Annotated in this window: 102 protein-coding genes, 2 tRNA genes, 1 rRNA gene, 5 pseudogenes and 2 riboswitches (1 of these 112 running past the window's edge); of the genes and pseudogenes, 86 read left to right on the plus strand and 24 right to left on the minus strand. The window is 44.1% G+C overall.

Annotation, left to right across the window (positions count from 1 at the left end):
- Positions 1-10 precede the first annotated feature (10 nt).
- From rrf to tsaD, 8 genes are all read left to right on the plus strand, one after another.
- Positions 11-126, plus strand: a 5S ribosomal RNA gene (gene rrf / locus WA279_RS13005).
- Between the two features lie 14 nt (positions 127-140).
- Positions 141-217: transfer RNA gene (locus WA279_RS13010), tRNA-Met, on the plus strand.
- 60 nt (positions 218-277) lie between these two features.
- Positions 278-354 (plus strand) — tRNA-Asp (locus tag WA279_RS13015).
- Between the two features lie 181 nt (positions 355-535).
- Positions 536-1,513, plus strand: a complete 978-nt coding sequence (gene thiL / locus WA279_RS13020) for a thiamine-phosphate kinase (protein WP_336155556.1) — start codon at positions 536-538, stop codon at positions 1,511-1,513.
- A 14-nt stretch (positions 1,514-1,527) separates the two neighbouring features.
- Positions 1,528-2,004 carry a tRNA (adenosine(37)-N6)-threonylcarbamoyltransferase complex ATPase subunit type 1 TsaE gene (gene tsaE, locus WA279_RS13025; RefSeq protein WP_336155557.1) on the plus strand — a complete coding sequence of 159 codons (477 nt, stop codon included), beginning with the start codon at positions 1,528-1,530 and terminating at the stop codon, positions 2,002-2,004.
- Entirely contained in the window at positions 1,985-2,674 is a 690-nt protein-coding gene (gene tsaB / locus WA279_RS13030; protein WP_336155558.1) for a tRNA (adenosine(37)-N6)-threonylcarbamoyltransferase complex dimerization subunit type 1 TsaB, read from the plus strand. Before tsaE ends, tsaB begins: the two co-directional genes overlap by 20 nt.
- 9 nt (positions 2,675-2,683) lie before the next feature.
- Complete coding sequence (rimI, locus tag WA279_RS13035; protein ID WP_251187993.1) at positions 2,684-3,139, plus strand: ribosomal protein S18-alanine N-acetyltransferase; 456 nt, start codon at positions 2,684-2,686, stop codon at positions 3,137-3,139.
- Complete coding sequence (gene tsaD, locus WA279_RS13040; protein WP_336155559.1) at positions 3,132-4,172, plus strand: tRNA (adenosine(37)-N6)-threonylcarbamoyltransferase complex transferase subunit TsaD; 1,041 nt, start codon at positions 3,132-3,134, stop codon at positions 4,170-4,172. Before rimI ends, tsaD begins: the two co-directional genes overlap by 8 nt.
- A 229-nt stretch (positions 4,173-4,401) precedes the next feature.
- On the opposite strand, the gene WA279_RS13045 is transcribed toward tsaD, so the two are convergent.
- Positions 4,402-6,330: an ABC-F family ATP-binding cassette domain-containing protein gene (locus WA279_RS13045; RefSeq protein ID WP_087614378.1), complete on the minus strand. Its 1,929-nt coding sequence runs from the start codon at positions 6,328-6,330 to the stop codon at positions 4,402-4,404.
- A gap of 125 nt (positions 6,331-6,455) precedes the next feature.
- Here WA279_RS13045 and moaC point away from each other — a divergent pair, with 125 nt between their 5' ends.
- From moaC to tatC, 4 genes are read left to right on the plus strand one after another with little or no spacing between them, the layout of a single operon-like run.
- Positions 6,456-6,968, plus strand: coding sequence for a cyclic pyranopterin monophosphate synthase MoaC (moaC, locus tag WA279_RS13050; protein ID WP_003243499.1), 513 nt, complete (start codon positions 6,456-6,458; stop codon positions 6,966-6,968).
- Entirely contained in the window at positions 6,965-7,612 is a 648-nt protein-coding gene (locus WA279_RS13055; protein ID WP_003234073.1) for a redox-sensing transcriptional repressor Rex, read from the plus strand. The genes moaC and WA279_RS13055 overlap by 4 nt, the downstream gene beginning before the upstream one ends.
- Positions 7,613-7,633: 21 nt before the next feature.
- Positions 7,634-7,807 (plus strand): sec-independent protein translocase protein TatAY, encoded by a 174-nt coding sequence (gene tatAY, locus WA279_RS13060; RefSeq protein ID WP_003234072.1) that lies wholly within the window; start codon positions 7,634-7,636, stop codon positions 7,805-7,807.
- A 6-nt stretch (positions 7,808-7,813) separates the two neighbouring features.
- Positions 7,814-8,578, plus strand: a complete 765-nt coding sequence (gene tatC, locus WA279_RS13065; protein WP_015252680.1) for a twin-arginine translocase subunit TatC — start codon at positions 7,814-7,816, stop codon at positions 8,576-8,578.
- Positions 8,579-8,810: 232 nt separating this feature from the next.
- On the opposite strand, the gene WA279_RS13070 is transcribed toward tatC, so the two are convergent.
- Both WA279_RS13070 and WA279_RS13075 read right to left on the minus strand, forming a co-directional pair.
- Complete coding sequence (locus WA279_RS13070; RefSeq protein WP_003225680.1) at positions 8,811-9,002, minus strand: YdiK family protein; 192 nt, start codon at positions 9,000-9,002, stop codon at positions 8,811-8,813.
- The gene (locus tag WA279_RS13075) at positions 8,999-9,733 is read right to left on the minus strand and encodes a CPBP family intramembrane glutamic endopeptidase (RefSeq protein ID WP_064671832.1); all 735 of its coding nucleotides are present in this window, start codon (positions 9,731-9,733) and stop codon (positions 8,999-9,001) included. The genes WA279_RS13070 and WA279_RS13075 overlap by 4 nt, the downstream gene beginning before the upstream one ends.
- Before the next feature lie 238 nt (positions 9,734-9,971).
- On the opposite strand from WA279_RS13075, the gene groES reads away from it, so the two are divergent.
- The 6 genes and pseudogenes from groES (at position 9,972) to WA279_RS13100 (ending at position 18,261) form a co-directional block, all read left to right on the plus strand.
- Positions 9,972-10,256 (plus strand): co-chaperone GroES, encoded by a 285-nt coding sequence (gene groES, locus WA279_RS13080; RefSeq protein WP_003155970.1) that lies wholly within the window; start codon positions 9,972-9,974, stop codon positions 10,254-10,256.
- Positions 10,257-10,302: 46 nt separating this feature from the next.
- The gene (gene groL, locus WA279_RS13085; RefSeq protein ID WP_021481338.1) at positions 10,303-11,934 is read left to right on the plus strand and encodes a chaperonin GroEL; all 1,632 of its coding nucleotides are present in this window, start codon (positions 10,303-10,305) and stop codon (positions 11,932-11,934) included.
- 778 nt (positions 11,935-12,712) lie between these two features.
- Positions 12,713-15,280, plus strand: a complete 2,568-nt coding sequence (locus WA279_RS13090; RefSeq protein WP_336155561.1) for a helicase C-terminal domain-containing protein — start codon at positions 12,713-12,715, stop codon at positions 15,278-15,280.
- A gap of 588 nt (positions 15,281-15,868) precedes the next feature.
- Positions 15,869-16,332: pseudogene (locus WA279_RS13095) on the plus strand (tyrosine-type recombinase/integrase); the annotation flags it as partial.
- Positions 16,333-16,673: 341 nt separating this feature from the next.
- Positions 16,674-16,816 (plus strand): annotated as a pseudogene (locus WA279_RS20880) (hypothetical protein); the annotation flags it as partial.
- Between the two features lie 548 nt (positions 16,817-17,364).
- Entirely contained in the window at positions 17,365-18,261 is an 897-nt protein-coding gene (locus tag WA279_RS13100; protein ID WP_174747753.1) for a hypothetical protein, read from the plus strand.
- A 1,317-nt stretch (positions 18,262-19,578) separates the two neighbouring features.
- Here WA279_RS13100 and gutR read toward each other — a convergent pair.
- The gene (gutR, locus tag WA279_RS13105) at positions 19,579-22,086 is read right to left on the minus strand and encodes a glucitol operon transcriptional regulator GutR (RefSeq protein WP_336155562.1); all 2,508 of its coding nucleotides are present in this window, start codon (positions 22,084-22,086) and stop codon (positions 19,579-19,581) included.
- 201 nt (positions 22,087-22,287) lie between these two features.
- Between gutR and gutB the strand changes: the two genes are divergently transcribed.
- The 7 genes from gutB (at position 22,288) to WA279_RS13140 (ending at position 29,606) form a co-directional block, all read left to right on the plus strand.
- On the plus strand, positions 22,288-23,349 hold the full coding sequence (gene gutB / locus WA279_RS13110; protein ID WP_336155563.1) for a sorbitol dehydrogenase: 1,062 nt from the start codon (positions 22,288-22,290) through the stop codon (positions 23,347-23,349).
- A gap of 73 nt (positions 23,350-23,422) precedes the next feature.
- Positions 23,423-24,814 (plus strand): MFS transporter, encoded by a 1,392-nt coding sequence (locus WA279_RS13115; protein ID WP_336155565.1) that lies wholly within the window; start codon positions 23,423-23,425, stop codon positions 24,812-24,814.
- Positions 24,815-24,908: 94 nt separating this feature from the next.
- Positions 24,909-25,871: a carbohydrate kinase family protein gene (locus WA279_RS13120; RefSeq protein WP_336155566.1), complete on the plus strand. Its 963-nt coding sequence runs from the start codon at positions 24,909-24,911 to the stop codon at positions 25,869-25,871.
- 194 nt (positions 25,872-26,065) lie between these two features.
- Positions 26,066-26,749 carry a PspA/IM30 family protein gene (locus WA279_RS13125; protein ID WP_072173431.1) on the plus strand — a complete coding sequence of 228 codons (684 nt, stop codon included), beginning with the start codon at positions 26,066-26,068 and terminating at the stop codon, positions 26,747-26,749.
- A 65-nt stretch (positions 26,750-26,814) separates the two neighbouring features.
- Complete coding sequence (locus WA279_RS13130; protein WP_032726741.1) at positions 26,815-27,840, plus strand: TFIIB-type zinc ribbon-containing protein; 1,026 nt, start codon at positions 26,815-26,817, stop codon at positions 27,838-27,840.
- Positions 27,840-28,604, plus strand: a complete 765-nt coding sequence (locus WA279_RS13135; RefSeq protein ID WP_029317393.1) for a TPM domain-containing protein — start codon at positions 27,840-27,842, stop codon at positions 28,602-28,604. Before WA279_RS13130 ends, WA279_RS13135 begins: the two co-directional genes overlap by 1 nt.
- Positions 28,605-28,634: 30 nt before the next feature.
- Positions 28,635-29,606: an SPFH domain-containing protein gene (locus WA279_RS13140; RefSeq protein WP_003234032.1), complete on the plus strand. Its 972-nt coding sequence runs from the start codon at positions 28,635-28,637 to the stop codon at positions 29,604-29,606.
- Positions 29,607-29,652: 46 nt separating this feature from the next.
- Here WA279_RS13140 and WA279_RS13145 read toward each other — a convergent pair whose 3' ends face one another.
- A complete protein-coding gene (locus tag WA279_RS13145; protein ID WP_336155568.1) occupies positions 29,653-30,678 on the minus strand; it encodes a potassium channel family protein in 1,026 nt (341 codons plus the stop codon).
- A 582-nt stretch (positions 30,679-31,260) separates the two neighbouring features.
- On the opposite strand from WA279_RS13145, the gene iolT reads away from it, so the two are divergent.
- Positions 31,261-32,682 (plus strand): myo-inositol transporter IolT, encoded by a 1,422-nt coding sequence (iolT, locus tag WA279_RS13150; protein ID WP_251188001.1) that lies wholly within the window; start codon positions 31,261-31,263, stop codon positions 32,680-32,682.
- Positions 32,683-32,729: 47 nt separating this feature from the next.
- On the opposite strand, the gene bdhA is transcribed toward iolT, so the two are convergent.
- Positions 32,730-33,770 carry a (R,R)-butanediol dehydrogenase gene (gene bdhA, locus WA279_RS13155; protein WP_003234015.1) on the minus strand — a complete coding sequence of 347 codons (1,041 nt, stop codon included), beginning with the start codon at positions 33,768-33,770 and terminating at the stop codon, positions 32,730-32,732.
- 436 nt (positions 33,771-34,206) lie between these two features.
- Between bdhA and walM the strand changes: the two genes are divergently transcribed.
- Together walM and WA279_RS13165 are read left to right on the plus strand one after the other, a co-directional pair.
- Positions 34,207-34,578, plus strand: a complete 372-nt coding sequence (walM, locus tag WA279_RS13160) for a cell wall metabolism protein WalM (protein ID WP_003234013.1) — start codon at positions 34,207-34,209, stop codon at positions 34,576-34,578.
- 65 nt (positions 34,579-34,643) lie between these two features.
- Positions 34,644-35,690 (plus strand): hypothetical protein, encoded by a 1,047-nt coding sequence (locus WA279_RS13165; RefSeq protein WP_336155571.1) that lies wholly within the window; start codon positions 34,644-34,646, stop codon positions 35,688-35,690.
- A 33-nt stretch (positions 35,691-35,723) separates the two neighbouring features.
- On the opposite strand, the gene WA279_RS13170 is transcribed toward WA279_RS13165, so the two are convergent.
- The 7 genes from WA279_RS13170 to WA279_RS13200 form a co-directional block, all read right to left on the minus strand.
- Positions 35,724-35,882 carry a hypothetical protein gene (locus WA279_RS13170; protein WP_003243985.1) on the minus strand — a complete coding sequence of 53 codons (159 nt, stop codon included), beginning with the start codon at positions 35,880-35,882 and terminating at the stop codon, positions 35,724-35,726.
- A gap of 189 nt (positions 35,883-36,071) precedes the next feature.
- Positions 36,072-36,281 carry a cold-shock protein gene (locus WA279_RS13175; RefSeq protein WP_003234008.1) on the minus strand — a complete coding sequence of 70 codons (210 nt, stop codon included), beginning with the start codon at positions 36,279-36,281 and terminating at the stop codon, positions 36,072-36,074.
- Between the two features lie 82 nt (positions 36,282-36,363).
- Positions 36,364-37,182, minus strand: coding sequence for an alpha/beta fold hydrolase (locus tag WA279_RS13180; protein WP_336155573.1), 819 nt, complete (start codon positions 37,180-37,182; stop codon positions 36,364-36,366).
- Between the two features lie 12 nt (positions 37,183-37,194).
- Positions 37,195-38,184: a DUF4003 domain-containing protein gene (locus WA279_RS13185; RefSeq protein WP_336155575.1), complete on the minus strand. Its 990-nt coding sequence runs from the start codon at positions 38,182-38,184 to the stop codon at positions 37,195-37,197.
- A 98-nt stretch (positions 38,185-38,282) separates the two neighbouring features.
- On the minus strand, positions 38,283-39,824 hold the full coding sequence (cotA, locus tag WA279_RS13190) for an outer spore coat copper-dependent laccase CotA (RefSeq protein WP_163189627.1): 1,542 nt from the start codon (positions 39,822-39,824) through the stop codon (positions 38,283-38,285).
- 151 nt (positions 39,825-39,975) lie between these two features.
- Positions 39,976-41,385: a GABA permease gene (gene gabP / locus WA279_RS13195; protein ID WP_014479049.1), complete on the minus strand. Its 1,410-nt coding sequence runs from the start codon at positions 41,383-41,385 to the stop codon at positions 39,976-39,978.
- 37 nt (positions 41,386-41,422) lie between these two features.
- The gene (locus tag WA279_RS13200; RefSeq protein ID WP_336155578.1) at positions 41,423-41,710 is read right to left on the minus strand and encodes a hypothetical protein; all 288 of its coding nucleotides are present in this window, start codon (positions 41,708-41,710) and stop codon (positions 41,423-41,425) included.
- Positions 41,711-41,783: 73 nt separating this feature from the next.
- Between WA279_RS13200 and mneS the strand changes: the two genes are divergently transcribed.
- The 24 genes from mneS (at position 41,784) to purD (ending at position 68,131) form a co-directional block, all read left to right on the plus strand.
- The gene (gene mneS, locus WA279_RS13205) at positions 41,784-42,656 is read left to right on the plus strand and encodes a manganese transporter MneS (protein ID WP_336155580.1); all 873 of its coding nucleotides are present in this window, start codon (positions 41,784-41,786) and stop codon (positions 42,654-42,656) included.
- A 150-nt stretch (positions 42,657-42,806) separates the two neighbouring features.
- Positions 42,807-43,769: an AAA family ATPase gene (locus WA279_RS13210; RefSeq protein WP_003233978.1), complete on the plus strand. Its 963-nt coding sequence runs from the start codon at positions 42,807-42,809 to the stop codon at positions 43,767-43,769.
- A complete protein-coding gene (locus tag WA279_RS13215; RefSeq protein WP_336155582.1) occupies positions 43,769-44,965 on the plus strand; it encodes a DUF58 domain-containing protein in 1,197 nt (398 codons plus the stop codon). Before WA279_RS13210 ends, WA279_RS13215 begins: the two co-directional genes overlap by 1 nt.
- 21 nt (positions 44,966-44,986) lie before the next feature.
- Positions 44,987-47,200: a DUF4129 domain-containing transglutaminase family protein gene (locus WA279_RS13220; RefSeq protein WP_336155584.1), complete on the plus strand. Its 2,214-nt coding sequence runs from the start codon at positions 44,987-44,989 to the stop codon at positions 47,198-47,200.
- Positions 47,201-47,362: 162 nt separating this feature from the next.
- Positions 47,363-48,904, plus strand: coding sequence for a glutamine-hydrolyzing GMP synthase (gene guaA / locus WA279_RS13225; RefSeq protein ID WP_031315522.1), 1,542 nt, complete (start codon positions 47,363-47,365; stop codon positions 48,902-48,904).
- Between the two features lie 107 nt (positions 48,905-49,011).
- A complete protein-coding gene (locus WA279_RS13230) occupies positions 49,012-49,545 on the plus strand; it encodes a sigma-70 family RNA polymerase sigma factor (RefSeq protein WP_015482893.1) in 534 nt (177 codons plus the stop codon).
- Complete coding sequence (locus WA279_RS13235) at positions 49,527-50,993, plus strand: DUF4179 domain-containing protein (RefSeq protein WP_015382990.1); 1,467 nt, start codon at positions 49,527-49,529, stop codon at positions 50,991-50,993. Before WA279_RS13230 ends, WA279_RS13235 begins: the two co-directional genes overlap by 19 nt.
- Positions 50,994-51,140: 147 nt before the next feature.
- Positions 51,141-51,242: riboswitch (purine riboswitch) on the plus strand.
- 135 nt (positions 51,243-51,377) lie between these two features.
- Positions 51,378-52,700, plus strand: coding sequence for a hypoxanthine/guanine permease PbuG (gene pbuG, locus WA279_RS13240; RefSeq protein WP_015252659.1), 1,323 nt, complete (start codon positions 51,378-51,380; stop codon positions 52,698-52,700).
- Between the two features lie 210 nt (positions 52,701-52,910).
- Positions 52,911-53,714, plus strand: coding sequence for a hypothetical protein (locus tag WA279_RS13245; RefSeq protein ID WP_336155586.1), 804 nt, complete (start codon positions 52,911-52,913; stop codon positions 53,712-53,714).
- 158 nt (positions 53,715-53,872) lie between these two features.
- Complete coding sequence (locus WA279_RS13250; protein ID WP_003244066.1) at positions 53,873-54,040, plus strand: Fur-regulated basic protein FbpA; 168 nt, start codon at positions 53,873-53,875, stop codon at positions 54,038-54,040.
- Positions 54,041-54,253: 213 nt separating this feature from the next.
- On the plus strand, positions 54,254-54,808 hold the full coding sequence (locus WA279_RS13255; RefSeq protein WP_015482896.1) for a DUF2179 domain-containing protein: 555 nt from the start codon (positions 54,254-54,256) through the stop codon (positions 54,806-54,808).
- A complete protein-coding gene (locus WA279_RS13260) occupies positions 54,808-55,005 on the plus strand; it encodes an NETI motif-containing protein (RefSeq protein ID WP_003219403.1) in 198 nt (65 codons plus the stop codon). The genes WA279_RS13255 and WA279_RS13260 overlap by 1 nt, the downstream gene beginning before the upstream one ends.
- Before the next feature lie 79 nt (positions 55,006-55,084).
- A riboswitch (purine riboswitch) is annotated at positions 55,085-55,186 on the plus strand.
- Positions 55,187-55,326: 140 nt separating this feature from the next.
- Positions 55,327-55,815, plus strand: a complete 489-nt coding sequence (purE, locus tag WA279_RS13265) for a 5-(carboxyamino)imidazole ribonucleotide mutase (RefSeq protein ID WP_015715436.1) — start codon at positions 55,327-55,329, stop codon at positions 55,813-55,815.
- The gene (gene purK / locus WA279_RS13270) at positions 55,808-56,950 is read left to right on the plus strand and encodes a 5-(carboxyamino)imidazole ribonucleotide synthase (protein WP_336155589.1); all 1,143 of its coding nucleotides are present in this window, start codon (positions 55,808-55,810) and stop codon (positions 56,948-56,950) included. Before purE ends, purK begins: the two co-directional genes overlap by 8 nt.
- Entirely contained in the window at positions 56,947-58,242 is a 1,296-nt protein-coding gene (gene purB, locus WA279_RS13275) for an adenylosuccinate lyase (protein ID WP_014476028.1), read from the plus strand. The genes purK and purB overlap by 4 nt, the downstream gene beginning before the upstream one ends.
- 73 nt (positions 58,243-58,315) lie before the next feature.
- A complete protein-coding gene (gene purC / locus WA279_RS13280; RefSeq protein WP_217020588.1) occupies positions 58,316-59,041 on the plus strand; it encodes a phosphoribosylaminoimidazolesuccinocarboxamide synthase in 726 nt (241 codons plus the stop codon).
- Complete coding sequence (gene purS / locus WA279_RS13285; RefSeq protein ID WP_003219409.1) at positions 59,034-59,288, plus strand: phosphoribosylformylglycinamidine synthase subunit PurS; 255 nt, start codon at positions 59,034-59,036, stop codon at positions 59,286-59,288. Before purC ends, purS begins: the two co-directional genes overlap by 8 nt.
- Positions 59,285-59,968 carry a phosphoribosylformylglycinamidine synthase subunit PurQ gene (gene purQ / locus WA279_RS13290; RefSeq protein WP_003243954.1) on the plus strand — a complete coding sequence of 228 codons (684 nt, stop codon included), beginning with the start codon at positions 59,285-59,287 and terminating at the stop codon, positions 59,966-59,968. Before purS ends, purQ begins: the two co-directional genes overlap by 4 nt.
- Positions 59,952-62,180, plus strand: coding sequence for a phosphoribosylformylglycinamidine synthase subunit PurL (gene purL, locus WA279_RS13295; RefSeq protein WP_049140793.1), 2,229 nt, complete (start codon positions 59,952-59,954; stop codon positions 62,178-62,180). The genes purQ and purL overlap by 17 nt, the downstream gene beginning before the upstream one ends.
- Positions 62,156-63,586, plus strand: coding sequence for an amidophosphoribosyltransferase (gene purF / locus WA279_RS13300; RefSeq protein ID WP_336155592.1), 1,431 nt, complete (start codon positions 62,156-62,158; stop codon positions 63,584-63,586). Before purL ends, purF begins: the two co-directional genes overlap by 25 nt.
- A gap of 101 nt (positions 63,587-63,687) precedes the next feature.
- A complete protein-coding gene (gene purM / locus WA279_RS13305; RefSeq protein WP_336155594.1) occupies positions 63,688-64,728 on the plus strand; it encodes a phosphoribosylformylglycinamidine cyclo-ligase in 1,041 nt (346 codons plus the stop codon).
- Positions 64,725-65,312, plus strand: a complete 588-nt coding sequence (purN, locus tag WA279_RS13310) for a phosphoribosylglycinamide formyltransferase (RefSeq protein ID WP_003233943.1) — start codon at positions 64,725-64,727, stop codon at positions 65,310-65,312. Before purM ends, purN begins: the two co-directional genes overlap by 4 nt.
- Positions 65,309-66,847, plus strand: coding sequence for a bifunctional phosphoribosylaminoimidazolecarboxamide formyltransferase/IMP cyclohydrolase (gene purH, locus WA279_RS13315; protein ID WP_335388945.1), 1,539 nt, complete (start codon positions 65,309-65,311; stop codon positions 66,845-66,847). Before purN ends, purH begins: the two co-directional genes overlap by 4 nt.
- Before the next feature lie 15 nt (positions 66,848-66,862).
- On the plus strand, positions 66,863-68,131 hold the full coding sequence (gene purD, locus WA279_RS13320) for a phosphoribosylamine--glycine ligase (RefSeq protein WP_336155597.1): 1,269 nt from the start codon (positions 66,863-66,865) through the stop codon (positions 68,129-68,131).
- Between the two features lie 39 nt (positions 68,132-68,170).
- Here the strand turns inward: purD and WA279_RS13325 are convergent, their stop codons facing one another.
- Positions 68,171-68,590 carry an Lrp/AsnC family transcriptional regulator gene (locus WA279_RS13325; protein ID WP_015252648.1) on the minus strand — a complete coding sequence of 140 codons (420 nt, stop codon included), beginning with the start codon at positions 68,588-68,590 and terminating at the stop codon, positions 68,171-68,173.
- Positions 68,591-68,733: 143 nt separating this feature from the next.
- Here WA279_RS13325 and WA279_RS13330 point away from each other — a divergent pair, with 143 nt between their 5' ends.
- Positions 68,734-70,008, plus strand: a complete 1,275-nt coding sequence (locus WA279_RS13330) for an APC family permease (protein ID WP_336155600.1) — start codon at positions 68,734-68,736, stop codon at positions 70,006-70,008.
- 14 nt (positions 70,009-70,022) lie between these two features.
- Here the strand turns inward: WA279_RS13330 and WA279_RS13335 are convergent, their stop codons facing one another.
- On the minus strand, positions 70,023-70,250 hold the full coding sequence (locus WA279_RS13335) for a YgaP family membrane protein (RefSeq protein ID WP_003233931.1): 228 nt from the start codon (positions 70,248-70,250) through the stop codon (positions 70,023-70,025).
- Positions 70,251-70,378: 128 nt separating this feature from the next.
- Here WA279_RS13335 and WA279_RS13340 point away from each other — a divergent pair, with 128 nt between their 5' ends.
- From WA279_RS13340 to WA279_RS13350, 3 genes are read left to right on the plus strand one after another with little or no spacing between them, the layout of a single operon-like run.
- The gene (locus tag WA279_RS13340; protein ID WP_336155601.1) at positions 70,379-72,121 is read left to right on the plus strand and encodes an adenine deaminase; all 1,743 of its coding nucleotides are present in this window, start codon (positions 70,379-70,381) and stop codon (positions 72,119-72,121) included.
- Positions 72,122-72,147: 26 nt separating this feature from the next.
- Positions 72,148-73,143: a DUF3048 domain-containing protein gene (locus WA279_RS13345; RefSeq protein ID WP_268548461.1), complete on the plus strand. Its 996-nt coding sequence runs from the start codon at positions 72,148-72,150 to the stop codon at positions 73,141-73,143.
- A 2-nt stretch (positions 73,144-73,145) separates the two neighbouring features.
- On the plus strand, positions 73,146-73,460 hold the full coding sequence (locus WA279_RS13350) for a YerC/YecD family TrpR-related protein (protein ID WP_014479070.1): 315 nt from the start codon (positions 73,146-73,148) through the stop codon (positions 73,458-73,460).
- Positions 73,461-73,495: 35 nt separating this feature from the next.
- On the opposite strand, the gene WA279_RS13355 is transcribed toward WA279_RS13350, so the two are convergent.
- Positions 73,496-75,073: an FMN-binding glutamate synthase family protein gene (locus WA279_RS13355; protein ID WP_336155602.1), complete on the minus strand. Its 1,578-nt coding sequence runs from the start codon at positions 75,071-75,073 to the stop codon at positions 73,496-73,498.
- A 262-nt stretch (positions 75,074-75,335) separates the two neighbouring features.
- On the opposite strand from WA279_RS13355, the gene WA279_RS13360 reads away from it, so the two are divergent.
- The 5 genes from WA279_RS13360 to WA279_RS13380 all read left to right on the plus strand — a co-directional run bounded on the left by WA279_RS13360 (position 75,336) and on the right by WA279_RS13380 (position 82,711).
- Positions 75,336-76,022: a heptaprenylglyceryl phosphate synthase gene (locus WA279_RS13360; protein WP_003233922.1), complete on the plus strand. Its 687-nt coding sequence runs from the start codon at positions 75,336-75,338 to the stop codon at positions 76,020-76,022.
- Between the two features lie 61 nt (positions 76,023-76,083).
- Positions 76,084-78,303, plus strand: coding sequence for a DNA helicase PcrA (gene pcrA, locus WA279_RS13365; protein WP_015383008.1), 2,220 nt, complete (start codon positions 76,084-76,086; stop codon positions 78,301-78,303).
- Positions 78,304-78,326: 23 nt separating this feature from the next.
- Positions 78,327-80,333 carry an NAD-dependent DNA ligase LigA gene (gene ligA, locus WA279_RS13370; RefSeq protein WP_103803675.1) on the plus strand — a complete coding sequence of 669 codons (2,007 nt, stop codon included), beginning with the start codon at positions 78,327-78,329 and terminating at the stop codon, positions 80,331-80,333.
- A 15-nt stretch (positions 80,334-80,348) separates the two neighbouring features.
- Entirely contained in the window at positions 80,349-81,539 is a 1,191-nt protein-coding gene (locus WA279_RS13375) for a CamS family sex pheromone protein (RefSeq protein WP_003242795.1), read from the plus strand.
- 161 nt (positions 81,540-81,700) lie between these two features.
- Positions 81,701-82,711 carry a phosphotransferase enzyme family protein gene (locus tag WA279_RS13380; RefSeq protein ID WP_336155603.1) on the plus strand — a complete coding sequence of 337 codons (1,011 nt, stop codon included), beginning with the start codon at positions 81,701-81,703 and terminating at the stop codon, positions 82,709-82,711.
- Positions 82,712-82,748: 37 nt separating this feature from the next.
- Here the strand turns inward: WA279_RS13380 and WA279_RS13385 are convergent, their stop codons facing one another.
- Positions 82,749-83,447 carry an MgtC/SapB family protein gene (locus WA279_RS13385; protein ID WP_010886431.1) on the minus strand — a complete coding sequence of 233 codons (699 nt, stop codon included), beginning with the start codon at positions 83,445-83,447 and terminating at the stop codon, positions 82,749-82,751.
- Positions 83,448-83,552: 105 nt separating this feature from the next.
- Positions 83,553-85,031, minus strand: a complete 1,479-nt coding sequence (opuE, locus tag WA279_RS13390) for a proline transporter OpuE (protein ID WP_309529814.1) — start codon at positions 85,029-85,031, stop codon at positions 83,553-83,555.
- Positions 85,032-85,444: 413 nt separating this feature from the next.
- Between opuE and gatC the strand changes: the two genes are divergently transcribed.
- The 3 genes from gatC to gatB are packed head-to-tail and all read left to right on the plus strand — an operon-like array spanning position 85,445 to position 88,652.
- Positions 85,445-85,735, plus strand: a complete 291-nt coding sequence (gatC, locus tag WA279_RS13395; protein WP_003219442.1) for an Asp-tRNA(Asn)/Glu-tRNA(Gln) amidotransferase subunit GatC — start codon at positions 85,445-85,447, stop codon at positions 85,733-85,735.
- Positions 85,736-85,750: 15 nt separating this feature from the next.
- On the plus strand, positions 85,751-87,208 hold the full coding sequence (gene gatA, locus WA279_RS13400) for an Asp-tRNA(Asn)/Glu-tRNA(Gln) amidotransferase subunit GatA (RefSeq protein ID WP_003233901.1): 1,458 nt from the start codon (positions 85,751-85,753) through the stop codon (positions 87,206-87,208).
- 13 nt (positions 87,209-87,221) lie between these two features.
- Positions 87,222-88,652, plus strand: a complete 1,431-nt coding sequence (gene gatB / locus WA279_RS13405; protein ID WP_003219444.1) for an Asp-tRNA(Asn)/Glu-tRNA(Gln) amidotransferase subunit GatB — start codon at positions 87,222-87,224, stop codon at positions 88,650-88,652.
- 14 nt (positions 88,653-88,666) lie between these two features.
- Here gatB and WA279_RS13410 read toward each other — a convergent pair.
- Positions 88,667-89,537 (minus strand): annotated as a pseudogene (locus WA279_RS13410) (TetR/AcrR family transcriptional regulator).
- A 131-nt stretch (positions 89,538-89,668) separates the two neighbouring features.
- Between WA279_RS13410 and srfP the strand changes: the two are divergent.
- The 3 genes from srfP to rlmD all read left to right on the plus strand — a co-directional run bounded on the left by srfP (position 89,669) and on the right by rlmD (position 95,585).
- On the plus strand, positions 89,669-92,827 hold the full coding sequence (srfP, locus tag WA279_RS13415) for a surfactin resistance protein SrfP (protein WP_236833332.1): 3,159 nt from the start codon (positions 89,669-89,671) through the stop codon (positions 92,825-92,827).
- 151 nt (positions 92,828-92,978) lie between these two features.
- Positions 92,979-93,890: a diacylglycerol kinase gene (locus WA279_RS13420; protein WP_003233894.1), complete on the plus strand. Its 912-nt coding sequence runs from the start codon at positions 92,979-92,981 to the stop codon at positions 93,888-93,890.
- 309 nt (positions 93,891-94,199) lie between these two features.
- Positions 94,200-95,585, plus strand: a complete 1,386-nt coding sequence (rlmD, locus tag WA279_RS13425; RefSeq protein WP_336155604.1) for a 23S rRNA (uracil(1939)-C(5))-methyltransferase RlmD — start codon at positions 94,200-94,202, stop codon at positions 95,583-95,585.
- Positions 95,586-95,816: 231 nt separating this feature from the next.
- On the opposite strand, the gene WA279_RS13430 is transcribed toward rlmD, so the two are convergent.
- From WA279_RS13430 to WA279_RS13450, 5 genes are all read right to left on the minus strand, one after another.
- Entirely contained in the window at positions 95,817-96,014 is a 198-nt protein-coding gene (locus tag WA279_RS13430) for a hypothetical protein (protein ID WP_003240078.1), read from the minus strand.
- The gene (locus tag WA279_RS13435; RefSeq protein ID WP_336155605.1) at positions 96,004-97,131 is read right to left on the minus strand and encodes a Rap family tetratricopeptide repeat protein; all 1,128 of its coding nucleotides are present in this window, start codon (positions 97,129-97,131) and stop codon (positions 96,004-96,006) included. The genes WA279_RS13430 and WA279_RS13435 overlap by 11 nt, the downstream gene beginning before the upstream one ends.
- A gap of 189 nt (positions 97,132-97,320) precedes the next feature.
- Positions 97,321-97,629, minus strand: coding sequence for a hypothetical protein (locus tag WA279_RS13440; protein ID WP_336155606.1), 309 nt, complete (start codon positions 97,627-97,629; stop codon positions 97,321-97,323).
- Positions 97,630-97,713: 84 nt separating this feature from the next.
- Positions 97,714-98,109 (minus strand): immunity 22 family protein, encoded by a 396-nt coding sequence (locus WA279_RS13445; protein WP_336155607.1) that lies wholly within the window; start codon positions 98,107-98,109, stop codon positions 97,714-97,716.
- 12 nt (positions 98,110-98,121) lie between these two features.
- On the minus strand, positions 98,122-100,008 hold the full coding sequence (locus WA279_RS13450) for a ribonuclease YeeF family protein (protein ID WP_336155608.1): 1,887 nt from the start codon (positions 100,006-100,008) through the stop codon (positions 98,122-98,124).
- A gap of 210 nt (positions 100,009-100,218) precedes the next feature.
- On the opposite strand from WA279_RS13450, the gene WA279_RS13455 reads away from it, so the two are divergent.
- The 19 genes and pseudogenes from WA279_RS13455 to WA279_RS13545 form a co-directional block, all read left to right on the plus strand.
- The gene (locus WA279_RS13455; RefSeq protein WP_336155610.1) at positions 100,219-101,226 is read left to right on the plus strand and encodes a hypothetical protein; all 1,008 of its coding nucleotides are present in this window, start codon (positions 100,219-100,221) and stop codon (positions 101,224-101,226) included.
- Between the two features lie 107 nt (positions 101,227-101,333).
- Positions 101,334-102,482: a lysozyme inhibitor LprI family protein gene (locus WA279_RS13460; protein WP_336155612.1), complete on the plus strand. Its 1,149-nt coding sequence runs from the start codon at positions 101,334-101,336 to the stop codon at positions 102,480-102,482.
- Positions 102,483-102,628: 146 nt separating this feature from the next.
- The gene (gene rapH, locus WA279_RS13465) at positions 102,629-103,759 is read left to right on the plus strand and encodes a response regulator aspartate phosphatase RapH (protein ID WP_336155614.1); all 1,131 of its coding nucleotides are present in this window, start codon (positions 102,629-102,631) and stop codon (positions 103,757-103,759) included.
- Entirely contained in the window at positions 103,749-103,922 is a 174-nt protein-coding gene (gene phrH, locus WA279_RS13470; protein WP_336155615.1) for a phosphatase RapH inhibitor PhrH, read from the plus strand. The genes rapH and phrH overlap by 11 nt, the downstream gene beginning before the upstream one ends.
- A 159-nt stretch (positions 103,923-104,081) precedes the next feature.
- Positions 104,082-104,801: a YebC/PmpR family DNA-binding transcriptional regulator gene (locus tag WA279_RS13475; protein ID WP_003233863.1), complete on the plus strand. Its 720-nt coding sequence runs from the start codon at positions 104,082-104,084 to the stop codon at positions 104,799-104,801.
- Positions 104,802-104,934: 133 nt separating this feature from the next.
- Complete coding sequence (locus WA279_RS13480; protein WP_327828752.1) at positions 104,935-105,432, plus strand: spore coat protein; 498 nt, start codon at positions 104,935-104,937, stop codon at positions 105,430-105,432.
- A gap of 114 nt (positions 105,433-105,546) precedes the next feature.
- Positions 105,547-106,131 (plus strand): TetR/AcrR family transcriptional regulator, encoded by a 585-nt coding sequence (locus tag WA279_RS13485; RefSeq protein ID WP_047182233.1) that lies wholly within the window; start codon positions 105,547-105,549, stop codon positions 106,129-106,131.
- Positions 106,132-106,209: 78 nt separating this feature from the next.
- The gene (locus WA279_RS13490; RefSeq protein ID WP_327828754.1) at positions 106,210-106,653 is read left to right on the plus strand and encodes a nuclear transport factor 2 family protein; all 444 of its coding nucleotides are present in this window, start codon (positions 106,210-106,212) and stop codon (positions 106,651-106,653) included.
- Positions 106,650-107,518: pseudogene (locus tag WA279_RS13495) on the plus strand (SDR family oxidoreductase). The gene WA279_RS13490 and the pseudogene WA279_RS13495 overlap by 4 nt, the downstream one beginning before the upstream one ends.
- A gap of 126 nt (positions 107,519-107,644) precedes the next feature.
- Positions 107,645-107,893 carry a spore coat-associated protein CotJA gene (gene cotJA / locus WA279_RS13500; protein WP_003219489.1) on the plus strand — a complete coding sequence of 83 codons (249 nt, stop codon included), beginning with the start codon at positions 107,645-107,647 and terminating at the stop codon, positions 107,891-107,893.
- Positions 107,877-108,140 (plus strand): spore coat protein CotJB, encoded by a 264-nt coding sequence (gene cotJB, locus WA279_RS13505; protein WP_003219491.1) that lies wholly within the window; start codon positions 107,877-107,879, stop codon positions 108,138-108,140. The genes cotJA and cotJB overlap by 17 nt, the downstream gene beginning before the upstream one ends.
- Before the next feature lie 14 nt (positions 108,141-108,154).
- Positions 108,155-108,724 carry a spore coat protein CotJC gene (gene cotJC, locus WA279_RS13510; RefSeq protein WP_003233850.1) on the plus strand — a complete coding sequence of 190 codons (570 nt, stop codon included), beginning with the start codon at positions 108,155-108,157 and terminating at the stop codon, positions 108,722-108,724.
- Between the two features lie 123 nt (positions 108,725-108,847).
- Entirely contained in the window at positions 108,848-109,390 is a 543-nt protein-coding gene (locus WA279_RS13515) for a GNAT family N-acetyltransferase (RefSeq protein ID WP_014479097.1), read from the plus strand.
- A 22-nt stretch (positions 109,391-109,412) separates the two neighbouring features.
- A pseudogene (locus tag WA279_RS13520) lies at positions 109,413-109,716 on the plus strand (YesK-like family protein).
- Positions 109,717-109,830: 114 nt separating this feature from the next.
- Positions 109,831-110,460, plus strand: coding sequence for a YesL family protein (locus WA279_RS13525; RefSeq protein WP_336155619.1), 630 nt, complete (start codon positions 109,831-109,833; stop codon positions 110,458-110,460).
- On the plus strand, positions 110,457-112,190 hold the full coding sequence (yesM, locus tag WA279_RS13530; RefSeq protein WP_336155621.1) for a two-component system sensor histidine kinase YesM: 1,734 nt from the start codon (positions 110,457-110,459) through the stop codon (positions 112,188-112,190). Before WA279_RS13525 ends, yesM begins: the two co-directional genes overlap by 4 nt.
- Positions 112,190-113,296, plus strand: a complete 1,107-nt coding sequence (yesN, locus tag WA279_RS13535; RefSeq protein ID WP_336155623.1) for a two-component system response regulator YesN — start codon at positions 112,190-112,192, stop codon at positions 113,294-113,296. Before yesM ends, yesN begins: the two co-directional genes overlap by 1 nt.
- Positions 113,297-113,399: 103 nt before the next feature.
- Positions 113,400-114,683 (plus strand): ABC transporter substrate-binding protein, encoded by a 1,284-nt coding sequence (locus WA279_RS13540; RefSeq protein ID WP_123374332.1) that lies wholly within the window; start codon positions 113,400-113,402, stop codon positions 114,681-114,683.
- Positions 114,680-115,343, plus strand: the 5' portion of a protein-coding gene (locus WA279_RS13545) for a carbohydrate ABC transporter permease (protein WP_003233835.1). It continues 266 nt past the right edge of the window; the window shows 664 of its 930 coding nt (coding positions 1-664); its start codon is at positions 114,680-114,682; its stop codon lies beyond the right edge, outside the window. Before WA279_RS13540 ends, WA279_RS13545 begins: the two co-directional genes overlap by 4 nt.

Here is a 115,343-nt window from a genome sequence, read left to right on the forward strand (position 1 = left end):
TCTCAATTTGTTTGGTGGCGATAGCGAAGAGGTCACACCCGTTCCCATACCGAACACGGAAGTTAAGCTCTTCAGCGCCGATGGTAGTCGGGGGTTTCCCCCTGTGAGAGTAGGACGCCGCCAAGCATTACTTTTATCATCGCGGGGTGGAGCAGTTCGGTAGCTCGTCGGGCTCATAACCCGAAGGTCGCAGGTTCAAATCCTGCCCCCGCAACCAAATATATGATTAAATAAGGAGTGCCCTAAGGGTGCAACCAAAATAATCCTATACAAATATGGTCCGGTAGTTCAGTTGGTTAGAATGCCTGCCTGTCACGCAGGAGGTCGCGGGTTCGAGTCCCGTCCGGACCGCCATTAATGTAAACGAAACGATCATGTTTTCGTTTTTTTTTGTGTTTTCTTTTACTATATCTTCTGCTTGGTGTCATAGCCAAGCTTTCTTTATATCGGGAACATCTTGGATATTCCAGCAAAATTCGATAAACTAGGAAGAGCACATATAGGCATAAGCAGGGTTGAAAGGAGATTTTGGTTCATGGATGAATTTGATTTGATACATAGCATTACTCCGCGGACCATTCACCATTCTTCCGTTGATGTAGGAATAGGTGATGATGCAGCGCTCTACACTGCGAAACACGGCGTTCAGGAAATTGTTTGTGTTGATACTATGGTAGAAGACGTGCACTTCAAATTACACTATTCCTCACCTGAAGATATCGGGTACAAGGCGTTAGCCGTTAATATAAGTGATATTGCCGCGATGGGAGGCATTCCTAAGTTTTATCTGGTATCACTTGCGGTACCTTCAAAATGGACTGAATCTGAAATCAAGGCGATGTATGAAGGAATGAATGAACTGGCGAAACTATATCAGATGGATCTGATTGGCGGCGATACAGTTTCTACCGCTGACAAATTAGTCGTTACAGTCACTGTGATCGGTGAAATTGAAAAGGGACAGGCCTGTTTGCGGAGCTTGGCAAAACCGAATGATATTGTGTTTGTAACCGGTGAAATCGGTTCATCTGCAGCAGGACTTTCTTTATTGCTGGAAGAGACTAATCCTCAAAACTCATCTGTGGAAACGGATTACTTTATCCGCAGGCATAAACGGCCTGAGCCAAGAGTAAGCGTCGGCAGATTATGCTCGAGTTTTAAACGGGCAGCTTTAAATGATGTTAGTGACGGATTGGCTAGTGAACTGAACGAGATTGCAGAAGCCAGCTGTGTTTCAATTGAAATTGATGAAAGCATGCTTCCAATTCATTCTGATTTGCCCAAGCTTCATCCTAACTGGAAAGACTGGGCTTTGTTTGGCGGTGAGGATTTTGAGCTGACAGGGACGGTTTCAAATGAGGAGTGGGAAGTGTTGAAGCAGGAGTGCGCAGCACGTCAACTTCCCATTACAAAGATTGGCCATGTCAGGGAAAAAACAAAATCTAAAGTGATCCTAAAAACAGATCAAACATCGATAATCTTAGAGAAAAAAGGATATAATCATTTTAAATAAGACGGGTGACTCGTGTGAAGCAATTAAAATGGAGAACTGTAAATCCAGAAGAAACAAAAGCAATTGCCGAGCTTGCGGCAGCGTTTGCTAAACCGGGAGACGTCCTGACATTAGAGGGCGATTTAGGTGCAGGAAAAACAACTTTTACGAAAGGTTTTGCAGAAGGGCTGGGAATTACACGTGTTGTAAACAGTCCGACTTTTACAATTATAAAAGAATATAACGATGGCGTACTTCCTCTTTATCACATGGATGTGTATAGAATGGAAGATGAAAGTGAAGATTTGGGACTTGATGAATATTTTCACGGACAAGGTGTCTGTCTCGTTGAATGGGCTCATTTAATTGAAGAACAGCTGCCACAGGAGCGACTGCAAATTGTCATCAAAAGAGCTGGTGATGATGAGCGGGAAATTACCTTTACTGCTGTCGGGAATCGGTATGAAATGCTTTGTGAGGAGTTAAGTAGACATGACAATATTAGCAATTGATACATCAAATTATACATTGGGCATTGCGCTGCTTCGAGAAGACACTGTTATAGCAGAATACGTTACATATTTGAAAAAGAACCACTCTGTAAGAGCGATGCCTGCTGTTCATTCATTGCTGAATGATTGTGATATGGCACCGCAGGACCTTTCTAAAATTGTCGTTGCAAAAGGCCCTGGTTCATACACAGGAGTAAGAATAGGTGTGACGTTGGCTAAAACACTTGCCTGGTCTTTAGACATTCCAATAAGTGCTGTATCAAGTCTTGAGACGCTTGCGGCAAATGGCCGGCATTTTGACGGTCTGATCAGCCCAATCTTTGATGCTAGACGGGGACAGGTGTACACAGGTCTGTATCAATATAAAAATGGACTTTTAGAGCAAGTTGTTCCAGATCAAAATGTGATGCTGGCAGATTGGCTGGAGATGCTAAAAGAAAAGGGTCGTCCTGTTTTGTTTTTAGGTCACGACACTTCTATTCACAAGCAGATGATAGAGGATGTTCTTAGAACAAAAGGATTCATTGGAACTGCCGTCCAGCATAACCCGCGTCCTTCAGAATTGGCTTTTCTCGGGAAGGAAAAGGAAGCAGCTGATGTTCATGGGCTTGTCCCGGATTACTTGCGGCTGGCAGAAGCTGAAGCGAAATGGATTGAAAGTCAAAAGTAGGGTGATAGGATGAAAACAAAAGCAGCGGTCAGAAATATGCGGCTTGAAGATATAGATCACGTATACGAAATCGAAGCATCCTCCTTTACGTCTCCTTGGACGAAGGATTCGTTTTATCATGAGCTGCTGGAAAATCCGTATGCTCATTATCTCGTGATTGAAAAGGACGGCCATGTTGCTGGGTATTGTGGGATTTGGATTGTGATGGACGATGCCCAAATTACAAATATAGCGATAAAACCAGAGTATCGCGGCCAGTCTTTAGGAGAAACGCTTTTTCGCTCAGCTGTTGAACTGTGCAAAGAAAAAGACGCAAGGCGGCTTTCGCTTGAAGTGAGAGTTTCGAATCATCCTGCTCAAGGTTTATATAAGAAATTCGGGTTGCAGCCCGGCGGAATAAGAAAGAACTATTATACTGATAACGGGGAAGATGCGTTAATTATGTGGGTGACGATAAATGAGTGAGCAAAAAGACATGTACGTATTAGGAATTGAAACAAGCTGTGATGAGACTGCTGCAGCTATTGTGAAAAACGGGAAAGAGATCATTTCAAACGTAGTAGCCTCTCAAATTGAAAGCCATAAGCGCTTCGGAGGCGTTGTTCCGGAAATTGCTTCAAGACATCATGTTGAACAAATCACTTTGGTTATAGAAGAGGCGTTTCGCAAAGCTGGCATGACGTATAGTGATATTGATGCGATTGCAGTAACAGAAGGTCCGGGACTGGTGGGGGCGCTTCTTATCGGAGTGAATGCTTCTAAAGCATTGAGCTTTGCACATAACATTCCGTTAGTAGGCGTTCATCATATAGCCGGTCATATATACGCGAACCGTCTTGTAGAAGACATCGTGTTCCCGGCACTGGCATTGGTCGTTTCAGGAGGCCATACAGAACTGGTTTATATGAAGGAACATGGATCATTTGAAGTCATTGGGGAAACCCTTGATGATGCGGCTGGAGAAGCCTACGACAAAGTGGCGCGGACGATGGGATTGCCGTATCCGGGTGGACCGCAAATTGACAAGCTAGCTGAAAAAGGGAATGACAATATTCCGCTTCCTCGCGCATGGCTTGAAGAAGGCTCTTACAACTTCAGCTTTAGCGGATTGAAGTCTGCGGTGATCAATACGCTTCATAATGCATCCCAAAAAGGGCAAGAGATTGCTCCGGAAGATTTGTCTGCCAGTTTCCAAAATAGTGTGATCGATGTCTTGGTCACCAAAACGGCGCGCGCGGCAAAGGAATATGATGTCAAACAGGTCCTTTTAGCCGGAGGAGTAGCTGCAAACAGAGGCCTCAGAGCTGCATTAGAAAAGGAATTTGCCCAGCATGAAGGGATTACGCTTGTTATTCCTCCATTAGCTTTATGCACGGATAATGCTGCGATGATTGCTGCTGCTGGTACAATTGCTTTTGAAAAAGGAATTCGCGGTGCATATGATATGAATGGGCAGCCCGGCCTTGAATTGACTTCTTATCAAAGTCTCACGAGATAATAGCGTGAGACTTTTTATATGTTTGTTATTAACAGATAATTCACAATTTATCCACATGTCTGTGAGTAATTATAGAGATATAGATGGATAAAGGGCTTAAGTCGCTGTTAATAAAGTGGATAAATTCAGAATATTTTGTGGATATTGTGTATAAAGCGCTTACTTTGTTTTTCTTATTAGGGTATGTTCTGTGGATAAAAAGCACCTCTAAAAAGAGGTGCTTGACTTTTTAATCTTCTTCTGTGGATAGTTCTTCCCATTCGGACAAAAGAGATTCCAGCTCCTGATTGAGCTTCTCATTGTCTGCATGGATAGCTTGTACTTTTTCATGATCCTGATAGACTTCAGGGTCACATAGCAACTCATCATTGCGGCTGATGTTCTCTTCAATGGTTTGAACAGTGGTTTCAATTTCTTCAATTCGACGGAGTCGTTGGCGCTCTTTCTTTTTCCATTCTTTTTCTTCCTCGTAGGAACGTTTGGAGTCAGACTTCACTGTAGCTGGCGTTTTTTCAGTTTCCTCTTGCTGATTTATTTTCTCCAATTCAAGCTGCTCTGTTTTTTTCTCTGTATAATAATCGTAATCTCCCAGATACTCCTCTATATGGCTTGAAGAAAGCTCCAATACTCTTGTGGCGATTCTGTTAATAAAATATCTGTCATGTGAGACAAATAACAGTGTGCCTGGATAATCAATCAGCGCGTTTTCGAGAACTTCTTTGCTGTCTAAGTCCAGATGGTTCGTCGGTTCATCAAGGATGAGAAAGTTGGCTTTTTGAAGCATCAGCTTAGCTAGAGCCAATCTTGCTTTTTCGCCACCGCTCAGTGAATGAACTGGTTTCAGCACATCATCTCCGGAGAATAAGAAATTTCCGAGACACGTTCTGATTTCTTTTTCTGGGAGCCCGGGGTACTCGTCCCACAGCTCATCAAGGACACGTTTAGAGGAAGTCAGCTCAGCCTGTTCCTGATCATAATAGCCGACACTGACATTTGAGCCGTATGAGATCGTTCCTTGATCTGGTTTTAGGGTGTCTATTAATGTTTTCAGCAATGTCGATTTACCAATTCCGTTAGGGCCGACAAGCGCTGCGCTTTCTCCTCTTGTGAGCATGAATGACACTTCTGTTAAAAGCGGCGGCTGGTTTTCATAGCTGATTGTGAGATCCTGAACACGAAGGACTTCATTTCCGCTCTGTTTGGTAATATCAAAATGAAAGTTTGCTGATTTTTCATCGCCAAGCGGTTTTGACATGACATCCATTCGCTCAAGCTGCTTTCTGCGGCTTTGCGCCCTTTTGGTGGTAGAGGCTCTCGCCAGATTTCGGTCTACGAAGTCCTGCAGCTTTGCAATCTCGTCCTGCTGCTTTTCATACATTTTCAGATCTTTTTCATACTGCGCGGCTTTTTGGTCGAGATAAGCGCTGTAGTTGCCATGATACTTTTTGCTTTCTGCTCTTGATACCTCGTATACCTGGTTTACTACTTTGTCCAAAAAGTAGCGGTCATGCGAAACGATGAGAATGGCGCCTGAATAGCCTTGTAAATAATGTTCAAGCCAGGTAAGCGTATCAATATCCAGATGGTTTGTCGGCTCATCGAGAATGAGCAAATCAGGCTGTGTTAACAGAAGCTTACCTAACGCCAGTCTTGTTTTCTGGCCTCCGCTGAGGCTTTGAACCTGTGTAGAATCGTCAAAATGGCTGAAGCCGAGACCATGCAGCACAGATCTAACATCCGCTTCATATTGATAACCGCCCTTATCTTTGAATTCCTGCTGAAGGCGGTCGTAGGTTTTCATGATGCTTTCTAATTCACCCGGGGCAGCTGCCGCCATTTTTTCTTCCATAGCCCGCATTTCCTTTTCCATTGCTTTTAAATGGTCAAAAACAGTCAGCAGCTCTTCTTTTATGGTAAGCTTAGAATCCAAGCCAGTATGCTGGGCGAGATATCCCATTGTAATATCTTTCGGTTTAATAATTTCGCCCTTTTCATACGAAAGCTGACCTGCGATAATTTTAAGGAGCGTGGATTTTCCGGCGCCATTTCTTCCTACAATGGCGATGCGATCACGATTTCTGACTTCCAGCTTTATATTGTTTAAAATAGTATCAGCACCAAACGATTTGGACAGCTGATTAATTTGTAAGATCATCATATTATTTCACCTCTGCTATAATAAGTTAAGTGTAGCTTATGAACCAGAAGTCAGCAAACAATACATTGGCCATATAAGACATAGAGAAGAAAATAGTGTATGATCTGTTTAAGGAGCGTTTTAATATGAATGGATTTTCTCATTTTAATGAACAGGGCAGAGCCCAGATGGTGGATATCAGCGAAAAATCTTCGACTGTCCGTACTGCGGCTGCTGTTTCAAGCGTACACATGAAGAATGAAGTGTACGAGAAAATACAAAGTCACGATATCGGCAAAGGAGATGTACTGGCTGTCGCGCAGGTGGCAGGCATTATGGCCGCAAAGCAAACGTCGAATATCATTCCGATGTGCCATCCGCTTTCATTGAGCGGGGTAGATATATCGTTTGACTGGAAAATAAAAGAAGCAGAAGTTATACTTCATATAAAAGCACAGGTCAAAACGAAAGGGAGTACAGGTGTGGAAATGGAAGCGCTCACTTCTGCATCGGTGTGCGCTCTTACCGTTTACGATATGTGCAAGGCCCTTGATAAGGGGATGGTCATCGGCCCTACTTTCTTGCTGGAGAAGACAGGCGGGAAAAACGGTGATTTTAAAAGAGAACTATCCGAGTATAATTTGGAGGACCAAAAATGAATAAGGATCAATCAAAAATTCCGCAGGCGACGGCGAAACGGCTGCCGCTTTACTATCGCTTTTTAAAGAATCTGCATGCGTCAGGAAAACAGCGTGTATCATCCGCTGAACTCAGTGATGCCGTAAAGGTTGATTCTGCCACGATTCGGAGGGATTTTTCCTATTTTGGAGCTCTTGGCAAAAAAGGATACGGATATAATGTGGATTATTTGCTGTCTTTTTTCCGAAAAACGCTTGATCAGGATGAGATGACAGACGTCATCTTGATTGGTGTCGGGAACTTGGGAACGGCATTTCTTCACTATAATTTCACAAAAAATAATAACACAAAAATTTCTATGGCTTTTGATATAAATGAGAGTAAAATAGGAACTGAGGTAGGCGGCGTGCCCGTCTATAACCTTGATGACCTTGAACAACACGTAAAAGATGAATCAGTTGCCATTCTTACAGTGCCAGCAGTTGCCGCTCAATCCATTACAGACAGATTGGTCGCATTAGGAATCAAGGGAATCCTTAATTTTACGCCGGCCCGTTTGAATGTGCCGGAACACATTCGAATTCATCATATAGATTTAGCAGTTGAGCTTCAGTCACTTGTTTATTTTTTGAAGCATTATTCAGTTTTAGAGGAAATCGAATAGAGGGAAAGGAGGAGCCCAAATATGCCGATCGGTCCTGGAAGCCTTGCTGTTATCGCAATCGTTGCTCTGATTATCTTCGGTCCCAAAAAGCTGCCTGAATTGGGGAAAGCAGCGGGAGACACACTTCGTGAATTCAAAAACGCTACAAAAGGATTAACGAGTGATGAAGAGGAAAAAAAGAAAGAAGATCAGTAAGTTAGGATGACACGAATGAAAGTGAATCAAATGTCGCTGCTGGAGCATATTGCTGAGCTTCGAAAACGGTTGCTGATTGTAGCGCTGGCGTTTGTCGTTTTCTTTATTGCTGGATTTTTTTTAGCAAAGCCGATTATTGTGTACCTGCAAGAAACAGATGAAGCGAAGCAGCTTACGCTTAACGCGTTTAACCTGACAGACCCGCTTTATGTGTTTATGCAATTTGCATTTATCATCGGCATAGTCTTGACCTCGCCGGTTATTCTTTATCAGCTTTGGGCTTTTGTGAGCCCGGGCCTCTATGAGAAAGAGCGCAAAGTAACGCTCAGCTACATTCCGATCTCTATTTTGCTGTTTTTAGCGGGCTTATCTTTTTCATATTATATTTTATTTCCTTTTGTTGTTGATTTTATGAAGCGGATTTCTCAGGACTTGAATGTCAATCAGGTGATCGGAATTAATGAATATTTTCATTTTCTTCTGCAGCTGACGATTCCGTTTGGACTGCTGTTCCAAATGCCGGTCATCCTCATGTTTTTGACCAGGCTCGGAATTGTGACACCGATGTTCTTGGCGAAAATCAGAAAGTATGCGTATTTTACGCTGCTGGTGATCGCAGCCCTGATTACACCGCCTGAGCTTCTGTCCCATATGATGGTCACAGTCCCGCTTTTGATTTTATATGAAATCAGTATTCTGATATCGAAGGCCGCTTATCGGAAAGCACAGAAAAGCAGTGCAGCCGATCAGGACGTGTCTTCTGGGCAATAATAAAAAATCCATTTCTCATGCGAGAAATGGATTCAGCGTGTTGACCAACCCCCGCATTCGTTGTTAAGTCTGTGCGTTGGTGCTCACGAATGAAAACATTCGCTCCGCTCCAATGCTCGCCTTTCCTAGACTTCAAGGGTTTTCAATCACGCTGAAAATGACAAAATCCTAAAACGAAAGCCGTTTTAGGATTTAATTTTGAATCCATTTCTCATTCAGAAATGGATTTTCTTTATTTTTGGTTCTTTTTGATTTTAAATGAAAAGGCGAACATCTTAAAAGAAATGCTGATGTTGTAAGCGGCGAACACCATCAGCAGGATGGAGTAAAATGACCACATGCTGCCTGGCGAGCTTGCGGCAAGATAAGTAAAGATGCACCCTACGGCAAAGTAGATCATTCCCCAAACTACCGGGTTTCTCATAAAAATAATCCTCCAATAATCAATTGCATTTGTGTGCTCTGTTGTTCAAGGTAATTCCGAACAGGCTCAAGCTGCATGATGACGACGAATGTATTCATCATTAAATGGGCGAAAATCGGCACCCATATCCGTTTTGTTCTCGCATATAAAAAGGCAAAGGTAAAGCCCATTGCTGTATATAGAAGAAGATGCTTCAAATCAGCGTGAACAATACCGAAGATAACCGAGCTGATCAGTCCTGCGAAAAAGAAATTCGTTTTTTCGTACAGCGCGCCGAAAATGATTTTTCTGAAGATGATTTCTTCTAATATAGGCCCGACGATGGAAGAAACGATAATCATGAGCGGGACTGCCTGAATGACATCCAGAATCGCTTGTGTATTTTCTGATTCTCTTCCGATGCCAAAAACATAATATTCAATAGAGCCTGCTATTCCTTGAGAGAAAAGGGCAATGAAAAAACCGGCTATCGCCCAAAGGATAGAAAGTCCGATTGAGTCCTTCTGTCCGTTTCGCAGCGTTTCTTTCGGAACGGTTCTCAGAATGAGCAGAACAACAACGAGACAGGCGATAAAGCTGATAACGGACCATAATCCTTGTGCATGCAGCATATTTTCATTTGTAGGCTGTCCTCCGGCATAACCGAATTTAAATAACAAGGGAATCGCGATTAATGCGGAAAACTGCATGATGATATATGTCAAAATAATAAACCAATACTGTTTTCTCAAATGGTATGTACTCCTTTGTTAAGTGGGTTTCGTTTATCTACAGCTATTGTAACATAATCGGTACGGGGGTGAAAAAGCTAACGGAAAAGGGAGCGGAAAAGAATGATGTAAGCGTGAAAAATTTTTTATCTTATCACTTGAAATTGGAAGGGAGATTCTTTATTATAAGAATTGTGTTAGCACTCTTTAGTGCTGAGTGCTAAAATTACATATTCATACTATTGAGGAGGTTATTACATTGTTAAAGCCATTAGGTGATCGCGTTGTCATTGAACTCGTAGAATCTGAAGAAAAAACTGCCAGCGGAATTGTGTTGCCGGATTCTGCAAAAGAAAAACCGCAAGAAGGCAAAATCGTGGCAGCTGGTTCAGGTCGCGTGTTAGAAAGCGGAGAGCGCGTTGCTTTAGAAGTAAAAGAGGGCGACCGCATTATCTTCTCAAAATACGCAGGTACTGAAGTGAAATACGAAGGTACTGAATACTTAATCTTACGTGAAAGCGACATTTTAGCTGTTATTGGCTAATTCTTAAATAAACAATATTTAAAACATTTGAGGAGGTCTTGTAAACATGGCAAAAGAAATTAAGTTTAGTGAAGAAGCTCGCCGCGCAATGCTTCGCGGTGTCGATGCACTTGCTGATGCTGTTAAAGTAACTTTAGGACCAAAAGGACGCAACGTGGTTCTAGAGAAAAAATTCGGTTCTCCGTTAATCACAAATGACGGTGTAACAATCGCTAAAGAAATCGAGCTGGAAGACGCGTTTGAAAACATGGGTGCTAAGCTTGTTGCTGAAGTAGCCAGCAAAACAAACGACGTTGCCGGTGACGGTACAACAACTGCAACAGTTCTTGCGCAAGCAATGATCCGTGAAGGCCTTAAAAACGTAACAGCAGGCGCTAACCCTGTAGGCGTGCGTAAAGGGATGGAACAAGCTGTATCGGTTGCGATCGAAAACTTAAAAGAAATTTCTAAGCCAATCGAAGGCAAAGAGTCTATCGCTCAGGTTGCTGCGATCTCTGCGGCTGATGAGGAAGTCGGAAGCCTTATCGCTGAAGCAATGGAGCGCGTAGGAAACGACGGCGTTATCACAATCGAAGAGTCTAAAGGCTTCACAACTGAGCTTGAAGTTGTTGAAGGTATGCAATTCGACCGCGGATATGCGTCTCCTTACATGGTAACTGACTCTGATAAGATGGAAGCGGTTCTTGACAATCCTTACATCTTAATCACAGACAAAAAAATCACAAACATTCAAGAAATCCTTCCTGTGCTTGAGCAGGTTGTTCAGCAAGGCAAACCATTGCTTCTGATCGCTGAGGATGTTGAAGGCGAAGCACTTGCTACACTTGTTGTGAACAAACTTCGCGGCACATTCAACGCAGTTGCTGTTAAAGCTCCTGGCTTCGGTGACCGCCGTAAAGCAATGCTTGAAGACATCGCTGTCCTTACTGGCGGAGAAGTCATCACAGAAGATCTTGGCCTTGACCTGAAATCTACTCAAATCGCTCAATTGGGACGCGCTTCTAAAGTTGTCGTTACTAAAGAAAACACAACAATCGTTGAAGGCGCTGGCGAAACAGACAAAATTTCTGCCCGCGTGACTCAAATCCGCGCTCAAGTGGAAGAAACAACTTCTGAATTCGACAGAGAAAAATTACAAGAGCGTCTTGCTAAACTTGCTGGCGGCGTAGCTGTCATCAAAGTCGGCGCTGCGACTGAAACTGAACTGAAAGAGCGTAAACTTCGCATCGAAGACGCCCTGAACTCAACTCGCGCAGCTGTTGAAGAAGGCATCGTATCCGGTGGTGGTACAGCGCTTGTAAACGTATATAACAAAGTCGCTGCAGTTGAAGCTGAAGGCGATGCTCAAACAGGTATCAACATCGTGCTTCGCGCGCTTGAAGAGCCAATCCGTCAAATCGCACATAACGCTGGTCTTGAAGGATCTGTCATCGTTGAGCGCCTCAAAAACGAAGAAATCGGCGTAGGCTTCAACGCTGCAACTGGCGAATGGGTAAACATGATCGAAAAAGGTATCGTTGACCCAACGAAAGTTACACGCTCAGCTCTTCAAAACGCTGCGTCTGTAGCTGCAATGTTCTTAACAACTGAAGCCGTTGTCGCTGACAAGCCAGAAGAAAACGCTGGCGGCGGAATGCCTGATATGGGCGGCATGGGCGGTATGGGCGGCATGATGTAAGGCTTTTGAGCGGTTTTAAATAGTCCGTTAAAAGCTTTGAATTATTCCGTATCAACACTTCTAATACGGAAGTAGTGTTGCTCACAATTAATTAGTAAGACAAAACTACCACTTCTCAGAAACTAAACTGAGAGGTGGTTTTTTATGCTTTTAAAGTTTGCTTATGAAGCTTTATTGCAGACAGACGATTCAAAAATATGATAGAACAGAACATTAAGACCTTATCATCAATTACTAAAACCCTTTTATTGATTACTGTGTTGCCGTGGAATTAAACAATGTTGAAGATGTAAAACATTCACACATTCGAGATTATCTATTATGATTCCATAAAAAGGGGAATGAACTTAGTGCAATTAACTCTAAAATTCAGCTTATTAGAGCTTTTTACAATTACTTGTTAGAGGAAAAAGTGGTGAAGGAGAATATTACCCTAAAGGTTAAGCAACAAAAGAAGATGTGAAAGTTGATGTGTTTACCGATAAACAGATATATCAGACGTTGGCTTATTATCGTTGTTTAAGAGGAAAGTAAAAGACATATTTTAGCTATATTGGTTACATGCTTATTTTATTGCTATTAGGAACAGGGAAACTCAAATAGTCTAATGTGGATATCGCTAATTTAAGTCTGAATGTATATGGAAAGAACGTAAGTATGAAACTGTCTTTTTAGTTTAGAAATATTTTTTGATGAATATCCACTTTTTTGTTACAATCGTTTGTAATTAGTATTTTATTCCTAATTTTATATGAGTTTGGTAAAGGGAGTGAAAGAGTTGAGTTTTTTTATTCCAGATGAAGAGAGTAGTAGCTATGAAAACACTATTGATTTATTTAATAAACTTGGTAAATTAGAAAGGCTCTCACATGAACAGGGAGAATCCCTAAAAGAATATGAAGAAAAAAGGGGGGGAATCTCTGACTTTGCTATAGAAATGCCAGCAGGTCATGGGAAGACCCTAGTTGGTGGCTTGATTGGAGAATTTAACAGGATAAATAATAATTGGAGAGTTGTTTATGCCTGTGCAACTAGGCAACTTGCAACGCAAACTAATAACCTACTAAAATCCTATGGTATTAGTTCGGTGTTATTAACTAGAAAAATAAGTGAATTTCCTCAAATCGATTTAGGAAAATACCAAAGGTCAGAAGCTATTTGTGTGACAACGTATAGTCACATTTTCAACATAAAGCCAAAATTTGATGATGCGAATATAATCATTTTCGATGATGCACATGCAACAGAGTACGCAATAAATGATTTCTGGTCGGTAAAAATTAACCGAATTGAACAAAAGGAAATATTTGAATCCTTAGTTGTTACATTAGGAGATAGCATTGCCCCACATATTAAGGATAAGTTAATACACGGTACTTATGACCCGCAACATGATGGGATTGATATAGTTTCATTTCCACAATGGTATAAAAAAACGGATGAAATAAGAAGTCTTTTGGATTCAAAAGTGAGCGACACCAATCTTTATTATCCTTGGAGTATGTTAAGAACTCATCTACACACATGTCAAATTTTTGTTTCATACATGAATATTGTAATTAAACCGATTATTCCACCTAATAAAAAACATCCTGCATTTATAAATGCTAAAGAGCGGGTTTATATGTCAGCTACACTTGGTGAAGCAGGAGAACTAGAGAGAATGCTTGGGGTACAAGACGTACATTATATTAGGAAGTTCCCTCGAACTTCAAATAAAGTTTCTGGTAGAAGATTAATACTGTTTCCAGAAGACCACTTTGAGGCTGAAGAATTATCTTCTGTAATAAAAGAAACACTTGAATCTCAAAATAGGAGTTTGATTCTAACTCCTTCATATAACGAATTGAAGAAAATAAAGGAAACATTAAAGGAGTTATTGCCCAATGATGAATTGTTGGATAATAATGACATTGAAGATGATTTAACTAAATTTACTTCTAAAGATAATACGATTTTAACATTAGCTGGTAGATATGAAGGAATCGATTTAAAAGACGAGGACTGTAGGTTACAAATCATGCACGAATTACCAGTAGCAATTAGTTTCGAAGAGAAATTTTTACAGGATCGACTAAATGCTACGGAATTATTGAAAAGTAAATTAGCTACTAGAATCATACAAGGATTGGGTCGATGTACAAGAAGTAAAAAAGATTATGCAGTTGTTCTTTTTACTGGAAAGTACGTAGGAAACTATCTGTTTAAAAATGAATTTAGAAAAGCCTTGCCTGCAGAAATTGATGCTGAAATAAACTTTGGATTCACACAAATAGACCATATAAAAGATAAACCGACTTGGCATAAATCATTGTCAGATTTTCTTAAACAGGGTGATGAATGGAGTCGAGTTGAAAGTTACTTGGAACGACAAACCAGTAGGTTAAGTAAAGAAAAAGAAGAAAATACTAAAACAGAAGCTACGACCAAACTAAATAATTCTGCAAGGAATGAGATAGACTATATTTACTCTTTGTGGGAAGAAGATTTTGATAATGCTCACATATCAGCTGATAAAGTTTTAAGTGAATTCTCACGAGTGACTGAACTTAAAGGTTATCGTGCTTGGTGGAACTACCTTATTGCGACAGTAGCGACCCTACAGGAAGATGATGAAAAAGTAAAAAAATATCTAAGCAAAAGTTTAGATGCTTCAAGTAATAAGGTATGGATAGACAAACGAATTATTGACTTAAATGAAAGTCCAGTGGAATTTAGCGATGAAATTGAAATACAAGTCGAACGTATTACAAATCTCCTTAAGTCATATGGTGATAGGGTTAACAAGTTTGATAAAGATTGGAGAAAATTAATAGACGGTTTAGGAGAAAAGGAATCAAAATTTTTTGAACCATCACTAAAATCATTAGGGACTTGTTTAGGTTTTTATGCGGATAAGCCCGAAGGTCATGGTGTTCCAGATGGCATTTGGAATTTAACTAACACTTGGTTATCTATTGAAGCTAAGACGAATGTTCAGGATATTTCAGGATTTATTCCGCTTGATGATATTAGACAGACGTTTGTCCATAGAAATTGGGTAAAGACAAGGTACACGCTTCAAGAAGATAATGATATTACCCTAATTATGATTTGCCCAAAGAACAAAATAGAAAGTTCGTCCGAGTACGCTTCTGAGGGTATCCATTTAGTTAATCCTCAAATTGTTATAAATGTTGCTCAATCTCTTGAGACAACATTAAGGGAAGGTCTACAAGTTCTAAAATATGGTGATGCAGATAGTATAAAAGCATTCATTGCAGAAAAATTAATTGAGAATGATTTGACAATGGAAGCAATTAAAGAGAGATTTACAGAAATTAAGTTGAAGGATATGGTAAATTAATCTTAATATACAGGGAAATGAATGGTTAGAAAGAATGTTCAGTCTTATTAAGCTAAGAGCGTTTCTGTTAAAAGCAGAACGCTTTTTCTTGTTGTGCTTACTGGTAGGTATTCAGAAGAAAGAGAGTACAAATACACACTCACAGACGTTCAGAATGGCTTATGGTGGAGGTTTTAAGAGACTACCCTAATTTTTAATTACCTCTTCCCCTCACTTTAATCTTAGATGAACTTAGTAATGATTCTGTGGGCATCTGCAAGCCTCATGTAAGGGTTGTTTGGCCGATGTATTGATATAATTCAGAAACCACTCTTATTCACAAATAAACATTCGTTAAATTTCCGTCACAACTCAATTAATCCGTGTGATTTAGTACGGTAAATTAATAAATGGATAGTAATAAACTGATGTTGTTCGAGGAATTATCGATATGGATTATGTTCCTCATTAAGTGTTATCAAAAGAATAGATGTCGCTCCTGTTTCGTGTCGTTATCGATAAGATTGGGAATACATCCCGCTCAAAATGAATGTAAAATAATACATAAAGGTATACATTCAGATTGTTGATGATAAAGGGGTCGTTAGCGTGACTAAAAAAGAACACTTAATTGATATACAAGCAATCAGAAGCAAGACGCAGATAAAGGATATAAAGTGGGCACTAAAGAGGCACTGTTCGGAAAAAGACTATATCCTATTCTTAATCGGAATCAATACAGGGTTGCGTGTGAGTGATATCTCGAATCTGAAAAAGGAATTTATCCTCAAGCGGAAATCAAAGAAACGGAAGGAGTTCCAAATTAGAAAAGCAAGACTAAGAAAGCTAGGACGATTAGTATCACTGCAATCTTTACTGAAGTGTATACATATGCCGCAGAACTTGACAGTGAGTGGCTATTCCCTTCTCGTAAAGGTGATAAGCCTATAAGCAAGATTCAAGCCTACAGACAGAATCAAAAGGCGGGGGATTTTGCAGGCATCGAGGCAACAGGAACTCATACAATGAGGAAGACATTCGGCTATCACTTCTATAAAAAGACAAACATTGTTGGGTATGGGGGGCGTATTTTCCACGCTTTCACATGGGTTATGAACGGTAGCTGGGGGAGGTTAGCCTCATCCACACATCATGAAAAATTCGAAATGACTCTTTATGCAATGAATACGTGGGGAAAAGTTTGAATTTCGGGAGAAAACAAATTATTTATTTACCACACAATATAGAGTTATACCGCCCATAATGATGGCTTATCAAATATAATTGGAGAAAAATACCATTCCCTATATTCACAAATAGTAATCACTATTTTACAATAGACAATGTATGAACTTATTGGGAAGTGGTAGTTGCCCAATACTTGTGAATGGAAAACGACATTATGCCTTGTTACCCAACTAAAGTTACTCGTTCTGTGCGCTTCAAAACGCAGGAAGTATTGCTGCTATGTTCCTAACAGCAGAAGCCGTTGTCACTGACAAGTCAGAAGAAAATGCTGGCGACGCCGACATGCCTGATATGGGCGGCATGATGTAATTAAATTAGGGTTTTAAAACTTTGTTATATCAACATCTAAATAGATAATATGCTTTTCTTGTCCTTAGATTTGTGCTGGTTTTCTAAAAATCGGGGCATATCACATGCAAGAACAGCTCCTGCTATAGGAGAAGGTCTTTCATCAGTTTGCTAAAACTGTAGGGAGGCCTTTTCTTCTATATTGGCGGTCATGTGAGCATAGATAACTGGCTGGTCCAGAAGATCAAGATGAGTATTTGGCTAAAAACATTTTTTGGGTGCTAAGCATGGATTGGAACCTATGAGTCAGCATGTACCAAAATGCGGATTACTTTTTAAAGATTGTTAAAGAAATATGGCTGGAAATATAGATATTTAACTTTCCATATTAAATTTAAATGTTGTTAAGATTTTGACATTTCTTGAATTTTTTAATATAATATAAATACATCATCCGAGGTCGGTTAAGACGCCTGCCTTCAAACGTGCCTTAGTGCACCCTTTAAAGCAGGAGGCGCATGTATCCAGTCATGCCGGATGTATGTATTTTTCTGTGGAGATGTATAATTATGGGCAATATGGTTATTAACATCAGCAAGGCCAGGAAGGAATTTAAGCAATTAATTGGACAAACTAATCATTTCTTAATCACTATATTAGTGGGCCTTGACGGGATTAAATCTGGGAATGTGACTTTGAGTTCTAGTTTTAGCACTAGTTGGAACCCGAAAAACGTCCAATCTTCAGCCTTGAGAAGCCGACATTTTGCAATAAAAGCAACTCTTGCATGGTGCGTAGATTCTTTAGATGGCTATTTTGTTATGTCTTGTCAGGAGCCAGGAGTGGTACAGGATTCTACCTTGATACATACAAGTTTGAATAAGCAAAGTATCTTTGGGAAATTCAAATCTTTTAACAGAAAATACCACGCAAAAATTTCTGCTATAGCTGTAGAAGTTGCTATGATCGAACTTGCCATTACTTGGCGTAACAGATTAGTTCACTTTAAATCTGATAATCGCATTTCACAGTCTAAGAGAAATTTGTTAGTAAATAGCAAGTCATATATCCAAACAGAGTATCAAGGTCTCGATATTGAAGATTTGTTAACTAATTATGATGGATATAAAAATCCTCCTCGCTTTAAAGAGGTTACGGCACTTATTCGCGCTATACATAAATATATTGAAATTCTCGATGCAGCAGTAATAGCAAATATCAACTACATGAGCTATTCAGAAGCGGTTATTAGACATTATATAAATGAAAAAGATGGGACATTAAAGGAAAAGCGAATTAATGATATTTGGTCGAGGGATCTTCAAACCACTCAAAGGAAATTAACCAATATCCTTTATAGTTATGGTTTTGAGGAATCTAGTGCCCCGAGTACGCGTGCATTTTCGCTTAATTCTAACAGCTCTTTAGTTACTTTAGGTGTTCAAAATGCAAGGAATTTGTTTTGATTATTTGTAATGACATCCAATTTGCTTTACTGGGTGTCATTTTTTTCTTTCTAATGAGAAACAATTACGTTAGTTAAAGCACATTTAAATGAGTGTATGATAAGGTTTTGAGGTAAACTTTTTTGTTTGCAAAATTTTTCTTTTGTTTGAGAGATAATAATTTACTTCCAGTCGATCCGCAAAAAAACGCTAATGCTCGAGATTTTTATAGACTAAGAAATCTTAGCCACCATAAAATATCTATTATTGAAAAAGGCTTTATCATGGATTATTAGCCTGGGGATATTCAACAATTAAATGGATACATCTGTTTACAGGCAAATTCAGACGTAAAGAGCTTTTAGAACATGAAGGAAAGTGGGATGACGAAAAAGAAGCAGAAATGGATATGATTATGAATAACCTTGTTGAGGATTTTCATAGTAAAATAGAAGATGCGAATTTGCTGCATTTAGATACTTTAAAAAGTGGCAATATTAGTTTCTCAGAAGTGAAAACCAAAAATTCAACTTAATGTTTTTCTTAAGTTTACAATATTTTAGAACCATCATGATGAAGAATAACGTACTCAAATCTTTTGCAGCGGGTCCGGTATCTATAGGTCCTAATATTATTAAAAATGTTTGGATTGTACTCTATTATATACTTGCTACAAATCTTGCTGTGACTCTTAGCTTGAATAGTAATTTTCATTTTCGAATATACAATACACTTGCTGGTTATTCTGTCTATGAAGAAGAAGCAAAAAAACTTGAACTATACTACCCACTCAACCCATCGTTGGCTTTGCTAATAACCAATTCAAACAATCGTAATAGCAATGAGTCTCATTTGATGTTCAAGAAAATGAAGTAACAAGGTATAATAATTTAATTTTTAATGCATCTGATGATATATACGCAAACGATGTGACTGTATTGCAAAACTTTACTAAGTAATAATGGCACTGTTTTTGCGTTAACGGAAGCTAGAGAGGAACAAATATAAGTTATCTATGACCACACCCTGACCACCAAGCATATTTACCAATGTTTTTTAGATTTTCATTAATTGAAAAAAGCCTGATAAATCAGGATGCTAGTAAATAACTTTATTTCCGTTTTCTTTATATTTAAAAGGTGGCTCGAAGTGTTCCTCTATGTTCATTATTACATAAACTTAAAAAAATCTCGGTGGAGGAGGATTTTTTGTATTCCATTTTATTCTTATGCTGTTATGAAATAAGATTGAAAGCAAACTTAGAGGATAAAGCAGTGATGACAGCAAGTAATGGTTTGTTAGAGCATTTGTCCTTAGATTGACCTTACATTTACAATACTACAATGTGATTTCACCATTTCCTTTTCCTTCAAGCACCATACCCAATCGTTCAACCTCCCCCCGAATCCCGATCGCAGGCTCCCAAGAATCAATCAAACGAATCGCCTTCTGATTAGATTCCATAGCTTCCGCATGATCTCCTTTACGGTACAACAACTGTGCCATCCCATAATAATAATAGATCAGCTCAACCTGATTGGCGTTATGTTTGTCATAGAGCATTTGCTCAAAGGCTTCTTCCGCTTTCTCAAACTGACCACTTTTCACGTAAGCGACACCCAGATTGAAATAGGCTTCTATCGTTTTTTCGCCGCCGTACGTGGAGCTGATTTCATTTGCGGCTTCGTATAATTGAATGGCTTCTTCATGATGACCTCTCGCAAAGCTTAAGTCACCGCGAACCAATAGAACTCTGTGTTGAATGGTAGGGGAAATCGGTTGATTTTCGATTTCGTTTAAAATGGTCTCTGCTTTTTCCTGTTGCCCAGCTTTTAAAAAAAGCCTTGCTTTGAGTGCGTGTCCCCAAACCTTTAGATCATAGGCATCGTGAGCGTCTGATTGTTCCAGAATCCTCAGCCCGGCTTCAATTTGCTGTAAGGCCCTGTCTAAATCATTGACTTCCATCAGAGCCCAGCCTGCTGTGTCGATTCGGAAGTACGCTTCTCGTGTGTGTTGGCCTAAGTGATGGGCGGCGTCGGCCGCTTTGTGTCCGTATTCGGTTCGCAAGGGCAGGTTGATTCTGCTTAGAAAATGGCTGATGCGGGTAATGAGTTCGATTAGGATTTCTTTTTGTTCAGTTTCACTTGCCCATTGGATGACCTTTAAGATGTTTGGCCATTCTTGTTTCATTTGATCTAAGTTCCGTCCCAGCAGGTAGCTCCAATAGATAGAGTTGGGCTGTTCCCGCTTTAAATGGGTTTCGGCATAATCAATATAATAGTGCGCCCAGCGATTGCGGGCTTCTTTTTCATATTCGTGCTGTTCGGACAAGTGCTGTTCTCCGTAAGCGACAACGGTTTGGTGCGCTAAGTATTGTGTCCTGCCTTGGCTTCGTTCCGGCTGAATCAGCGCATATGACCGCATTTGTTCCATAGCGTAATGAAAACGGCGGGCGTCTAATCCGGCTGCTGCCGCCAGGCTTTTTTCATCAGGCGGCTTGCTGAAAAAGCAAAGCGTCTGCCATAGCTTTCGTGTATCTTCGTTGCATCTGTCCCAGGTGCGGCCAAAGAGGAATTCAAACAATTCCAGCAGTGAGTAGCCTGCTTTTCCAAGCTCATGAATCAGCTGCTGAGCGGGTATGTCATCGTCTGACATATAGGCGATGCTGAGTGCCATGGCTTTCGGGTTTCCGGCAGTCGCTGAAATGAATTCGTTTTTCAGGTCAGAAGATAGATGTAGCAGCTGCTCCAGCTTTTCCCGTTTAAGTGGGAGGTTGCATGTTTGTAAGCAGCGGTGCACTTCTTGCTGAAAAAATTCAAGGGCATCTGTTTGGTCAAGACCGCTCAGCTGGATGGCCGCCATTTCTCCAAAGCTTTCCCGATAGGTTTGCTTTACGTTTTCCCGCGCTGTGAGGAGGACTTTCACACCTTGCGGAAGGCTTGTGATAAATTCGTGAATGTTACGTTCTGCGGTATCGATGCTGTCAACAATCAGCAGGATCGGTTTTTCTCTTGTGTAATTGGCTAACGCATTGCGGACGACGAATCGTTTTTCATTGATTGATTTATCGATTTGTTCTGTGCGTCCGAGCTGATAGGCGATCGTATTTAAAAAATCGCTAAAGCTCAATCCTTTCCAATCAGCGCTGACCCAAATGATGCTGTTGAATGCCGGCCAATCTGAAGTATCGTCGACACAGGAATAGGCGGCTTCAAGAGCGATTGTGGTTTTACCCATACCAGCCCAGCCGGTGATTAAACAGACTGGTGACGGAGAAAGCATCCATTGCCGTATCGCTTCCATATCAAAGCTGCGTCCGATAAAGCGTCCGGACCAGCGTGAGGGTAAATTATGCGTGATAGGCTGCTCTGTAAGCGCATTCGTTTCATGGCCGGGGATATCATGAAACAGCCGCTTTACCGCTTTTTCAATATCGTTATCACTCGGTGCCCCGAATGACCCGTCTTTTCTCAGCGTCTTCGCTTTTTTCAAACAAGACGCCGCCCAGACAGGCAAGGCGGGTTTGATGACTGGGATAGTGGTGGCTTCCAGCAAGTCGGTCAACCACTCGATATCCAAGTCGGTCTTTTTGAGAATGATCCAGATCATTCCGAACAGTTTTCCGTCGTCGATTCTCCCGGGAATATAGTTTGCCCCCATCTGTCCGATCCAGCTTTTGATCGTGTTTGGGGAGACTCCCAGCTGGAGTGCGATTTTATCTATGTAAGACTGTCCTGTTTTTTCGTTCTTTTTCCTTCTGACTTTATAATCAGGATGAAGTTTTAGCGTTTTGACGCCAGGTGCCAGCAGTTGTGCAAATTGTTTTCGGTTTTCAAGTTCAGCCATAAGCCTGCACCTCCTATTAGTACTATTTTATCAATCCAGCGTTTTTTGTATATGAAAAAATAAAAGTACAGTGCCGCTGTCCTTTTATACAGCAGAAAAGGCTGTTGAACGTGTTGAAAAGCAGATAAAATGGGGGCAGTAACAGAGAAAACAAAAATGTATGCACTTACATTTTATTTTCTAAAGAAAGGAACTTGCCAAATGACTCACACAGTACCTCAAAACATGAAAGCGGCTGTTATGCACAACACAAGAGAGATCAAAATTGAAACATTGCCTGTGCCTGATATCAATCATGATGAAGTGTTGATTAAGGTGATGGCTGTCGGAATTTGCGGATCTGATCTGCATTACTATACAAATGGCCGAATAGGCAACTATGTTGTGGAAAAACCATTTATCCTTGGGCATGAATGTGCGGGTGAAATTGCCGCTGTCGGATCATCTGTCGATCAATTCAAGGTGGGAGACCGCGTCGCTGTAGAGCCGGGTGTTACGTGCGGACGCTGTGAAGCGTGCAAAGAAGGGCGCTATAATCTTTGCCCGGATGTACAGTTTTTGGCTACACCGCCGGTAGACGGCGCGTTTGTCCAATATATTAAAATGCGTCAGGACTTTGTTTTTTTAATCCCAGACTCACTTTCTTATGAAGATGCTGCTTTGATCGAGCCGTTTTCTGTTGGCATCCATGCGGCGGCCAGAACGAAGCTACAGCCCGGATCAACGATTGCGATTATGGGGATGGGCCCTGTTGGGTTAATGGCTGTTGCCGCAGCTAAAGCATTTGGGGCAGGTACAATCATTGTCACCGACTTAGAGCCGCTGCGGTTAGAAGCTGCGAAAAAAATGGGAGCGACTCATATTATTAATATACGTGAACAGGATGCACTTGAAGAGATTAAAACGATCACGAATGATAAAGGCGTTGATGTTGCTTGGGAAACAGCAGGGAATCCAGCGGCATTGCAATCCGCACTGGCTTCTGTGCGCCGGGGCGGAAAATTGGCGATTGTCGGTTTGCCTTCACAGAACGAGATTCCGCTCAACGTGCCGTTTATTGCGGATAATGAGATTGATATTTACGGGATCTTCCGTTATGCCAATACGTATCCAAAGGGAATCGAATTTCTCGCTTCAGGCATTGTGGACACGAAGCATCTAGTAACGGACCAATATTCGCTGGAGCAGACACAAGAGGCGATGGAACGGGCGCTTCAATTTAAGAATGAATGTTTAAAAGTGATGGTGTATCCAAATCGCTGAGTGAACAGGGAGGATCTTCGTATTCTCCCTCTTATTTACTGGAAATGAAAACGGATTCTTGGGGTGGGAAATGATGATTGAAACAGAAAAAGTAACGGCAATGAAAGTGAAGCATCAGTCAAAATCCAGTACCGGACTGTCCTGGTTTGAACGAATCGGTTATGGATTCGGCGATATGTCGTATAATATTATCTTTCAGTTTGTAAACGCATACTTATTATTTTTTTATACAGACGTCGGCGGCATTCAGCCTGCGGTGATCGCAACTTTGTTTCTTGTTGTGCGTGTGCTGGATGCTATTTTTGACCCGATCATGGGATTGATTTTAGATAAAACGAATACAAGGTGGGGAAAAGCAAGACCATATTTGCTGTGGGTGGCATTTCCTTTTGCGCTATTCACATTCTTATGTTTCACGACGCCTCATTTCGGTGAGACCGGAAATATGGTCTATGCGTATGTCACTTATATTCTGCTTGGGATGTCCTTTAGTATGCAAACGATCCCGGTGAACAGCTTAACGGGGCGGATGACGAATTCTGTGGAGGAACGAACGGTTCTGACCACAACCCGGATGATTTTGGTGTATATCGGCATTCTTTTATCCATTTCCTGTGCGACACCGCTTGCAACTGCTATCGGAGGAGAGAATCAGGCGTTTGGATTTCAAATGACTGCGCTTATCTATGCGGCGGTCAGCATCGTTTTGAATCTATTCAGTTTCTTTACTGTGCGGGAGCGGATTCAGCCTAAAAAGAGAAAAAAACAAGGGATCAAAAAGACGTTATCCGTTTTATTCCGAAACAAACCCTTGCTTATGTTAATTTCATCATTTTTGGCTTTTGCGATCGGGTTTAATATTAAGCTCAGCACGATGGTGTATTATTTTACGTATAACGTCAACCATAAAGAGTTCGTATTTATGGGCACCGTTTTATTTTTCGGAGCAGCGCTGATCAGCAATTTGTTTATTCCTTTCTTTTCTGAGAAGTGGGGCAGAAAACAAGTCATGATCATCACGGCAGCTCTATCGCTTATTTCTTATGCCGGCCTGCATTTTACGCCGTATTCTTCAATTCCACTCATTTTCATTTGGCTTTTCGCTTCGGGATTTTTCACAACGCCTTTAAATACGCTTGCTTGGGGAATGGTTGCGGATTGTGTCGATTATGCGGAATGGAAAACCGGAATTCGCGCGGATGGTGTGGTGATTTCGAGCATGAGCTTTATTAATAAGCTGGGTGTTGCGTTAGCCGGGTCATTTTCGGCCATTTATTTAGGAATCGCCGGGTATGTGGCGAATACAGACCAGACAGTTGCGTCATTGAATGCGATTAAAAACATGAATGCTTTGATTCCGGGATTTTTCATTTTGCTTTCTATTATTCTTATCGCCTTCTATCCTTTAACGGAAAAAAGATATAAACACATCATCTCTGAGCTGGAGCAAAGGTCTGCGAGATAAATATATGTAAAATTGGTAATATTCAATATTGTATTTATGGCAGAAAGTAATATACTGAGACTGTAATCTAGACTTTATAAATGAGTGTGATAATATGCGTAGTCATTCTGTAGTTTGTATTGGGGAATTGTTGATTGATTTCTTTTGTACCGATGTTGACGTTGATTTAATGGTAGGGCGCCAATTCCTGAAAAGTGCCGGCGGGGCACCGGCGAATGTGTCGGCAGCAATTGCTAAGCTGGGCGGAGACGCCGCTTTCAGCGGAAAAGTAGGAAAGGATCCGTTTGGGTATTTTCTGAAGCAAACATTGGACGCTGTACATGTCGATACCTCTATGCTGGTGATGGATGAAAAAGCGCCTACAACGCTTGCTTTTGTTTCATTAAAACAAAATGGAGAGCGTGACTTTGTTTTTAATAGAGGCGCGGACGCTTTTTTTACGCTGGAGGATATTGACCAGGAAAAACTAAACGGAGCAAAAATCCTTCATTTCGGCTCTGCGACGGCACTGTTATCGGATCCGTTTTGCTCAGCCTATTTACGGCTGATGTCGATTGCGAAAGACAATGGACAGTTTATTTCGTTTGACCCTAACTACCGTGAAGATTTATGGAGGGGAAGAGTCTCAGAGTTTGTAAGTGTTGCGAAAAAAGCGATCGCTGTAAGTGATTTTGTGAAAGTCAGTGACGAGGAGCTTGAGATTATCAGCGGTGTGAAGGATCATGAAAAGGGAGTTGCGATCCTTCATGAGATCGGAGCCAACATTGTCGCTGTGACACTTGGGAAAAGCGGAACGCTTCTTTCCAATGGAAAAGACCGTGAAATCATTCCAAGCATTCCGGTGACATCAATTGACTCAACAGGGGCGGGAGATGCTTTTGTCGGTGCGGCTTTATATCAATTGGCAAACACGGATCAGATTCAATCTGTAGATGCTGATTTTGTGAAACTGCGTGAGATTGTGTCGTTTGCCAATAAGGTCGGAGCTCTTGTGTGCACTAAAATTGGAGCAATTGATGCACTGCCGAGCTTGGATGAGATTGAAGTTTCTTTGTAAACATTGAAGATGTTTCTTGAAAGTCTTTGGACTTTTGGAGGCATCTTTTTTTATTGCTTACATTTTTGTTCGGGTAAAAAGTTGTGTATTTTTTGTTTGAAATGTCATTTTTTATTAAAAAAGTGAAACTTTTAACGATAATAAATAGTATATGTAACAAGGGTTACCGAATTAGCTTTAGGAGGAACGATATAATGAGTATCATTGGAAGATTTAAAGATATTATGTCTGCGAATATCAATGCTTTATTGGACAAGGCTGAAAATCCGGAGAAAATGGTAGATCAATATTTAAGAAATATGAATAGCGATTTGGCTAAGGTTAAGGCAGAAACAGCAGCTGTTATGGCCGAGGAGCAGAGAGCAAAAAGAGAATATCACGAATGCCAGGCGGATATGGAAAAGATGGAAAGCTATGCAATGAAGGCGCTGCAAGCCGGGAATGAGAGCGATGCGAGAAAATTTCTTGAAAGAAAAACATCTTTGGAGTCAAAGCTTTCTGAGCTGCAGGCGGCGAATCAAATTGCTGCAACCAATGCCGCACAGATGAGAAAGATGCATGACAAATTGGTATCTGACATTGGAGAGCTGGAAGCACGTAAAAATATGATCAAGGCGAAGTGGGCAGTAGCGAAAACGCAAGAAAGAATGAACAAACTGGGCGCTTCTGTTTCAAGTACAAGCCAATCAATGTCTGCATTCGGCCGAATGGAGGACAAAGTAAATAAGGCACTTGATCAGGCCAATGCAATGGCTGAACTGAACAGCGCTCCGCAGGATGATATGGCTGATCTGACTGCAAAGTATGACACTGGCGGTTCAAGCCAGGTTGATGATGAACTTGCGGCGTTAAAAGCGAAAATGATGCTCGATAAGTAATACATAGGAGGCCGCAGCTCTCGGCTGCGGCGCCATTTTATCATAAGATGTGAGAGGGAACGGTAATGATAATATCTTATAAGTGTCCGAACTGCGGCAGTGATATGGCATTTGACAGTGAAACCGGCTCGTTATCCTGCAGCAGCTGCGGAAGACAGGACAATATTGAAAGCCTTCCGAAAGAAAACATTGCGGCACGGTTTTCTGATGATGAAGCAAAAGAATATCAATGTGAAAACTGCGGCGCCGTTTTGATCACGGAAGCTGAAACGACAGCAACGACGTGCAGCTTCTGCGGAGGTGCTGCAATACTTGCCGATCGTTTATCGGGACATTTGGCACCGGCGAAAGTCATCCCATTTACAATCAGCAAGCAAGAAGCCGAGCAGGCATTTCGAAAGTGGTGCAAAAAAGGCCTTCTGACACCAAGAGGTTTCATGTCTGCCGATCGCATTAAAAGCATCACCGGCATGTATATTCCGTTTTGGATGTTTGATTTAAATAGTGAAGTACAGGTGAGAGCAAACTGTACCAGGGTCCACCGGTATGAAGAAGGGGATTATATTTGCACGGAAACAGAGCACTTTGAAGCGTTTCGTGATATCAATCTCGATTATTTGAAAATCCCTGTCGATGCCTCTGAAAAAATGAAAGACGAATTAATGGACAAATTGGAGCCTTATTCATACGAAGAGCTGAAGGACTTTCAAACGGCATATTTGGCCGGTTATATTGCGGAAAAGTACAATTATACCGATGAGGAGCTTTTTCCGAGGGCAAAAGAGAAAATCAGCAGTTATATAGATTCATACATCCATTCTACTTTTTCCGGATATACGTCAGTCAATGTGAGGGAAAAACATATTCACACGAAAAACGTGAACAGCTTTTACGTTTTGCTTCCTGTTTGGATGGTCAGTTACGATTATGAAAGAGCGGAGCATATCTTTGCGATGAACGGGCAAACAGGAAAGGTTGTCGGAAAGCCGCCGATCAGTCGAGGAAAAGTGGCGGCATGGTTTAGCGGAATAGCAGGCGGGACATTTCTTGCGTTGAAGCTCGTCTCATTGATGATGGGAGGCGGATTTTGATGCGTGGATTTTTTGGGAAAGCGATCTTTGTTGTGTTGGCTGTTTTCATCATGATGCCTTTACTGGGTATCGAAGCGGCAAGAGCCTCTGAATCGCAGCAGCATGTGTACGATCGCGCTCATCTATTGTCAAAAGCGGAGATCGGAAAACTTGAATCTCTCTCGGCAGAGCTGGGTGCAAAGAGGGACACTGATTTCATCATTATTACGACCAAAAGCACAAACGGTGAAGATATTGCAGACTATACCGGCGATTTTTATGATCGTTACGGAAAAGGCAGTACAGCCATTCTGACCATTGATATGACAAACAGAGAAGTGTTTATCGCAGGCTTCAAAAAAGCCGAACAGTATTTGGACAACAGCAGGCTCAATAGCATCAGAAATACGATTTCATCTGATTTATCCAATGAAAATTATTTTGAAGCTTTTGAGACATATATTCAGCTTTCCTATAAAGATATGGGCATAAAACCGGGAGTAAACCCCGACAACATATTCTTTACATGGTGGTTTCAGCTGATTGCTGCCATTGCAGTCGGGGGAATTGCGGTTTCAATCATGCTTTATCATGCAGGCGGCAAAGTAACGGTTAATGGAAATACATATATGGATCAGCGTACGTCTGATGTGATTGATCAATACGACACTTATATTAGAACGACTGTAACAAGAGAAAGAAAACCATCAGATAAAGACAGCGGCAGCGATGGCGGTGTTACGAAAGGCGGCACGTCATACAGTGGGAGCCGGGGCAGTTTTTAAATGTAAGAAATAGAGAAAGGGAGAGGCGTAATGTCGTTTTTCAGAAATCAATTAGCGAATGTAGTAGAGTGGGAAGAATTTAGAGATGATATGATTTTTTATAAATGGAACAATCGTGAAATCAAAAAAGGGAGCCGTTTAATCATTCGTCCCGGACAGGATGCTGTCTTTTTGAACAATGGGCGGGTTGAAGGAGTCTTTCAAGATGATGGCGATTATGATATTGAATCAGAAATTATTCCATTCCTTTCAACGTTAAAGGGCTTTAAGTTTGGCTTTAACAGCGGCATGCGAGCTGAGGTGCTGTTTGTCAATACGAAGGAATTTACCGTAAGATGGGGAACAAAACAGGCGATAAATATTCCGGCAGCGGGAATGCCAGGCGGGATGCCCATTCGCGCAAACGGCACATTTAATTTCAAGGTGCAGGACTATATCAGCCTGATTGATAAAATCGCTGGCGTGAAAGATCAATATTTTGTAGAGGATATTAAAACCCGTATCATTTCTATTCTGGATCAGCTTCTCATGAAGTGGATCACAAGAGAAGGGAAAGATATGTTTAATCTTCAAGCAAACGCTTTTGATATTGCCAAGGGAATTCAAGAGGACTTAGATATGCAATTAATAAGCGACGGGATGACGGTCACTGGTTTTCAAATCATGAGCTTTAATTATCCTCAAGAGGTTCAAGATATGATTACAAAGAACGCTTCCTACGGTATGGTTGGGGATGTGAACAGATACCAGCAAATATCAATGACGGATGGAATGGCATCCGGAAAGATGAGCGGAGGCGGAGCGGCTTCGGATATGGCTGGAATGATGATGGGGATGAATATGGCCAATCAGATGATGAACCAAATGAATCAAAATCAGCAGGCACAGTCATCAGGCCCACAGTCAACTGGCAGCGGAAGCAAACCGAATTTCTGTCCAAACTGCGGAACAAAAACGGGCGAAGCCAATTTTTGTCCGAATTGCGGCCAGAAGCTTGTGTAAGACTCATACAGTGAAAAGTCCGGAGTGATCAGCACTCGGGACTTTTTTATTTAGGAGAATAAGCGTTACCTATTGCTTGCTCCTGAACTGGCCATTTTCGAGCCCCCGCTTGGACAATTCCCAGCAGCAATTGACGACGTTCCTTTATTGAATTGACGGCAATTTGAAATGTTTGCTTTGATAAAGCCGGTATGCCTGATTGTTGAAGCTTTGAGATGTCTGGTTCCGGCGGCGCTTGTTCTGCAGGATGGATATAGGCAGTATGAACGGTATCCAGATAGTTTTTGATACTTGAGCGCGCTTCTTTGATATGAAGCTGATTCGGCTGATATTGTTCAGGAATTCCGTATTTGAAAATGGTTAGAGCCTCATCCAATACAGCAACAGCTATAATGGATGATTCCTGATGCTGCGTGCTGTGGTAAAAATGAAGGATGGGGAAGGCGTTATGCTGAGCGGTCAGCTTTCCCAGCTCTGATGAGGCGGCGACAAGAAGAAAATCAATGTCGTGAAAGTCTTTGCCATTCCATGCATTATGGACGATTTCTGTTCCGTCATGCCCTAGACTTAATACACTTTGGGCAAAGGAGCGTTTTTGATTAACCGCACTCAAGACGGAAATCAAATACGTGACAGAAAACGTGATGGTAAGCAGTCCTTGAGCTGTTTCAATAATCGTGACAAGCTTCCATGGGCCTCCGTTCGGAGCGAGGTCGCCATTTCCTAATGTAAACATGACATAGCCGGAAAAATAAATTCGGTCTGACCAGGAAGCCGGTTCTTTTGATTGAGTTTCCATAAGTGAGTGAGGGTCACTCGAGTAAATTAAAACCCACCCGCCCCAAAACAGACTGATCCATATCACTAATGTCAGGCATAACAGCAGAGGACCAGCCATACTTAGAACCTTTGCGTGGTCACCGCTGATTCTGCGGCAGCCCTTCCAAAGCCAGGCAGACAGGCATCTTGTGATCGGGCCTGCACCGCTCTCTAACCATAACGTGGTCCATAAAAAATCAATCATCCCCGCTGTCAATAATAAAAGGCCTGCAATGATATAACCCTCATTCATTTTGGTTGCCTCCCTTAAGTCAGCCTTCTTTTATTTTCTTCTCTATTTCCTTTTATCCTGAGTCTGAAACAATTGAGCGAATGTTTGATTTTACAGAGAAAAATAGGTGGAGTTACCCAACACTTACTCATTTATCGGTATGAACAGAAAATCACAGGATTTTTGACTTGATTCACACATTTTCATGAAGAAAAACGTTCATTTTCCCCTTGAATTGGTGATTTTTCTTTTATAGAGTAAAAAATTTTCAGAAATTTATATTGACTGAAAGCGTTTTTATAATTATGATAATATCAGATATAACAAAAATGTCACTATAACATCACTACAATTGAACTATTAAGTGACTAATAAATACCAAATAAACAAGGCTATGCACAAAGAAATGACCATTGTTCTTTTAGTGAGAAATGAAATCGCTTCCATTGGGACTGACATGCTAAGAAGAAGGGAAGGTTATGAGGTTATTGGATAAAAACATGAACAACTATTTCTGAAGCCTGCTTACGAAATGTGAGGAAGGCAGCAGCCCTGGAATAAGTTTTTGACATACGCATTTTGAAAAAGACTGGGGGAAACAGTATGAATAAACAAGGCAATCAAATGTCATTTTTACGTACAATTATTTTAGTCTCCACTTTTGGCGGGCTTCTTTTTGGCTATGATACCGGTGTGCTCAATGGAGCTTTGCCGTATATGGGAGAGCCGGATCAGCTTAATCTCAATGCCTTCACAGAGGGCCTTGTCACCAGTTCACTTCTTTTTGGAGCCGCGCTAGGTGCTGTGTTTGGCGGCAGGATGTCTGATTTTAACGGCCGCCGCAAAAATATTTTGTTCCTCGCTGTTATATTTTTTATTTCAACGATCGGGTGTACGTTTGCACCAAATGTTACGGTCATGATTATTTCCCGTTTTGTGCTTGGTATTGCGGTCGGGGGTGCATCCGTAACGGTGCCTGCCTATTTAGCAGAGATGTCTCCTGTGGAAAGCAGGGGACGGATGGTGACGCAGAACGAATTGATGATTGTATCAGGACAGCTTTTGGCCTTTGTTTTTAATGCGATCCTTGGAACAACAATGGGAGACAACTCCCATGTGTGGAGGTTTATGCTGGTCATTGCGTCACTTCCAGCCGTGTTCCTGTTTTTCGGCATGATCAGAATGCCCGAGAGTCCCCGCTGGCTTGTTTCTAAAGGAAGAAAAGAAGATGCTTTGCGTGTATTGAAAAAAATCAGGGATGAAAAGCGGGCAGCAGCTGAGCTGCAAGAAATTGAATTCGCTTTCAAAAAAGAAGATCAGCTTGAAAAAGCGACGTTTAAAGATCTTTCAGTCCCATGGGTGCGCCGTATTGTATTTATTGGATTAGGGATTGCGATTGTACAGCAAATTACAGGTGTTAATTCGATTATGTATTATGGGACTGAAATTCTAAGAAACTCTGGTTTCCAAACGGAAGCCGCTTTAATCGGAAACATTGCGAATGGCGTAATTTCAGTATTGGCAACATTCGTCGGAATCTGGCTGCTGGGAAGAGTGGGGCGCCGGCCGATGCTGATGACGGGCTTGATCGGTACGACAACAGCATTATTGCTAATCGGGATATTCTCACTTGTACTTGAAGGATCACCGGCACTTCCATATGTAGTCCTTTCATTAACGGTCACATTTCTTGCTTTTCAGCAGGGCGCCATTTCACCAGTGACTTGGCTGATGCTATCTGAAATTTTCCCGCTTCGCCTTCGCGGACTGGGAATGGGTGTCACGGTATTCTGTCTGTGGATGGTGAATTTTGCAGTCAGTTTCACTTTCCCGATATTGCTGGCCGCCATCGGGCTGTCCACAACGTTCTTTATCTTCGTTGGATTAGGCATTTGCTCTGTCCTGTTTGTGAAGAAGTTTTTACCGGAAACGAAAGGACTTTCGCTTGAGCAGCTGGAGGAAAACTTCCGTGCTTATGATCACGGCGGGGCCAAGACAGATTCTGGCGCTGAAGTGATTGGATAAAATAAAAAAAGAATCCGCATACGAGCGCGGATTCTTTTTTATGCTGATTAGTTAGGTCTGACAAGGATTTTGACTTGGCTTTTCTCTTTAATAAGAGCCCCGAAGCCTTCCTCAATCAAATCATCTAGCACGATTTTTTTCGTTACAAGTTTGTCGGCTGAGAAATAGCCTTCTTTCATTAATGACAATACAGCCGGGAAGATGTCGCGGTATCCGATAATTCCTTTTACTGTACGTTCCTTGATGACGATATCGTTCGGATGAATTTCAGCACCTTTTTCCCAAATGCTGACGATGACTGTTTCACCGGCAATTGTAGTGGACTGGATGGCTTGTCGCAACACCACTGGGACACCAGTGACTTCAAATGCTACGTCAACTCCGCCTCCTGTACGTTCTGCAATCTCAGCGACTACATCGTCTGTTTTAGACGGATCAACGATGATCGCGCCAAGCTCCTCAGCTTTTTGCTGGCGTTCAGGAGAAAGCTCAACAGCGTAAATATCAGTTGCACCGGCAGCCTTCAGCGCTTCAATGACAAGAAGTCCGATCGGGCCGCAGCCGAATACAGCCGCTTTGTCGCCTGCTTTGAGTTTGCTTGAGCGGACAGCGTATAGAGCAACTGCAGAAGGTTCAACGAGCGCGCCTTGTTCATATGATAATTCATCAGGAAGTTTGAACAAAAGCTCTTCATCTACAGAGACGTATTCAGAGAAACCGCCGCCTCCGCCGGCTAAGCCGAGGAATCCCATTTGTTCATCAAGGTTGTAGGCGCCTTGGTGGCCGTGTGTAGCAAAAATCGGCTCGACTACGACGCGGTCTCCAACTTTATAATTTTCAACGCCTTCTCCGACTTCGACAACTTCACCGGAGAATTCATGCCCCATTGTGACAGGTGCCGTTTCATTTGTTAATGGGTGCGGTTTGTCAACCGGAATAAAGATCGGGCCGCCCAGATATTCGTGTAAATCACTTCCGCAGATGCCGCACCATTTGACTTTGATCTTTACTTTTCCCGGCTCCGTTTTTGGCTCTTCGATATGTTCAATACGGATATCCTTTTGGTTATGCCATCTTGCTGCCTTCATGGATTACCACTCCTATAACTTTTGATGTGAGTAATTCCGCACCGGTCAATATGAACTGTTCACAAAATCGCCATTTTTAAAACCAAAAAAGAAATGAAATTTTTATATAATATAATCTACGTTTTTTTGAAAAAAGAAACTTTGAAGAAAAAAGGGTCTCGCACACTCTTTTTTCTTTATATGAGAGTATCAATCGTTTACATAGCTATGAATTTGGTTTGAACAATACGGTAATGGTTCGTTCATATTGAATGCGACAACTACTCTATCAATAATTATAACGCTAATACCGCTATTATAATAGGATAATCTTCCATGGTTTAATTTAGCAGAGGTAACTTTTTGACTTTGTAACATTACTGTAAGGATATTGAAATAAAAAATAGCTGGTTGATCGTGTATAATCTTCCTAGATGTTAACAAACAGGGGGACGAAATGTTGAAGAAAGTCATTTTAGCCGCTTTTATCTTAGTAGGAAGTACTTTGGGAGCTTTTAGTTTTTCATCAGATGCCAGTGCGAAACATGTGAACGGAAATATTACTTGGTATAATGGAGTCGGGAAAAAAGGCTCTTCAGGTAAGAAACTTGGACATTGGGATTGTGCGACCAAAATCGGATTTGATGTTCCTAGAAACGGGACAAAAATCAGAGCTTATGCAAAAGCGAAGCCTAAAAAGGTGATTACGGTTTATAAAAATGATGTTGGCAGAATGCCTAATGCGGTGCTGGATGTAAGCCCTAAAGCGTTTAAAGCGCTTGGATACCCATTAAGCAAAGGTAAGGTAGCGGGGCATTACAGCTATTAATGTACATATATAATCTGGAAAGCAAGAAGTCACATTCTTGCTTTTTCTATTGGTGGAGATAAAAGATGAAAAAAAGAATCATATTATTGTTAGCAGTGATAATAGCGGCAGCTGCCGCGGGGGTTGCGTTTTATGTTACAAAGGATAAAGGCCATGAGAAGGCTGCTGATGTTTCAGTCAATACCGAAAGCGGTGATGAGCTGCTGGTTTCAATTACAGATACGGATCTGCTGACAAAGTATTATGAAAATGACAAGGTGATCCATGAGGAGAAGCTGACCAGCTATCCGGCATTTGCCTTGGATCAAAAACAGCAGGTGCTCTATTATACGGGCAATAATGAACAGAATGAAATGAGGCTTTTTAAACTGGATCTAAAGTCTAATAAAAAGACGGTGCTTTATAAAGGCGCGGAGAGTGCGGACAGTTTGTTTTTATCAAAGGACCGTTCAACCATCTATTTCCGCTTAGGAAAAGCGGACGAAAGCAATTTTCGGATCGCCGCTTTTGATCTAAAAACGAAAAAGTACAAAAATCTTTATCCTGCCGCTAATGATCAAGATGACACCGTCAGCAGCTTCTTTTATAACCAAAAAAACGATTCATTTGCATTGCTTCATTATTCTGTAGAAGAAGACTACAAGAAAACTGATGAAGCAAACGAAAAGGGGATCGACCCCGAACCGACAACGATTCATTTTGCGGAAGGCCGCCAAAATAAATTTAATGAGCTGAAAAGCCTGAACCAATTTATCAGCGATATTGCTGTTTCTGATGATGATAAACGTATTTTATTCACATCATATACGCAGAAAGGAACGGAGCAAACCGCTTCTATTCAAATGCTCAATGCGGATACGAAAAAATATGAAAGCATCATCTCAAATCAAAAATCATTTAAGCTGTTAATTGACGCACAGCCTCAGTTTTCTAAGGATGGGAAGAACATTTATTTTCTTGCCGAAGCCAAGGGGGCTAAAAAGCTGAAGGACGAAACAGGTCGTGAAGCTAAGGTGCGGACGATTTATTCCTATAGCCTTGAAAATAAGACCTTCAAAAAAGTATGGGAAAATCCGAACGGCATCATCAACAGCTTTTCTGTGATTAACTAATAAAAACCACTCGGCATGAGCTGAGTGGCTTTTTTAATGGATGAGGTGCAGGGCTAATGATCCGAGCCATTTAAAGATATGAATCAGAGGTACCGACAAAAACAGAAGTTCAACATATGAGTTCATTGCAACATTCAGCTTTTTGAACGCAGCTCTTTTTTTCAAGTCTTTTTGCTGCTGGTTTGAGATCACGTTATCCCTCCTCTTATAACCATATTATACCATTAAAACAGACAAAAAAGCCCTAAACGTTTACAGTTTTGGGCTTCTTTCTTCGTATTTGGCCTCTTGCAATAAGAGGCTTTTATTCTGAAATATAGAATTTTGTCTCCGTTCGGGGTTTGTTTGCTTGCAGGAGACTGCATTTGTTATAGGGAAGAACTAGCTTGTTTTCGTTTGGCTGTTGTTTTGGAGATTCACTAATGAACGGATGCCGTCGACCATTTTACTTCCGCACAAAGGGCACAATGGCGTATCACTGCTGGCGAAGTTTTTTCGGGTCCAGCCATTACAGTCTTCTTTTGTGCATTCCCAAGTACTCACATCTTCTTTTGGCAGCGGTTCTTGATTTCGTTTGTTATAGTAAGACATAAAGTCACTTCTTCCCTCATGTATTTTACTGCACATTTCTTATTGTCTCATACTTTTCCCTAATCTCCTAATTCCTTTTTCTTTATGACTTTCCAATAACCCCATCTAAAAAGGAGAGGAGTGTGCTGTTAAAAGCATCTGGCTCTTCTAAAAACGGGCAATGGCTGCTTTTAGAAAAGGTAACGAGTGTCGCGTTTGGAATATTGCTGCGCAAGTGTTCTCCAGCTGCTGTAGAGAAAAATTTCTTGTCTTCCCCGAAGCACAACAATGTCGGCACATTGATGTTTTGGAGGGTGCCCCGGTAATCAGCGGCCGTTTGGTTAAATAAAATCGTGCTAGAAATGGCAGCCGGCTGTTTGAGGATTTCTGCCAGCATCCATTCTGTTTCGGTCTCGGCAGGCGGTTCTGCGAACATATTCTGGATGAAGCTTCCGTAGAAAGGCAGCGGGTCAGTTTGAATGGCGTGCATCGCTGTTTTTAAGCCGTCAAAATCAAATGGACCGTGTTCCCAGCCCTCCCATTGATAGTCGGAAGCGGATTGATCGATGATCACAGCGGCTTGAATGTTATTATCATTCCCAAACTGATTGAGATAATCCCATACGACAAAAGCGCCCATTGACCAGCCGGCAAGAACGACATGGTCAAGCTCCATTGCATTTAGAAATTCCCTTATGTCACGGGCATATTGGGAAATGGTGTGCCCATGAAGCACTTTGTCAGATTCGCCGTGTCCTCTAAGATCAAGACGAATACATTGATAATTGGCAGAAAGAGCCGAAAATTGTTTGTGGAAAAATTGTCCGCTCATCAGCACCCCATGTATAAACAGGATCGGCGTCCCGCTCCCGTGTGTTTCATAGTAAAGGCGTGTGTGATCTTCTAATATGATGTATGGCATGTTTCTCCTCCTTTAGTTTCCATCATGAATATGGCTGGCTGCTGTTGAGCTGATGATGGCAGCTGTCACGGCTGCCTGCTGCGCTTGAATGGCTGTTTCAATAGCGGTGTATAGTCCTGATTCCATCAGCAGATTTTTCTCCATATGCTCACTGAGATAGAGGCTGACAGCAATTTTAAAATTCATTTCCTTTTGCCATTTAAAAGCTTTTTCCTGGTTTAATTCGTCAGTGATGCACAAAACGGTTTTGATATCTGGCTCTTCCAGAAATGTGAGGAGAGCAAGGTCTGGATAATGATAATCCTTTGGTTTTTTGACAGATTCAGTGATTGATTGATATATCTGTTTGCAAGCGGAAACCAGCATTTCGGGCTCTTTTTCACTTTGCAAGGCCAGAATATGGCTGACCTGATGTAAGTACTGTCCTTTTTTAAAGCCGTTGGCTGCCAGCAGCTGATAGCATGTTTCCGCCTTCTGTAGCGCCTGCAAACCTTTTCCGTTTTCTCCAAGCAGTACGGCAAGCGGAACATTCTGAGTTGAAGTGAGGAAATAATGATTTTTCTTCATCTGCTGATAAACTGCTAGCCCCATGTTCATCTGTTCTTTTTGGTTTGTCGTTTCAGATTTGCCGGTGAGCAAGATCAGAGCGGAAAGGTATGTGAACATATCCCGCTTATACCCTAGCTTCACCATTTCATTGTATACATCGATAAAAGTATGAAATGTTTGTTTTGCCTTATGCTGAAAATGAATGTCCAGAATAGATGCAACAGTAAAGCGGTGGTGTGAATTGAGTGTTGAGAAGCTGCCGATGTTTGATTTGATATCGCTGCTCAAATCATAAAAGCGCTGAAAATCAAACTCTCTTTTATTCACAATATATGCAGAAGAAATGAGCATTAATATCTGATCGTGTGAAACTTTCCATTTTAATTTTGATTTTAATTCAGCATAAATGGAAATGTATTGCTTTATTTTTTCATGTAGGTCGTGTGTCAGCATAAAAAGCAGCTCCTTTTTGCTGTTTTTACGTAATACGATAAATAGGGCCGAAGGTTTCATAAAGAAAAAACTTGCCTGCTAGAGGCAAGTTTGTCGGGTTATTTATAGGGATCTGTTATATCCATCGGTCTCATCATGTCATAGTCTTCATGCTCTAGAATATGGCAATGCCATACGTATCGTCCGCTGTACGGACCGAATGTCGCTGCGATTCTCAGGACTTCACCTGCATGCGCTTGAATGGTGTCTTTCCAGCCCTTTTCACTTGGCGGCGGCGGGACAGCCGGACCGGTATAGGACAATTCCCCGCTTTCTTGATAACGGGCGATATCAAACGGCCGCCGGTCTAATACACGGAAGGAGACTAGATGCAGGTGGATCGGATGTGTTCCGCGCGTCGGGTTGATAATGGACCATATTTCAGTTGTGCCGACTTTTGGTGCTTCTGTGACGGGATCGTGCCAGCGTTTGTTATTAAGCAGAAGGACGGGTCTGCCGTATTCGTCCTGGGTGCCTGCCAGTTTTAACGTTCTGATGTTTTGTATTCTTTCATGCTGTACCGAAGGGTATGAGGCGAGGTACTTCGGCTTTCTGCTTTCGTCTTTTTGTGCCAATGGTTTTGTGACTCTGAATTGCATGATATTCGCATCTGTTTCAGGATTGACGTCACCGCCGCAGCCCGCGCTGTTTGCCAAAATGATCGATTCTCCTTCATATGCTGTGAAGTCAATGATGATATCATAACGTTCAGCAGGCGCAAGGCTGAAAGAATTCAGTTTAACAGATCGCGGCAGGAGCCCTCCATCTGAACCAACCTGAATAAACTCTCCGCCATTATCGAGTGACAGGTTATAGGTTCTTGTATTGGAGGCGTTGATGACACGGAATCGGTATTTCCTTGGCTCGACCTCCAAGTATGGCCATACCTTCCCGTTGACGAGTATGGTTTCTCCGCAAAAAGCCGGAACGATTGAAGGATTAGGCAGTGACGGAGAAGGGTTTTCCGGTGCGCTCGGATAAAACAAAGAACCGTCCTCATTGATCGTGCGGTCTGTGATAAGAAGCGGCACATCGTATTCGTCAGAAGGCAGTTTTAAGCGTTTTTCCTTTGGGTCATGAATGATATAAGCACCGACAAGTCCGGCATAGACATTTAGCCTGGTGAGCGCCATGGCGTGATCGTGATACCATAATATAGCCCCGCGCTGTTGGTTCGGATAATGATAAACCTCTCTTTTGAAATAAGGTCCTGTTTGTTCAAAGTCTTTGGAAAACCAAGCCTCCGGATACCCGTCACTATCATCTGGCGTGACGCCGCCGTGTAAATGAACAACAGTCTTTACCTCGGGCTCTTCATGCTGGCTGTCACTGTGATGAATAGTGTGATCAATCGGAAGGAAATGCGTGGAAGGAAGGTTATTCATCCATTTTACATATACGTTTTCATTTCTTTTAACCTCAATGGTCGGCCCCGGAAATAAGCCGTTGTAGCCCCACAGGCGGGTTGGAGGGAGATCGCGATGGAGCTGATGGGTGCATTCCTCCATGGTCACTTCGTAGTATGTTTTTTCTTTTGATTGCTGTACTGGCTTTAGTGTATCTGGGATTGGGAGAGCATCCACAAATTTTTCAAGTGTCATTTTCATCTGTCCTTATCTAAATTTTCCAAATTGGTACTATAGTTAATGACAATAAGGACGTGATGGTTACAAAAAATCTTCGTGCTGCAGACCGCCCGAAGAAGTAAATAACAAAATCCTAAACGGCAGGCCGTTTAGGATTTGATCAGCATTAAGGCAGGATATCGGGCTGCTGCTGTGTAACTGGGTTGGCAGCTGCTTTCTCGCTCACCTTGCGTTTTCTGAACACAAGGTAAGAAATCAGAACGATTCCCGTGATGACGCCTGTCAGCAGCAGCTCGTCTCTCATGGAATCAATAAACGCCATGGACACTAAAATTCCGCAAATGGCGAGGATGGTCAAGTAGGTTAGGAAAGGGAAGAGCCACATTTTGATCTTCAATGCTTCTGGGTTTGTTTTTTCGAGTTTTTTCCGCATTTTCAGCTGGGAAACTGCGATGACAAGATAGACGAGTAAAGCGATTGCGCCTGATGAGTTGACTAAGAATAAAAAGACGGTATCCGGTGAAAAATAGTTCATTACGACCGCGATATAAGAGAAAAATGTCCCGGCCACAATGGCTTGTACGGGAACGCCTTTTTTGCTCAATTTCATAAAACGGCGCGGCGCTTCGTTTCTTTCTGCAAGTGAATACAGCATTCTGGATGTGGTGTACAAACCTGAATTCAGGCAAGAGAGTACAGCTGTGAGGACGATAAAGTTCATGATCTGTGCGGCTGCCGGCACTCCTATATGCTCAAGTACAGCGACGAAAGGGCTTTCTAAAATATTTGCTGAATTCCATGGCAACAGCGCTACGACAATGGCGATTGAGCCCACGTAAAAGACGATGATGCGCCATACAACGGATCTGGTGGCTTTTGTCACAGATTCGATCGGATTGGATGTTTCCCCTGCTGCAATGGCAACGATTTCAGTTCCCATAAAAGAGAAGATGACAACGACAATGCCGAGCAATACGGAGCTGATGCCCTCCGGGAAAAATCCGCCTTTGCCTGTAAGATTCGAAAAACCGACTGGCTCACTGCCCGGTGCAAAGCCAAAAATAAAGGCAAAACCAACGATTAGAAAAGCAATGATAGTCACAACTTTAATGAGGGAGAACCAATATTCAAACTCACCGAAAGACTTAACGGAGTAGACGTTTGTCAGGGTGAGCACAATGGTCAAGATCAAACTTGTCAGCCACAGCGGAATATCATGGAACCAGTATTGAATAATGCCAGCACCGGCAATGGCTTCGATCGCGATGACGATCACCCAGAAAAACCAGTACAGCCAGCCGATTGTAAATCCTGCCCACGGTCCGATGGCGTCGTGAGCGTATTGAGAAAACGATCCGCTCGTCGGGTTTACGGCAGACATCTCACCGAGCATTCTCATAATAAAAATCACCAATAATCCGGCTAACGCGTAAGAAACAACAGCACCCGGACCGGTCGAGTGAATCACTGAACCGCTGCCTACAAATAGGCCGGCTCCGATTACACCGGCAATCGAAATCATTGTCATATGGCGGGTCTTTAATTCCTTTTTTAATCCTGATTGAGACTGGTTCATAAGTTACCTCCTTTTAAAATGGAATCATTACTGAATATTATGATAATTGAAACTTTATCATAAATATACAGTTTGTCGAAAATTCGTGTGAGAAAATATAACGTTTTATTTCAAATTTGCAGTATTTTGTTTGCGTTTTCAGCGAATGTGTGGAAAAAATGTTTCGTTTTTTATTCGCTATATGATTTTGTGTACTATTTACAATTCGATAGAATGCGAGAAGCGCTGGTGTCATTGGATCTGATGGGCTTTTTGGCGGAGCAAATAAATTGGATGAGAGAAAAAGTGTTCCATCGTCACTATTTTTCTGTGGCGGGTGAATCATGTTTCTGTAGACCCACTGCGGATCAGCTTTGTAAGATAATAATAGGAAAATGTGAGCGGGGAGGAGGTTTTGTATGGAGAGATATGATGAACTGAAAAAGGGAGAATCCGGAGCGCTGGTCAGCATTGCCGCGTATCTTGTTCTTTCCGCAATTAAACTGATCATCGGTTATCTTTTTCACTCGGAAGCACTTACGGCAGACGGGTTAAATAACACAACTGACATTATTGCTTCTGTTGCTGTGCTGATTGGCCTGCGCATCTCTCAAAAGCCTCCTGACGAAGATCATCCATACGGCCACTTTCGAGCGGAAACGATTGCATCGCTTATCGCATCGTTTATTATGATGGTTGTCGGACTGCAAGTGCTGTTCAGCGCCGGAGAATCTATTTTTTCTGCTAAACAAGAGACGCCGGATATGATTGCGGCCTGGACGGCAGTGGGCGGGGCAGTCCTGATGCTGATCGTTTATCGGTACAATAAAAGGCTGGCCAAAAAGGTGAATAGCCAGGCGCTCCTTGCTGCGGCTGCTGATAATAAATCAGACGCATTCGTCAGTATCGGCACATTTATCGGCATTGTGGCTGCTCAATTCCATCTTGCTTGGATTGATACGGTCACTGCGTTTGTGATCGGTCTGCTTATTTGCAAGACCGCATGGGATATCTTTAAAGAGTCATCTCACTCTTTGACAGATGGATTCGACATAAAGGACATTTCCGCTTATAAACAGACAATCGAAAAAATCTCCGGTGTGAGCCGTTTAAAAGACATAAAAGCAAGATACTTGGGCAGTACGGTTCATGTTGATGTGGTGGTTGAGGTATCGGCAGATTTAAATATTACGGAAAGCCACGATATAGCCAATGAAATTGAGCGGAGAATGAAGGAGGAGCATGCGATTGATTATTCGCATGTTCATATGGAGCCTTTAGAACACAAATAATTGAGCTTCCTGCCACAGGAAGCTTTTTTGTGTGTTTTGGCCAGCTTTATTGGAAACAATTTGCTAGAATCGTTTTTTTATACAGATTGCTTTTTGTGGTAAAGTTAGGTTACATTATGATGAATTTTGTAGATGACTAGGAGGAAAAGAATGGCATATCAAGAAGACCTGCATCCTTTGCTGGGGAAAGCAGTTGAACATATTAATAGAGTAATGGTTGGAAAACGAGACATCGCCATACTCAGCTTAGCAGCCCTTCTTGCCAAAGGACATGTGTTGCTTGAGGATGTACCCGGAGTCGGAAAAACGATGATGGTCCGCGCGCTGGCAAAGTCAATCGGCGCTGATTTCAAAAGAATCCAATTCACTCCGGATTTGCTGCCATCTGATGTAACAGGGGTATCTATCTATAATGCGAAAACGATGGAATTTGAATATCGTCCCGGCCCGATTATGGGAAATATCGTACTGGCAGATGAAATCAACCGTACCTCTCCGAAGACACAGTCGGCTTTGCTCGAAGCGATGGAAGAGGGGAGCGTCACGGTAGATGGCCATACGATGCAGCTTGCCGATCCGTTTTTTGTGATGGCAACGCAAAACCCGGTCGAATATGAAGGAACCTATCCTTTGCCGGAAGCCCAGCTTGACCGGTTTTTATTCAAACTTCGGATGGGTTATCCGTCCTTTAATGAAGAGCTTGACGTCTTATCTCTTCAGGAAAAAAGCCATCCGATTGAGACGCTTGAGCCGGTTATTGCAAAAGAAGACTTCATCTGTTTACAGAGGGAAGTGCAAAATGTCCGTGCTGATGACAGCATTAAGGAATATATTGTTGAAATCGTGCAGAAAACGAGACAGCATCCTTCTGTCCAATTAGGCGTCAGTCCGCGCGGCTCAATCGCCCTTATGAAAGCGGCACAGGCATACGCGCTGCTGCATCATCGCGACTATGTCATCCCGGATGATATTCAATATTTAGCTCCTTTCACGCTGCCGCACCGGATGATGCTTCATCCTGAGGCAAAATTTGAAGGGATTCAGGCAGAAGCGATCGTAAGGGAGATCATGTCAGCTGTGAAGGTGCCGGTTCAAAGGTCGTCGGTCCGCTGATGAATAAGAAATGGCAATGGCTCGTATATGGTTGGAAGCTGATTATATTAACTTTATTGACGGCTGCTGTTTTTTCTTATGCGATGTTTCAGGGCGGCTTTGTCAGCTGGTTTTTGTTTTACGCGTTTCTCCCTTTTGTCTTGTATGCCGGGCTGCTGGCCTTGTATCCGCTCCGTTCTTTTCAGGCTTCAAGGCAAATGGATAGAACACAATTGCATGCGGGGGACAGGCTGGGCGTAACGGTTACGCTGAGAAGAAAGCTGCCATTTCCCCTGATGTATATGGTGATTGAAGATTGCCTGCCAGAAGGTATCGAGTCATTAAATCGAGACGGAGCCGCGGCCAAACGGCTCGTTTTTCCTTGGTTTAAACGGAGCATGACGATGTCGTATGAATTAGCTCGGGTACCGCGCGGAGAGCATCACTTTCATTCTGTCAGGGTGCGAACCGGGGATGTTCTTGGCTTGATTGAAAAAACAGCATTTTTTGAGCTGGATGATACCCTGTTTGTTTATCCATTCTTTCAGCGTTTTTCCTATCAGGTGAATGAGAGGCATCAAGAAGACGGTGTAAGCAGTTCTTCTCCTATTCATCAGCACCATTCCTCAGTCGCAGCAAGTGTGCGGAATTATCAGCCGGGAGACCGGTTTGCTGCGTTAGATTGGAAGACATCTGCACGGCGGAGCCAGCTGATGACGAAGGAATTTGAGCCTTCTCGCAGCAAAAATCTGTTTCTGCTGATGGACCGTTTTTCCTCAGACGCATTCGAAGAGGTCGTTTCAGTGACAGCTTCGATTCTTCATTCTGTTTTAAAAAACGGCGCGGGCGCTGGCTTGGCTTCCATCGGAAAGGAAAAAAACATTTTCCCTATTCAGGAAGGGGATCAGCATTTTAAGCACATGCTTCGGCATTTAGCCATCGCTCATTGTGATGCGGCAGACCCGATAAGCCGATATGCACGGGAAGAGCTGGGAAAGCCATCTGTTCGCCAAGCTGATCAAGTTGTTGTCACGGGACAGTTAACGGAAGATATGCTGCACCTCGCAGATATAGGAGGCGGCCGGGTTACGGTGATACTGGCAAAAGAGAAAGATGCTGAGCTCTCTCAAGCTGAAAATGTCATGATTGAACGCATGATGAAACGCCAAATCAGAGTTCGGGTCATGAGGGGCGGGCGAGTTTCGCGTGTTGTTTAGAAAGAGAGGTGACTGGTTCACATGCCGCACGATGATCACAAGGGAAGCCGTTTGAGCTTGCTGTTATTTTATTTTCTGGCTTTTTTATTGCTGTGGGAGTGGCTCAGGCCGCTTGACAGTTTTACTGAAACGAAACATACAGGCTTTTTTAGTGTCTTTATCGGTTTGACGTTTCTGCTGACTTTTTTCAGGATGAGGTGGTTTGTCACCGTTCCTTTTTGTGTCATATTTACATTGATCTCGATACACATCCTGTTTTATCAAGGATCTATATTCGACTTGAGCTGGGTCAGCTCTTTTTTGCAGGATGTCTATCTGAATATCACGCTGATTCAATCTGGGCAATGGAATGACATGATTCCTTCATTTCGGACCCTGCTGTTTTTTGTGCTGCTGTGGCTGCTGGTCTATCTCCTGCATTATTGGGTGATTTACCAGAGAAGAATTTTGTTTTTCTTTTTGATGACAGTAGCGTATATTACGATTCTTGATACCTTTACGCCATATGATGCCACTTTTGCCGTTATCCGTATCGTGCTGATCGGCTTCTTTATGTTGGGCCTTTTATACTTGGAACGCATTAAGCTGATGGAAAGAATCACACTGCCAAAAACATCTGTCCTGAAATGGTTTCTTCCTTTATCTGTATTGGTTTTGGCTGCAACGGGATTCGGACTCGCCGCTCCAAAATCAGAGCCGGCCTGGCCTGATCCGGTGCCTTTTCTTAAAAAAATCACTCATCAAGACCGCGTGTCTGCAGGGGAAAGCAAAATCGGATACGGGAATCATGATGAATCACTCGGCGGCCCGTTCCAGCAGGATGCTACACCTGTTTTTACATGGCAGGGAAAAGAGCGTACGTATTTCCGTGTGGAAACGAAGGACACGTATACCGGAAAAGGCTGGATTGAAACAGACACAGGCATGTCGTATCAGCTTAGCAATGGAAAAGTTGAAAATCTGTGGTTTGACCATAAGGTTGCGACAGAGCGCCGCACCGTCCGTGTGAAAGTCGATAAGCACTACGGGTATAACCATTTGATGTATCCGATTGGTGCGGAAACCATTCAGCCAAAGCAGGCTGTCTCACTTGAAATGAACGGCAACACGGAGCAAATTTCTCCGATCAGTGAACAAGCCGGTGAAATCAGAAATATGGGGAATTATACTGTAACGTACAATTCCCCGGTCTATAAGCTGGATGAACTGAGAAAGGTAAAAGTGAGAAAAAACAGTGAGGAGTACACATTCAGCGATCGCTACATGCAGCTTCCAGATTCACTGCCAGAGCGGGTGAGAACCCTTGCGATCAAACTGACTCAGGATCACGACAATATGTTTGATAAGGTGAAAGCGGTTGAGGACTATTTAGGGTCAAATGCGTTCACCTATGAAACAGAAAACGTGACCATTCCTAAGAATGATGAAGATTATGTCGATCAATTTCTCTTTGAAACGAAAATGGGTTATTGTGATAACTTTTCTTCCGCCATGGTGGTGCTCTTGCGCTCGGCCGGCATTCCGGCCCGCTGGGTAAAGGGTTATACGTCCGGCGAATACAAAGAAGCAGGGAACAAAAATGGCAGCATTTACGAAGTGACAAATAACAACGCCCATTCCTGGGTAGAGGTGTATTTCCCGGAACAGGGCTGGGTTACATTTGAGCCGACTAAAGGGTTTACAAATCCGGCTCAATTTACTTCTTCTGACACAAAGAACTCCGGCAGCGATAACAGCAGCTCGCCGAAGAAAGCAAAAGAGAAACAGAAAGAAGAGAAAAAACAGCCGCAAAAAGAGGAAAAACAAAAGGAAAAGCGGGAGCCAGCTGTTTCTAAAAAGCCGTCCGCTTCACATACCAATGCAGGTGCGGGCTTGTATGCAGCGCTTGCGGTTCTTGCAGTCCTCCTGGTGGCAGCTGTATTGCTGTATGTTTTCCGCTCGTTATGGATTCCTGTTTTCACCGTGAGGAAATTGAAGCGGCGCAGCGATCAGCACGCGTTTTTTGAGGCATATGACGCGCTTCTGAAACAACTGAAGAGAAAAGGGCTGCCGAAACGAGGCAGTGAAACGCTGCGTGATTATGCAAAACGAATCGATGAAAAATACGACATAGAAGACATGTCAAAGCTGACATTAAGCTATGAAAGGGCGCTTTACAGAAATGAAGATTCTTCAGCGCTTTGGAATGATTCCAGAGAGTTATGGGAAAATTTAATTAAAAGAAGATGGTCTTGACCGCTTATCAACGTGTTGTTAGAATTAGTGAATATTATCGGAGTCTGGGAGCGAGTTGGCCTGACTCCGGCAAACGGCCTTGCCAAAGAGGGCGGAGCGAGCTTCATATCTGTCCTCGTTTTTTTCTGTGTCAAAAAACTTAGAGGAGATTAGGTGACAACCATGACAAAGTTAGTGAATGAAATGATTCTTGTCCTTGATTTCGGCAGTCAGTATAACCAGCTGATTACACGCCGTATCCGTGAATTCGGTGTTTACAGCGAGCTGCATCCACATACATTGACGGCTGAAGAAATTAAAAAAATGAATCCAAAAGGAATTATTTTATCCGGCGGTCCAAACAGTGTGTATGATGAAAACTCTTTCCGCTGTGACGAGAAAATCTTCGAGCTTGATATTCCTGTTTTGGGAATTTGCTACGGCATGCAGTTGATGACTCATTACCTTGGCGGTAAAGTTGAAGCAGCAAGCCAGCGTGAATACGGAAAAGCAAACATCCGCATCGAAGGCACACCTGATTTGTTCAAAGATCTTCCAAACGAACAAGTGGTTTGGATGAGCCACGGCGATTTGGTTGTAGAAGTTCCTGAAGGTTTCACTGTTGACGCGACAAGCCATCACTGCCCGAACTCAGCAATGAGCAAAGCGGACAAAAAATGGTATGGCGTTCAGTTCCACCCGGAAGTGCGCCACTCTGAATACGGCAATGATCTTCTGAAAAACTTTGTATTCGGTGTTTGCGAATGCGAAGGCGAATGGTCAATGGAGAACTTTATCGAAATCGAAATGCAAAAAATCCGTGAAACGGTCGGAGACAAACAGGTTCTTTGCGCGCTAAGCGGCGGCGTTGATTCCTCTGTTGTTGCTGTTTTGATTCATAAAGCGATCGGCGACCAGCTGACTTGTATCTTTGTAGACCATGGTCTTCTCCGTAAAGGCGAAGCTGAGGGTGTTATGAAAACATTCAGCGAAGGCTTTAACATGAATGTGATTAAAGTAGACGCAAAAGATCGATTCTTAAACAAACTAAAAGGCGTTTCTGATCCTGAACAAAAACGCAAAATCATCGGTAATGAATTCATTTACGTGTTTGATGATGAAGCGGACAAGCTCAAAGGCATCGACTACCTTGCACAAGGTACGCTTTACACAGATATCATCGAGAGCGGTACAGCAACGGCGCAAACGATCAAATCTCACCACAATGTCGGCGGACTTCCTGAAGACATGCAGTTTGAGCTGATCGAGCCGTTAAACACGCTCTTCAAAGACGAAGTGCGCGCGCTTGGCACAGAGCTCGGCATTCCGGATGAAATCGTATGGCGTCAGCCGTTCCCAGGACCGGGCCTCGGAATCCGTGTTCTTGGCGAAGTAACAGAAGAAAAACTGGAAATCGTTCGTGAATCAGATGCAATCTTGCGTGAAGAAGTTGCAAATCACGGGTTAGAGCGTGATATCTGGCAATACTTCACTGTTCTACCTGACATCCGCAGCGTTGGTGTTATGGGTGACGCAAGAACATATGATTACACAATCGGAATCCGCGCCGTTACATCAATCGACGGCATGACATCTGACTGGGCGCGTATCCCGTGGGATGTGCTTGAAGTCATTTCGACACGTATCGTAAACGAAGTGAAGCACATTAACCGCGTGGTGTACGATATTACAAGTAAGCCGCCTGCGACGATTGAGTGGGAATAAGTAAATAACAAAGGAAAAACGTCCCTTTCAAAAGGGGCGTTTTTTTTGTTAACTTTTTGAAACCGTTTCGACAGTTTTCGTATCTAACAACATAGGAGGTGGATAAGGTGAAGGAAGAAAGATTGATTACAAAGGCGAGAAAAGGAAATGCTCGGGCCTTTGAAAAGCTTATGCTGGCACATCAGGAGACTTTATATAAAACAGCTTATCTCTATTTAAGAAATAAAGAAGATGCACTTGATGCTGTACAGGAAACAGCTTATAAAGCTTTTATCAGTATAGAAAAACTAAAAGAGCCAAAGTATTTTTTAACGTGGCTTACTCGAATATTGATCAATTCCATTTTTGCCATGAATAAAAAGAAAGGAGAATTGGTTCCGTTCGAGAAACATCACGATACTGGAATCGATCAAGGTAATATTGAGGAATATATAGACCTGCGAAATGCACTTGATACACTTGATGAACATGTTCAGCTCACGATTCAGCTCTATTATTTTCAAGATTATTCGATTTCAATGATAGCTGAACAAACAGGAATGGCAGAAGGCACAATTAAAACCCATTTACATAGAGCGAGAAAAGCATTGAAACAGGAGCTGGAAAAGGAGGATCAAAACAAATGGACAAACACCAAATGAAGCAGATGTATGATGACATAGCAGTGCCAAAGAAAGCACTCAAAAAGGCAATACATCAAGCTGTCGTTCGTGCTGAAAATGAAAGTAACACAAGGCGCCGTTTTAAATGGGCACGAACTATTACAAATGGAATGGCTATTGCTGCTGTGGTATGTATATTGTATTTATCATCTGGTCTTTTTCTTCCCTCTGTAAACAAAGCGATGGGGAGCATACCCATTGTCGGACAAATTTATAAGGATTTTCAAGATAAAGTTGGTCTATCATTGTTTAAAAGCAATTTGGTCACAGCTTTAAATGAAAAAGCAGACTCCAGGGGAATCACTGTTTCTGTAAACAGCTCCTATTACGATGCCGGACAGCTTGTTTATAACTTCACTGTTGATAACTTCCACTCTGATGAAAAAGAGATCATGTATGATGTCGACGAAACGAGTTATAGCGACAACTTTTCAATCAACTACGATTCCTTAATGCTTAAAAAATTAAATAACAAGCAATACGCAGGACAATTAAGGATTTATACAAATGGTACTGAAATAAAAAATGGGGAAACCGTGCCCTTTGTAATTACTCATATCAATGAAATACAGGGAAATTGGAGATTCAAACTGCCTATTACCAAAAAGAATGCGGGTTATTTAGAAAGCTCAAAAGTTATATCGGCTTATCATAATCGTTATCAATTTTCCAATATTCAAGTGGAAAACGGGAAACTTGGATCTGTCCTTCAATTTACAATCGATTATCAAGGCATAGCAAAGCATGATACGGTTGAAATTAACGAAGTTAAAGATGATTTAGGAAACACATATGAGATGTCAGCATCAAACATCGAACTTGGAGATCGCATAAAGGTAAACGAGAGAACGGTAAGAGCAAAAGGACAAACACAGTTAGAATCACCAATCAATCCAAAAGCGAAAAAGCTAACATTAATTGCAGATATTAGATCTGAGGCTGAGGGCAGTGAAATCGTCCCTCTAAATGCAGAGATGCCGTATCGTCTTTCGGAAACAAAGCATCAAAACATAGGGATAGAAATCAATAACATTAAACAAGAGGGGAGGGAAGTATTGGTTCATTACCGTTTCACTGGAGTTGATACTTCAAATATGTCAAAAGATGACTTAGTGAATATAGGTGAAATGATTGGCCTTGGTGATATGAAAAAAATGCAATCATGGTCTGATCCAATGGCTTATTATGAAGAAGGTTATTATTTGAAATGGAATAAAGCTGAAGTGAAGAATATGGACACAGCCGAAATGGTATCAACTTTTGAACTGGATGACGCTTATCTTGATAAGCTGTCTTTAAAGCATTTTGAGTTTAATGAATACGGTCTGTATATTGATAAAGGCGTTTTAAATGACCTGATTCAACTAAAGCCATTCTCGTTTACTGTACCAGTGCATCAGGTGAGTCAGCCTACCGAAAAAAAATAATCATAAGTTGAAAAGCCGTATGTTGCCATACATACGGTTTTTATCATTGTTACCAATTTAGTCAATAGACGAATAAACCAATTTTTTTAATAAGTAATGTTCGTTGTTTATATTGTCAATTCAAAATGAACTTGGTACAATAGACACAGAAATCAAATAAGATGAATTCGTATAATCGCGGGAATATGGCTCGCAAGTCTCTACCAAGCTACCGTAAATGGCTTGACTACGTAAACATTTCTTTCGTTTGATATAAATAAAACACGTTTATTTATTCGAACTGAAATCCGACTGTAGTCAAGCGTCCCAAAATGTATTGGGGCGCTTTTTATTTGGCGTTTTCAGGACAGAATAAATAGCAAAGAGTGAAGGGAGTCAAATAGCTTGAAAAAGTATTTTCAGTTTGATGAGCTGGGCACCAGCTATCGCAATGAAATCATTGGCGGATTAACGACTTTTTTATCTATGGCATATATTTTGTTCGTCAATCCGATTACGCTTGCTTTGGACAGCGTGAAAGATTTTCCGGAGGCGCTGAGAATTGACCAGGGTGCGGTCTTTACGGCGACAGCGCTGGCGTCTGCAGCAGGCTGTATCTTAATGGGATTAATAGCGAGATATCCGATTGCCATCGCGCCGGGTATGGGGCTGAACGCGTTTTTTGCGTTTTCTGTTGTCCTTGGTATGGGTATTTCATGGCAGGCAGCTTTGTCTGGTGTTTTTATTTCAGGCCTTATTTTCGTTGCTCTTTCTTTAACAGGTTTTCGTGAAAAAATCATCAACGCCATTCCGCCTGAGCTGAAATTGGCAGTCGGTGCGGGGATCGGCCTGTTTATTACATTCGTTGGTTTGCAAGGCTCAGGAATCATTACTGCAAATCCTTCTACGCTCGTCACGATCGGAAACATTCACAGCGGTCCTGTGCTGTTAACGATTTTCGGTGTGATTGTCACGGTTATATTAATGGTGCTTCGCGTGAACGCAGGCGTGTTTATCGGGATGCTGTTAACAGCGGTTGCCGGCATGATTTTCGGTTTGGTTCCGGTTCCGACTCAAATTGTCGGCAGTGTGCCGAGCCTTGCGCCGACTTTCGGACAAGCGTGGATTCACCTCCCGGATATTTTCTCCGTACAAATGCTGATCGTTATTTTAACATTCTTGTTTGTCGGATTTTTTGATACAGCTGGTACACTTGTTGCTGTGGCGACACAAGCTGGTTTAATGAAGGAAAATAAATTGCCGCGTGCGGGCCGTGCGCTTTTAGCTGATTCATCTTCTATTGTGATCGGTGCCGTGCTTGGTACGTCTACAACAACTTCTTATGTGGAATCAAGCTCAGGTGTCGCTGCTGGTGCCCGTTCAGGGTTTGCCGCAATTGTAACAGGGATTCTCTTTTTACTTGCTACGTTTTTCTCGCCGCTCCTATCAGTCGTTACATCAAATGTAACAGCGCCGGCGCTTATTATTGTTGGTGCATTGATGGTGGCGCCGCTTGGCAAAATCGCTTGGGATAAGTTCGAAGTGGCCGTTCCTGCTTTCCTTACCATGATCATGATGCCGTTAACGTACAGCATTGCGACTGGTATTGCCATCGGGTTTATTTTCTATCCGATTACAATGGTGTGCAAAGGAAAAGCTAAAGAGGTTCATCCAATCATGTACGGGCTGTTTGTCGTATTTATCCTGTACTTTATCTTCTTAAAATAAGAATTGAAAAACCAGCTGCACCGGCAGCTGGTTTTTTTGTTGCAAAAGATAAAACCATTTCATACGATATACCGTCATGTAGATGTGCCGCCATGCTTTACTTAAATGGAAATGACTTGACTGTTCAGGAAGGCTTCGGTACCTTATATAAGTGTTTTATTTTCTTGCTGAATGGTATTCCGCCGTATTTTTTTGATAGGAGTTGCTGACATGACGGAAGAAAGAAAAGAAACGTTTGAAGAAGAAATTAACCAGAGTGAAAGAATAGATGCAGATGAAGAACCGCTATCGAGAATGTCCAGAAAGGCGAGCCGGCAAAGCAAGCAGAAGCAAAAACAAAAGCAGAAACCGCGCCAGGAACGCGGTGAATCAACTGTTAAAGACAAGCTTGCGTCTGTTTGGGCAGCCATCAACAGATATTGCGATTTTGCGTTCTCGATTTTAAAATCACCGGTGAAAACTGTCGTAACGGATGGTTTTTCTCATTATAAGTACGGTCTGATTTCAATGCTTATATTCAGTATCATTTTTTCAATTGGGAATTGGTTTCAGTTAAAGGCAAGCTGGAATCGGCCGCTCGGTTTCGGAGAACGCCATCATGCTTTCTATGACGGGTTTTTAGTTGTTCTTGTGTATTTGCTGATCTTTTTCGCGGTAATGGTCTTTGCTATATGGGCTGTCTCCCGCTATATGATGAAGCAGAAGGTGACGTTCAGAGAAGCGGCTGCCGTATTGGGTTCATTGCTTGTACCGATAATTGCTGTTTCAATCCTTTGGTTGATCTTTGCGATCGTGAATATCCCAATGCTGACAGTACTGTTTACGGTGCTGATCTTGTTTTCCATCTTTTTTATCATCGCGCTGTATGTACAGCGTGTGTATCAGGCGGCACAAGATGCACCAATTGATTATATCTATTGTGTATTTGCAGTGGTTGCGATAGCGCTGCTGTTTACAGCAGTGACTTGGCCGTTCATTTCTGAATATTTTACGGCGTCGCTGATTCCGCTTTAACGAAAAAACCGGCTAATCCTAGCCGGTTTTTTTATGTCACACTTTTTACAAATATATCTAAAAAACATAGTTGATTTGTAGGATTAACCCGTGTATGATGGGGAAAATGCTGAAAACGTCCAGCGCAAAAACCTTTATGTTTAAGGAGGATGATGGACATGGCTGATGTACTTCGCCGAGCAATTAACCAAAAGAAGCAATTTTTAAAAACCAAATTACTGCTCTCAGAATTTTATCAAGGAAGAGGGGAACAGCTTGCTGACTACACGCTGAGTGAGCTTGAGAAAGAATACAAGTCCCTTCAGAAAATGAAAAAAGAGATCTGACAATAGATATAAAGAGGTGAGTCTGCTGAAAAGCGGGCTTTTTTGTTTTGATTTTGAAAAGGAGAGAAAGAGGGTAAACTACTACTGTTCAACGCATAAAAGCATGTCGAAATATTTTGCTTAAGCTTACGGGCGAAGCTGATTGTAAACGGCTCATTTCTCTAGTAGAATATGAATGCTTTGTGCAAGCTGAAGAGTAGGGGGATGAATAAAATGATGCAAACCATCTTATCAAATGGGATAGCCATGGTTCTCATAATTCTCATTATTAATATTGTCTATGTGTCATTTTTTACGATAAGAATGATTTTAACGCTGAAAGGACAGCGTTATTTAGCGGCCGGCATCAGTACGATTGAAATACTGGTTTATGTGACAGGGCTGAGTCTGGTGCTCGATAACTTAGACCAGATTCAAAATGTGATCGCGTACGCGCTCGGTTACGGTCTTGGCGTAATTGTCGGCATGAAAATAGAAGAAAAATTGGCGCTTGGCTATATTATGGTCAATGTGATTACGAAGGAGCTCGATCTTGATCTTCCGAAGCAGCTCCGTGAAAAAGGCTACGGCGTGACAAATTGGGTGGCAGGCGGGCTTGAAGGCGACCGCACAGCCCTTCAGATCCTAACGCCGAGAAAATATGAACTCCAGCTATATGATACGATTAAAACACTTGATTCAAAAGCCTTTATTATTGCGTACGAACCAAAAACAATCCACGGCGGCTTCTGGGTCAAAGCGGTGAAGAAGAGGAGAATTAAAGAATAATGGCAAAGCCGAAGAAGAAAAAGTTTGAAGTGACAGAGCAGCAAACGATTGATGCGGTGCTTCAGCAAATGAAAGAAGAAGGATATCTGCCTGTAAGGCGAATGGAAGAGCCTATTTTTATGGAAAAAAAGGAAAATGGGTCAATTCAGATCGTTCCGTGCGGGAAAAAAATCGTATTTGAAGGGAAATTGATCTAAAACACGAACATTAGTAGAATGAATTTTTGTATCGTTCGATAATATCGTTGACATTATCCATGTCCGTTGTTAAGATAAACATGAAATCAAAACACGACCTCATATAATCTTGGGAATATGGCCCATAAGTTTCTACCCGGCAACCGTAAATTGCCGGACTATGCAGGAAAGTGATCGATAAAACTGACATGGATATATCGCAGAAGCGAACGACTGACGATACATGTACCATGCCCGGTTTGTATTGCTTCCTCATAAGTGCAATGCAAAACGGGTATTTTTTATTTTCTGAAAACTAAAGCATGAGAAGGTGGGAACAGAATGCAGCCGCTAGTAGGAATCATCATGGGAAGCACTTCCGATTGGGAGACAATGAAACACGCATGCGACATACTTGACGAACTCAATGTTCCGTACGAAAAAAAGGTCGTTTCCGCTCACCGGACGCCTGATTTCATGTTTGAATATGCTGAAACTGCTAGAGAAAGAGGCATCAAGGTGATTATTGCCGGTGCCGGAGGAGCAGCGCATCTGCCAGGGATGACGGCTGCGAAAACAACACTGCCAGTCATTGGAGTTCCGGTTCAGTCCAAGGCGCTGAACGGAATGGATTCACTTCTTTCCATCGTCCAAATGCCTGGAGGCGTGCCTGTTGCGACAACATCCATCGGCAAAGCGGGTGCTGTGAACGCAGGCCTGTTAGCGGCGCAAATTTTGTCAGCATTTGACGAAGGCCTTGCCCGTAAGCTAGATGAGAGAAGAGAAAATACAAAACAGACAGTGTTAGAAAGCAGTGATCAGCTTGTCTAAACAAATCATCTATCCGGGAGCTGTAATCGGCATTATCGGCGGCGGCCAGCTTGGGAAAATGATGGCTGTGTCCGCCAAACAAATGGGGTATAAAGTCGCGGTCGTTGATCCGGTGAAAGATTCGCCGTGCGGGCAGGTTGCGGATGTCGAAATTACCGCTCATTATAATGACCGTGAAGCGATTCGAAAATTGGCTGAAATCAGCGATATCATCACATATGAGTTTGAAAACATCGACTATGATGCGCTGCATTGGCTAAAAGATCATGCGTATCTCCCGCAAGGAAGTGAGCTGCTGCTCATTACCCAAAACCGTGAAACAGAGAAAAAAGCAATTCAAGCCGCGGGCTGTGAAGTCGCACCGTACAGCATCGTCAAAACAAAGAATGAATTGAAACAGGCGGTACAGGAGCTCGGGTTACCCGCAGTTCTGAAGACATGCCGCGGCGGGTACGACGGCAAAGGCCAATTTGTGATAAAAGAAGAGGCGCAAATGGAGCAGGCAGCCGCTCTGTTAGAACACGGAACTTGCATTCTTGAAAGCTGGGTTTCTTTTAAAATGGAACTGTCGGTGATCGTCGTCAGATCGGTAAACGGTGAAATTTCAACATTTCCGACAGCTGAAAACATTCACCACAACAATATTCTTTTCCAAAGCATCGTGCCCGCACGGGTAGAGAAAGGGATTCAGCAGAAGGCTGCTGATCTAGCAGGTAAGCTTGCAGATGAGCTTAACCTTGTCGGACCGCTTGCAGTTGAGATGTTCCTGACAGAGGACGGAGCGCTTTTGGTCAATGAACTGGCGCCAAGACCGCACAATTCTGGGCATTATACGCTGGACCTTTGCGAGACGAGCCAGTTTGAGCAGCATATCAGAGCGGTATGCGGGCTTCCGCTTGGGAAGACAGAGTTGCTGAAGCCGGGCATGATGGTGAATCTTCTCGGCGATGAAGTGAAGCTTGTTGAGGAAGACCCGGAGCTTTTAAAAGAGGCAAAGCTATATATATACGGAAAACATGAAATCAAAAAAGGCCGCAAAATGGGGCATATTACATTTATGAAGCAGCCTGAAGACGAATGGATTCAGGAGATTACAAATAAATGGATGAATAGAGACGGAGGACAAGCAGAATGATCGAACGTTATTCAAGACCTGAAATGTCCGCGATTTGGACGGATGAAAACAGATTTCAAGCATGGCTGGAGGTAGAGATTCTTGCCTGTGAAGCGTGGGCGGAGCTTGGCGTCATTCCGAAAGAAGATGTAAAGGTTATGCGTGAGAACGCGTCATTTGACATCAACCGCATTTTAGAAATCGAACAGGACACGCGCCATGACGTTGTCGCTTTTACACGCGCCGTTTCCGAATCACTGGGCGAAGAAAGAAAATGGGTGCACTACGGATTAACGTCAACTGACGTTGTTGATACGGCCCTTTCCTACTTATTAAAACAGGCAAACGATATTCTGCTCAAGGATCTTGAGAGATTTGTTGACATTATAAAAGAAAAAGCGAAAGAACATAAATACACAGTCATGATGGGGCGCACGCACGGCGTACACGCTGAGCCTACAACTTTCGGCTTAAAACTTGCGCTTTGGCATGAAGAAATGAAACGTAATCTTGAGCGCTTTAAACAAGCGAAAGCAGGCATTGAGGTTGGAAAGATTTCCGGCGCTGTCGGCACATATGCGAACATTGATCCATTTGTTGAACAATATGTCTGTGAGAAGCTCGGATTGAAAGCAGCACCGATTTCAACTCAAACCCTTCAGCGTGACCGCCATGCTGACTATATGGCGACTCTTGCTTTGATCGCGACAAGCATCGAGAAATTCGCTGTGGAAATCCGCGGACTGCAAAAGAGTGAAACACGTGAAGTTGAGGAATTTTTCGCGAAAGGGCAAAAGGGTTCATCTGCAATGCCGCATAAACGAAATCCGATTGGCTCTGAAAATATGACAGGCATGGCGCGCGTGATCCGCGGCTACATGATGACAGCTTACGAAAATGTTCCATTATGGCATGAGCGCGATATTTCTCACTCTTCAGCAGAACGGATTATTCTTCCGGATGCGACAATTGCGCTGAACTACATGCTGAACCGCTTCTCCAACATTGTGAAGAACTTAACGGTCTTCCCGGAAAACATGAAGCGCAACATGGACCGCACTCTCGGCCTTATCTATTCTCAGCGTGTGCTGCTTGCTTTGATTGACACAGGCCTTACACGTGAAGAAGCCTATGATACAGTTCAGCCGAAAGCAATGGAAGCGTGGGAAAAACAAGTGCCGTTCCGCGAACTTGTGGAAGCGGAAGAGAAAATCACGTCACGTCTTTCTCCGGAAAAAATTGCTGACTGCTTTGATTACAATTACCATCTGAAAAATGTTGATCTGATCTTTGAACGTTTAGGTTTAGCATAGAAGAAGCTTTTAGCGGCTTCTTCTAAGCCGCCGCAGTTTGAAAATTCCCAACATTCGGGTTAGGAGGCCTTCCGTGAATATTGTGAAGAATGAACTTTTATACGAAGGAAAAGCAAAAAAGATCTACAAAACCGATGACGAAAACACGCTGTATGTCGTGTATAAAGACTCCGCTACTGCCTTTAACGGCGAGAAAAAAGCAGAAATAAGCGGGAAAGGGCGCTTAAATAACGAGATTTCAAGCTTGATTTTCAAACACCTTCATGCAAAGGGCATTAACAATCACTTTATCGAGCGCATTTCGGAAACGGAACAGCTCATTCAAAAGGTAACGATCGTGCCGCTTGAAGTCGTCGTCAGAAATGTTGTGGCAGGAAGCATGTCCAAACGTCTCGGCATTCCAGAAGGCACGGAGCTTGAGCAGCCGATTATCGAGTTTTACTACAAGGATGACGCGCTGGGTGATCCGCTCATCACAGAAGATCATATTTGGCTTTTGAAGGCGGCGACTCCTGAGCAGGTAGAAACCATTACGTCCATTACAAAAACAGTAAATGAAGAGCTTCAAAGCATCTTCGACGATTGTCATGTCAGATTAATAGATTTCAAGCTTGAATTCGGTTTAGATGCAGAAGGGCAAGTGCTTTTGGCGGATGAAATTTCTCCTGACACATGCCGCTTGTGGGATAAAGACACGAACGAAAAGCTGGATAAAGATTTATTCAGACGCAATCTGGGAAGCTTAACCGACGCATACGAAGAGATTTTCAAAAGACTGGGAGGCATTCATCATGTATAAAGTAAAAGTTTATGTCAGCTTAAAAGAAAGTGTACTAGATCCACAAGGGAGCGCTGTCCAGCATGCCTTGCACAGTATGACTTATAACGAAGTTCAAGATGTGCGCATCGGGAAATACATGGAGCTTACCATTGAAAAATCTGACCGTGATCTTGACGTGCTAGTGAAAGAAATGTGCGAAAAACTTCTTGCGAACACAGTGATTGAAGATTACAGATACGAGGTTGAGGAGGTAGTCGCACAGTGAAATTTGCGGTGATTGTGTTACCCGGCTCCAACTGTGATATCGATATGTATCATGCTGTAAAGGATGAGCTCGGCCATGAAGTGGAATACGTCTGGCATGAGGAAACAAGTCTTGACGGCTTCGACGGCGTGTTAATTCCGGGAGGATTTTCTTACGGCGATTACTTAAGATGCGGTGCCATCGCCCGATTTGCGAATATTATGCCAGCTGTCAAACAAGCAGCGGCTGAAGGAAAACCTGTTCTTGGCGTCTGTAACGGATTCCAGATTTTACAGGAGCTTGGGCTGCTGCCAGGCGCAATGAGACGCAACAAAGATCTGAAGTTCATTTGCCGTCCGGTTGAATTGATTGTTCAGAACGACGAAACCTTATTCACAGCTTCCTACGAAAAGGGAGAATCGATTACAATCCCGGTTGCCCATGGTGAAGGGAATTTCTACTGTGATGACGAGACGCTTGCTACATTAAAGGAAAACAATCAAATTGCTTTCACATACGGCTCTAATATTAATGGAAGTGTCAGCGACATTGCCGGTGTCGTGAATGAGAAAGGCAATGTATTAGGCATGATGCCTCACCCTGAGCGCGCGGTCGATGAACTGCTTGGAAGCGCCGACGGTCTTAAATTGTTCCAGTCTATCGTGAAAAATTGGAGGGAAACTCATGTCACTACTGCTTGAACCAAGTAAAGAACAAATAAAAGAAGAGAAACTGTATCAGCAAATGGGTGTCAGTGATGATGAGTTTGCATTGATAGAATCCATTCTTGGAAGATTGCCGAACTACACAGAAATCGGAATTTTTTCTGTCATGTGGTCTGAGCATTGCAGCTATAAAAACTCAAAGCCGATTCTGCGTAAATTCCCGACAAGCGGCGAGCGTGTGCTGCAGGGGCCGGGGGAAGGCGCCGGAATCGTTGATATCGGTGATAACCAAGCGGTTGTGTTCAAAATTGAATCCCATAACCACCCATCAGCTCTCGAGCCTTACCAAGGCGCTGCGACTGGCGTAGGCGGAATTATCCGTGATGTATTCTCAATGGGTGCACGCCCAATCGCTGTATTGAACTCTCTTCGATTTGGTGAACTGACTTCACCACGCGTGAAGTACTTGTTTGAAGAAGTAGTAGCGGGTATCGCCGGATACGGCAACTGTATCGGTATCCCGACAGTCGGCGGAGAGGTGCAGTTTGACAGCAGCTATGAAGGAAATCCGCTCGTCAACGCCATGTGCGTCGGTTTAATCAACCATGAAGACATCAAAAAAGGCCAGGCGAAGGGTGTCGGCAACACAGTAATGTACGTAGGAGCGAAAACAGGGCGTGACGGCATCCACGGCGCTACGTTTGCTTCTGAAGAAATGTCAGACTCGTCTGAAGAGAAGCGTTCTGCTGTCCAAGTCGGCGATCCGTTTATGGAGAAGCTTTTGCTTGAAGCATGTCTGGAAGTCATCCAATGCGACGCCTTAGTCGGCATTCAGGATATGGGAGCTGCCGGTTTAACAAGCTCAAGTGCAGAAATGGCAAGTAAAGCCGGTTCTGGCATTGAAATGAACCTTGACCTGATTCCTCAGCGAGAAACAGGCATGACCGCGTATGAAATGATGCTTTCTGAATCACAAGAACGGATGCTTTTGGTTATTGAGCGCGGACGTGAGCAGGAAATCATCGATATTTTTGACAAGTATGATCTTGAAGCGGTTTCTGTCGGACATGTGACAGATGATAAAATGCTTCGCCTGACACACAAAGGAGAGGTTGTGTGCGAGCTGCCTGTTGATGCCTTGGCAGAAGAAGCACCGGTTTACCATAAGCCTTCTCAAGAGCCTGCTTATTATCGCGAGTTTTTGGAAACGGACGTTCCGGCTCCGCAAATTGAAGATGCGAATGAAACGCTGAAGGCCCTTCTTCAGCAGCCGACGATTGCGAGTAAAGAGTGGGTTTATGATCAGTATGACTACATGGTGCGCACGAATACAGTTGTCGCTCCTGGGTCTGATGCTGGTGTTCTCAGAATCCGCGGAACGAAAAAGGCGCTGGCGATGACGACAGACTGTAACGCGCGTTATCTCTATCTTGATCCTGAAGTCGGAGGGAAAATTGCTGTCGCTGAAGCAGCGCGCAACATCATTTGCTCAGGCGCAGAACCGCTTGCGGTCACAGATAACCTTAACTTCGGAAACCCGGAGAAGCCGGAAATCTTCTGGCAGATCGAAAAAGCGGCAGACGGCATAAGCGAAGCGTGCAATGTTCTCAGCACACCGGTTATCGGCGGTAACGTATCGCTTTATAACGAATCAAACGGCACGGCGATCTATCCGACACCAGTTATCGGCATGGTTGGCTTAATTGAAGATACAGCACACATTACAACACAGCATTTCAAACAAGCGGGAGATCTCGTATATGTGATCGGTGAAACAAAACCAGAGTTTGCCGGAAGCGAGCTGCAAAAAATGACAGAAGGCCGTATTTACGGCAAAGCGCCGCAAATCGATCTTGATGTAGAGCTGTCTCGTCAAAAAGCACTGCTTGACGCGATTAAAAAAGGCTTCGTTCAATCTGCGCATGATGTGTCTGAAGGCGGCTTAGGCGTAGCGATTGCGGAAAGTGTCATGACGACGGAAAACCTTGGCGCTAATGTGACTGTAGAAGGGGAAGCGGCATTATTATTCTCTGAATCTCAATCCCGCTTCGTTGTTTCAGTGAAAAAAGAACATCAAGAAGCGTTTGAAGCAACTGTCAAAGATGCGGTTCATATTGGTGAGGTAACGGCTGACGGAATTCTGGCGATTCAAAACCAAGATGGACAACAAATGATTCATGCGCAAACGAAAGAGCTTGAACGCGTATGGAAAGGAGCTATCCCATGCTTGCTGAAATCAAAGGCTTAAATGAAGAATGCGGCGTTTTTGGGATTTGGGGACATGAAGAAGCCCCGCAGATCACGTATTACGGTCTCCACAGCCTTCAGCACAGAGGACAGGAGGGTGCGGGCATCGTAGCGACTGATGGTGAAAAGCTGACGGCTCACAAAGGCCAAGGGCTGATCACTGAAGTATTTCAAAACGGCGAACTCAGCAAAGTAAAGGGAAAAGGCGCTATCGGGCACGTTCGGTACGCAACGGCTGGAGGCGGCGGATACGAAAATGTTCAGCCGCTCCTCTTCCGTTCCCAAAACAACGGCAGCCTGGCGCTTGCTCATAACGGAAATCTTGTCAACGCCACTCAGCTGAAGCAGCAGCTCGAAAATCAAGGGAGCATCTTTCAAACCTCTTCGGATACAGAGGTTTTGGCTCACCTGATCAAAAGAAGCGGACACTTCACGCTGAAGGACCAAATTAAAAACTCGCTTTCTATGCTGAAAGGCGCCTATGCGTTCCTGATCATGACCGAAACAGAAATGATTGTCGCACTTGATCCGAACGGGCTGAGACCGCTATCCATCGGCATGATGAGCGACGCTTATGTGGTTGCATCAGAAACATGCGCATTTGACGTCGTCGGCGCAACGTACCTTCGCGAGGTAGAGCCGGGGGAAATGCTGATCATTAATGATGAAGGCATGAAATCAGAGCGTTTTTCCATGAATATCAATCGTTCCATTTGCAGCATGGAATACATTTATTTCTCCAGGCCAGACAGCAATATTGACGGTATTAACGTACACAGTGCCCGTAAAAACCTTGGAAAAATGCTGGCTCAGGAATCCGCAGTTGAAGCTGACGTCGTAACCGGGGTTCCGGATTCTAGTATTTCTGCGGCGATCGGCTATGCAGAGGCAACAGGCATTCCGTATGAGCTCGGTTTAATCAAAAACCGCTATGTCGGCAGAACGTTTATTCAGCCGTCCCAGGCTCTACGAGAGCAAGGCGTCAGAATGAAGCTGTCTGCGGTGCGCGGGGTTGTAGAAGGCAAACGCGTCGTGATGGTGGATGACTCTATCGTACGCGGAACAACTAGCCGCCGGATTGTCACGATGCTTAGAGAAGCGGGTGCGACAGAGGTGCATGTGAAAATCAGTTCACCGCCGATCGCTCATCCGTGCTTTTACGGCATTGATACGTCCACACATGAAGAATTAATCGCGTCTTCGCATTCTGTTGAAGAAATCCGTCAGGAAATCGGAGCCGATACCCTCTCATTTTTGAGTGTGGAAGGGCTGCTGAAAGGCATCGGCAGAAAATACGATGACTCGAATTGCGGACAGTGTCTCGCTTGCTTTACAGGAAAATATCCGACTGAAATTTACCAGGATACAGTGCTTCCTCACGTAAAAGAAGCAGTATTAACCAAATAAAACTTGAAAAATGACATAAAGGCAGCGCAGTTCGGCTGCCTTTCTCTTTCTGCCCTCGTTCGGGGAGATATTTTGAAAAGCGCCTTAAAGGAGTGAATAGGATGTCTGAAGCATATAAAAACGCAGGAGTTGACATCGAAGCCGGATATGAAGCTGTAAAACGAATGAAAAAACACGTGGAGCGCACGAAACGGCTTGGCGTTATGGGCAGCCTTGGCGGTTTTGGCGGTATGTTTGACCTGTCTGAGCTTTCTTATCAAAAGCCAGTTCTCATTTCGGGAACGGACGGTGTCGGCACAAAATTAAAGCTCGCTTTTTCCATGGATAAGCATGACACAATCGGCGTGGACGCTGTTGCGATGTGTGTCAACGACGTGCTGGCACAAGGTGCAGAGCCGCTGTTTTTCCTCGATTATTTAGCAGTCGGCAAAGCGGACCCAGTGAAAATTGAACAGATTGTACAAGGTGTTGCGGAAGGCTGTGAGCAGTCAGGTTCAGCCTTAGTCGGCGGTGAAACGGCTGAAATGCCGGGACTCTATACAGCTGATGAATACGATATTGCCGGTTTCTCAGTCGGAGTGGCAGAAAAGGACGAAATCGTGACTGGAGAAAACATTGAAGAGGGCCATCTGTTGATCGGCCTCAGCTCCAGCGGCCTTCACAGCAACGGCTTTTCCCTTGTCAGAAAAGTGCTTCTGGAAGATGCGGAGCTGGACCTCGATACAACATATGAGCCGTTTGAACGCCCGCTTGGCGAGGAATTGCTTGAACCGACAAGGATTTATGTGAAGCCTGTGCTTGCCGCGGTCAAAAGCGGAAAAATCGACGGCATGGCGCACGTGACAGGCGGAGGATTTATTGAAAATATTCCGCGTATGCTTCCGGAAGGCTTAAGTGCGGAAATTGATCATGGCTCATGGCCGATCCCGCCAATTTTTTCTTTCTTGCAAGAGTACGGCCAGCTAAAGGAAGAAGACATGTTCAACGTCTTTAATATGGGTATCGGTTTTGTTTTGGCTGTCAAAGAAGAGCATCTGACAGATGTGATCGGAACGCTTGAAAGCCATGGCGAAAAAGCCTATTTAATCGGGCGTGTGAAAAAAGGTGAAGGCGTCACATTCGGCGGTGCGGCACTTTCATGAAAAAGTTTGCGGTATTTGCATCAGGAAACGGTTCAAACTTCGAAGCAATCGTTACGCGTTTGAAGGAGGAGAACTGGGATGCGTCAGCAGCGCTCCTCGTTTGCGACAAACCGCAGGCGAAAGTCATCGAACGGGCGGAAGCATTCCACATTCCATCCTTTGCATTTGAGCCGAAGTCTTATGAAAACAAGGCTGCATTTGAACAAGCCATCATTGAACAGCTTCGTCTTCACGAGGTTGAATTGGTTGTTCTTGCCGGCTATATGAGGCTGATCGGTGATACGCTCCTTCAAGCATATGGAGGAAAAATCATTAACATTCACCCGTCGCTACTTCCGGCGTTTCCTGGAATCGACGCAGTCGGACAGGCATACCGGGCGGGTGTGAAGGTGGCCGGAATCACCGTGCATTATGTCGATGAAGGAATGGATACAGGTCCGATCATCGCTCAAAAGGCAATCGAAATTGATGAACATGATACATTGGAAACAATCGAACAGCGGATTCACAAGCTTGAGCATAAATGGTATCCGAGTGTGATTAAACAGCTATTAGGATTAAATAACAGAGGTGAAAAGGCATGACAATTAAACGTGCGTTAATCAGTGTTTCAGATAAAACAAATCTCGTTCCTTTCGTAAAAGAACTGACAGATCTTGGCGTTGAAGTCATCTCCACAGGCGGAACGAAAAAGCTTCTTCAAGAAAACGGTGTGGATGTGATCGGAATTTCTGAAGTGACAGGCTTCCCTGAAATTATGGACGGCCGGTTAAAAACCCTTCACCCGAATATTCACGGCGGCCTTCTGGCGGTTCGCGGCAATGAAGAGCATATGGCGCAGATCAATGAACACGGGATTCAGCCGATTGACCTCGTTGTCGTCAACCTCTATCCATTTAAAGAAACGATTTCTAAGGAAGACGTCACATATGAAGAAGCGATCGAAAATATCGACATCGGCGGACCTGGCATGCTGCGTGCGGCATCAAAGAACCATCAGGATGTCACGGTTATCGTCGATCCGGCCGATTACAGCCCAGTGCTGAATCAAATCAAAGAAGAAGGCAGCGTATCTCTTCAGAAAAAACGCGAGCTCGCGGCAAAAGTATTCCGTCATACTGCGGCATATGATGCACTGATCGCTGACTATCTGACAAATGTTGTCGGTGAAAAAGAACCAGAGCAATTCACTGTGACATTTGAGAAAAAACAATCGCTTCGCTATGGAGAAAACCCGCATCAGGAAGCAACTTTCTATCAAACAGCTCTTCCTGTCAAAGGCTCCATTGCGCAAGCAGAACAGCTTCACGGAAAAGAGCTTTCTTACAACAACATTAAAGACGCGGATGCGGCAGTTCAAATCGTTCGTGAATTCACTGAACCTGCTGCTGTTGCCGTGAAGCATATGAACCCGTGCGGCGTGGGAACAGGAAAAACGATCGCTGAAGCGTTTGACAGAGCGTTTGAAGCGGATAAAACATCTATCTTCGGCGGCATTATCGCGTTGAACCGTGAAGTGGACAAGGCAACTGCCGAAGCGCTTCACAACATTTTCTTAGAAATCATCATTGCGCCTTCATTCAGCCAAGAAGCGCTCGACGTCCTGACTGCGAAGAAAAATCTCCGTCTGCTGACGCTTGACGTATCCGCCGCTGTTCAAAAGGAAAAACAGCTGACATCTGTTCAAGGCGGGCTGCTGATTCAAGATTTAGATATGCACGGCTTCGATGATGCTGAGATTAGCATTCCGACAAAAAGAGAGCCGAACGAGCAAGAGTGGGAAGACTTGAAGCTTGCTTGGAAAGTCGTGAAGCATGTGAAATCAAATGCGATTGTTCTCGCAAAGGACAACATGACAGTCGGCGTGGGAGCAGGCCAAATGAACCGCGTCGGATCGGCAAAAATCGCCATCGAGCAAGCAGGGGAAAAAGCGAAGGGCAGCGCGCTCGGATCTGATGCATTTTTCCCAATGCCGGATACTGTTGAAGAAGCAGCAGAAGCGGGCGTTACGGCTATCATTCAGCCGGGGGGATCTGTGCGTGACGAGGATTCCATCAAAAAAGCGGATGAATACGGCATTGCCATGGTATTCACCGGCATCAGACACTTCAAACATTAAGGGGATGAAAACGACGTGAATATATTAATTATCGGTAAAGGCGGAAGAGAACATACGCTGGCGTGGAAGGCAGCGCAAAGCAGCCTCGTCGAGAATGTATTTGCCGCTCCCGGAAATGACGGCATGGCAGCTTCCGCACAGCTTGTAAACATTGAGGAAAGCGACCACGCAGGGCTTGTCTCATTTGCAAAACAAAATCAGGTCGGCCTGACCATTGTCGGCCCTGAGGTTCCTTTAATTGAAGGTCTGGTGGATGAATTTGAAAAAGCGGGTCTGCGCGTGTTCGGCCCGTCAAAAGCCGCGGCGATCATCGAAGGAAGCAAACAGTTCGCTAAAGACTTAATGAAGAAATACGACATTCCGACCGCAGAATACGACACGTTTACATCCTTTGATGAGGCGAAGGCATATGTGCAGGAAAAAGGTGCTCCGATTGTGATAAAAGCAGATGGACTTGCGGCTGGAAAAGGCGTTACTGTTGCTATGACAGAGGAAGAAGCAATTGCGTGTCTGCATGACTTTCTTGAAGATGAAAAGTTCGGTGATGCGAGCGCGTCCGTTGTCATTGAAGAATACCTTTCTGGTGAAGAATTTTCTCTAATGGCCTTCGTCAAAGGAGAAAAAGTGTATCCAATGGTGATTGCCCAGGATCACAAGCGTGCGTTTGATGGAGACAAAGGCCCGAATACGGGCGGAATGGGCGCTTACTCTCCAGTTCCGCAAATTTCGGAAGAAACGGTTCGCCATGCTGTAGAAACGATCGTAAAGCCGGCCGCAAAAGCAATGGTACAAGAAGGCCGCTCCTTCACTGGCGTTTTGTACGCTGGATTGATGCTTACTGAAAACGGCTCGAAGGTCATTGAATTTAATGCCCGTTTCGGCGATCCGGAAACACAGGTCGTGCTTCCGCGCATGGAATCTGATCTGGTACAGGTGCTTCTTGATCTTTTAGATGATAAGGAAGTTGACTTAAGATGGAAGGATACCGCGGCAGTGAGTGTTGTGCTTGCTTCAGAAGGGTATCCGGAAAGCTACGCAAAAGGCACGCCGATCGGCAGCCTTGCTGCGGAAACTGAGCAGGTCGTGGTCTTCCATGCCGGAACGAAAGCAGAAGACGGAGAGTTCGTTACAAACGGGGGGCGCGTCGCCAATGTGACAGCTTTTGATGAATCGTTTGAAGCGGCTAGAGACCGAGTGTACAAAGCGGTTGATGAAATATTCAAACCGGGACTCTTTTTCAGAAAAGACATTGGGGCACGCGCTTTAAAGGCTGCCCAAAAATAAGTGAGGAAAACCCGCAGAATAGCTGCGGGTTTTTTGTTATCAAAAAGCGGGATGGCAGCTGGAAGAAGAAAGCACAACGAGCGTGGTTGGTTTTCCATGGGCCATCGAGGCGTCAATAAAATCCTCAAGCGTATGTACCGATTCTGTCACGACCTTTGTCACATAGCTGTACATACCCGTGATACGGTGGTTTTCTGCTACATCAGGATGCGATGTTGCAAAGGCGGCGTAGTGCTTGCAGCTTTTCGGCTCCATGAGAATAAAAGCGGTGACATGCTTGTTTAGTTTTTCGTAACAGATATTCGCGCTGTAGCCGGTAATCACTCCTTTGTCTTCAAGCTTCCTGACACGCTCCGCCGCGCTTGGCGAGCTGAGTCCGACAAGCTTTCCCAGCTCAACCATTGTTAATCTTCCATTTCGCTGCAAATGCGAGAGAATCTGAAGGTCTGTATCGTCCATTTGTCCGGCTCCTTTACATATTTAGGGAAATGAATGAAAATTCCTTTGATCATAAGGCAATGCTGTTGATTTACCTTCATTGTAGCATATGGATGCCGTCTTATTTTTTCTATAATAGAGCCATCAATCAGAGAGGAGGCATCATGTTGCCAGAATTACAGCGCTCTATTACTTGGATACAAGGGACGGCGTTAACGATTGGAGCGGTTTTAGGATGCGGGATATTAATCTTGCCGTCTGTTACCGCGGATACGGCCGGTCCGGCTTCTTTATTTGTCTGGGTATTCATGTCTTTTTTATCTTTTCTTCTTGTCGGCACGCTGGCCCGGCTTGTGAAAATAGCGCCCAGCGCGGGAGGAATCACTGCTTATGTGCAGCTGGCCTTTCAGAAAAAAGCCGGGGCTATTTTGGGCTGGATCATGTTAGGGTCCGTTCCGATCGGCGTTCCCATCATCGTTTTGACTGGCGCGCATTACGTCAGTTACATCACAGAGGCGGCCGATTGGCAGATTACATTGATTGCTGGTTGCATGCTGGCTATATCTATTTTGCTTCATATGAGAGGCATTCAACTATCCGCAAACATCAGTACACTCGTTATTTGTGTCATCGTATTTCTGCTTGTCACTTCTATTGCTGTGTCATTGCCACACGTCACGATAGCAGAATTCAAGCCGTTTCTTCCGCATGGCTGGTCTGCTGCTGGATCTGTTTCTGTTATGATTTTTTTCTCTTTTGTAGGCTGGGAAATGATTACTCCATTGGCTGAGGAATTTCATCGCCCTGAAAAAGATGTCCCGCTCAGCTTGTTTTTGGCAGCGTCTTGTGTGGCAGGGCTGTATATCATGCTGTCATATGTGACGGTGGGGACTCATTCATATGGAGAGAATGGAGAAATTGCATCGCTTGCCATGCTCATTTCAAAAGGTGCAGGAGAAAGCGGTGTATATGTCACGGTATGTTTAGCGCTGTTTATTACATTCGCCACCATCCATGCCAATATTGCTGGTTTTTCAAGAATGGTGTACGCATTGGCGAGAGAGGGGCACATACCCGTATTTTTTGGAAAACTCAGTGCGACAAAACGTACGCCTATTCGCGTCTTGACAGCGATGGCCGCAGTGTTTGGCTTAGTGCTTGCGGCGCATGGCCTGTTTCAAATCGATTTGACGACTCTGTTGAAAGGGCCGAGCGCGGCTTTTATCGCATCTTACATATGTACAATGGCGGCAGCACTGAAACTGCTGGGCAGGAGAGATATAGGCTGGTGGATGGCGCTCGGGGCATTTGTGGCGTGCGCGGTGATTTATTCATTCAGCGGCTGGGCACTGCTTTATCCGGCAGTGCTGGCAGCTGCAGGATATTTCTATATGAAAACAAAGGGTGGACATAAAAAAAAGCTTGATCACGTTTTGTGATCAAGCTTTTCCATTTATCCGTTTTGATGCTCGTTATTTCCAGAATCACTGTGTTGAAACATGTAGGTCACAGGACAGAAGCGCAAGATTCCCGAACCCGCTTTCATGGCCCCCATAAAGATGTAAAAGAGATGCATTCTGCACCAAGGTTTTTTCGTAAACTTTGCACTGGCGGCTGACATAATCGTCAATCCGCAGGCGATTCTGAACACGGCATTGATGAGACTGATGTTTGGCTTCAAGGAAATCCGCTCCTTTTACTTAAAAAAGTTTTTTAATCGAACCTTCAAAAATTTGTAACGTTTTTATCGTGCGTGATGAGGAAGGATATGATACCATGAGTCTAATACATGTAAAGGAGAGTATGTGAATGTCCGAACGCACCTTTAACTGGAAAAACAAAGACATCAGGGCACAGGTTGATGTTGTAGACTCAAAGCTGCTTCCAACGCTCCTTTTACGGAATGCTCTCGTCTTAAATCCATATGTAAAACAATGGCTGAAAAAAAACATTTGGATTTATCAGGACCGCATTGTTTATGTGGGTCATGAACTTCCGAATAGAGCCGAAGAAATTCATACGATTGATTGTGAAGGAAAATACATTGTGCCAGGTTATATTGAACCGCACGCACATCCTTTTCAAATATATAATCCCCAAACACTGGCGGAATATGTGTCTCAATACGGAACAACGACATTCGTGAATGATAACTTATTCTTGCTTTTGCAAAGCGGAAAAAAGAAAGCGCTTACGATTTTGAATGAACTCAAAAAGCAGCCTGTCCAGTATTTTTGGTGGTCACGCTATGACCTCCAGACCGAGGTTCTGAACGAGGACCACGTCCTTCCATTTGACGTCAGAAAACAGTGGATTGAACATCCGGATGTGATTCAAGGCGGAGAAATGACCGGATGGCCTCGTCTGGTAGATGGTGATGATTTAATGCTCCACTGCATGCAAGCTACAAAGAAACAGAGAAAACGCATTGAAGGGCATTTTCCCGGCGCTTCTGATAAAACGCTTACAAAAATGAAGCTGTTCGGTGCGGATTGTGATCATGAAGCGATGACAGGTGATGAAGTGATGAGAAGGCTGGAACTGGGCTATTATGTTTCCCTTCGGAACTCTTCCATTCGCCCTGATGTAAGAAAAATCTTGCAAGAACTGCATGAGAAGGGCTTCCGCTATTATGAACACTTCTTTTACACGACAGATGGCGCAACCCCGAATTTCTATAAAGGCGGCATGACAAACGAGCTGATTCGCATCGCGTTAGAAGAAGGCGTACCTGCAATCGATGCCTACAATATGGCATCATTTAATATCGCAAAGTACTACCAAATGGATGATTATTTAGGAGTTGTCGGACCGGGTAGACTGGCATCGCTGAACATATTGGAAGATCCGTTAAATCCGAATCCCGTGACTGTTCTGTCAAAAGGGACCATTCTGCGTGAAGACGGCTGTGATTTGAAGGCGTTTACAAAGACGGACTGGCACAAAGGCGGTCTTGTCCCGCTTGAGCTTTCATATGATATGACGATGGATGACTTGCAGTTTTCTATGCCGATGGGCGTGAAAATGCGGAATGCGGTCATTATGGAGCCGTATATGATTGAGATCGACAATTCGATGGAACAGCTCTCGTTTGACCATGATGAAAGTTATTTGACGATGCTCGACAGACACGGGAAATGGCGCGTCAATACGATGATAAAAGGGTTTGCCTCAAGCGTGCAGGGATTTGTAAGTTCCTTTACGACGACGGGCGACATTGTCGCGATTGGAAAAAATAAAGCGGATATGCTGCTCGCTTTTGCCCGCATGAAAGAAATCGGAGGAGGAATTGTTTTAGCGGAGAACGGAAACATTCTGCATGAAATTTCGCTTGCGCTGTGCGGCTGCGCCTCTTCGGAAGCATATGAAGACGTGCTTGAGAAGGAACAAAAGCTGAGAGATCTTTTGACTGAAAGAGGCTATGAGTTTTGCGATCCTATCTATACGCTGCTCTTTTTGCAAAGTACGCACCTTCCGTATATACGCATTACGCCTAGAGGAATCTTCGACGTCATGAAAAAAACTGTACTCTTTCCATCGATAATGCGTTAAAATATAAAAGAGCAGGGAGCCGACATATGAAAAAATGGATGACAGTTTGCGCGCTGTGTTTCGTGTTTTTTCTGCTGGTATCCTGCCAGCAGAAGGATGCTGTCCCGGATACTGCAAAGAAGCTGAAAGCTCCTTTAACGGGGCTAAAGACTGAACAGAAAGTGACTGAACGCCGCCCTGTTGCTGTTGTGGTGAACAATCACCCGAAAGCGAGGCCGCAGTCGGGTCTGTCTAAAGCCGACATTGTCATAGAAGCGCTAGCCGAAGGGCAAATCACAAGATTTCTGGCCATTTTCCAAAGCCAGATGCCTGAAACTGTCGGACCTGTGCGGAGCGCGCGGGAATATTTCGTCACTCTCAGCAATGGCTTTGACAGCATATTTGTCCATCACGGCTGGAGTCCCGGCGCCAAAGAGCAGCTGGAATCCGGAGCTGCCGATTATATAAACGGATTGGATTTTGACGGAAGCTTATTTTGGAGAGCTGATTTCAGCAAACCGCCCCACAATTCCTATACGTCTTATGATTACATAAAAAAGGCGGCGGAACAAAAGGGTTATAAGCTGAAGCAGGAAACAAATCCGCTGCTGTTTCAAACATCAGATGCAAAACCTGCAAATGAATCTTACAATGTTCGGGTAGATTATGGAACAAATAACGTTACAAATCTTGTCGAATACAACTATGATAAAAAAGCTGAATCTTATACAAGAAGCTCTGATGGTGTCATAACGACAGACCGGGAAACCGGAAAGCCAGTTGCAATGCAAAATATTTTCATTGTTGAAGCCAGCCATCATATTATTGATCAAGATGGAAGGCGGGACATCGACTTGGAATCAGGGGGAAAAGGTCTGTTGTTTCAGCACGGAAACGTCATTGAAACAGACTGGAAACAAGTGAATGGCAGAATTGTGCCGGTAAAAGACGGCAAGTGGCTTCCGTTTGTGCCAGGAAAGACTTGGATCAATATCGTACCTGATCTTGATGCGGCTTCCATTAGTAAAGGAGAAGGTGTGTAACGATGCAAATCGATAAATTACGCGGCAAAGAGCTGGACCAGTTATTTAACTCGATCTTATCGCTGAAAGACCTGGAGGAATGTTACCGATTCTTCGATGATCTATGCACAATTAACGAAATTCAATCGCTGGCTCAGCGCCTTGAAGTGGCGCGCATGCTTCGCGAAGGAAACACGTATCATAAGATTGAAACAGAAACAGGCGCTTCCACGGCTACGATTTCCCGTGTGAAACGCTGCTTAAATTACGGGAATGACGCTTATGAAATGGCGCTTGACCGTGTGAAGGAGAATGAAACAGAGTCTTCTTCCAAATAAAAAACCGCCCTGCCGTCTGGCAAGGGGCGGTTTTTTTATGAAACAATTTTCTCAATCAGATTGTCAATGTCAACTGTGCTGCCATCCTCTTTCCGATAGACAACATGCTCCTTGGAAAAGTGAATCGGCGAATTGATCCCTGCTGCGGCTGCAAGGTTAAACAGCCCCTCGCGCAGGGAAATGACGTAGTTGCAGACACGATGCTGTTTTTCCTCAACGCTCAACGCTTTTTGCAATTTCGGATCTGTCGTCGCCACACCTGCCGGACAGGTGTTGGTGTGGCAGACGAGAGCGCGGATGCAGCCAACGGAAAACATCATGCCGCGTGCGATGTTGACAAAGTCAGCGCCGAGGGCTAAGGCGACCGCGATTTTATCAGGAGTCAGGAGCTTTCCGGAAGCAAAGATTTTCAGCTGGCTGCGCAAGCCGTACTGTTTAAGAAGCGTGTCAACAATAGGCAGCGCTGTCATAATCGGAAGGCCGACTGTATCCGCGAGCTCGTAAAAGGAAGCTCCGGTACCGCCTTCACTTCCGTCGATCGTGATAAAATCCGGATGCTTTCCGCTTTTCTGCATATGAGAGAAAAGCTCATGCAATTCTTCAGGATGCCCTGCGACCAGTTTGATGCCGACTGGCTTTTGCCCGACATCTCTAAGTTTTTCAATAAAGTCGAGCATTTCAGGAGGGTTTGAGAATTCATAAAAGCGGTTCGGGCTGTCAATCGACTTTCCAGGTTCGACATTCCGAATGTCTGCCACTTCCTCTGATACTTTGGCGCCGTCCACATGGCCGCCCCGGGTTTTCGCTCCTTGTGCCAGCTTTAGCTCAAACGCTTTAATCTGGTCAATCCTGCTTTTTCTTTTAAATTCCTCCCATGAAAATTCTCCGTTTTTTTTGCGCACGCCGAATAGGCCCGGACCGATTTGGCAAATGATATCGGCGCCGCCCTTTAAGTGATACTCAGACAATCCTCCCTCACCTGTATTCATCCAGGTGCCGCCTGCCTGATGGAGCCCTTTTGAGAGCGCCGTAATTGCCCGTTCTCCAAGGGAACCGTAGCTCATGGCAGACTGGCCGACTAATCCCTTCACATAAAATGGCTTCTCGCATGTATGCTCGCCAATCACCTGTACATCATCAGGATGGAGAAAGTACGGGTCTGCCTTGATATGTTCGGCATGCTCCTTGCGTTTGAATAGATTGTCAGCATCCATTTTATAGATTTGGGTTTCAATTTTTGGCGTTTGATTTACGTGCATTTCTTCCCTTTGTTTTGGAAACATAGCGTTACGGATATAATAGCCAGGTTTATCAAAATCTCTTACAGATCCAAAGCCCATCATTCTGCTTTTGTATTTGCCGGAGATGACGGTTTGCTCATATTCCTTTCGTGAAAAAGGCTGCTCCTCATTGTCATTGCTGTATAAATACTGTCTGAGCTCCGGCCCGATTTTTTCAAGGATATACCGAAACCTTCCGATGACGGGATAGTTGCGAAGAATTGAGTGCTCCTGCTGTTTTTCATCCTTTATGTAGATCCAGGCAAACAAGACGATCGGGATAGCGATGATCCCTATGATAAATGCGATGAGTGCTATTATGATGGTGTCCATCTCTCAGCCTCCCTTTTTATGTAACCATTTCCACAGTTGAACACTTTCCAAACAATAGCAGAAGGAATCTGGTGAAAAATGTGTGCTTTTGCCGATACTGGACTCAGCGAGCAGGTACTGCCATATGCTCTTTTTTTATGAAAATAGAATCAAAACACCTTTTTCAGTGAATAACGAGATTAACGGCTTTTTCCGTTTTTCCGCGCTATGTGAATTTGTTATAATGTTTAAATGGTAACAAACGAATGGAGGAACGTATGACGTGTACGATGTAACGGAGTGGAAGCATGTCTTTAAACTCGATCCAAATAAAGATTTGCCTGACGAACAGCTGGAGATTCTTTGCGAATCAGGAACGGATGCGGTCATTATCGGAGGAAGCGATGGTGTGACAGAGGATAATGTCCTGCGGATGATGTCTAAGGTAAGACGGTTTTTGGTGCCGTGTGTCCTTGAGGTATCAGCGATTGAAGCAATCGTTCCCGGCTTTGACTTATATTTTATTCCGAGTGTATTAAACAGCAAAAACGCGGATTGGATTGTCGGAATGCACCAGAAAGCCATGAAGGAATACGGAGAACTGATGTCTATGGAAGAAATCGTGGCGGAGGGCTACTGCATCGCAAATCCAGATTGCAAAGCCGCGGCACTGACTGAAGCGGACGCCGATCTGAATATGGATGATATTGTCGCCTATGCGCGTGTGTCGGAGCTGCTGCAACTGCCGATTTTTTATTTAGAATACAGCGGCGTGCTTGGAGACATAGAAGCTGTCAAGAAAACGAAGGCTGTATTGGAAACGTCCACCTTGTTTTACGGCGGCGGCATCAAGGATGCGGAAACGGCCAAGCAGTACGCAGAGCATGCGGACGTGATCGTTGTAGGCAATGCTGTGTATGAAGATTTTGACAGGGCTTTGAAAACAGTAGCGGCTGTGAAAGGCGAGTAGTAAATTGTACGGATTTGGTTTATGATAGAACATATGTTTTGTATAGGCGGGTGAACAAATTTTGAATTATATTAGCAATCAATTACTAAGCGGTTTAAACCCCGTTCAGCAGGAAGCAGTCAAAACAACGGACGGGCCCCTTTTGCTGATGGCGGGAGCGGGAAGCGGAAAGACGCGTGTCCTGACACATAGAATTGCTTATTTAATGGCGGAAAAGCATGTAGCGCCGTGGAACATTCTGGCGATCACATTTACAAATAAAGCGGCACGCGAAATGAAAGAACGTGTAGAAAGCATCCTTGGACCCGGCGCGGACGATATCTGGATTTCCACATTCCACAGTATGTGCGTGCGGATCTTGCGCAGAGATATCGACCGGATTGGGATCAACCGAAATTTCTCCATTCTTGATACGGCGGACCAGCTTTCAGTGATCAAGGGGATTTTGAAGGAGCGCAATCTTGATCCGAAGAAGTTTGACCCGAGAAGCATCCTCGGCACGATCAGCAGTGCAAAAAACGAATTGACCGAACCGGAGGAATTCTCTAAAGTTGCCGGCGGCTACTACGATCAGGTGGTCAGCGATGTATATGCTGATTATCAGAAGAAGCTATTGAAAAACCAGTCGCTCGATTTTGACGATTTGATTATGACGACGATTAAACTGTTTGACCGAGTGCCGGAAGTGCTTGAATTTTATCAGCGCAAATTCCAGTACATTCACGTTGATGAGTATCAGGATACGAACAGGGCGCAATACATGCTCGTTAAGCAGCTTGCCGAGCGTTTCCAGAACCTTTGCGTTGTGGGGGATTCTGATCAGTCAATCTACAGATGGCGCGGCGCGGATATCACCAACATTCTTTCATTTGAAAAAGATTATCCGAATGCAAGCGTGATTTTGCTAGAACAAAACTATCGTTCAACGAAACGGATTTTGCGCGCGGCAAACGAGGTCATTAAAAACAACTCTAACCGCAAACCGAAAAATTTGTGGACGGAAAACGATGAAGGCATCAAAATTTCCTATTATCGCGGTGATAATGAGTTCGGTGAAGGACAGTTTGTGGCCGGCAAAATTCATCAGCTTCACAGCTCAGGCAAGCGGAAGCTGTCTGATATCGCCATATTATACCGGACAAACGCGCAGTCCCGTGTGATCGAGGAAACGCTTCTCAAAGCGGGTTTGAACTATAACATTGTCGGCGGCACAAAGTTCTATGACAGAAAAGAAATTAAAGACATTCTTGCGTACCTCCGCCTCGTATCCAATCCGGATGACGATATCAGTTTCACGCGCATTGTCAATGTGCCGAAGCGCGGAGTCGGCGCGACATCACTTGAAAAAATCGCTTCGTATGCGGCCATAAACGGCTTGTCATTTTTCCAAGCGATTCAGCAGGTTGATTTTATCGGCGTCAGTGCCAAAGCGGCAAACGCGCTTGACAGCTTTAGACAGATGATTGAAAACCTGACCAATATGCAGGATTACTTATCCATTACAGAACTGACAGAAGAAATTCTTGATAAGACGGAATACAGAGAAATGCTGAAGGCTGAGAAATCAATCGAAGCCCAAAGCCGTTTAGAAAATATCGACGAGTTCCTGTCTGTTACGAAAAACTTTGAACAGAAAAGTGAAGACAAGACACTCGTTGCGTTTCTGACAGACTTGGCGTTGATCGCAGATATTGATCAGCTCGACCAGAAGGAGGAAGAGTCAGGCGGCAAGGATGCAATCACGCTGATGACACTGCACGCCGCGAAAGGACTGGAGTTCCCGGTTGTTTTCTTGATGGGGCTTGAAGAAGGCGTCTTCCCGCATAGCCGTTCACTCATGGAGGAAGCGGAAATGGAAGAAGAACGCCGCCTTGCGTACGTTGGGATTACAAGGGCGGAACAGGAGCTTTATCTGACCAATGCTAAAATGCGCACCTTGTTTGGCCGGACAAATATGAACCCGGAATCTCGCTTCATTGCTGAAATACCGGATGATTTATTGGAAAACCTAAATGAGAAAAAAGAAACAAGAGCGACGTCTGCGAGAAAAATGCAGCCGAGACGCGGCCCTGTTTCACGCCCGGTATCCTACGCCAGCAAAACAGGCGGCGACACCTTGAACTGGGCAGTCGGAGATAAGGCGGGCCATAAAAAATGGGGAACAGGAACTGTCGTCAGCGTGAAAGGCGAAGGAGAAGGGACGGAGCTCGATATTGCCTTCCCGAGCCCTGTCGGCGTGAAACGCCTGTTAGCAGCATTTGCTCCTATTGAAAAGCAGTAATTGAAGAGGAAAGGAAGAAGCAGATGGACAAAGAAACAGCGAAGCAGCGGGCAGAAGAACTGCGCCGCACCATCAACAAGTATAGCTATGAATATTACACCTTAGATGAACCGAGCGTCCCAGATGCCGAATACGACAGATTGATGCAGGAGCTGATTGCGATCGAGGATGAGCACCCAGACCTCAGAACGCCTGACTCTCCTACGCAGCGCGTCGGCGGAGCCGTGCTTGAAGCGTTTCAGAAAGTCACCCACGGCACACCGATGCTCAGTCTGGGCAATGCCTTTAATGCTGATGATCTTCGTGATTTCGACCGCCGTGTGCGCCAAGCCGTCGGCGACGATGTGGCGTATAATGTGGAGCTGAAAATAGACGGTCTTGCTGTTTCTCTCCGTTATGAAGACGGCTATTTTGTCAGAGGAGCCACAAGAGGTGACGGAACGACGGGAGAGGATATTACGGAGAATCTGAAGACGATTCGCAATATCCCCCTCAAAATGAACCGTGAGCTGTCGATCGAAGTGCGCGGTGAGGCGTATATGCCGAAGCGTTCGTTTGAAGCACTCAATGAGGAACGGATTAAAAATGAGGAAGAACCGTTCGCCAATCCGCGAAATGCCGCGGCAGGATCTCTTAGACAGCTCGATCCGAAAATTGCAGCGAAACGAAACCTCGATATCTTCGTCTACAGTATAGCGGAGCTTGACGAGATGGGTGTGGAGACGCAAAGCCAAGGGCTTGATTTTCTCGACGAACTCGGATTTAAAACGAATCAGGAACGAAAAAAATGCGGCGACATAGAAGAAGTCATTACGCTGATCGATGAGCTTCAGGCGAAGCGCGCTGACCTGCCGTATGAAATAGACGGCATTGTTATTAAAGTCGATTCTCTCGATCAACAGGAGGAGCTCGGTTTTACGGCGAAAAGCCCGCGCTGGGCCATCGCGTATAAGTTTCCTGCTGAAGAGGTCGTGACGAAGCTTCTCGATATCGAATTAAATGTCGGCAGAACGGGTGTGATCACGCCGACCGCGATTCTTGAACCGGTAAAAGTTGCCGGCACAACGGTCTCAAGAGCATCCCTTCATAACGAAGATTTAATTAAAGAGAAGGACATTCGGATTTTGGATAAGGTTGTCGTCAAAAAAGCGGGCGATATCATCCCGGAAGTTGTGAATGTCCTCGTTGAACAGCGCACAGGAGAAGAAAAGGAATTCAGCATGCCGACGGAATGTCCTGAATGCGGCAGTGAGCTCGTCCGGATCGAAGGAGAAGTGGCGCTTCGCTGCATTAACCCTGAATGTCCGGCGCAAATCCGGGAAGGGCTGATCCATTTCGTTTCCCGCAATGCCATGAACATTGATGGGCTCGGCGAACGAGTGATCACACAGCTGTTTGAGGAAAACCTTGTCCGCAATGTGGCAGATTTATATAAGCTGACGAAGGAACGAGTCATCCAGCTCGAGCGCATGGGCGAAAAGTCCACTGAAAACCTGATCAGTTCCATCCAAAAATCAAAAGAAAATTCGTTAGAGCGCCTGCTTTTTGGGCTTGGCATCCGTTTTATCGGATCAAAGGCCGCAAAGACGCTTGCCATGCATTTTGAAAGCTTGGAGAACCTGAAAAAAGCCTCTAAAGAGGAACTTCTCGCGGTAGATGAAATCGGTGAAAAAATGGCTGATGCTGTGATCACCTATTTTCATAAAGAAGAAATGCTCGAACTCTTGAATGAACTTCAGGAGCTGGGCGTAAACACGCTCTACAAAGGCCCGAAAAAAGTAAAAGCAGAGGACAGCGATTCTTACTTTGCCGGTAAAACAATTGTTCTGACAGGAAAGCTGGAAGAGCTGTCAAGAAACGAAGCCAAAGCGCAAATCGAAGCGCTGGGCGGAAAGCTGACTGGAAGCGTCAGCAAAAACACAGACTTAGTCATCGCCGGAGAAGCGGCGGGAAGCAAGCTGACAAAAGCACAAGAGCTGAACATTGAAGTGTGGAATGAAGAACAGTTAATGGGAGAGCTAAAGAAATAAGAGGAGTGTTTTCTATTGAAAAAGACGTTGGCATTGGCGGCAACGGCGGCAGTATTAATGCTGTCTGCCTGCTCGTCAGGTTTTGGGGGGGAGAAGGAGGAAGAGATTACGCAAAAGACGGCGAAATCGTCAGAAAAAGCGATTGTCCCGAAATATAATATCTCTGACTCCTATTACAAAATGGTGCTGCCGTTTAAGGCAGGCAAAGCGCGCGGATTAACAACGGAACAGCTGAACACTAGGCTGGACATTGACGAGTTTGAAACAGGGCTGATGCGTCTTGCCCAAGATTCTTTCTCGACTGACGATTATCTGTTCCAAGAAGGACAATATTTAGATGAGGATACAGTATTAAGCTGGCTGGCACGGAAAAAAACGGGCTCTGATTTGAAAAAAGCCGAAAAAGAAGATAAGAACTTCAAAAATGAAGGCTTGAACCCGGCGCTCCCGAGTTCTGGTTCGACAGAAGAAAAGAACGAAAGCAGCCCGATTTATTTAGCATCCATGCTTGAGCACGATTATTTAGTCAGAAAAGACAAAAATTCTATCCAGCTTGGCGGCGTCATGATCGGACTTGCGTTAAACTCAGTGTATTACTATCGTGAAAAAACTGGCGACCCGCAAAAAGAAGTGGAGATTAAGGACAGCACGCTTCGCCAGCAGGGAGAAAAAATTGCACAGGAGGTTATTAACCGCCTCCGCAAAAAAGATAACTTGAAGAATGTGCCGATTACCGTCGCGCTTTATAAGCAGGCGTCAAAAACATCGATTGTGCCGGGGAACTTCATCGCCAAAACAGAGGTCAAAGCAGGCTCTACTGATATCTCAAATTGGGATGACATCAATGAAAAATATGTATTCTATCCGGCAGATACAACCACAGCAGAAAAATACCCGGATGACACCGAGGTCTTTAAGCGGTTCAAAAACTCAATTGAAGAATATTTCCCGAACTATACAGGCGTTGTCGGTACAGCGCTGTATGAAAATGATGAAATGAAGAAAATGAAGATTGACATACCAATGCAATTCTACGGAAAAAGTGAAGTTGTCGCGTTTACCCAGTTCTTAACGGGTGAAGTGATGGACTACTACTCTAAGAGCTCAGTTGATGTCGAAGTCAATATCACGTCCTCAGACGGACAGGAAGCGGTCATTATCCGCAATGCTGGAGATAAAGAGCCGACTGTTCACATTTATGACTGATAGAAAACCCTTGTGCCATATTGGCACAAGGGTTTTTATGTTACAATTAACAGGAAAAGGGAAAATATTTCCGCTTCTGCCGAAACAAAAATCAAGGGGAGGTATGTTGATGCTGGAAATCGTGTGAAAACAATCATTATCAAATCTATAGCAATGAAAGGATGTTAAATGTGCATAAAGATATCAAAAAAATATTTCATGAAGAGCAGGTTTTGGCAGAAGCTGCAGCGAGATACGGTTTCTCAAAAGATCAGGTGCGTTTTCTGGCTGATGCGGAAAACTATGTATATGAATGTATGAAAGACAACCAACCTTATATTTTAAAGATTACCCATACGATTCGGAGATCTTCTGATTATATAATGGGAGAGATGGAATGGCTCCGTCACCTTGCAATAGGGGGAATTTCAGTAGCCAAACCGCTCCCGTCGCTGAACGGAAAAGACGTAGAAGCAGTGCCGGACGGAAACGGCGGGTCATTTTTATTGAGAGTGTATGAGAAAGCGCCGGGGCAAAAAGTGGATGAATCGGACTGGAATGAAACGCTATTTTATGAGCTTGGCAGATACACAGGCAGCATGCACAGCCTGACAAAAAGCTACAAATTGAGCAATCCCGCTTTCAAAAGACAGGAATGGGATGAAGAGGAGCAATTAAAGCTGAGAAAATATGTGCCTGAAGATCAGATAAAGGTGTTTCAGCAAGCCGATTCTTTGATGAATGAACTGCGGAGGCTCCCGAAAAGCCAGGACAGCTACGGCTTGGTGCATGCGGATCTGCACCACGGCAATTTTAACTGGGATCATGGCAAAATCACGGCATTTGATTTTGATGATATCGGCTACAACTGGTTTGTTAACGATATTAGCATTCTTCTCTACAATGTCCTGTGGTATCCTGTTGTGCCATATGATGATAAAACTGCGTTTACAGAAGAATTTATGACGCATTTTATGAAAGGGTACTGGGAGGAAAATGAGCTTGATCCTGCATGGCTGATGATAATACCTGATTTCCTCCGCCTTCGCCATATGCTGATTTACGGATTGCTGCATCAGATGTTTGACCTTAACACAATAGGAGAAGAGGAAAAAGAAATGCTGGCCGGTTTCAGAAGAGATATAGAGAATGGCACGCCGATTACCGCATTTGATTTTTCAGCACTGGTGTAGATAGAAAAAGCCAATGGGATTCCAGTCCCATTGGCTTTTATAATGTATCACACTTCACGCCGACTACGCCTTCAATGGCTTTAATGTCATAGTAGACGTCGGTCGTGTATCTGTTTTTATGGACGCGGACCTTCACTTCCATAATTGGAAAATCCTTTTCGCCCAGGTCGTCGATCCGAACGGAGTGTGCTTTGATATCTCTTCTTTTCATTTCTTTTAAAATCTCTGTCATTTTGTCTTTATCAGAAAGCGACATTCTGATGCGGATGTCTTTTTCCTGCAGGCGGTCGGGGCCGATTTTTCTGACCACCCATGGGAGAAATTCCACGCTGATCAGGATGAACAGAAGACTGGCAAACGCTTCTTTATAAAAACCGGCTCCCGTAGCCAGCCCGAGCCCCGCTGCCCCCCAGATCATGGCCGATGTCGTCAGGCCGGAAATGACATCATTGCTTTTTCGCAGGATGACACCGGCTCCGATAAACCCGACGCCGGAGATGATTTGTGCCGGCAGACGAAGCGGATCCATCATGATGCGGTAGTATTTAGGGAAATGATATGCCGCATTAATACTGACGATCGTCAGCATGCATGAGCTGACTGCGATGACAATACAGGTTTTTAATCCGAGCGGCTTATTTTTTAATTCGCGTTCAAGCCCGATGACCATGCCAATCAATGTGGCAATGCCCAATTTCAATAAAATATCTGGATCAATATACCAGCTCAACAGCAACTTCCCCCTTCTCTATGGTGTTTTTAAATAAATATGATTTTCTCACAGTATTTATAGCAAAACAAGAGCACAAAAGCCACCAAGCTGCGCTTGATGGCTTATTGCTTACTTTTTGCGTTTTAACAGCTTTTCCATGACACCGAATAATCGGTAAGAGGCTTTTGCAGGACGTTTTGTGATCATGCTGACAATGATGCCGGCAATCATACTGAGAATAAACCCAGGGATGATTTCGTACACACCGGTTGATTTTGCCAGGCCGGTTGTAATCCAGATCAACACGGTCGCAGCCCCGACAATCATGGCAGCAAGCGCGCCCCATTCGTTCATTCGCTTCCAGTACAGACTGAGCAGAATCGCAGGCCCGAAAGCTGAACCGAAGCCGGCCCAAGCGTATCCGACCAAATCAAGAATGGTGCTGCTCGGATTCAATGATAAGAGAACCGCAATAACGGCGATCGCTAACACGGACAGACGCCCGATCATGACCAATTCTTTATCAGAAGCTTTTCGTCTGAAAAACGTCCGGTATAAATCCTCTGTCACTGCACTTGCTGTGACCAAGAGCTGCGAGGAGATGGAACTCATGATGGCAGCCAAAATAGCTGATAATAAGAACCCAGTAATTAAAGGGTGGAACAAGATTTTAGAGAAGATAATGAATATCATCTCCGGATCTTTTACAGCAACTCCGAATTTATGGGCATAAGCAACACCAACCAAACCTGTCAAGACAGAACCGAGAACTGAAATGATCATCCAGCTCATGCCGATTCGGCGCGCAGGCTTTAAATCTTTTATATTTTTAATGGCCATAAATCGGACGATAATATGAGGCTGGCCGTAGTAGCCTAAGCCCCAGGCTAAATAGGAAATAATGCTAATGACGCTCGCGCCTTTAAAAATATCCAATAAATGTGGGTTAACAGCGCCGATTTCATGGAAAGTCGGAGCAACGCCGCCCACGTGGGTAAAAGCAACGATCGGCACAAGCACTAGTGCTGCAAACATGATCGCACCCTGCACGAAGTCAGTCAAACTGACAGCAAGGAAACCGCCAAACAGTGTGTATAACACGACAACCGCGGTAGTCAGAAGCAATCCTAATTTGTAATCCGCGCCAAAGGCAGATTCAAACAGCCGTCCGCCGGATACCATACCGGAAGAGGTATACAATGTGAAAAAGATCATAATGACCAAAGCAGATACGATTTTCAGCAGTGATGAAGAATGCTGGAATCGTTTATCAAAGAAATCAGGAATCGTAATCGCATCATCTGCCGCTTCCGTATAAGCACGCAGCCTTGGAGCCAGCAGCAAGTAATTTGAGTACGCTCCGATTGTAAGACCTAAAGCAAGCCATAAGGTGGACAGCCCTGTCGCAAACATCGCGCCGGGAACACCCATCAGCATCCATCCGCTCATATCGGCCGCACCGGCAGACAAAGCAGTAACGAATGGTCCGAGGCCTCTTCCTCCAAGCATGTAATCATTGATGTCAGTGGTTTTCTTGAATGCATACCAGCCGATTAACAGCATGGCAATAAAGTAAATTCCTAAAGATATAATAATTTCAATACTCACGTTTTACCCTCTCTTCATTTCTAATAATGTTGCATCACCTCTCAAATTGATGGTGCCAGTTAAGCAGCCTGGCGTAAGTGCAAAACAAAAGAAATTCTTTTGCGGGTGCACTTGGTAACTTAACCTAACAAAGTATTCCCGGCCATTCAAGCAATGAAACCTTGATCATGAGCGAGAAATACCGTTGCAAACCTAGAAGGGAATAAAGAATAAAACGCTTTCAAAAAATAATTAAAGTAAAAATATTCAGAAAAATGTTTCGTTTCTCCTTCTCCTCATTTTAGTATAAAATATATAGGGTATTGTTTCGAAAACACAGGCCTGTCTCAAGGCGTTTTGTTGCTTTAAAGGGCTTGTTTTTGATATGATCAGTATTATATGACTTAACGGAGAAATATGTGGAGGTGGATCATATGTCACGAATTTCAATAGAAGAAGTAAAGCACGTTGCGCACCTTGCAAGACTTGCGATTACTGAAGAAGAAGCAAAAATGTTCACTGAACAGCTCGACAGTATCATTTCATTTGCCGAGGAGCTTAATGAGGTTAACACAGACAATGTGGAGCCTACAACTCACGTGCTGAAAATGAAAAATGTCATGAGAGAAGATGAAGCGGGTAAAGGTCTTCCGGTTGAGGATGTCATGAAAAATGCGCCTGACCATAAAGACGGCTATATTCGTGTGCCATCAATTCTGGACTAGAGGAGGGACACAAGAATGTCATTATTTGATCATAAAATCACAGAATTAAAACAGCTCATACATAAAAAAGAGATTAAGATTTCTGATCTGGTTGATGAATCTTATAAACGCATCCAAGCGGTTGATGATAAGGTACAAGCCTTTTTGGCATTAGATGAAGAAAGAGCGCGCGCATACGCGAAGGAGCTTGATGAGGCGGTTGACGGGCGTTCTGAGCACGGTCTTCTTTTCGGTATGCCGATCGGCGTAAAAGATAATATCGTAACAAAAGGGCTGCGCACAACATGCTCCAGCAAAATTCTCGAAAACTTTGATCCGATCTATGACGCTACTGTCGTTCAGCGCCTTCAAGACGCTGAAGCGGTCACAATCGGAAAACTGAACATGGACGAATTCGCCATGGGGTCATCTACCGAAAACTCTGCTTACAAGCTGACGAAAAACCCTTGGAACCTGGAGACAGTTCCCGGCGGTTCAAGCGGCGGATCTGCGGCTGCGGTTGCTGCAGGAGAAGTTCCGTTTTCTCTTGGATCTGACACAGGCGGCTCCATCCGTCAGCCGGCATCTTTCTGCGGCGTTGTCGGATTAAAACCTACATACGGACGTGTATCTCGTTACGGCCTGGTCGCATTTGCGTCTTCATTAGACCAAATCGGACCGATTACACGTACGGTTGAGGATAACGCGTTTTTACTTCAAGCGATTTCCGGCGTAGACAAAATGGACTCCACGAGTGCAAATGTGGACGTGCCTGATTTTCTTTCTTCATTAACTGGAGACATCAAAGGACTGAAAATCGCCGTTCCGAAAGAATACCTTGGTGAAGGTGTCGGCAAAGAAGCAAGAGAATCTGTCTTGGCAGCGCTGAAAGTCCTTGAAGGTCTCGGCGCTACATGGGAAGAAGTGTCTCTTCCGCACAGTAAATACGCTCTTGCGACATATTACCTGCTGTCATCTTCTGAAGCGTCAGCGAACCTTGCACGCTTTGACGGCATCCGCTACGGCTACCGCACAGACAATGCGGATAACCTGATCGACCTTTACAAGCAAACGCGCGCTGAAGGTTTTGGAAATGAAGTCAAACGCCGCATCATGCTTGGAACGTTTGCTTTAAGCTCAGGCTACTACGATGCGTACTACAAAAAAGCGCAAAAAGTGCGTACGTTGATTAAGAAGGATTTCGAAGACGTATTTGAAAAATATGATGTTATTGTTGGACCGACTACACCGACACCTGCGTTTAAAATCGGTGAAAACACGAAGGATCCGCTCACAATGTACGCAAACGATATCTTAACGATTCCGGTCAACCTTGCCGGCGTACCGGGAATCAGCGTGCCATGCGGATTAGCAGACGGACTTCCGCTCGGCCTGCAAATCATCGGAAAACACTTTGATGAAAGCACTGTATACCGCGTTGCTCATGCATTTGAACAAGCGACAGACCATCATAAAGCAAAACCTGAACTGTAAGGGGTGAAAAGAATTGAACTTTGAAACGGTAATCGGACTTGAAGTCCACGTTGAGTTAAAAACAAAATCAAAAATTTTCTCAAGCTCTCCAACGCCATTCGGCGCGGAGGCGAACACGCAGACTAGCGTCATTGACCTCGGATATCCGGGCGTCCTGCCTGTTCTGAACAAAGAAGCCGTTGAATTCGCAATGAAAGCCGCTATGGCGCTCAACTGTGAGATCGCAACGGATACGAAGTTTGACCGCAAAAACTATTTCTATCCTGACAACCCGAAAGCGTATCAGATTTCTCAATTTGATAAGCCAATCGGCGAAAACGGCTGGATCGAAATTGAAGTCGGCGGCAAAACAAAACGCATCGGCATCACGCGCCTTCACCTTGAAGAGGATGCCGGAAAGCTGACGCATACGGGCGACGGCTATTCTCTTGTTGACTTCAACCGCCAGGGAACGCCGCTTGTTGAGATCGTATCAGAGCCGGATATCCGCACGCCGGAAGAAGCGTACGCGTATCTTGAAAAGCTGAAATCCATCATCCAATATACAGGCGTTTCTGACTGTAAAATGGAAGAAGGCTCACTTCGCTGTGACGCCAATATCTCTCTTCGTCCGATCGGCCAAGAGGAATTCGGCACAAAAACAGAATTGAAAAACTTGAACTCCTTTGCGTTTGTTCAAAAAGGCCTTGAGCATGAAGAAAAACGCCAGGAGCAGGTTCTTCTTTCCGGCGGCGTCATCCAGCAAGAAACTCGCCGTTATGATGAAGCAACGAAGAAAACCATTCTTATGCGTGTCAAAGAGGGATCTGACGACTACCGTTACTTCCCAGAGCCGGATCTAGTGGAGCTCTACATTGATGATGAATGGAAGGAACGCGTAAAAGCAAGCATTCCTGAGCTTCCGGATGAGCGCCGCAAGCGTTATATCGAAGAGCTTGGCTTGCCTGCATATGACGCGATGGTTCTGACGCTGACAAAAGAAATGGCTGATTTCTTCGAAGAAACCGTTCAAAAAGGCGCTGAAGCTAAACAAGCGTCTAACTGGCTGATGGGTGAAGTGTCAGCTTACCTAAACGCAGAACAAAAAGAGCTTGCCGATGTTGCCCTGACACCTGAAGGCCTTGCCGGCATGATCAAATTGATTGAAAAAGGAACCATTTCTTCTAAGATCGCGAAGAAAGTGTTTAAAGAATTGATTGAAAAAGGCGGCGACGCTGAGAAGATTGTGAAAGAGAAAGGCCTTGTTCAGATTTCTGACGAAGGCGTGCTTCTGAAGCTTGTCACTGAGGCACTTGACAACAATCCTCAATCAATCGAAGACTTTAAAAACGGAAAAGACCGTGCGATCGGCTTCTTAGTCGGACAGATTATGAAAGCGTCCAAAGGACAAGCCAACCCGCCGATGGTCAACAAAATTCTGCTTGAAGAAATTAAAAAACGCTAATAAAAAAGCAGCCCTTAGAGGCTGCTTTTTTTATAGTCAAATCGAGATAAAGACAGAGATGAGGGCCCGAAGCCTTTCAACTTCTTTGTCGCTGGTTCCGGTCAAATTGGACAGCATGCCTTTAATAATCGGCTTGCGCGGTTTATCCTGAGTCAATTCTTCCTCGATAACATCAAGTGACACGGTGATATCCTCGGGCAGCGTGCCGTTTTCTTTCACTTTCTGAATGTCCTCAAGCAGCTGGTCTTTCTCCGCAGGCATCGGGTTGAAAATGTCTTTTGGCACAATCGGATTGAGTGCTGAACGGCTCAGCCCCTGTACAAGATCATCCAGTCTTTCAATAATAAAGGCTGAAATTTCTTCTGCATCGATATTAAGCTCACCGTTAAATACCATCACGTTCATATAGGAATGCACAATGCCTCTTGCCATAATGGACAGATCTGCGACATACCGCTCGATTCCTTTTCCATAGGACGACAGCAAGGCGTTCCGGTACAGCTTATCCGTCTCCATGGTTACTTTGTAAAAGTATTGCTTGATTTCTTGATTTTCCGGAATGATATTTTCGGTAAGCAAAAGTACGATAAAATCTTTATGATCACGAAAATCCTCAAATTGAGCGCCAATTTGTTTTTTCAAAACTTCTTTAGGCGGCTTTCCAGCAAGAATTTCTTCTATATTTTTCATTTTGTTCATAGACATACCGATATAATATTCACAGGCAGATAACAGCAGCGCTTCTTTCGATTTGAAGTGCAAATAAAAAGCGCCCTTCGAAATGCCGCATTCACTGGCGATTTCTTGGATCGTCGTAGCTGCGAATCCTTTTTTCGCAAATAAACGAATGCTGGTTTTTATGATTCTCTCTTTTTTTTCATTCATGACGTGCTTCCCCTTAATCCTTGAAAAATTTAGTAAAATTTTCTGGTATATGAGTTGACGTTGTTGCGTTATAACGTTTAGTATTATATAGAATGACCAGTCAGTCAATAAAAAATGTAATGGAGGATATGATGAACCACGTTATTAATTTCGTTCTGAAAAACAAATTCGCCGTATGGCTGATGACGATTATTGTAACGGCAGCCGGCTTGTATGCGGGTATGAATATGAAGCAAGAGTCTATTCCTGACGTGAATATGCCTTACTTGACGATCAGCACGACATATCCGGGTGCGACACCAAGCCAAGTGGCTGATGAAGTGACCAAACCGGTTGAACAAGCCGTGCAGAACTTGGACGGTGTCAGCGTTGTGACGTCGACGTCCTATGAAAACGCATCGTCGGTCATGATTGAATATGATTATGAGAAAGATATGGACAAAGCGAAAACAGAAGCAGCTGAAGCGTTAGAAAACGTCAACCTGCCTGATGACGCGAAGGATCCGGAGATTTCACGCTACAGCTTGAACTCATTCCCGATTCTGACGTTAAGTGTGTCCAGTGATAAAGATAACCTGCAAGAGCTGACGAAAAAAGTGGAGGACAGCCTCGTTTCTAAGCTTGAAGGCATAGAAGGCGTTGCGTCCGTCCAAGTATCGGGCCAGCAGGTGGAAGAGGTTGAATTCTCTTTCAAAGAAGACAAACTGAAGGAATACGGCCTTGATGAAGATACTGTGAAGAAAGTGATTCAAGGTTCAGATGTGACAACTCCGCTTGGATTGTACACATTCGGAAATGAAGAAAAATCTGTCGTCGTCAGCGGCGATATTGAAACAATTAAAGATTTGAAGAATATGAGAATCCCGACGGCATCAGCTTCAAGTGCAGGCAGCAGTGCAGCATCTCAAGCGGCGGCGCAGAGTGCACAGGCAGCCCAAAGCGCACAAGCGGCAGCACAGGCGCAGCAAAGCGCAAGCACAGCAGTGCCGACGGTCAAGCTTTCTGACATTGCTACAATTAAAGATGTGAAAAAAGCTGAATCCGTTTCACGCACAAATGGCAAAGACAGCATTGGCATCAACATCGTCAAAGCAAACGATGCGAATACGGTAGAGGTTGCCGACAATGTCAAAGCTGAGCTGAAGAAGTTCAAAGAAGACCATAAAGGCTTCAATTACAGCGCAACTCTCGACATGGCGGAGCCGATCACACAGTCAGTTGACACGATGTTAAGCAAAGCCATCTTCGGTGCTATTTTTGCGATTGTGATTATTCTCTTATTCTTAAGAGATATCAAATCAACATTAATTTCTGTTGTTTCAATTCCATTATCATTGCTGATCGCACTCCTTGTGCTGCAGCAGCTTGATATCACATTGAATATTATGACGCTCGGCGCAATGACCGTTGCCATCGGACGTGTAGTCGATGACTCCATCGTTGTGATCGAGAACATTTATCGCCGAATGAGACTCAAAGACGAGCCGCTCCGCGGAAAAGCCTTGGTTCGTGAAGCGACGAAGGAAATGTTTAAACCGATCATGTCATCAACGATTGTGACAATTGCGGTATTCCTGCCGCTCGCACTTGTAGGCGGACAAATCGGTGAGTTGTTTATTCCGTTTGCCTTAACAATTGTTTTTGCGCTTGCCGCATCCCTGGTGATTTCAATCACGCTTGTGCCGATGCTCGCACACAGCCTGTTCAAAAAATCATTAACGGGCGCGCCGATTAAAGCGAAAGAACACAAACCTGGCAGACTTGCAAACATCTATAAAAAAGTATTGAACTGGGCGCTGAGCCACAAATGGATCACGTCTATCATCGCTGTTCTGATGCTCCTTGGAAGCTTGTTCCTCGTACCGTTAATCGGTGCCAGCTACCTGCCGTCCGAGGAAGAAAAAACGATGCAGCTCACATACAGCCCAGAACCGGGTGAAACGAAAAAAGAAGCCGAAAATGAAGCTGAAAAAGCGGAAAAAATCCTGCTTGACCGCAAGCATGTCGATACGGTTCAGTATTCATTAGGCTCTGGCAGCCCGCTTGCCGGAGGAGATTCTAACGGTGCGTTATTCTATATCAAATATGAAAGCGACACACCTGACTTTGATAAAGAAAAAGATAACGTTCTGAAGGAAATCCAAAAGCAATCTGACCGCGGAGAATGGAAGTCACAGGACTTCAGCTCTTCAGGCAATAACAACGAATTAACATATTATGTGTATGGCGATTCTGAAAACGATATTAAAGACACGGTCAAAGATATTGAAAAAATCATGAAGGATGAAAAGGATCTGAAAAACGTAAACTCAGGCCTTTCCAGCACATATGATGAGTACACATTTGTCGCTGACCAAGAAAAACTAAGCAAACTCGGTTTAACTGCGTCTCAAATTTCTCAGGCCTTAATGTCACAAACATCACAAGAACCGCTCACCACCGTGAAAAAAGACGGCAAAGAGCTTGATGTGAACATTAAGACAGAAAAAGACGAGTATAAGAGTGTGAAAGATTTAGAGAATAAAAAGATCACTTCCGCGACTGGCCAGGAAGTCAAAATCGGCGATGTGGCAAAAGTGAAAGAAGGATCAACATCAGATACCGTGTCAAAACGTGACGGAAAAGTCTATGCGGATGTCACAGGTGAGGTTACATCTGACAATGTCACAGCCGTATCAGCTGCTATCCAGAAGAAAATTGATAAGCTTGACCATCCTGATAACGTATCGATTGATACAGGCGGCGTATCAGCGGATATCGCTGATTCCTTCACGAAGCTCGGTTTAGCGATGCTGGCAGCAATAGCGATCGTTTACCTTGTGCTCGTGATTACCTTCGGCGGAGCACTAGCGCCATTTGCGATTCTGTTCTCATTGCCGTTCACCGTCATCGGTGCCCTGGTCGGACTTTACGTATCAGGTGAAACGATCAGTCTGAACGCAATGATCGGTATGCTCATGCTGATCGGTATCGTTGTCACGAATGCAATTGTCTTAATTGACCGCGTGATTCATAAGGAAGCGGAAGGCCTGTCTACGAGAGAAGCGCTCCTGGAAGCCGGCTCTACACGACTCCGTCCGATCCTGATGACAGCCATTGCGACAATCGGCGCCTTGATTCCATTAGCCCTCGGCTTCGAAGGCGGAAGCCAGGTCATTTCAAAAGGACTCGGCGTCACGGTTATCGGCGGTTTAATCAGTTCAACGCTTCTGACGCTCTTGATCGTGCCAATCGTATATGAAGTATTGGCGAAGTTCCGCAAGAAAAAACCGGGAACGGAAGAAGAGTAAAAAAACTAAAAGCCTCAGCTCTGCTGAGGCTTTTGTGCGTTTTCACCTGTAAGATTATGTACATTTTGTTGCGATTTTTTTAACTCATAGTATAATTAAAGGTTGTTAGTGTAAAAATGGATCGGATACTCTTAAGTAGGATGATGAGATAATGAAACGTGCACGCATAATATACAATCCGACTTCAGGACGGGAGATCTTTAAAAAGCATCTTGCCCAGGTCCTGCAAAAATTTGAACAAGCCGGCTATGAAACCTCCACCCATGCGACGACATGCGCAGGAGACGCTACACACGCTGCCAAGGAAGCGGCATTGCGTGAGTTTGACCTGATCATTGCGGCAGGCGGAGACGGAACGATCAACGAGGTCGTCAACGGGCTTGCGCCTTTAGACAACCGTCCGACACTCGGTGTGATTCCAGTCGGCACCACGAACGACTTCGCCAGAGCGCTCGGAATCCCACGCGAGGATATTTTAAAAGCGGCAGATACGGTCATTAACGGCGTCGCCCGCCCGATTGATATCGGACAGGTCAACGGCCAATATTTTATCAATATCGCCGGCGGAGGCCGCCTGACGGAGCTGACGTACGACGTGCCAAGCAAACTGAAAACGATGCTCGGCCAGCTTGCTTATTATTTAAAAGGAATGGAAATGCTGCCTTCACTTCGTCCGACAGAAGTCGAGATTGAATATGACGGCAAGCTGTTTCAAGGTGAAATCATGCTGTTTTTGGTCACGCTGACAAACTCCGTCGGCGGGTTCGAAAAGCTCGCGCCGGATTCCAGCCTGAATGACGGCATGTTTGATTTGATGATACTAAAGAAAGCAAACCTTGCTGAATTTATCAGGGTCGCCACGATGGCGCTTCGCGGCGAACACATCAACGACCAGCACATTATTTATACAAAAGCGAACCGCGTGAAAGTCAATGTATCAGAAAAGATGCAGCTGAACCTGGACGGCGAGTACGGCGGCATGCTGCCGGGCGAATTCGTGAATCTGTATCGGCACATTCACGTCGTCATGCCGAAGGAGAAAGCGGAACAGCTGGATGACTAAAACTTGGCTTTGTAAGCCAAGCTCAGAATGTTGACAAAATCCTAAAACAGTTTTCGTTTTAGGATTTTGTCATCTTTTCAGCGTGATTGGAAACCTTTGAAGTCTAGGAAGGGCGAGCATTGGAGCGTACTTCCGCAGGATGCGTTGACAGCGGCGTTTGAGCAGGACGCTCTAGTTTTTAGCCGCTGGTCTTTTTTCGTGAGCACCGAAGCACAGGACTGACAACGAATGCGAAGGTTTGCCTACACGCTGAAACTTGGCTTGAATAGGCCAAGTTTTTCTTTCGCTTAAAACAAGAGGTGAACATACATGAAAATGAAACCCCCAGTAGAAAAAAACGAATACTACGACGTGACATTTGAGGATTTGACACATGAAGGAGCGGGCGTCGCAAAGGTGCAGGGCTTCCCGATCTTCGTGCAGAACGCCCTGCCGGAGGAAAAAGCCCAGATCAAAGTCACACGCGTCAAAAAAGGGTTCGCCTTCGGCCGCCTGATCGAGCTGAAGGAAGAAAGCCCGCACAGAACAGATGCCCCATGCCCAATTTACAAGCAATGCGGCGGCTGCCAGCTCCAGCACATGACCTACGAAGGCCAGCTCTTGTTTAAACAGAAACAAGTCAAAGACGTCTTAGAACGCATCGGCAAGCTGGACCTGTCCAACGTCACCGTACACCCGACACTCGGCATGGAAGACCCGTGGAACTATAGAAACAAAGCGCAGGTGCCGGTAGGAGAATGGGAAGGCGGACTCGTCGCCGGATTTTATCAGCAAAGAAGCCATGACATCATCGACATGAGCGCCTGCCTGATCCAGCAATCCAAAAACGACGAAGCTGTCCAAGCTGTCAAAGACATTTGCGCCAAATACGGTGTCAAAGCCTACAACGAAGAACGCCACAAAGGCTGGCTCCGCCACATCATGGTCAGATACGGCGTGGTTACAGGCGAAATGATGATCGTCTTCATCACAAGAACAAACGACTTCCCGCACAAAGCGAAGATCATCGAAGACATCACAGCGCAATTCCCGCACGTCAAATCCATCGTGCAAAACATCAACCCGAACAAAACAAACGTCATCTTCGGAAACGAAACAAACGTCATCTGGGGCGAAGAATACATCTACGACCTCATCGGAGACGTCAAATTCGCCATCTCCGCCAGATCATTCTACCAGGTCAACCCGGAGCAGACAAAAGTGCTCTACGACAAAGCGCTGGAGTACGCAGAGCTTCAAGGGGAAGAAATCGTCATCGACGCCTACTGCGGCATCGGAACGATTTCTCTCTTCCTGGCAAAGCAGGCGAAAAAAGTGTACGGAGTAGAGATTGTGCCGGAAGCGATTGAAGACGCAAAACGAAACGCAGAATTAAACGGCATTACAAACGCAGAGTTCGCGGTCGGAGAAGCGGAAACCGTGATACCAAAATGGTATGAAGAAGGCATTGCAGCCGATACGCTAGTCGTCGACCCGCCAAGAAAAGGCTGCGACGAAGCCCTCCTGCGGACAATTGTGGAGATGAAACCGAAGCGGGTGGTGTACGTATCCTGTAATCCTGGCACGCTGGCGAGAGATTTGCGGGTGCTTGAGGATGGCGGGTATGCGACGCGCGAAGTGCAGCCTGTGGATATGTTTCCGCATACGAATCATGTGGAGTGTGTGGCTGTGCTTAAACTTAGAGAAGGCAACTAACCCTTGGGGGTTGTTGCCTTTTTTGATTGTTATAACTGGAAAGGCTAAACTTCATGGTTTTTCTTGAATAATTTTATAGTTAGATCACTAATTTTAGATATACCACTCAAGTGAGGTCATCGTTTTGTGGATTTCAAGCAGAAGTTAATCAGCATCTTGAACATCAACATTCTATCACCTTGTCACCTATTTCTTCAGAAAAAGAGACACAGCCTAAGCTGCGTCTTGTCCTTAACCAAGCGTTCCGTTTTCTGCAATCGTCATTTCCTTGTCAAAGATGGCTTTGTCTGCTAGGGAGTTCGTTGAATCGTTTGCAGCTTTGCTTGTCATGTTTCTGGATGCTACGTTTACTTCATTTCCTAAGGAAGAACTGATAAAGCTTACACCGATCAAAGCAATTACAGCGCACAAAGTCAGTTTAAATTTCATACAAACAATCCCCTCTCTGAATTTGTTTGCGGGCATGAACCATCTTTTTGAAACAGATAACAGAATCATCCATCTGCCCAATTTCAGTATAAAACTTTGCGGCTAATAATGCCAACTCTTCCATATAAGGATATCCTTGGGATGTCTCTAATTTGTTGAAAACATTTAATAAAATGGATGCTTCTCCTTTTTTGATAAACAGCGCCTGCAATCCTTCAAACATGATTTTAAATAGGTTATCGCCGAATTTACATGCGAAGCGTACGCCTTTTCTGAAACAATCCATTGCTTGGTCTTGTTTATGTTGAAGAAAATAAATTAAGGCTAAATCGTGGTAAGCTTGTGTCAAGTTGTTGAAATTTGATTTTTTAAATTGGAGTATCGATTTCTCCATATATTTTGCTGCTTTCGTCAATTCGCCCATTTTAAGGTAACAATTTCCGATATTGAATAAAGCTTGGCCGTAAATCCGCTTGTTTTTGCTTTCAAGCAGTCGTGCGCCTTTTAGCGCCTGCTCGAGGTGAGGGAGTGCCTTTTCATGACTTTCTGAATCGTCGTAGTTACCTGCGATCACAAAATGGCATTGTATGCGGCGGACTGAGTAAAGATCGTGCGTTTTATAGATGTTATACGCCTGAGAAGAATAGTGCATGGATACGTGGGTTTGTTTCATATGATAAAACACTTCAGCCATTTTAAAATAAAATTCCGCCCGCTCAATTTCATCTGAAATATAGGGAATTGTGTTTTCCGCTTTTTGATAGAATGTAATGGCACTTAAGAAATTGCCCTCTTTGAATTCATACATCCCTTGAAAAAAGTAATAGTAGTATTCAACGAGTTTCTCCATCTTTCTGTTGCTGCCTTCAATTCTCTTTAAATATTCTGATAACTCCATTTGGTTTCCTTCAGATGGAATCACATAGTCAATCATAAGCTGATGGCGAAATGCAATGAGCTGATAGTAAATCAAGAGGTCTTGGTCTTCTTCCATGATGTCAATGTCCCGTTCGATCTCAGCTTTAAGCATTTCAGCATCTGTCACATTAAACTTTTGAATATGCCGGTTCCATTCATTAATTTTTATCCCAACGTGCGGAGACGAAATCGTGCCCAAACTTCTCACCCTTCCTCTTCTCACTAATTATGTAAATTTTATCAATACAGAAATTTAATAGGAAGGGGTTGAGCGAACGCAAAAAAAATTTTCGGTGCTGTCCGCAAAAGGGAGTTTGGGTGTTTTGCGTTATATTTGGTTTTGTGAAGGTTAGCGGAAACTCAATTCGTGAAGTTAGGATTGCGGTTATTACGACTGAGTAGTAGTTTCGTCATACTCTTTTAGCAGTTTTTCTGTCTTATGCATTTCTTTGAGCATCGGATTCATGTAGTCGTTAGCTGATTCTAGATATGCTCTTGTCAGAGTATCTAGTTTATTTTTAACTTTAGAGAGGTCTTCTTCGAATTGTTCCTTTGTTGAATGTTGGATAAATTCTTTTGCCTCTTCATATCTTTTTAATATGTTTTTCACCATTGGAGTTGGATTCTTTTGATTGTTTGTTTTTATTGCTGTGATTGTTAAATTAATTTGTTTTATTAATTCTTTTCTTACTGTCAAGGTGATGCTTCTTTTATAAAGTGAGATGAGATAAAAATAAAGCCCTCGAGTAAGAGGGCTTCATAGTTATTTAGAATTTTTTACTTAAACATAGGATACTGCACCAATAAATTTAAATGAATAGTTTTTATCGTTTATTTCTTTCTCCCTGCCGTCATATTCAAAATTATATAAAAGAACAGCAGCATTGATGTGTTCAGGAATTGCGGTACCTACTATTTTCTCAAATCGAGGTAAGATGACACTATCGTACGAACAGCCGCCAATTAGTTCAGATAAATTATTACAATTTTTTTCATGTGCAACTTTTTCTATAAAATCTTCATCTAATTCATCTATATCTATATCAAAATCAATTAAAAATTGGGAAGGAAGAAAATCACCTTCATCCTCATTGTAATCTAATTCAACATATTTACTTAATGATTCATCATCATTTATACTTCCAATCCACAATGATACGAAATTTTGACGTTCCATATTAACCTCCTATTATTTAGTCCTTAATCCTTCTGGCAGTGCTGCCGCTCCACCTTTTAGCCTATAGTTCGCCCAATTATTTAATCTTCGGACAAACATATTATAGTTTAAGGATGAATCAATAATTCCTAGCAATTCATTATGAGCAGCGGTTGAACCCAATCCTCCGTGTTTACCAACTGGATTCACAAACTCGACTTTGTTTATGGCAGTTCTTAAATCTCTAATTTGTTCAGCTGTAACTCCCCAATGTTTGAAAGTAGGGGCCCGAGAAACTAAATGCCATTCGTGCATGCCGCCGGGTGCTCTCAATTGTCTTTCAATTGCTCTTCTAACTTTCTTATCTGTCCAAAGCTCATCAAGTTGCTTCGTTGTTAATGAGTTAAACCAATTATTAAATTCACCACTTTTTACTGTAGGAATTATTGTTTTTCTAGGTTTCTTTATGTTCTGTGTTTTTCTTTCAGTTTTTTGCAATGCATTTGATTTCTGTTCTTCAATTTCTTTTTTCAGAAGCGATGTATTCTTTACATTATGCGTATTCTCAATATCCTGAGCAATCCCTGCAAAAGCGACTTGATTTTTACCTTTTAAAGCACTGCTGAAATCTTTTGTTTTCTGGATCCCTGTCTTTACATGTTTAGTAGTAGCTTTTTCTCCAGCTTCAAGCACTTTATCGATTTTGGCAGCACCTGCTTTACCAAGTTTACTTGTTACTTTCACAACAGAGCCAGCACCTTTTAGTCCGACGAGGCTCCCGACCACATAGGTAATATAATGAGATCGTGAGTATGCATCACCGTTAACCATTTTATCATTCCATGAATCTGCTATGTTTGTCCATATGATTTTTGCATAAGAAGGTGTCTTCAATACAGTTGAAATTGTTTTGGCTAATTTTTGTTCTTCGGAGAGCTGGGAAAACTCCCACGCTCCGACAGCTAAATCTTTAACACCAGTCACAGTATCCTTAGCGACATCGTAGAGACCGACTCCAACTCCTTTCAGAACTTCCCATGTGGTTTCACCAACTTCTTCGAGCTGTTTTGCTTGCTCAAGCTGCACCACATACTGTAACTGTGCAGGCTCAAGGTTCTCATACCCAATCTTCTTCGCAATTTCTAAATATTCATCAGGGTCAGATACCCCATCCGCAAGCTTTTTCTTCAATTTTTCAATCTCGCGTTCCTTCGCTTCCTCTTTCTTAATCTTCAAGTAAGCCTCAGTCCGCTTTTCAATGTCGCCTTTTTTCTTATGTATGTCGCTCTCACGGTACGCTTTGGCGTTGTAGTGGATGGGTGTGGCGTTTTTGCCTTTGCCTGTTGCTTCTTGGAGCTTTTGGAAGTCGGATTTAATGAATTGTTCGTTTGGTTCTGACAGGGCGTATTCTGTCTTCAGGTCTTCGTCCAAGGCGTCCAATTTTTCCAGTGTTTTTTTGCGTTTGTCGTTGGCATCGGCCAGCTCGTCTTTAAAGGTTTCTGTTGAAAACAGGTCGAGCGGGAGGATGTCGTCGATATCGTTCAGGATGTCTTTCATCGCTTTTTTCTGTTCGGACATGATGGATTTTGATTTTTTATGGGCGTTTGCCAGTTCGTGCTCCAGGAAGGATTCTTCGATGTATGCGTCTGAGAGGCCTTTGTCTTCGGCGGCTCCGGCGATGCTGTTGAAAAATGCGATTTTCATGTCGATGTAGTCGATCCACTGGTCTGTGACGCCGACGTGGTCGTGATAGAATGCTTTGATATTGCTGGCGCCTTTTCCTGAGAATTCGCTGTCACTGAGATCAGCGACTCCTTTTAACGCTTTTCTCAAGTTGACCATTTGCGTTCTTAGTTCTTTGTACTCTTTTGCACGGTCTGTCGCTTCCGAAAGCAGTGTTTTCGCTTCAAATACTTTCATGACCATTTCCCTTCTTTTGTTCACTCAATATCAAAATTTTACCACGGTGTGGGATGATGGTGGGTGTGAGAACGTGTTTTAGTGGAAAAATGAGTCATTTGGCATGTGTCTTTATTCGTGGAGGGATTGGCAGAAACATGATCGAAATGTATTGTCGCTACACATTTTTTGGAAGTTTGTATTCTATATTATTTTTTAAGGAGCATGGTGATGAAGAAAAAATGGATTACATTTGGTTTATTAGGGTTAATGGTATGCATCATACTGTTTGTTCAGTTACGCAATAAAGACAGTATTCCTGTCCAATCTTCCACCATTCACCCCGAAGAAGACCGCATCTTCTTTATTTACTCCAATCCTCTCATAAAAGAAAGCACGCTGCTCTCAACCTCAACAGGCGAACGGTTTAACAGGCGCACGTTTAAGGTGGCGGATGTTCCTTATATTCAAATGAAGTCATACAAATCCACAGACCTTGTATTATTGGCGGAACACGAGCCTTTTTACTACACGCTGGAGAAGGATGTGATCAAAGAGCATCCGCTGTCAGATCCATTTGCGTTTTGGTATGAGGGGAAGGATGTGTCTGTTAAGGCCTATAATGTTGATACGACGGGAAATGAGATCCACATAAACGACAGAAAAACGAAAAAGGAATATAGCCTTACCTTGCCTTCGCTTGTCACGATGGGGGCCAGTGATGAGAACTATATTTATATTATTCAAAGCATGGCTATTTACGTGATTGACAGAAAAATAGAGGAAATGATTGAGACCCTGAGCTTAGCCTCGTACGCTGATCAATTCGCAGAATCGGAGGAATTTATTGTCGCGAGCTCGGAGCATGAACTGACTGTGATTGAAAAAGGGACATGGAAGACGACATATATTGCGTATCCTGATGATCTTGAATATGCAGATACTGTGTATTATGACAAAGAAAGCGGCAGTTTTTACGTGACGTACGAGGACAAAGAGGGTGAGGCGAACTTGTTGGAATATTTGAAGGATTTTTCTTTTCACACATACAGCTTGAACTTCCCTTATATGGAGGCGAAGTTTAAGGGGAATCTATTGTATATTGTCGCCCAGGAAGAGCATAAAAAGGGCATCGGCGGGTATGTGGGTGTGTTTGATATTCATTCTAAGAAGATGCTTTATCAGTTTGATTTGCCTGAGGAACAGGTGAAGGTGCAGGATTTTGTTGTGGTTGAGTAAGCTCATTTCACTCTCTTTCTTCTTCTGTAAAAATGAAATGTACAAACAGACAAAAGACCTATAAAATGAGAAAGCTACCATGAGAGAGCAGAAGGGTGAGAGAGACGATGAGTTATAAATTGGGTGCGCTGCTTTTATCTATTTTATTCCTATTATCAGCGTGTTCTGATAGCGGAGCTTCTGATAAGAATCAGCAGAAGCAAGCCGTGAAGAAAGCGAGCGTTGCGAAGCTGACGGAGCAGGAAGTAAAATCAGCTTTGAAAAACGATATTGATTCGATCTTCAATGCATTTGATAAAGCGGGAACAGAAAACGGCTGGAGCACGGCAAACAAGGCGGATTTCAACAAGCTGCGGCCAAGTGTGCTGCCTTATGCAACAGAGACGTTTGCAGATCAGACCTTAAAGGATTTGGCCGGAGAGTACTTTTGCGAGTGTGATGCTCCTTTTCACCCCGGCACTGATTTCGATGTGCGTTTTACTTATGAACAGGACAAGAATAAGATAAAGGCTTCATCAATAGACCCGGCAACAGAGTTAAACAACATGGGCACGTTATGGACGTTTGAATTGGTGAAGGAAGATGGCGATTGGAAGATCAACAAATGGGACAGCAAGTCGCTTCAAGGGGATGATATCAAGCTGACAAAAGAAGAAGCGAAAACGATTCTGTCTAGAAACGGTGAAACGGCGGAATTTGTGAAGTCCTATGAATCGAAGGCTGCTGGCGGAACAGCTTATCTTTTCAATGTGGGAGAAAGACAGGCAGCGATCAGCTCAAAGGATACCAGTATAGTGAGTGATAATGAAGACGAGACTGAGGCTCCGGAGCAAGAAAAAGTTCAAACGGCTGAGGAAACCGAGTCATCAGATAACGCGGATACACAGAGCAGTGAGCAGGAAAAGGGAAGCACAAAAACAGATTATGTTGCCAAATTGTCAGCGACAGAACAGAAAGAAAAGCACAATGACTATCAAAGTGATTATCAGATGATTGAGGATTACGGTTACAACTATCAAATGTGGGACGGATTGCTGAACGAGATATACGGGGTGCTGCAAAAACAGCTTCCTGCTTCAGACATGGCGGCATTAAAAGTGAAACAGCGCCAATGGATAAAGGATAGGGATGCTGCGGCTCAGAAACGATATGATGAGGAGGGCGGCGGTTCATTATCCCGAGTCGTCCAAACGGAAGAGCTTGCCAAACAGACGAAAGAGCGCTGTTACGAGCTGGTGAATACGTATATGAAATAAGATTGACATGGACCCTTGCGTAAAGGGTCTTTTTTGCGGAGAAAAACAAATTGACAGGGTGAAAAAACAATTTCTTCCTTCTGTGTTGTTTTCAAAATTTGGGATTGATAGAATATGACATATCTCATAGAGAAGGAGGGAAGCCGTTGAGTCAAGCCATACCGTCTTCGCGTGTAGGTGTTAAGATTAATGAATGGTATAAAATGATTCGCCAGTTCAGTGTTCCGGATGCTGAGATTCTGAAAGCGGAGGTGGAGCAGGACATTCAGCAGATGGAAGAAGATCAGGATTTGCTGATCTATTATTCTCTGATGTGTTTTCGGCACCAGCTGATGCTTGATTATTTGGAGCCGGGACAAACATACGGGAATCGCCCTACAGTGACAGAGCTTCTTGAAACGATTGAGACCCCTCAGAAAAAACTCACAGGCCTTTTGCAATACTACTCTTTGTTTTTCCGCGGCATGTATGAATTTGATCAAAAAGAATATGTGGAAGCGATCGGGTATTATCGCGAGGCGGAGAAAGAACTGCCGTTTGTGTCAGATGAAATTGAGAAAGCGGAATTCCATTTTAAAGTGGCCGAAGCGTATTATCACATGAAGCAAACCCATGTGTCGATGCATCATATTCTTCAAGCCTTAGACATTTATCAAAAAAATCCCCTATACAGCATTAGAACGATACAAAGCTTGTTTGTGATCGCCGGCAACTATGATGATTTCAAACATTATGATAAAGCGCTCCCGCATTTAGAGGCGGCGCTCAAATTGGCAACGGACATTCAAAACGATCGGTTTATCGCCATTTCTCTATTGAACATCGCGAACAGCTATGACAGATCAGGAGACGATCAGATGGCTGTAGAACATTTCCAAAAAGCGGCGAAAGTAAGCAGAGAGAAAGTGCCTGATCTGCTTCCGAAAGTCTTGTTTGGATTAAGCTGGACATTATGTAAAGCGGGCCAAACACAGAAGGCGTTTCAGTTCATAGAGGAAGGATTAGACCATATCACAGCACGTTCTCACAAATTTTATAAAGAATTGTTTCTGTTCTTGCAGGCCGTGTACAAGGAGACTGTTGACGAACGAAAAATTCATGATCTTTTAAGCTATTTCGAAAAAAAGAACCTGCACGCTTACATTGAAGCATGTGCCCGGAGTGCTGCCGCTGTTTTTGAAAGCAGCTGTCACTTTGAACAAGCCGCTGCGTTTTATCGGAAAATGCTGAAAGCCCAAGAAGATATTCTAAAAGGAGAGTGTTTATATGCCTATTAAGAAAAAAGTGATGATGTGTCTGGCTATTACTCTAGTTTTGGGAAGCATGTCGTTTCCACCCCTGACAAACTCCGGCGGATTTAAGGAATCAACAGATCGAAATACGACGTATATCGATCATTCCCCTTACAAACTTAGTGATCAGAAGAAAGCCCTTAGCTAGGGCTTTTTCTTGCTTTACGGAAGACGTTCCATTTTTCACATCGCGGCATTCCTTCTATTTCTAACGCAAGACACTCGAAACAACCAAACCATTTGAGGTATAATGGATAAAGTGAATAACAGTATTTAGATTGATATATATGAAAGAGAGTGGAACATCATGGGCCGTAAGTGGAACAATATTAAAGAGAAGAAGGCGTCTAAGGACGCAAATACGAGTCGAATTTATGCGAAGTTTGGCCGTGAGATTTATGTGGCGGCGAAACAGGGCGAGCCTGATCCGGAATCCAACCAGGCGCTGAAGGTTGTGCTTGAGCGTGCGAAGACTTACAGCGTGCCGAAAAACATCATTGAACGTGCGATCGAGAAGGCGAAGGGCGGAGCGGAAGAGAATTACGATGAGCTTCGTTATGAGGGCTTCGGGCCGAATGGATCAATGATTATCGTTGATGCGCTGACGAATAATGTAAACCGTACGGCGCCGGAAGTGCGTGCGGCGTTCGGGAAAAACGGCGGAAACATGGGTGTGAGCGGATCTGTTGCTTACATGTTTGACGCGACGGCTGTAATCGGTGTGGAAGGCAAAACTGCTGACGAAGCGCTTGAAATCCTGATGGAAGCGGATGTTGATGTACGTGACATTTTAGAAGAGGATGACAGCGTGATCGTATATGCTGAGCCTGATCAATTCCATGCGGTGCAAGAGGCGTTTAAAAACGCGGGTGTCGAGGAATTTACAGTAGCGGAGCTGACAATGCTTGCGCAAAGTGAAGTAACGCTTCCGGATGATGCAAAGGAACAGTTTGAAAAATTGATTGATGCATTAGAAGATTTGGAAGATGTTCAGCAGGTATATCATAACGTTGATTTAGGTGAGTAAGGAGTGAGCAGGCTGTTATGGCCTGCTTTTTTTGTCCTGGAAATTGTTTTAGCTGTATGTAGGCGGCCGCCTATACGATCTATAAGATATTCTCATACTCTGGACTGTAACCTATGTGAAGGAGAGAGTGAATATGACTGATACTGATACAAGACAGATCTATGGCGGCCCTGGTTTTGGCGCTTTTCCAGGCTATGGCATCGGCCGTCCGGGGTTTGGCATGTATGGAGGACTAGGCTATCCGGGCTATGGGATGTACGGAGGCTATGGTGGCATGTCTGGGGGTTACCCAGGTTATGGGATGTCTGGAGGCTACCCGGGCTACGGTATGTCTGGGGGTTATCCAGGTTATGGCATGCATGGCGGAGTCGGCGGCTATCCGGGATATGGTGGGTACGGCGGTTACCCAAGCGGCGGCTATGGAGGCTCTCCGGGAACTGTAAGTTATCCGAACATGCACCATGAAAATGATGGCCATCACCACTATTATCACCATCATCATGATGGAAAAGATAATCTTCATCACCATCATCACCATGTTGGAAAGGATAATCATCACCACCATCATGATGGTCATTATGGCCACCATCACCACCATATGGGCCACTGGGGAAAAGACGGTTATAAATAAAGAAGATGATGATAAAAAGAGGACACTCTTGCAGATCAAGAGTGTTTTTTTAACTTTTTTCTTGACTGTTCAGTCTGGAAACTGGTAACATTTGTTTCAGGAGGTGATCATTTTTTGGGGAGGAATAAAGAATTTGATACGGCGCTTGTTCTTCACAGGGCGATAGAGGTTTTCGGAGAGTATGGCTACGAAGGAACGTCTCTTCAGGATCTGCTCTCTCATTTAGGCATTGCGCGCCAGAGCTTGTATGATACGTATGGCACGAAGCGTGATTTGTTTTTGTCAGCTGTGAAAACGTATCTTGAAGGGAAAAACACTGCCGTTATGGAAAGGCTTGAAGCGCCAGGATCTGTAAAGGAAGCCATTCGTGATATTTTTCAAGAAGGTGTCAATGCTTTGAGGGATCCTGAACGGGCGAAGGCGTGCTATATCATTAACAGTGCGATTGAACAGATTCCGCATGACCCTGAGCTTGCCCGGTATTTTGAAAGACAATCCAAGCAGCTTGAGGACGCTTTTTATCAGGCGCTTTTAAGAGCGAAGGATCAAGGAGAATTGAATGGCGAAGATACTGATATATCTGCGCTTGCCCGGTACCTGAATCAAAGCAGGCTGTCTCTGACATTTGTTGCGAAAGTGACGGCTGATATGGATCGGCTTCAGGACCATGTTGACGTGAGTTTATCAGTGCTTGATTAACATGTGGTAAAGGATTCTTTGCCCATGTATGTACTTTTTGGACTGAATAGTCTAGAAATAAAAATGAGGTGATGATGAATGTTGATGAATGAATTTGAAAAAGCATGTGAAACTTTGAGAAAGTTTATGGCTTATATGCTTGAGAAGGACATGAAGAGCTGGACGGAGCTTTGGGATGAGAATGCTGTATTTGAGTTTCCTTATGCGCCAGAGGGATCACCAAAAAAAATAGAAGGAAAAGCGGCTATTTACGATTATATTAAGGATTATCCTAAGCAGATCCATCTTTCTTCATTTACGGCTCCGACAGTGTACCGTTCAGCGGACTCGAATACGATGATTGCGGAGTTTCAATGTGACGGGCATGTGATTGAGACTGGACTGCCTTATCGCCAAAGCTATATCAGTGTCATCGAAACGAGAGACGGCCGCATTGTGCGTTATAGGGATTATTGGAATCCGCTTGTTGTAAAAGAGGCCTTTGGAGGATCATTATTGCAAACAGAGGAGAGTGGAAAATGATGAAACAGAATCCGATTTTAATCACGGGCGGGACCGGCACAGTCGGCAGCCGAATCGCCAGCCGTTTAATAGAGCTGGGGCACAGGGTGCGTATTGCGAGCCGGAAAAAGGGCGCGCTTGCTGATGCTGAGTATGTGTATTTTGATTGGAAGGACGCCTCCAGTTTTACGCCTGCTCTGGAACAGGTAAAACAGATCTATCTTGTTGCTCCGGTCGGTGTATTTGATCCGGCTCCCTATGTGCTCCCCTTTTTAAAGGAGGCAAAGCGTCTCGGTGCAAAGCGTGTAGTGATGCTAAGTGCGTCTGTTGTCCCTGAGAATGGTCCCGTGTTTGGCGCGCTTCATCAGGCAGTGCGTGAGTTTCCAGAATGGACGGTGCTGCGGCCTTCATACTTTATGCAAAATTTCATCAATGTCCAGCATCGAATGTCGATTCAAACTGAGGGGCGCATCATCACGGCTTCGGGCGAGGGAAAGCTAGGATTCATTGATGCTGATGACATTGCAGAAACAGCCGTGCGTGCTTTGACTGATGCCGTCCCTCATCAGACACATCATATCCTGACAGGACCCGAGGCGCTGAGCTATGCCGAAGCGGCAGAGATGATCAGTGCAGCGGCAGGACGCCGGGTGGAGCATGTCAGCATTTCTCGTTCCGAGCTGCAGCATAAAATGGAGGCAGGAGGTTTGCCCGCGGATTATGCCCATTTTATGGCGAAGCTTGATGAGGCAATCAGCCATGGTGCGGAACATCGGGTAACGGATACAGTGAAGCGTGTGACGGGAAAAGAACCTCGTTCGCTGTCAGAGTTTGCGGCTGCTCATGCTGCATATTGGAAACACTGACCTCATTTTGGACTGAATAGTCTAGAAAGACCTTCGGCTCTTCCGAAGGTCTTCTTATTGAAAAAGCTAAGCCGTGTTTCAGTCATAATCATGCCCCCTGCCTCATACCTATTAAGGTCATTGTTTTTGAGAAAGGAGGAGCCGGAATGAAGGATATGCAGCCGTTTACGCCTGTCAAATCATATACGCCCTTTCACAGCCGTTTTGATCCCTGTCCGCCTATAGGGAAGAAATATTACAGAACGCCCCCTAACCTTTATATGACCTTTCAGCCTGAGCACATGGAGCAGTTTTCGCCGATGGAGGCTTTGAGGAAAGGCACCCTTTGGAAGGATCTCTATGATTTTTATGAAAACCCTTATCGAGGGGGAGACGCACATGGCAAAAAAGGTTGATGCCGAATATTATCGTCAGCTAGAGCAAATACAGGCTGCTGATTTTGTGCTTGTTGAGCTGAGTCTTTATTTAAATACACATCCTCATGATGAAGATGCGCTGAAGCAATTCAATCAATATTCCGGCTATTCAAGGCACTTAAAAAGACAGTTCGAATCCTCTTACGGACCGCTTCTGCAGTTCGGCAACAGCCCCGCGGGCAAGGATTGGGATTGGGGAAAAGGGCCATGGCCGTGGCAAGTATAAGGAGGAATGCCTGAATGTGGGTGTATGAAAAGAAGCTGCAATACCCTGTCAAGGTCAGTACGTGCAACCCGACGCTGGCGAAGTATTTGATTGAGCAGTATGGCGGAGCGGACGGCGAGCTGGCCGCAGCTCTCCGGTATTTGAACCAGCGTTATACGATTCCTGATAAGGTTATCGGCCTTTTAACAGATATCGGCACGGAGGAGTTTGCCCATTTGGAAATGATTGCGACCATGGTCTATAAGTTAACGAAAGACGCCACACCGGAGCAGCTGCGTGAAGCGGGGCTTGGCGATCATTACGTCAATCACGACAGCGCGCTTTTTTATCACAATGCGGCGGGCGTGCCGTTTACCGCGAGCTATATCCAAGCGAAGGGCGATCCGATTGCCGATTTATACGAAGATATTGCCGCAGAAGAAAAGGCGCGGGCGACGTATCAATGGCTGATTGATATTTCGGATGATCCTGATTTAAACGATTCCCTGCGTTTTTTGCGTGAGCGTGAAATCGTACACTCTATGCGCTTCAGGGAAGCGGTTGAAATTTTAAAAGAAGAACGGGATAAAAAGAAGATTTTCTAATAGGCAGATTGGCCTCTCTTTCATACACCCTTTTACATACAGAGAAAATGGTCTGTTTTTGCAGTTTGGTCTGCATTATAATCAAGGGTGTGTGCAAGCTTACTTTTTGATTGGGAGGCCTTTATGTCAGCTTTTAAGATTGAGAACGAAACGATTGCAGATGGATTTTACGCGTGTCCGGCCGTCTATGAGGATGCAGAATCGATTACCGGGTTGCTCGTCCGAACAGCTGAATGGCTCCGGGATCGGGGGTCTAACCAATGGAGCGGACTTCTGAAAGGGCAAGATATACATGATATCACGGGGTCAATTGAAAAGGGACATGTGTTTGTGTTTAAAAAAGATGAAGAGCTTGCGGCTGTCGTGATGCTGCTGCCTGAACCGAGCGAGTGGGACCGGACGCTTTGGGGAGACGATGGGCATGAGGAGTCCATTTATTTGCATCGCCTCGCAGTAAGCCGCCGGTTTGCGGGACAGGGGCTTGGAGCCCGCGTCCTTCAGTGGGCGGAGACGGGCATACACTTTCCGGAAAAAACGCGGATCCGGCTTGACTGTGTCGCTGATAGCGACGCCCTGCATTCCTTTTATCGGCGTATGGGATATGAATTCATGGGTGCTGATGCGTCCGGATATCATTTGTTTGAGAAAGAGATTACGGCAGAATAAGCGTCCTTTGCAGGGGGCTTTTTTGTCTTTTCTAAAAGGGAGGGCAGGCGATGTTGTGGTCAATTTTATTTGTGACAGGGATTGTGACGGCTTGTCTGTTTGCTGGCGTATCCGTTTTGATGCGGATGAGATTTCCTGACAAAAGTCGGCCGGAATGGATGTTGGCCGGGCTGATCGTCCTTGGTGTGTTTGCGATCTGGTACAGCCTCGTGTATGTACGCGGCTGGGAAGGGGCTGCGCTCGGAATGCTTGGATTCAATGTCATTTTCGGAGCCATTGCCGGATATTTGATCGATAAGGCTATCCGGCGTTACAGGAAAAGATAGGGCTGCTGCCGTCTCTCATCATGTCGAAATTTTCACAGAACGGCAGGAATTTTCTTTCGAAAGGAGAAATACATATTACTTTAAAATGAAAGCGTTTTCCAAAGCGGGAAGGTGATGTTGATGATACACAGTGTGACAAATGGGCTGAATCGTTTTTGTACGTGGGTGATGAGACTGGCCTATTTAAATGTGCTTTGGATTTTGTTTTCTCTTGCAGGCCTAGTTGTATTTGGGCTGATGCCCGCTACTGCCGCGATGTTTACAGTGGCGAGAGAATGGGCGAAGGGGAATACAGATGCCCCGGTGTTTTCTGTCTTTTTTCGGGCGTTTAAAAAGGAATGGCGGGCATCACAGATCCTCGGGCTTATCGTTGTGACGGCTGCCCTGTTTCTGTTTGCGGATATGCGGATAGTGGCTCAGATGGACCAGCCTGTGCTCGTCAATGTATTCCTGAGCATTAGTTTGATTTTCGCGTTTGTTGTGCTGTATGTGTTCCCGGTATTTTCTCATTTTGACGTAAAAATCAGAGAGGTGCTGAGCATCAGCTTTTTGATTGCTTTCAGCCGTCCGGCGGTGACGCTTTTGATGGCAGCGGGCGCTGTCGGTGTGCTTTGTCTCGTTCTGTTTCATGTCACGTTTCTATTGTTTTTCAGCGGGAGTTTACTCAGCCTGATCTTAACGAAGCTGTCCTTTAAAGCGTTTCGGTCAATGGATCAGCGGCAGGAGAAAGAAAAGGCGGCATGAAGAAAAGAGTTGCTGGCTGGTACAGGCGGATGAAGATTAAGGATAAGCTGTTTGTGTTTCTATCGTTGATTATGGCCGTATCCTTTCTGTTTGTATACAGCGGGGTCCAGTATGCCTTTCATGTGTATGATGAGCAGATTTACCGCAAGTCCTCGGAGGTGCTTCGGATGTCTTCTGAAAGGATCGAAGACGAGCTGAAGAAGATAGAGGATGTGTCATATGAAATCATTACAGACGAACAGATTCAGCGCATCCTGAGCATGCAAAATCGAGATGATACGTATGATCAATATCAAATGAAGCAGGAGCTGTGGGATCAGCTTGCGGGATATGCCAGCGATGAAAAGTACATCGATTCCATTCATGTGATTGATGCCCGCGGCTCAGAGTATTCAGCCGGAAGCAGTTCTTCAGATCTTTTGCAGCAGGAGCAGGAAGAGGTATTTAAGCGAGCGAAAGCGAAAAATGGAAGAAATCTTTGGATGACGCTCGGCGGGTCAGATCCTGTCCTGATTTCAGCACGGCAGATCAGATCCTTTCACCAGCTGAGTTTGAACGGCTTGGGCATGGTGCTGATCCAAGTCAATATCAAACAGATGATTCGTGATGTGCCGAAGGATTGGGGCGATTCAGTCGGAGACATTATGATTGCTGACCAAGGCGGGAATTTGGTGTATACGGCACATGCATCAGCGCATGTTCCCGAGGCAGCAAAGGAGACGCTTAAGCACCCCGGTTATGACTTGATAAAAAAGAATGGCAAACGTTACTTTATTTCTTATCTTCAATCATCCTACCAAAATTGGAGCTACTATAACGTTATCCCCTTTGATCAGATGTTCGCGAAAATTTCCTTTATGAAAACAGTGATCGGCACATGCTTTCTCCTCTTTTTCTGTGTGGTTTTGCTTTTCGGAAGGAAAATCGCCAACAGCATCACGGAGCCGATTGAACAGCTTGTGACCGCGATGAAATCGGTACAGCACAGCGGTATTGAAGCGGGTGTGTCGCTTTCTCTGCCGGAACATACACAGGATGAGGCCGGCATGCTGAACCGCCATTTTACTGTCATGATGAAACGGATTAATGAGCTGATGGAAGAAAATGTGGAAAAACAGCTCATTATTAAAGAAACCGAATTGAAGGCACTGCAAGCCCAGATCAACCCGCACTTTTTATATAACACGCTCGAGTCCATCAATTGGCTGGCCAAGGCGAATCAGCAAAAGCAAATCTCAAAAATGGTGGAATCGCTCGGTTTTCTTCTGCGAAACAGCATACATATGAAAAAAGATATCGTGACCATTCAGGAGGAGGCGGACATTGTACGTCACTATATGACCATTCAGCGATTTCGATTTGAAGAGCGCCTGAATTTCACGTTGGATATTGACGATGAGGTGAAGCATTGCCTCATTCCGAAACTGACGCTCCAGCCGCTTGCGGAAAATGCGATTCAATACGCGCTTGAACCCTTTACAAGGCCATGCGCCATCCGGATTCAGGCCAAAAAGGCGAAGGGCTGTGTCTGTATTACGGTCGAAGATAACGGCCCTGGCATGGATGGACGGATTCTTGAATCAACGGGCGGAAGAGGAATCGGACTTTGGAATATTCGCGAGCGCATCAGCCTGACATTCGGAGAGCCATACGGATTGCGGATTCATAGTGAGCATGAAAAGGGGACGAGGATTGTGATCACAATACCGTGCCGAAATGAGGTGGTGTGATGTATAAAATACTGCTGGCTGATGATGAGAGGATTATCCTTGATGGAATGGCGGGAATCATTGAGTGGGAGTCGCTTGGCGCCTCATTGATCGGTAAAGCGCAGAACGGACATGAAGCATATGAAAAGATTGTACACAACCAGCCGCATATCGTCATCACAGACGTCAAAATGCCCGGCATGGACGGACTTGAGCTGATCAAAAAGGTGTCTGCCGTCAGCCCGTCGGTGCAATTTATCGTCCTGTCCGGGTTTGGAGAGTTTGAGTACGCAAAGGAAGCCATGAAATATGGGGTGAAGCATTATTTGCTGAAGCCCTGCAATGAACAGCAGATTATCAGCTCGCTGGAGGAAATCATTGCTGAGCTGAAGCGGCAAGATGTGCACAAAAAGAAAACAGCCCATCTAAAACACGAGCTCGACCATATCCGTTCCTTTGCAGCCGATCAATACTTGGAAGGCTTGATCGCCGGTGTGGCCCAGCTGTCTCCACCGCCTTCACTTGCCGGAAAAAAGATCCGCCTCTTGATCTTAAAAGGGGAACAATCTATTGATGCCGCAGCCAGAGAGGCACTCGGGTCGGCACTGACAGCGGTTTGCAGCAGCGGAGAATGGACCGTACTCGCCGTAGAGGAGAACGCCGCTGAAAAGGCGGCGGAGGTTTTTGCGGACCGCAAGATGGCCATCAGTCAGGCGGGAGAACTCCGGCACGCGGGGCAGCTGTTTCGTGACACAGCTGAAGCGTCTGGTGACCTGCATGGGAGCGCAGTGATTTCAAAAATGATCAGGCTTATTGCCGACGAGCTCGGAAATCCGAATCTGTCCTTAAAATGGGCGGCGAAGGATATGCTGTTTATGAATCCTGATTATCTCGGGAAGTTATTTAAGCAGGAAACAGGCGAGAAATTTTCCCAATATGTTACACGAGTGCGTCTTGAACATGCGATGAAACAGATGAAAATGAGGCGGGATGCGAGTGTATCAGAAATTGCTGAAGAAATCGGGTTTGGCGATAATCCGAAGTATTTCAGTCTTGTTTTTAAAAAATATACCGGTCTGACACCGTCAGAATTCAGAAGAAAACAGGGAGGCGCTTCCGCAGGATAGCCATCTCTGTTTTTTTGACTTTCGCCACTGTTTTTTGAGTGTTTCGCCCTATCCGAACGCTTTAAAATAAAATGTAAGCACTTACATTAAAGGGGGGATTGGTTTGAAGAAGATTTGTTACGTGCTGTTATCCCTGGTCTGCGTCTTTTTTTTCAGCGGGTGTTCAGCTGGTGAAGAGGCCTCGGGAAAAAAAGAAGACGTTACACTCAGAATCGCGTGGTGGGGCGGGCAGCCAAGACATGATTATACAACAAAGGTAATTGAACTTTACGAGAAAAAGAATCCGCACGTCCATATTGAAGCGGAATTTGCGAACTGGGATGACTACTGGAAAAAGCTTGCGCCCATGTCTGCCGCCGGCCAGCTTCCTGATGTCATTCAAATGGATACCGCTTACTTAGCCCAATACGGAAAGAAGAACCAGCTGGAGGATTTAACGCCGTATACAAAGGATGGAACGATTGACGTCAGCTCAATCGACGAGAATATGCTGTCGGGCGGAAAAATCGACAATAAGCTTTATGGATTTACGCTAGGTGTCAACGTGCTGTCTGTGATTGCCAATGATGATTTGCTGAAAAAAGCCGGTGTGTCTATCAATCAGGAAAACTGGACGTGGGAGGATTACGAGAAGCTGGCGTATGATCTTCAGGAAAAAGCCGGTGTCTACGGTTCCAACGGAATGCATCCGCCTGATATTTTCTTCCCTTATTATTTGCGCACAAAGGGTGAGCGCTTTTATAAAGAAGACGGCACTGGCCTCGCCTATCAAGATGATCAGCTGTTTGTCGATTACTTTGAACGGCAGCTGAGGCTGGTGAAAGCGAAAACGTCCCCAACACCTGATGAAAGCGCACAGATTAAAGGGATGGAAGACGATTTTATCGTCAAAGGCAAATCAGCGATTACATGGAACTACTCCAATCAATATTTGGGCTTTGCCCGGCTGACAGACTCGCCGCTGTCTCTCTATCTGCCGCCGGAGCAAATGAAGGAAAAGGCGCTGACATTGAAGCCGAGTATGCTGTTTTCCATTCCGAAAAGCTCTGAGCATAAAAAAGAGGCAGCGAAATTTATTAATTTCTTCGTGAATAATGAGGAAGCGAACCAGCTGATTAAAGGCGAGCGAGGCGTTCCAGTCTCCGACAAGGTGGCGGATGCGATTAAACCGAAGCTGAATGAGGAAGAAGCCAACATCGTGGAGTATGTAGAAACCGCGTCAAAAAACATCAGCAAAGCCGATCCGCCAGAGCCTGTGGGAAGCGCGGAGGTCATCAAGCTGCTGAAGGATACGTCAGATCAGATTCTGTATCAGAAGGTATCGCCGGAAAAAGCCGCCAAAACGTTCCGGAAAAAGGCCAATGAGATATTAGAGAGGAATAATTGACGGGAAATGGGGCTGACGCAATGAAAAAAAGCCGGAGTATAAGAAAAGACAATCTGGCGGGATATGCTTTTATTTCTCCGTTTATCATCGGGTTCCTATGCTTTACGGTGATTCCGATGGGGGCGTCCCTGTTTCTGTCCTTCACGAGCTATGACTTGTTTACGGCGCCGAAATGGATCGGGCTCGACAACTTTAAGGAAATGTTTACGGGTGACGAAAAGTATTGGCAGTCTCTGAAGGTGACGTTTACGTATGTGCTTGCCGGGGTTCCGCTCCGCCTCGGCTTCGCGCTTTTTATCGCTGTTATTTTAAACAATGCAGCAAAAGGAACGGCCATTTACAGAACGCTCTTTTATCTGCCTTCAATCATCGGCGGGAGCGTCGCCGTGGCGATTATGTGGCGCAATATTTTTGGCAATGACGGGGTCATCAATGCGCTGCTGTTTTTTGTCGGGATTGATCAAAAAATTCTTTGGTACCAGAATCCGACAAGTGCACTGTGGACATTGATTCTGCTGTCCGTCTGGCAGTTCGGGTCGTCAATGCTGATTTTTCTGGCCGGGCTGAAAAACATTCCGTCTTCGTATTTGGAAGCGGCAAGTGTGGATGGGGCAAATCGGGTGCAGCGTTTCTTCAAAATCACGCTTCCGATCCTTACAC

The organism is Bacillus sp. 204(2023), from assembly GCF_037027505.1.
In the GTDB taxonomy this organism is placed as follows: domain Bacteria; phylum Bacillota; class Bacilli; order Bacillales; family Bacillaceae; genus Bacillus; species Bacillus subtilis.

What these genes read in the sequence shown, in the direction of transcription:
- cotA (WP_163189627.1), bottom strand. Translation starts at nt 39,824, where the DNA reads ATGACACTTGAAAAATTTGTGGATGCTCTCCCAATCCCAGATACACTA.
- WA279_RS13490 (WP_327828754.1), top strand. Translation starts at nt 106,210, where the DNA reads ATGTTGATGAATGAATTTGAAAAAGCATGTGAAACTTTGAGAAAGTTT.
- WA279_RS13380 (WP_336155603.1), top strand. Translation starts at nt 81,701, where the DNA reads ATGTTAAATGTGCATAAAGATATCAAAAAAATATTTCATGAAGAGCAG.
- WA279_RS13480 (WP_327828752.1), top strand. Translation starts at nt 104,935, where the DNA reads ATGACTGATACTGATACAAGACAGATCTATGGCGGCCCTGGTTTTGGC.
- WA279_RS13165 (WP_336155571.1), top strand. Translation starts at nt 34,644, where the DNA reads ATGAAAAAAAGAATCATATTATTGTTAGCAGTGATAATAGCGGCAGCT.
- WA279_RS13125 (WP_072173431.1), top strand. Translation starts at nt 26,066, where the DNA reads ATGAGTATCATTGGAAGATTTAAAGATATTATGTCTGCGAATATCAAT.
- rlmD (WP_336155604.1), top strand. Translation starts at nt 94,200, where the DNA reads ATGAAAATGAAACCCCCAGTAGAAAAAAACGAATACTACGACGTGACA.
- cotJC (WP_003233850.1), top strand. Translation starts at nt 108,155, where the DNA reads ATGTGGGTGTATGAAAAGAAGCTGCAATACCCTGTCAAGGTCAGTACG.
- WA279_RS13430 (WP_003240078.1), bottom strand. Translation starts at nt 96,014, where the DNA reads ATGAAATTTAAACTGACTTTGTGCGCTGTAATTGCTTTGATCGGTGTA.
- WA279_RS13350 (WP_014479070.1), top strand. Translation starts at nt 73,146, where the DNA reads ATGCAAATCGATAAATTACGCGGCAAAGAGCTGGACCAGTTATTTAAC.
- guaA (WP_031315522.1), top strand. Translation starts at nt 47,363, where the DNA reads ATGACAAAGTTAGTGAATGAAATGATTCTTGTCCTTGATTTCGGCAGT.
- WA279_RS13175 (WP_003234008.1), bottom strand. Translation starts at nt 36,281, where the DNA reads ATGTCTTACTATAACAAACGAAATCAAGAACCGCTGCCAAAAGAAGAT.
- purB (WP_014476028.1), top strand. Translation starts at nt 56,947, where the DNA reads ATGATCGAACGTTATTCAAGACCTGAAATGTCCGCGATTTGGACGGAT.
- cotJB (WP_003219491.1), top strand. Translation starts at nt 107,877, where the DNA reads ATGGCAAAAAAGGTTGATGCCGAATATTATCGTCAGCTAGAGCAAATA.
- WA279_RS13120 (WP_336155566.1), top strand. Translation starts at nt 24,909, where the DNA reads ATGCGTAGTCATTCTGTAGTTTGTATTGGGGAATTGTTGATTGATTTC.
- WA279_RS13475 (WP_003233863.1), top strand. Translation starts at nt 104,082, where the DNA reads ATGGGCCGTAAGTGGAACAATATTAAAGAGAAGAAGGCGTCTAAGGAC.
- WA279_RS13450 (WP_336155608.1), bottom strand. Translation starts at nt 100,008, where the DNA reads ATGAAAGTATTTGAAGCGAAAACACTGCTTTCGGAAGCGACAGACCGT.
- rimI (WP_251187993.1), top strand. Translation starts at nt 2,684, where the DNA reads ATGAAAACAAAAGCAGCGGTCAGAAATATGCGGCTTGAAGATATAGAT.
- purE (WP_015715436.1), top strand. Translation starts at nt 55,327, where the DNA reads ATGCAGCCGCTAGTAGGAATCATCATGGGAAGCACTTCCGATTGGGAG.
- WA279_RS13515 (WP_014479097.1), top strand. Translation starts at nt 108,848, where the DNA reads ATGTCAGCTTTTAAGATTGAGAACGAAACGATTGCAGATGGATTTTAC.
- WA279_RS13200 (WP_336155578.1), bottom strand. Translation starts at nt 41,710, where the DNA reads ATGATTCACCCGCCACAGAAAAATAGTGACGATGGAACACTTTTTCTC.
- WA279_RS13245 (WP_336155586.1), top strand. Translation starts at nt 52,911, where the DNA reads ATGACGGAAGAAAGAAAAGAAACGTTTGAAGAAGAAATTAACCAGAGT.
- WA279_RS13250 (WP_003244066.1), top strand. Translation starts at nt 53,873, where the DNA reads ATGGCTGATGTACTTCGCCGAGCAATTAACCAAAAGAAGCAATTTTTA.
- WA279_RS13210 (WP_003233978.1), top strand. Translation starts at nt 42,807, where the DNA reads ATGGCATATCAAGAAGACCTGCATCCTTTGCTGGGGAAAGCAGTTGAA.
- iolT (WP_251188001.1), top strand. Translation starts at nt 31,261, where the DNA reads ATGAATAAACAAGGCAATCAAATGTCATTTTTACGTACAATTATTTTA.
- WA279_RS13220 (WP_336155584.1), top strand. Translation starts at nt 44,987, where the DNA reads ATGCCGCACGATGATCACAAGGGAAGCCGTTTGAGCTTGCTGTTATTT.
- purF (WP_336155592.1), top strand. Translation starts at nt 62,156, where the DNA reads ATGCTTGCTGAAATCAAAGGCTTAAATGAAGAATGCGGCGTTTTTGGG.
- gutB (WP_336155563.1), top strand. Translation starts at nt 22,288, where the DNA reads ATGACTCACACAGTACCTCAAAACATGAAAGCGGCTGTTATGCACAAC.
- WA279_RS13260 (WP_003219403.1), top strand. Translation starts at nt 54,808, where the DNA reads ATGGCAAAGCCGAAGAAGAAAAAGTTTGAAGTGACAGAGCAGCAAACG.
- bdhA (WP_003234015.1), bottom strand. Translation starts at nt 33,770, where the DNA reads ATGAAGGCAGCAAGATGGCATAACCAAAAGGATATCCGTATTGAACAT.
- gabP (WP_014479049.1), bottom strand. Translation starts at nt 41,385, where the DNA reads ATGAACCAGTCTCAATCAGGATTAAAAAAGGAATTAAAGACCCGCCAT.
- WA279_RS13045 (WP_087614378.1), bottom strand. Translation starts at nt 6,330, where the DNA reads ATGATGATCTTACAAATTAATCAGCTGTCCAAATCGTTTGGTGCTGAT.
- yesM (WP_336155621.1), top strand. Translation starts at nt 110,457, where the DNA reads ATGAAGAAAAGAGTTGCTGGCTGGTACAGGCGGATGAAGATTAAGGAT.
- WA279_RS13420 (WP_003233894.1), top strand. Translation starts at nt 92,979, where the DNA reads ATGAAACGTGCACGCATAATATACAATCCGACTTCAGGACGGGAGATC.
- moaC (WP_003243499.1), top strand. Translation starts at nt 6,456, where the DNA reads ATGAATGGATTTTCTCATTTTAATGAACAGGGCAGAGCCCAGATGGTG.
- ligA (WP_103803675.1), top strand. Translation starts at nt 78,327, where the DNA reads ATGGACAAAGAAACAGCGAAGCAGCGGGCAGAAGAACTGCGCCGCACC.
- srfP (WP_236833332.1), top strand. Translation starts at nt 89,669, where the DNA reads ATGAACCACGTTATTAATTTCGTTCTGAAAAACAAATTCGCCGTATGG.
- WA279_RS13070 (WP_003225680.1), bottom strand. Translation starts at nt 9,002, where the DNA reads ATGAGAAACCCGGTAGTTTGGGGAATGATCTACTTTGCCGTAGGGTGC.
- WA279_RS13145 (WP_336155568.1), bottom strand. Translation starts at nt 30,678, where the DNA reads ATGAATGAGGGTTATATCATTGCAGGCCTTTTATTATTGACAGCGGGG.
- groL (WP_021481338.1), top strand. Translation starts at nt 10,303, where the DNA reads ATGGCAAAAGAAATTAAGTTTAGTGAAGAAGCTCGCCGCGCAATGCTT.
- WA279_RS13100 (WP_174747753.1), top strand. Translation starts at nt 17,365, where the DNA reads ATGGGCAATATGGTTATTAACATCAGCAAGGCCAGGAAGGAATTTAAG.
- WA279_RS13455 (WP_336155610.1), top strand. Translation starts at nt 100,219, where the DNA reads ATGAAGAAAAAATGGATTACATTTGGTTTATTAGGGTTAATGGTATGC.
- WA279_RS13135 (WP_029317393.1), top strand. Translation starts at nt 27,840, where the DNA reads ATGCGTGGATTTTTTGGGAAAGCGATCTTTGTTGTGTTGGCTGTTTTC.
- gatC (WP_003219442.1), top strand. Translation starts at nt 85,445, where the DNA reads ATGTCACGAATTTCAATAGAAGAAGTAAAGCACGTTGCGCACCTTGCA.
- gutR (WP_336155562.1), bottom strand. Translation starts at nt 22,086, where the DNA reads ATGGCTGAACTTGAAAACCGAAAACAATTTGCACAACTGCTGGCACCT.
- WA279_RS13255 (WP_015482896.1), top strand. Translation starts at nt 54,254, where the DNA reads ATGATGCAAACCATCTTATCAAATGGGATAGCCATGGTTCTCATAATT.
- tsaD (WP_336155559.1), top strand. Translation starts at nt 3,132, where the DNA reads ATGAGTGAGCAAAAAGACATGTACGTATTAGGAATTGAAACAAGCTGT.
- purM (WP_336155594.1), top strand. Translation starts at nt 63,688, where the DNA reads ATGTCTGAAGCATATAAAAACGCAGGAGTTGACATCGAAGCCGGATAT.
- WA279_RS13215 (WP_336155582.1), top strand. Translation starts at nt 43,769, where the DNA reads ATGAATAAGAAATGGCAATGGCTCGTATATGGTTGGAAGCTGATTATA.
- WA279_RS13525 (WP_336155619.1), top strand. Translation starts at nt 109,831, where the DNA reads ATGTTGATGATACACAGTGTGACAAATGGGCTGAATCGTTTTTGTACG.
- WA279_RS13055 (WP_003234073.1), top strand. Translation starts at nt 6,965, where the DNA reads ATGAATAAGGATCAATCAAAAATTCCGCAGGCGACGGCGAAACGGCTG.
- walM (WP_003234013.1), top strand. Translation starts at nt 34,207, where the DNA reads ATGTTGAAGAAAGTCATTTTAGCCGCTTTTATCTTAGTAGGAAGTACT.
- WA279_RS13340 (WP_336155601.1), top strand. Translation starts at nt 70,379, where the DNA reads ATGTCCGAACGCACCTTTAACTGGAAAAACAAAGACATCAGGGCACAG.
- purL (WP_049140793.1), top strand. Translation starts at nt 59,952, where the DNA reads ATGTCACTACTGCTTGAACCAAGTAAAGAACAAATAAAAGAAGAGAAA.
- WA279_RS13180 (WP_336155573.1), bottom strand. Translation starts at nt 37,182, where the DNA reads ATGCCATACATCATATTAGAAGATCACACACGCCTTTACTATGAAACA.
- WA279_RS13460 (WP_336155612.1), top strand. Translation starts at nt 101,334, where the DNA reads ATGAGTTATAAATTGGGTGCGCTGCTTTTATCTATTTTATTCCTATTA.
- WA279_RS13345 (WP_268548461.1), top strand. Translation starts at nt 72,148, where the DNA reads ATGAAAAAATGGATGACAGTTTGCGCGCTGTGTTTCGTGTTTTTTCTG.
- cotJA (WP_003219489.1), top strand. Translation starts at nt 107,645, where the DNA reads ATGAAGGATATGCAGCCGTTTACGCCTGTCAAATCATATACGCCCTTT.
- WA279_RS13185 (WP_336155575.1), bottom strand. Translation starts at nt 38,184, where the DNA reads ATGCTGACACACGACCTACATGAAAAAATAAAGCAATACATTTCCATT.
- yesN (WP_336155623.1), top strand. Translation starts at nt 112,190, where the DNA reads ATGTATAAAATACTGCTGGCTGATGATGAGAGGATTATCCTTGATGGA.
- WA279_RS13130 (WP_032726741.1), top strand. Translation starts at nt 26,815, where the DNA reads ATGATAATATCTTATAAGTGTCCGAACTGCGGCAGTGATATGGCATTT.
- mneS (WP_336155580.1), top strand. Translation starts at nt 41,784, where the DNA reads ATGGAGAGATATGATGAACTGAAAAAGGGAGAATCCGGAGCGCTGGTC.
- WA279_RS13115 (WP_336155565.1), top strand. Translation starts at nt 23,423, where the DNA reads ATGATTGAAACAGAAAAAGTAACGGCAATGAAAGTGAAGCATCAGTCA.
- WA279_RS13445 (WP_336155607.1), bottom strand. Translation starts at nt 98,109, where the DNA reads ATGGAACGTCAAAATTTCGTATCATTGTGGATTGGAAGTATAAATGAT.
- purH (WP_335388945.1), top strand. Translation starts at nt 65,309, where the DNA reads ATGACAATTAAACGTGCGTTAATCAGTGTTTCAGATAAAACAAATCTC.
- thiL (WP_336155556.1), top strand. Translation starts at nt 536, where the DNA reads ATGGATGAATTTGATTTGATACATAGCATTACTCCGCGGACCATTCAC.
- purS (WP_003219409.1), top strand. Translation starts at nt 59,034, where the DNA reads ATGTATAAAGTAAAAGTTTATGTCAGCTTAAAAGAAAGTGTACTAGAT.
- purN (WP_003233943.1), top strand. Translation starts at nt 64,725, where the DNA reads ATGAAAAAGTTTGCGGTATTTGCATCAGGAAACGGTTCAAACTTCGAA.
- tatAY (WP_003234072.1), top strand. Translation starts at nt 7,634, where the DNA reads ATGCCGATCGGTCCTGGAAGCCTTGCTGTTATCGCAATCGTTGCTCTG.
- tatC (WP_015252680.1), top strand. Translation starts at nt 7,814, where the DNA reads ATGACACGAATGAAAGTGAATCAAATGTCGCTGCTGGAGCATATTGCT.
- gatA (WP_003233901.1), top strand. Translation starts at nt 85,751, where the DNA reads ATGTCATTATTTGATCATAAAATCACAGAATTAAAACAGCTCATACAT.
- WA279_RS13235 (WP_015382990.1), top strand. Translation starts at nt 49,527, where the DNA reads ATGGACAAACACCAAATGAAGCAGATGTATGATGACATAGCAGTGCCA.
- tsaB (WP_336155558.1), top strand. Translation starts at nt 1,985, where the DNA reads ATGACAATATTAGCAATTGATACATCAAATTATACATTGGGCATTGCG.
- WA279_RS13355 (WP_336155602.1), bottom strand. Translation starts at nt 75,073, where the DNA reads ATGGACACCATCATAATAGCACTCATCGCATTTATCATAGGGATCATC.
- phrH (WP_336155615.1), top strand. Translation starts at nt 103,749, where the DNA reads ATGCCTATTAAGAAAAAAGTGATGATGTGTCTGGCTATTACTCTAGTT.
- WA279_RS13330 (WP_336155600.1), top strand. Translation starts at nt 68,734, where the DNA reads ATGTTGCCAGAATTACAGCGCTCTATTACTTGGATACAAGGGACGGCG.
- WA279_RS13325 (WP_015252648.1), bottom strand. Translation starts at nt 68,590, where the DNA reads ATGGACGATACAGACCTTCAGATTCTCTCGCATTTGCAGCGAAATGGA.
- WA279_RS13140 (WP_003234032.1), top strand. Translation starts at nt 28,635, where the DNA reads ATGTCGTTTTTCAGAAATCAATTAGCGAATGTAGTAGAGTGGGAAGAA.